The organism is Paraburkholderia sp. J41 (assembly GCF_905220235.1).
Lineage (GTDB): Bacteria > Pseudomonadota > Gammaproteobacteria > Burkholderiales > Burkholderiaceae > Paraburkholderia.
Map to the genome: position 1 here is coordinate 1 of NZ_CAJMZE010000025.1, position 87,418 is coordinate 87,418.

General features: G+C 63.9%; 75 protein-coding genes, 2 pseudogenes and 7 riboswitches. Of the genes and pseudogenes, 47 read left to right on the forward strand and 30 right to left on the reverse strand.

The annotated features are described in order from the left end of the window. The 5 genes from U5805_RS22660 to U5805_RS22680 form a co-directional block, all read right to left on the reverse strand. Nucleotides 1-288: pyridoxal-phosphate dependent enzyme (locus U5805_RS22660; protein WP_322105742.1), on the reverse strand; the 288-nt coding region annotated here is incomplete at its 3' end. Between the two features lie 504 nt (nucleotides 289-792). After that, nucleotides 793-1,809, reverse strand: coding sequence for a ParB/RepB/Spo0J family partition protein (locus U5805_RS22665; protein ID WP_322105743.1), 1,017 nt, complete (start codon nucleotides 1,807-1,809; stop codon nucleotides 793-795). Continuing rightward, complete coding sequence (parA, locus tag U5805_RS22670; RefSeq protein ID WP_322105744.1) at nucleotides 1,799-2,482, reverse strand: ParA family partition ATPase; 684 nt, start codon at nucleotides 2,480-2,482, stop codon at nucleotides 1,799-1,801. Before parA ends, U5805_RS22665 begins: the two co-directional genes overlap by 11 nt. Before the next feature lie 531 nt (nucleotides 2,483-3,013). Further along, complete coding sequence (locus U5805_RS22675) at nucleotides 3,014-4,378, reverse strand: replication initiation protein (RefSeq protein WP_322105745.1); 1,365 nt, start codon at nucleotides 4,376-4,378, stop codon at nucleotides 3,014-3,016. Nucleotides 4,379-5,869: 1,491 nt separating this feature from the next. Then, the gene (locus tag U5805_RS22680; protein ID WP_322105746.1) at nucleotides 5,870-6,253 is read right to left on the reverse strand and encodes a hypothetical protein; all 384 of its coding nucleotides are present in this window, start codon (nucleotides 6,251-6,253) and stop codon (nucleotides 5,870-5,872) included. 95 nt (nucleotides 6,254-6,348) lie between these two features. Here U5805_RS22680 and U5805_RS22685 point away from each other — a divergent pair, with 95 nt between their 5' ends. The 3 genes from U5805_RS22685 to U5805_RS22695 all read left to right on the forward strand — a co-directional run bounded on the left by U5805_RS22685 (nucleotide 6,349) and on the right by U5805_RS22695 (nucleotide 8,459). Next, nucleotides 6,349-6,516: a hypothetical protein gene (locus U5805_RS22685; protein WP_322105747.1), complete on the forward strand. Its 168-nt coding sequence runs from the start codon at nucleotides 6,349-6,351 to the stop codon at nucleotides 6,514-6,516. Next, entirely contained in the window at nucleotides 6,510-6,920 is a 411-nt protein-coding gene (locus tag U5805_RS22690; protein WP_322105748.1) for a helix-turn-helix domain-containing protein, read from the forward strand. The genes U5805_RS22685 and U5805_RS22690 overlap by 7 nt, the downstream gene beginning before the upstream one ends. 477 nt (nucleotides 6,921-7,397) lie before the next feature. Beyond that, nucleotides 7,398-8,459: an HPP family protein gene (locus U5805_RS22695; protein WP_322105749.1), complete on the forward strand. Its 1,062-nt coding sequence runs from the start codon at nucleotides 7,398-7,400 to the stop codon at nucleotides 8,457-8,459. A 6-nt stretch (nucleotides 8,460-8,465) separates the two neighbouring features. On the opposite strand, the gene U5805_RS22700 is transcribed toward U5805_RS22695, so the two are convergent. Together U5805_RS22700 and U5805_RS22705 are read right to left on the reverse strand one after the other, a co-directional pair. Further along, complete coding sequence (locus U5805_RS22700) at nucleotides 8,466-9,470, reverse strand: sodium:calcium antiporter (RefSeq protein WP_322105750.1); 1,005 nt, start codon at nucleotides 9,468-9,470, stop codon at nucleotides 8,466-8,468. A gap of 67 nt (nucleotides 9,471-9,537) precedes the next feature. Then, nucleotides 9,538-9,728: riboswitch (yybP-ykoY riboswitch) on the reverse strand. Nucleotides 9,729-9,793: 65 nt separating this feature from the next. Continuing rightward, nucleotides 9,794-9,919: a hypothetical protein gene (locus U5805_RS22705; RefSeq protein ID WP_322105751.1), complete on the reverse strand. Its 126-nt coding sequence runs from the start codon at nucleotides 9,917-9,919 to the stop codon at nucleotides 9,794-9,796. Nucleotides 9,920-10,356: 437 nt separating this feature from the next. Here U5805_RS22705 and U5805_RS22710 point away from each other — a divergent pair, with 437 nt between their 5' ends. Continuing rightward, complete coding sequence (locus U5805_RS22710; protein WP_322105752.1) at nucleotides 10,357-10,665, forward strand: hypothetical protein; 309 nt, start codon at nucleotides 10,357-10,359, stop codon at nucleotides 10,663-10,665. Nucleotides 10,666-10,680: 15 nt separating this feature from the next. Here the strand turns inward: U5805_RS22710 and U5805_RS22715 are convergent, their stop codons facing one another. Further along, the gene (locus tag U5805_RS22715) at nucleotides 10,681-11,607 is read right to left on the reverse strand and encodes a CHAD domain-containing protein (protein WP_322105753.1); all 927 of its coding nucleotides are present in this window, start codon (nucleotides 11,605-11,607) and stop codon (nucleotides 10,681-10,683) included. A gap of 229 nt (nucleotides 11,608-11,836) precedes the next feature. On the opposite strand from U5805_RS22715, the gene U5805_RS22720 reads away from it, so the two are divergent. Continuing rightward, nucleotides 11,837-12,205: an NUDIX hydrolase gene (locus U5805_RS22720; RefSeq protein ID WP_322105754.1), complete on the forward strand. Its 369-nt coding sequence runs from the start codon at nucleotides 11,837-11,839 to the stop codon at nucleotides 12,203-12,205. Between the two features lie 52 nt (nucleotides 12,206-12,257). On the opposite strand, the gene U5805_RS22725 is transcribed toward U5805_RS22720, so the two are convergent. Beyond that, complete coding sequence (locus tag U5805_RS22725) at nucleotides 12,258-12,500, reverse strand: hypothetical protein (protein ID WP_322105755.1); 243 nt, start codon at nucleotides 12,498-12,500, stop codon at nucleotides 12,258-12,260. Nucleotides 12,501-13,014: 514 nt separating this feature from the next. On the opposite strand from U5805_RS22725, the gene ugpB reads away from it, so the two are divergent. Together ugpB and U5805_RS22735 are read left to right on the forward strand one after the other, a co-directional pair. Next, entirely contained in the window at nucleotides 13,015-14,382 is a 1,368-nt protein-coding gene (ugpB, locus tag U5805_RS22730) for a sn-glycerol-3-phosphate ABC transporter substrate-binding protein UgpB (protein ID WP_322105756.1), read from the forward strand. Nucleotides 14,383-14,572: 190 nt separating this feature from the next. Further along, complete coding sequence (locus U5805_RS22735; protein ID WP_322105757.1) at nucleotides 14,573-15,532, forward strand: LysR family transcriptional regulator; 960 nt, start codon at nucleotides 14,573-14,575, stop codon at nucleotides 15,530-15,532. A 74-nt stretch (nucleotides 15,533-15,606) separates the two neighbouring features. On the opposite strand, the gene U5805_RS22740 is transcribed toward U5805_RS22735, so the two are convergent. From U5805_RS22740 to U5805_RS22755, 4 genes are all read right to left on the reverse strand, one after another. Next, nucleotides 15,607-16,575 carry an agmatinase gene (locus U5805_RS22740; protein ID WP_322105758.1) on the reverse strand — a complete coding sequence of 323 codons (969 nt, stop codon included), beginning with the start codon at nucleotides 16,573-16,575 and terminating at the stop codon, nucleotides 15,607-15,609. Between the two features lie 72 nt (nucleotides 16,576-16,647). Then, nucleotides 16,648-18,033 (reverse strand): MmgE/PrpD family protein, encoded by a 1,386-nt coding sequence (locus U5805_RS22745; protein ID WP_322105759.1) that lies wholly within the window; start codon nucleotides 18,031-18,033, stop codon nucleotides 16,648-16,650. A 53-nt stretch (nucleotides 18,034-18,086) separates the two neighbouring features. After that, nucleotides 18,087-18,875 (reverse strand): transporter substrate-binding domain-containing protein, encoded by a 789-nt coding sequence (locus U5805_RS22750; RefSeq protein WP_322105760.1) that lies wholly within the window; start codon nucleotides 18,873-18,875, stop codon nucleotides 18,087-18,089. Nucleotides 18,876-19,007: 132 nt separating this feature from the next. Then, nucleotides 19,008-19,421 carry a RidA family protein gene (locus U5805_RS22755; protein ID WP_322105761.1) on the reverse strand — a complete coding sequence of 138 codons (414 nt, stop codon included), beginning with the start codon at nucleotides 19,419-19,421 and terminating at the stop codon, nucleotides 19,008-19,010. A 150-nt stretch (nucleotides 19,422-19,571) separates the two neighbouring features. Between U5805_RS22755 and U5805_RS22760 the strand changes: the two genes are divergently transcribed. Then, nucleotides 19,572-20,477, forward strand: coding sequence for a LysR family transcriptional regulator (locus U5805_RS22760; protein ID WP_322105762.1), 906 nt, complete (start codon nucleotides 19,572-19,574; stop codon nucleotides 20,475-20,477). A 341-nt stretch (nucleotides 20,478-20,818) separates the two neighbouring features. Here U5805_RS22760 and U5805_RS22765 read toward each other — a convergent pair whose 3' ends face one another. Continuing rightward, a complete protein-coding gene (locus U5805_RS22765) occupies nucleotides 20,819-21,052 on the reverse strand; it encodes a hypothetical protein (RefSeq protein WP_322105763.1) in 234 nt (77 codons plus the stop codon). 217 nt (nucleotides 21,053-21,269) lie between these two features. On the opposite strand from U5805_RS22765, the gene U5805_RS22770 reads away from it, so the two are divergent. Continuing rightward, nucleotides 21,270-21,647 (forward strand): hypothetical protein, encoded by a 378-nt coding sequence (locus tag U5805_RS22770; RefSeq protein ID WP_322105764.1) that lies wholly within the window; start codon nucleotides 21,270-21,272, stop codon nucleotides 21,645-21,647. 102 nt (nucleotides 21,648-21,749) lie between these two features. Here the strand turns inward: U5805_RS22770 and U5805_RS22775 are convergent, their stop codons facing one another. Further along, entirely contained in the window at nucleotides 21,750-22,070 is a 321-nt protein-coding gene (locus tag U5805_RS22775; protein WP_322105765.1) for a hypothetical protein, read from the reverse strand. 152 nt (nucleotides 22,071-22,222) lie between these two features. Here U5805_RS22775 and U5805_RS22780 point away from each other — a divergent pair, with 152 nt between their 5' ends. The 4 genes from U5805_RS22780 to U5805_RS22795 all read left to right on the forward strand — a co-directional run bounded on the left by U5805_RS22780 (nucleotide 22,223) and on the right by U5805_RS22795 (nucleotide 27,314). Next, nucleotides 22,223-24,310 carry a putative bifunctional diguanylate cyclase/phosphodiesterase gene (locus U5805_RS22780; RefSeq protein ID WP_322105766.1) on the forward strand — a complete coding sequence of 696 codons (2,088 nt, stop codon included), beginning with the start codon at nucleotides 22,223-22,225 and terminating at the stop codon, nucleotides 24,308-24,310. Between the two features lie 413 nt (nucleotides 24,311-24,723). Further along, nucleotides 24,724-26,223 (forward strand): SulP family inorganic anion transporter, encoded by a 1,500-nt coding sequence (locus tag U5805_RS22785; protein WP_322105767.1) that lies wholly within the window; start codon nucleotides 24,724-24,726, stop codon nucleotides 26,221-26,223. Nucleotides 26,224-26,548: 325 nt separating this feature from the next. Next, a complete protein-coding gene (locus tag U5805_RS22790; RefSeq protein WP_322105768.1) occupies nucleotides 26,549-26,995 on the forward strand; it encodes a MerR family transcriptional regulator in 447 nt (148 codons plus the stop codon). Beyond that, entirely contained in the window at nucleotides 26,973-27,314 is a 342-nt protein-coding gene (locus U5805_RS22795) for a carboxymuconolactone decarboxylase family protein (RefSeq protein ID WP_322105769.1), read from the forward strand. The genes U5805_RS22790 and U5805_RS22795 overlap by 23 nt, the downstream gene beginning before the upstream one ends. A 70-nt stretch (nucleotides 27,315-27,384) precedes the next feature. On the opposite strand, the gene U5805_RS22800 is transcribed toward U5805_RS22795, so the two are convergent. The 9 genes from U5805_RS22800 to U5805_RS22840 form a co-directional block, all read right to left on the reverse strand. Further along, nucleotides 27,385-28,962, reverse strand: coding sequence for an OprD family outer membrane porin (locus U5805_RS22800; protein WP_322105770.1), 1,578 nt, complete (start codon nucleotides 28,960-28,962; stop codon nucleotides 27,385-27,387). A gap of 95 nt (nucleotides 28,963-29,057) precedes the next feature. Further along, the gene (locus U5805_RS22805) at nucleotides 29,058-30,083 is read right to left on the reverse strand and encodes an oligopeptide/dipeptide ABC transporter ATP-binding protein (protein WP_322105771.1); all 1,026 of its coding nucleotides are present in this window, start codon (nucleotides 30,081-30,083) and stop codon (nucleotides 29,058-29,060) included. Further along, complete coding sequence (locus U5805_RS22810; RefSeq protein ID WP_322105772.1) at nucleotides 30,080-31,078, reverse strand: ABC transporter ATP-binding protein; 999 nt, start codon at nucleotides 31,076-31,078, stop codon at nucleotides 30,080-30,082. Before U5805_RS22810 ends, U5805_RS22805 begins: the two co-directional genes overlap by 4 nt. Nucleotide 31,079: 1 nt before the next feature. Beyond that, complete coding sequence (locus U5805_RS22815) at nucleotides 31,080-31,958, reverse strand: ABC transporter permease (protein ID WP_322105773.1); 879 nt, start codon at nucleotides 31,956-31,958, stop codon at nucleotides 31,080-31,082. A gap of 14 nt (nucleotides 31,959-31,972) precedes the next feature. Then, complete coding sequence (locus U5805_RS22820) at nucleotides 31,973-32,911, reverse strand: ABC transporter permease subunit (protein WP_322105774.1); 939 nt, start codon at nucleotides 32,909-32,911, stop codon at nucleotides 31,973-31,975. A 13-nt stretch (nucleotides 32,912-32,924) separates the two neighbouring features. Then, nucleotides 32,925-34,541, reverse strand: a complete 1,617-nt coding sequence (locus U5805_RS22825) for a peptide ABC transporter substrate-binding protein (protein ID WP_322105775.1) — start codon at nucleotides 34,539-34,541, stop codon at nucleotides 32,925-32,927. Nucleotides 34,542-35,057: 516 nt separating this feature from the next. Beyond that, nucleotides 35,058-35,483, reverse strand: coding sequence for a DUF934 domain-containing protein (locus U5805_RS22830; protein ID WP_322105776.1), 426 nt, complete (start codon nucleotides 35,481-35,483; stop codon nucleotides 35,058-35,060). Further along, nucleotides 35,480-37,312 carry a nitrite/sulfite reductase gene (locus tag U5805_RS22835; RefSeq protein WP_322105777.1) on the reverse strand — a complete coding sequence of 611 codons (1,833 nt, stop codon included), beginning with the start codon at nucleotides 37,310-37,312 and terminating at the stop codon, nucleotides 35,480-35,482. The genes U5805_RS22830 and U5805_RS22835 overlap by 4 nt, the downstream gene beginning before the upstream one ends. 114 nt (nucleotides 37,313-37,426) lie before the next feature. Beyond that, nucleotides 37,427-38,845 (reverse strand): PLP-dependent aminotransferase family protein, encoded by a 1,419-nt coding sequence (locus U5805_RS22840; protein ID WP_322105778.1) that lies wholly within the window; start codon nucleotides 38,843-38,845, stop codon nucleotides 37,427-37,429. A 460-nt stretch (nucleotides 38,846-39,305) separates the two neighbouring features. Here U5805_RS22840 and U5805_RS22845 point away from each other — a divergent pair, with 460 nt between their 5' ends. The 3 genes from U5805_RS22845 (at nucleotide 39,306) to U5805_RS22855 (ending at nucleotide 42,274) form a co-directional block, all read left to right on the forward strand. Then, on the forward strand, nucleotides 39,306-39,509 hold the full coding sequence (locus U5805_RS22845) for a DUF2970 domain-containing protein (protein ID WP_322105779.1): 204 nt from the start codon (nucleotides 39,306-39,308) through the stop codon (nucleotides 39,507-39,509). A gap of 487 nt (nucleotides 39,510-39,996) precedes the next feature. Continuing rightward, on the forward strand, nucleotides 39,997-40,854 hold the full coding sequence (locus U5805_RS22850) for a type IV pili methyl-accepting chemotaxis transducer N-terminal domain-containing protein (protein ID WP_322105780.1): 858 nt from the start codon (nucleotides 39,997-39,999) through the stop codon (nucleotides 40,852-40,854). Between the two features lie 25 nt (nucleotides 40,855-40,879). Then, nucleotides 40,880-42,274: an MFS transporter gene (locus tag U5805_RS22855; RefSeq protein WP_322105781.1), complete on the forward strand. Its 1,395-nt coding sequence runs from the start codon at nucleotides 40,880-40,882 to the stop codon at nucleotides 42,272-42,274. A gap of 102 nt (nucleotides 42,275-42,376) precedes the next feature. On the opposite strand, the pseudogene U5805_RS22860 reads toward U5805_RS22855, so the two are convergent. Together U5805_RS22860 and cobA are read right to left on the reverse strand one after the other, a co-directional pair. Further along, nucleotides 42,377-43,048 (reverse strand): annotated as a pseudogene (locus U5805_RS22860) (response regulator); the annotation flags it as partial. Between the two features lie 395 nt (nucleotides 43,049-43,443). Further along, nucleotides 43,444-44,451, reverse strand: coding sequence for a uroporphyrinogen-III C-methyltransferase (cobA, locus tag U5805_RS22865; RefSeq protein ID WP_322105783.1), 1,008 nt, complete (start codon nucleotides 44,449-44,451; stop codon nucleotides 43,444-43,446). A gap of 619 nt (nucleotides 44,452-45,070) precedes the next feature. Here cobA and nirB point away from each other — a divergent pair. The 17 genes from nirB to U5805_RS22950 all read left to right on the forward strand — a co-directional run bounded on the left by nirB (nucleotide 45,071) and on the right by U5805_RS22950 (nucleotide 68,976). Next, nucleotides 45,071-47,629: a nitrite reductase large subunit NirB gene (gene nirB / locus U5805_RS22870; protein ID WP_322105815.1), complete on the forward strand. Its 2,559-nt coding sequence runs from the start codon at nucleotides 45,071-45,073 to the stop codon at nucleotides 47,627-47,629. A gap of 29 nt (nucleotides 47,630-47,658) precedes the next feature. After that, the gene (gene nirD / locus U5805_RS22875) at nucleotides 47,659-48,042 is read left to right on the forward strand and encodes a nitrite reductase small subunit NirD (RefSeq protein ID WP_322105784.1); all 384 of its coding nucleotides are present in this window, start codon (nucleotides 47,659-47,661) and stop codon (nucleotides 48,040-48,042) included. A 94-nt stretch (nucleotides 48,043-48,136) separates the two neighbouring features. Continuing rightward, nucleotides 48,137-52,357 (forward strand): sulfite reductase subunit alpha, encoded by a 4,221-nt coding sequence (locus U5805_RS22880; protein WP_322105785.1) that lies wholly within the window; start codon nucleotides 48,137-48,139, stop codon nucleotides 52,355-52,357. A gap of 291 nt (nucleotides 52,358-52,648) precedes the next feature. Beyond that, a riboswitch (Fluoride riboswitch) is annotated at nucleotides 52,649-52,713 on the forward strand. Between the two features lie 152 nt (nucleotides 52,714-52,865). Beyond that, on the forward strand, nucleotides 52,866-54,401 hold the full coding sequence (locus U5805_RS22885; RefSeq protein ID WP_322105786.1) for a MutS-related protein: 1,536 nt from the start codon (nucleotides 52,866-52,868) through the stop codon (nucleotides 54,399-54,401). After that, nucleotides 54,398-55,954 (forward strand): MutS-related protein, encoded by a 1,557-nt coding sequence (locus U5805_RS22890; protein WP_322105787.1) that lies wholly within the window; start codon nucleotides 54,398-54,400, stop codon nucleotides 55,952-55,954. Before U5805_RS22885 ends, U5805_RS22890 begins: the two co-directional genes overlap by 4 nt. A gap of 103 nt (nucleotides 55,955-56,057) precedes the next feature. Continuing rightward, nucleotides 56,058-56,130, forward strand: a riboswitch (Fluoride riboswitch). Between the two features lie 194 nt (nucleotides 56,131-56,324). Beyond that, a complete protein-coding gene (locus U5805_RS22895) occupies nucleotides 56,325-56,654 on the forward strand; it encodes a DUF190 domain-containing protein (RefSeq protein WP_322105788.1) in 330 nt (109 codons plus the stop codon). Then, nucleotides 56,654-57,190 (forward strand): inorganic diphosphatase, encoded by a 537-nt coding sequence (ppa, locus tag U5805_RS22900; RefSeq protein WP_322105789.1) that lies wholly within the window; start codon nucleotides 56,654-56,656, stop codon nucleotides 57,188-57,190. Before U5805_RS22895 ends, ppa begins: the two co-directional genes overlap by 1 nt. A gap of 89 nt (nucleotides 57,191-57,279) precedes the next feature. Continuing rightward, entirely contained in the window at nucleotides 57,280-58,575 is a 1,296-nt protein-coding gene (gene eno, locus U5805_RS22905; RefSeq protein WP_322105790.1) for a phosphopyruvate hydratase, read from the forward strand. A gap of 237 nt (nucleotides 58,576-58,812) precedes the next feature. Next, nucleotides 58,813-59,181: a DUF190 domain-containing protein gene (locus U5805_RS22910; RefSeq protein WP_322105816.1), complete on the forward strand. Its 369-nt coding sequence runs from the start codon at nucleotides 58,813-58,815 to the stop codon at nucleotides 59,179-59,181. 50 nt (nucleotides 59,182-59,231) lie between these two features. Continuing rightward, nucleotides 59,232-59,303, forward strand: a riboswitch (Fluoride riboswitch). A 233-nt stretch (nucleotides 59,304-59,536) separates the two neighbouring features. Continuing rightward, nucleotides 59,537-60,484 carry a respiratory chain complex I subunit 1 family protein gene (locus U5805_RS22915; protein ID WP_322105791.1) on the forward strand — a complete coding sequence of 316 codons (948 nt, stop codon included), beginning with the start codon at nucleotides 59,537-59,539 and terminating at the stop codon, nucleotides 60,482-60,484. Nucleotides 60,485-60,488: 4 nt separating this feature from the next. After that, the gene (locus U5805_RS22920; protein WP_322105792.1) at nucleotides 60,489-61,169 is read left to right on the forward strand and encodes a hydrogenase; all 681 of its coding nucleotides are present in this window, start codon (nucleotides 60,489-60,491) and stop codon (nucleotides 61,167-61,169) included. 2 nt (nucleotides 61,170-61,171) lie between these two features. Continuing rightward, on the forward strand, nucleotides 61,172-62,647 hold the full coding sequence (locus U5805_RS22925; RefSeq protein ID WP_322105793.1) for a hydrogenase 4 subunit F: 1,476 nt from the start codon (nucleotides 61,172-61,174) through the stop codon (nucleotides 62,645-62,647). Continuing rightward, entirely contained in the window at nucleotides 62,596-64,131 is a 1,536-nt protein-coding gene (locus U5805_RS22930) for an NADH-quinone oxidoreductase subunit C (protein WP_322105794.1), read from the forward strand. The genes U5805_RS22925 and U5805_RS22930 overlap by 52 nt, the downstream gene beginning before the upstream one ends. A 28-nt stretch (nucleotides 64,132-64,159) precedes the next feature. After that, nucleotides 64,160-64,969 carry an NADH-quinone oxidoreductase subunit NuoB gene (gene nuoB, locus U5805_RS22935; RefSeq protein ID WP_322105795.1) on the forward strand — a complete coding sequence of 270 codons (810 nt, stop codon included), beginning with the start codon at nucleotides 64,160-64,162 and terminating at the stop codon, nucleotides 64,967-64,969. 64 nt (nucleotides 64,970-65,033) lie between these two features. After that, a complete protein-coding gene (locus U5805_RS22940; protein WP_322105796.1) occupies nucleotides 65,034-66,953 on the forward strand; it encodes a proton-conducting transporter membrane subunit in 1,920 nt (639 codons plus the stop codon). 153 nt (nucleotides 66,954-67,106) lie between these two features. Beyond that, nucleotides 67,107-67,177, forward strand: a riboswitch (Fluoride riboswitch). A 77-nt stretch (nucleotides 67,178-67,254) separates the two neighbouring features. After that, nucleotides 67,255-68,565 carry a voltage-gated chloride channel family protein gene (locus U5805_RS22945; protein WP_322105797.1) on the forward strand — a complete coding sequence of 437 codons (1,311 nt, stop codon included), beginning with the start codon at nucleotides 67,255-67,257 and terminating at the stop codon, nucleotides 68,563-68,565. 54 nt (nucleotides 68,566-68,619) lie between these two features. Continuing rightward, nucleotides 68,620-68,976: a DUF190 domain-containing protein gene (locus U5805_RS22950; RefSeq protein ID WP_322105798.1), complete on the forward strand. Its 357-nt coding sequence runs from the start codon at nucleotides 68,620-68,622 to the stop codon at nucleotides 68,974-68,976. Between the two features lie 151 nt (nucleotides 68,977-69,127). Here U5805_RS22950 and crcB read toward each other — a convergent pair whose 3' ends face one another. Next, nucleotides 69,128-69,520, reverse strand: a complete 393-nt coding sequence (gene crcB / locus U5805_RS22955; protein ID WP_322105799.1) for a fluoride efflux transporter CrcB — start codon at nucleotides 69,518-69,520, stop codon at nucleotides 69,128-69,130. Nucleotides 69,521-69,578: 58 nt separating this feature from the next. Next, nucleotides 69,579-69,642: riboswitch (Fluoride riboswitch) on the reverse strand. A 220-nt stretch (nucleotides 69,643-69,862) separates the two neighbouring features. Continuing rightward, nucleotides 69,863-69,927, forward strand: a riboswitch (Fluoride riboswitch). A gap of 320 nt (nucleotides 69,928-70,247) precedes the next feature. Between crcB and U5805_RS22960 the strand changes: the two genes are divergently transcribed. From U5805_RS22960 to U5805_RS22975, 4 genes are all read left to right on the forward strand, one after another. Continuing rightward, entirely contained in the window at nucleotides 70,248-70,586 is a 339-nt protein-coding gene (locus U5805_RS22960; RefSeq protein WP_322105800.1) for a hypothetical protein, read from the forward strand. Nucleotides 70,587-70,952: 366 nt separating this feature from the next. Continuing rightward, nucleotides 70,953-72,212, forward strand: coding sequence for an acyl-CoA dehydrogenase family protein (locus U5805_RS22965; RefSeq protein WP_322105801.1), 1,260 nt, complete (start codon nucleotides 70,953-70,955; stop codon nucleotides 72,210-72,212). Between the two features lie 82 nt (nucleotides 72,213-72,294). Further along, nucleotides 72,295-73,074: a hypothetical protein gene (locus U5805_RS22970; RefSeq protein ID WP_322105802.1), complete on the forward strand. Its 780-nt coding sequence runs from the start codon at nucleotides 72,295-72,297 to the stop codon at nucleotides 73,072-73,074. Nucleotides 73,075-73,218: 144 nt separating this feature from the next. After that, the gene (locus U5805_RS22975; protein WP_322105803.1) at nucleotides 73,219-73,452 is read left to right on the forward strand and encodes a hypothetical protein; all 234 of its coding nucleotides are present in this window, start codon (nucleotides 73,219-73,221) and stop codon (nucleotides 73,450-73,452) included. A gap of 125 nt (nucleotides 73,453-73,577) precedes the next feature. On the opposite strand, the gene U5805_RS22980 is transcribed toward U5805_RS22975, so the two are convergent. Together U5805_RS22980 and U5805_RS22985 are read right to left on the reverse strand one after the other, a co-directional pair. Further along, entirely contained in the window at nucleotides 73,578-73,802 is a 225-nt protein-coding gene (locus U5805_RS22980) for a hypothetical protein (protein WP_322105804.1), read from the reverse strand. 110 nt (nucleotides 73,803-73,912) lie between these two features. After that, the gene (locus tag U5805_RS22985; protein WP_322105805.1) at nucleotides 73,913-74,605 is read right to left on the reverse strand and encodes a GntR family transcriptional regulator; all 693 of its coding nucleotides are present in this window, start codon (nucleotides 74,603-74,605) and stop codon (nucleotides 73,913-73,915) included. Nucleotides 74,606-75,000: 395 nt separating this feature from the next. On the opposite strand from U5805_RS22985, the gene U5805_RS22990 reads away from it, so the two are divergent. The 6 genes from U5805_RS22990 to ilvD all read left to right on the forward strand — a co-directional run bounded on the left by U5805_RS22990 (nucleotide 75,001) and on the right by ilvD (nucleotide 83,024). Then, nucleotides 75,001-75,771 carry an HpcH/HpaI aldolase family protein gene (locus U5805_RS22990; RefSeq protein WP_322105806.1) on the forward strand — a complete coding sequence of 257 codons (771 nt, stop codon included), beginning with the start codon at nucleotides 75,001-75,003 and terminating at the stop codon, nucleotides 75,769-75,771. Between the two features lie 16 nt (nucleotides 75,772-75,787). Further along, a complete protein-coding gene (locus tag U5805_RS22995; RefSeq protein ID WP_322105807.1) occupies nucleotides 75,788-76,942 on the forward strand; it encodes a pyridoxal phosphate-dependent aminotransferase in 1,155 nt (384 codons plus the stop codon). A gap of 127 nt (nucleotides 76,943-77,069) precedes the next feature. Continuing rightward, nucleotides 77,070-78,137: a porin gene (locus U5805_RS23000; RefSeq protein ID WP_322105808.1), complete on the forward strand. Its 1,068-nt coding sequence runs from the start codon at nucleotides 77,070-77,072 to the stop codon at nucleotides 78,135-78,137. A 31-nt stretch (nucleotides 78,138-78,168) separates the two neighbouring features. Next, a complete protein-coding gene (locus U5805_RS23005; RefSeq protein ID WP_322105809.1) occupies nucleotides 78,169-79,311 on the forward strand; it encodes an aminotransferase class V-fold PLP-dependent enzyme in 1,143 nt (380 codons plus the stop codon). Between the two features lie 36 nt (nucleotides 79,312-79,347). Then, complete coding sequence (locus U5805_RS23010) at nucleotides 79,348-80,751, forward strand: amino acid permease (RefSeq protein WP_322105810.1); 1,404 nt, start codon at nucleotides 79,348-79,350, stop codon at nucleotides 80,749-80,751. Nucleotides 80,752-81,164: 413 nt separating this feature from the next. Continuing rightward, nucleotides 81,165-83,024, forward strand: a complete 1,860-nt coding sequence (gene ilvD / locus U5805_RS23015; protein ID WP_322105811.1) for a dihydroxy-acid dehydratase — start codon at nucleotides 81,165-81,167, stop codon at nucleotides 83,022-83,024. A 144-nt stretch (nucleotides 83,025-83,168) separates the two neighbouring features. On the opposite strand, the gene U5805_RS23020 is transcribed toward ilvD, so the two are convergent. After that, on the reverse strand, nucleotides 83,169-85,412 hold the full coding sequence (locus U5805_RS23020) for an NADP-dependent isocitrate dehydrogenase (RefSeq protein WP_322105812.1): 2,244 nt from the start codon (nucleotides 85,410-85,412) through the stop codon (nucleotides 83,169-83,171). Here U5805_RS23020 and U5805_RS23025 point away from each other — a divergent pair. The 4 genes and pseudogenes from U5805_RS23025 (at nucleotide 85,398) to U5805_RS23035 (ending at nucleotide 87,043) form a co-directional block, all read left to right on the forward strand. Continuing rightward, nucleotides 85,398-85,937, forward strand: coding sequence for a hypothetical protein (locus U5805_RS23025; protein WP_322105813.1), 540 nt, complete (start codon nucleotides 85,398-85,400; stop codon nucleotides 85,935-85,937). The two genes, U5805_RS23020 and U5805_RS23025, sit on opposite strands and share 15 nt — an antisense overlap. 18 nt (nucleotides 85,938-85,955) lie before the next feature. Continuing rightward, nucleotides 85,956-86,636, forward strand: a pseudogene (locus tag U5805_RS23030) (IS6 family transposase). Next, nucleotides 86,617-86,853: an NlpC/P60 family protein gene (locus U5805_RS31865; protein ID WP_415914649.1), complete on the forward strand. Its 237-nt coding sequence runs from the start codon at nucleotides 86,617-86,619 to the stop codon at nucleotides 86,851-86,853. The pseudogene U5805_RS23030 and the gene U5805_RS31865 overlap by 20 nt, the downstream one beginning before the upstream one ends. A 7-nt stretch (nucleotides 86,854-86,860) precedes the next feature. After that, the gene (locus U5805_RS23035; protein WP_322105814.1) at nucleotides 86,861-87,043 is read left to right on the forward strand and encodes a C40 family peptidase; all 183 of its coding nucleotides are present in this window, start codon (nucleotides 86,861-86,863) and stop codon (nucleotides 87,041-87,043) included. Nucleotides 87,044-87,418: the final 375 nt, after the last annotated feature.

The window sequence follows — 87,418 nt, forward strand, 5'->3', positions numbered from 1 at the left end:
CGCCGACGCGGTGATGACGCCGCGCTCGAGCTGGGCGGACGTGAGGTGCGCCATCTTGTTGTAGGCGCCGCGCAGCTTGAAGGAAAAGACCGGCTGGTTGTCCTCGCGCTTGAGGAAAACGCGGTTGCGGATGCGCGCGGAGAGACTGCGGGCGGGTTCGAGTTCGGTCTCGCGGGCGACATCGTAGACGCGGGCGGTGAGGATCTTTCGGAGATAGTCGGTCTCGTCGGGATGCGTTTTGCCTGTTTTGGCTGCTTCGACGGCGGAACGACCTTGGTGCACTTGCATGACGGCTCCTGTTCTGATTTTCGTTTTAACCAGGAGGCGGAAATAAAAAACCCGCCTCGTGGGGCGGGTTGTTGTCGCGGCTTTCGGATATGCGCTAACCCACCATTCGTCGAATGGTGTAAATAATCAGCGCGATCGAAAACGGGCGGCGGTTCATTCTTAAAGAATGGCTTGGGACGGGTGTCATTGTCAATGCAAGGAAACCGACGCGAACAATTAATTACGAAATACGTTCTTTTTACTACGTTGAAAGCAATTTGGTGGCCCTTTGCGCTCCGCCGCTTGGAAAAGTGTGATTTTTTCGTTGCTCACATGCATTTTTTCGTGAAACATTTTCAATACATTCACGTAAGCCCATGATAACTATGAAAAAACACTTGGACAATGAGATACGCGAGCATGTTTCACGATTCGACCCTGAACCGGCCTTGCCGTGCCTCGCCTGGCACCCGTAACCGGAGAAAGATATCCCGGCGCCCTCCCCGGCTCGAGTTCTGGCTATCGTTAAACCGCGTCGGGGGCTTCCATCTCCGAGGCCCACTGTTCGATAACGGCCTTTACACGCTCGGCAAGCCGCTGTTGATCGGCGGGCGCAATACCCTTCAGGCTGAGTTCCGCGCGTCCGTCGCCGAATAGTTTCAGTTCGCCCAACGCGACACCATCGGGCTTGTTGAACTGCACGCGCGACTGGTAGTGCGTGCGGCGGGGACCGACGCGACGAGCGCCCGCCTCCGCCGATGCCGCCGCCTCGAGTTTGCGCACGCTGGCCTTGCCTTCTACCACTTGTTGGAGCCAATGTTCGGCAACCGTGGCGCCGGCACGGTCGAAGATCAACTTGATGTTGTAGGCGTGACCGAGTCCAACGTCGCCGCGATGTTGCGCCATGCGCTGAAGCAGGAACGGCGGCAGCGAAGTAAGCGAAATGACCTTGCTGATGTGCTTCGGGTCCTCGCCGACAGCGACGCCCAATTCGACCTGATCGACATAGACACGATCGTCGAGCAACTTTTTCCATGCCAGCGCATCGTCGAAAACCGTCTGTTCCTCTCGCTCCTTGTTCGCGTGATACGCGCGCAAATAGAGGTTCTGATTGTCGAGTCCATCGCGAACGTCGGCGTCGATGAACCTGTCGCCGCGTGAACGGGCCGCCCGAATTCGCCGCTCGCCATCAACGATGACATATTTTCCCGGAAACTCGGCGAGTCGAGTCACGAGGATCGGCGTGATCTGCCCTTGCGTACCGATGCTCGCAGCCAGTTCGTCGATCGTCTCGGCGCTGTAAAACGCGCGCGGGTTGTAGGGATTGGAAACGACCTCGTCGACAGCGATTTTTTGGACCGCGTGCGTGGCATTGCCAGGTTCGGCAACCAGTGCTTCCGGGGCAATCACCGGGGCGGACGCGCCAGCATCGCGCTGCGCGATATTGACGACGTCCGCTTCCGCCAGGCGCTCGCCCGCCGACACACGTTCCGCCACCATTCCAGCGCGAACCTTGCTGGTGAAATTAAGCTTAGTTGCCATCGACGGTCTCCTCCTCCTGAACCAGCGCAATGATTTCGTTATAGACGGCCGTGATTTCGTCCTTTGCGATCTTCGTCCCGCGTACGCCGCGAACGTCGAACACAGTCCGGCCCAGAGCCGCCGCTTGCCGATATAGCTCGCGCTGTTTAACCGTCGAGGCGAATACGCGGACGTTGCTCTCAGCGAGAATCGCGCTCATTTGCGTGTGAAGCAGGGTCTTCGAATTGGACTTATTCAGCAAAATTGCGAATTTTCCGGCTGGATTAGCCACGCGAGTGCGTTCGACCAATTCCATCATGCCTTCGCTACTCCAGATATCGATTGGAGAGGCATCGGTCGGAATGATCGTTGCGTCGGCTACGGCTAACACGCGAGCAGTTGTGAGATCGTTAATATTGGGCGGACAATCGACGATTACCACGTCATAGTCGTTGGCCAAAGCCGCAACTTCTGGCCCAATCATTTTTTCGAGCTTATGGATGCTGCCGACACGAAACGGCAGCGGTGTTTCAGAACCTGCTGCCGCGCACCAGCTCATGCATGATTGCTGGCCGTCAGCATCGGCGACATACACCTTGTAGCCTTCGGCCTGAAACGCTCCCGCCAGATTCATGCTCGTAGTGGTCTTGCCGACACCACCTTTCTGGTTCGCAACAGCTATGACGAGTCCCATTCAATTCTCCATGCAATTTTCAACGGCGAAGTGGCGATCCACACGCATTCTCCACGTGGAGACTTCCGCAAGTCACCACGGAGTCTAGCGGTTACTTAAGGTAAATTCTAGGATTTCTGCCGAAAACGTTGTCGCCTCGCAACCCTTGATGCTTAAGTTGGAGTCTAGAGAGTATCGCTCGCAGGTGAATCTCCACGTGGAGACGGCGGTATAGTATTTGAACTCAAACCAATTTCACACCTTCGCACGGCGGTATGATGCTACACACTCCACGTGGAGATTTTGCGCTCCGCAAATAGCAAAGACGTTTTACAAAGAGACTGAATTTGGTCTGATATTGCCGCAGATTCTCCACGTGAAGAATCTGCATTGCTTGAACAACGCACCTGTGGATAGGATAATGGTGACTTTAAAGAAAATTCATTCCGAATTTTCAAAAATTAGTATAGATATTTTTTACGTACGCGTCAGCCGCGATGAGCGCAAAAAAAAGGTGACCTAAAGTCACCGTTACGTCTGCTTTAAATTATCTCAGTCGCCGCGCGTCTTCAACGCCAACTCAACCTCCGCTGACGCTTGCCCAGCGGCAGGCGGCTGTTGCCCGCTCAGCAGGAATTCAAGCAAATCGGCGGCCGTCGGCTGACCCCAGGTATCTAGCACGACCCAGCGGAAGAAATTCGTCGATGCCATTTTGCTCGGCACCTTGGCTGTCGAGACTTTCAGCTTGTCCATGCCGACCGTCTCGTTGTAGCGCTGGATCAATGCGGTCTGATCGTCGTATTCGAGTTCGTTGAAGTACGAGCGCGCCTCGTTGATCTTTGCCGCAATATAGCGATCGGCGACCTGATCCTGGCTTTCCCGCGCTCGGCCGGCGTCCGAAGTGGCCGTTGCCGCATTGCCACCGGGCAACTCGTAACCCTGCATGAGTGCCTTGCGGAAATAGGCGGCCACGTTCGCAAGCGGCGCCGCGTTTTTTTGAGCGACGCGTGCGGCGGTGTAGGCGATGGCCGTCCGTATCTTCTCGTCGCCGTATTGCTTGATCAAACGCCGCGCCTCGGAAACCGGAATGCTGAACTTCGACATTTCGCCGATCAACAATGTCTCGTTGACGCGCAACTCCTGCGCGGGATCGGTCTCAGGCTTACGAGTAACGCGAAACTGCAAAGCGACGACCGAGCGTCCCACCTTGTGTTCGATCAACTCGAAGGTGTGATCCGAAATCTCGTTCACTTCCTTGATGCACGGCACGAGGACGCGGCTTTTGAACTGCTTGTACAGCTTATAAGACTGCGCCGACGTATCCTGCCCGAGAATCAGATCGCGCAGCGTCGCAAGCGGAAACCGCGCGGTCATGCCAACCGCCTCATAACGCACGACGTTCTCCCATAGCGCCAGCGAATGCGCCTTCCGAAACTGGCGCGTGATTCGCATGTCGATCATTGCGTAGATTTCGGGGTTGAGGAGTTCGCCGCGAATCTGCTCGGAAAAGGTGTAGCGCAACACAGACCGCTCGAGTTCGGCGCCCGCGAGCAAACCCGATGCTTTCCAGATGCTGCGCTTGTCCTGCGTGAGATAGTCCCAGTTGACGACCGTGCTGATCAGCGAATTGATCGTCTCCTTGACGTATTCCGTGTTATTGCTGTTCAGATCGACGTCTTGGGAAAGGGCGGAAATCGTAATCTCGAACGAGGAGCGGCCAGGCTCAAGCGAGTCCTGGCGGATCGCATTCTTGATCAGCGAGCTGAACATCTTGCGCTGCTGCAAGCTGATCGACCCAGACTTGGGCGCGATATGAATAGCCGGAACGGCCTTGCGGAAGAGATCAGGCGGCTGGCCTTGAAATACGAGTGCGCCTTGCTTGTCGGCATCGCCAGCGTCGGCCTTTTTTCTTGCCATATGATCCACGTTGAAGGGAACCTGTTCGGTTGGTAACTGTATACCAACGGAACAGGTGACTCAAGGCCGCGATGGAATCCGTGACGCTGAGCGACATCTGCCGGGAAACGATTGACAGACAAGCCTTCCAAGGTCGTGCGGCATCGCAGAAAAGACAGAAACGCCGGCGCAGGCAAGACAGGCATTCTTCCCATAAGCGGTAACCTTCGAAGGCAACGGCCTTCATTCAAGTCCCATAGATGGCTACCTTGCTGCGTTATGTGAGCGCTCACTCACAAATATAACCGGCACAAAGGTAACGAGATATGGGAAATCCCAATCAGCGCGGGCGTGCTGTTGGTCGCAGGCTTTGGCAGCAAGTACCGCTCGGAATGTCCCATGAATGGTGACCTTTGCCCGTTCCCATAAACGGTGACCTTGGGTCACCTGAAAGGGGAGGTAACTGCGAACGAACGGATGTAACTACTCCCAAATACGGTTACCAACGAACACCACCATAAGCCGTAACCTAAGAAGCTCGCGAAGCCTCAGGCATCAACCCCGCAGGGCCGACATGATCGAACACAGCCCGCCACGGCGCGACAAAAATCAGTACAAAATAGCCCATAACCGGCTACCTAACGTCGTTCCCATAAAGGGATGCCTCGCAGGAGGTCTAACAAAAGAAAAAACCACAGCCGCCGCACTTATATCCCCATAGACAGGGACCTTTGCCGCATCCCATAAACGGGAACCTTGACCGATACCAGCGGTGTTTCCCATCAACAGCGACCTGCTTCCCATATCCAGAAGCCACAAACCCCATCCTTGGCTACCGAAGTCCCATATCCACAACCCGGAATCCCCATAGACGGTACCGCTGTCCCCATAAATAGCAACCAAATCGGCCGCAAAGCCCCGTTCCATAAGGCTTTGCGCCGTCTAAAGGTTTACTAAAGTAGTTAAAGCGTAAAGGTAAACACTAAAACTGTGTTCGATGAGAAAAACGTCTCCCAAAACCAGCGACCTATTCGATGTAAGCGGTCACCAACCTCGGAATCCCCAAGATCGGCGACCTAAAGCATCTCGCCGCACGGAAAGCTCCCATCGAATGCTACCTATGTTCGGAAAATTTCAACTAGAGCACGAGGTATCACTTCTAAGCCACTGATAGAAAAGCAAATCCGTTCCGAGGTGCCCAAATACGGGAGCAAGTTCCTGCTTAAGGTAGCCGTTTGTGGGATCGCTTTCCCGAGCACGCTTGTCTTGAGCCGCCCCGTAGCCAGTGCATTCCGCACCTGCGATCTATGCGCGGCGACTCACGCATCCCAAATCCGGTGACCCATCTCATGGTCACCATCCATGGGAATTCGGCCCGGACGTTCCACCGCGTCACAAGGGTCACTGCGCTAGCCGTAACTGGCAACTTCACCCATAAGCGGTTCGAACACAAGCGCATACGGTAACTACTACGGTCTGTTCACCATTCACCGCCACCGCGCTGCCGGTGACCTAATTTCGACGCCGCCCGACCTGCCGTCCGCGCCCGCACTGCCAAACGGTCAAGCATTCGTTCGTGCCACACCGCTGTGAAGTTTCGCCGTTCGCGCGCGTGATCGGCGTGACGCGCCGCACGGCATGCACCTCCTGGTCGCACAGGGCATGACGACCGTGCTGAACATGCGCCAAGACCTCGTGCGCGCGCTCGCACTCGGCGCTGGGCGCACGCTTGCCGCGGCTGCTGCGGTAATCTCGTGCCAGACATGCAGCAAGCGCGTGTGCGAAATCCCTGGAGTCACCGAATGCATTGCGATCGGTGACCTTGCGCGATGCTTGCCCGTTGGCGACGACGAAGTCGAGCGCCTGATGGGTGGTGAAGGGCGCCCGCGACGGCATTGCCCACGACCTCCGCGCGCCGCTCGTCCATCGGCATACGCTCCTCGCGCGCGGCCGAGCGCGAATGCCTGCGCGCCGACGCCGACGGTGCCGCTATGCTCGATCACGCGCGCAGCGAAACCGGTAACTGCTCGAAACGTTTCCGCGCGCTGCTGCGGATTTCCAAGATCGGCGCTGCAACCGCGCAGCGCTTCGCCACCGTCGATCTGCGTGAACTTGCGGGCGAGGGCGGCTGCGGCGCGCGCATGAGCGTGGAATGCTGACCGCGCGTTCGCCTGACGCCACGCGCATCCTGCTCGTTTTCCTATCCTCGTTCGTCGTCTCGCGGCTGCGCCGCAAGCTCGACAGCGCGGTGATCGACGTGCGCATCGAAACCATCAGCCGATTCGGTTACCAATTGACGCCGGATGAGTCTGGCCGACGGCGTTCGATTTCAGGTAACCGTTTGTGGGAACCGGTTACCTGTGCGCCGTCACGCGCTTCTTGCGTCATGGAAAAACTAACGAGGCACGCTTTTCGAGGTTGCGCGGGCAGGCTGAATGCCGAACGTGTCGCTTGCTACGATCGTGCGTTGCGCAGTGTGATCGTGAACGCAAGGCCAGCAGCGATTGTGTGCGAGCAGCGCGGGCGCACGTCGGTGCCGCCTTCGTTTCACTTGCGCTGTTGATCCGCACGAGGGCCGTCCGGGCGCGCACGAGTTGTGCGACTGGCCGCCGCTCGCCTCGCTCACAAGGAAGCCGCCGTCATACCCGATTGCGTAAAGCGGCGCCGCAGTGGGGCGTTGATGATGACTTGGCTCGAGTTGCGCGATGGCGAGCGATCGGCGGGCGCTGACGGATGCCGGTCCGCAGCGTTGCCTGTGCGAAGGCGCGTTCCCATGCATTCGCAATCGCCTGGCGCGGATTATCCGCCGCGTCGGCATATAACTTACCTCGTAACGCACAAACGGACGGCACTCTCGGCGCATGTTTCGGCGCGTTAGCCGAAGCTGTCGCACACAATAAGACTACGCGCCCAAAGCATCGCAAAACATGCATACATGATGAATTATATGAGCCGATAGAAATATCAATTGTTGATATTTCGCGCGCACCGCTAAGCTGGCAGCCATCTTCGATATTTCATCGTGACGTTTCATACGGTCATGTCCCGCACCGCGATCATCGAATGGTTGACGAGTTTCGTGCCGCACCCCGCCGCGCCGTCATGGCGCGAGCGCGTGCGGCGCTGCGCGGGCGCGTTGCTCGGCATCGCGTTCACGGGGTTCGCCACGCACGCGGCGTTCGGCGCGGCGGGCGATATCCCGATGCTCGTCGCGCCGATGGGCGCGTCGGCGGTGCTGCTGTTCGGCGTGTCGGAAAGCCCGCTTGCGCAGCCGTGGTCGATACTGGGCGGCAACTTCGTTGCGGCGCTCGTGGGCGTCGCATGCGCGCGCTGGATCGATTCGACGCTCATGGCGGCCTCGCTGGCTGTCGCGCTCGCGATTTGCGCGATGTTCTTATGCCGCTGCGTGCATCCGCCCTCGGGCGCCGTCGCGTTGACGGCCGTGCTCGGCGGTCCCGCCGTGCGCGCATTGGGTTTCGATTTCGTGATCGCACCGGTCGAGCTGCAATCGGTTGCGCTCGTGTGCGCCGCGCTCGCGTTTCATGCGCTGACGGGGCACCGTTATCCGCGCGGCGTGTTTCGTGCCGCACCCGAGGCGCGGACGAACGGCGCCGTGGGCGCGCTGCCCGCGCTCGAACCCATCGGCAGGCCGATCAGGTCGTTCGAGCAGCTAACCTGCGAGGAAGCGATGTCGACGCGATGCCCGGCGGTACGCGCGACGATGGGCACGCACGCCGCGCGCGAGATGTTTCGCCGCCACGGCGCGGCCGCGTTGCCCGTGGTCGATGCGGCGGATCGCGTGGTCGGCATGCTGACGCATCATGCGCTCGATGCCGCGAAGCCTGCCGCATGGGCGAAACTGCGGCGCGCGTTCGCGAAGGAATCGGCGCGCATGGAGGAAACCGTGGAAGCGGTGATGGCGGCGGGCGTGCATGCGGTGCATCGTGCGACGCCGCTCGCGCAACTCGTGCCGTTCTTCACCGAGCACGCGTGGCACGACGTGCCGGTCATGGACGACGCACGCCGTCTCGTGGGCGTCGTGCGTCATTCGGACATGATCCGCTTGCTGCACCGGCACGCAGGCGCGGCGCAAGCGGCGTGAGCCGCGTTACACCACGAACAGCAGCACCGCGAACACGGCGTAGAGCCAGCCCACGTGCGTGAGTTGACGGCTTTGCACGCGCGGCGCGCGGAACGCCCATTGCAGGAACAGGATCGAAGCCATCGTCGTCACGGCCGCGAGAATCGACGGCGCGCCGAGGTGCCACGGCGTGAAGAACAGCGCGAACGCGGTGGGAATGGTCGCCTGAATCATCATCGCGCCGCTGATGTTGGCGAGCGCAAGACGCTCCTTGCCCTGGCGCACCCAGATGATCGCGTTCATGATCTCGGGCAGTTCGGTCGCGATCGGGCTGAACAGCAGCGCCGTCAATTGCGGGCTCAAGCCAAGCCACGGACCCACCGCGCCGATCTGCTCGACGAACAGATGCGAAGCGAAAAAGATCACGGCGAGCGCGCCCACGGTCTGTAGCAGAATCCAGAAGAGGCTCGGATTGCCGTCGCGCGGCCGCAGTTTGAGCGGCTCCAACTCGCCTTCGACTTCGTCGCTGCCGCCGCCGTCATCGGACAGTTCTTTCCAGCAATACACCGCGTAAGCGCCGAGAAAGGCGATGCCGAGAACGGGCTTGAAGCTGAACAGCACGAGGCCGAGCGCGATCTTGGCGACGAAGATGGCGAGGAACCAGAGCTGGTCGCGGCGCAGGCGGCGTGTGTCGACGTCGACAAAGCCCGCGCGCTCGCGGCCCGCGCGTTTGGCCGTGGCGAGCATCGCAACGCCCACGACGGCGTAGGCGATGGTGCTGAGCGCGAGCGGGCCGCCGATGGCCGCGCCCACGCCGATCTCCTTGTGCGCGGGCGTGCCGCCGAACGCCACGGCCACGAGCGTGACCACGCTTTCCGGGAGCGCCGTGCCGAACGCGGCGAGGATCGTGCCGGTGGCCGTTTGCGTGACCTTGAGCTTGTGCCCGAGCCACTCCACGCTATTGACGAAAGTTTCGCAGGACAGATAGATGATGCCGGCGGCGGCGATGAGCAGGGCGAACGTCCAGATCATGACGTACGCTCCGTGGCGCGAGTGCAAAGGCAATGTGGGGTGAGGCGGTTCATTGTGCCGTTCTTTTGTATGCGAGCCGGGCAACAAAACCAATGACGCCTCCCTTCGCCCGGCTCGGCAAAAAGGAAAGCGTCAAAGGTCTCGTCAGGCCGCGAAGCTGCGAACGGCTGCCGACGCCATGGTGCGCGAGGCACCAATTATGTTGACGACGGCGCTTCGCCGGGGCGGCGAAGCAGACTACTCCCCTAAGACGGGGGCGATTATAGCGCAAACAAAACGGCGAAAGCATGAATGCGCGCTTGCCATTCTCATGCGGCGGCGGATCAGAATTCGTGGCGCAAGCCGATCATCGCCGTGGCCTGTCCGTCGTTGCCCGCGACGTTGCCCGTGACGTTGCCCATGTCGTTGCCGAGGCCGACGAGCGCATCCGGCGCGACCCGGTCGTTCACGAAAGCTTGGGCCGCGTTGAACTTCGTGCCGCCGTTCGCGCGCGGGTAGTTCGCGCATCCGGCGTTGCTCCATCGAAGGCACCGAGTTCAATCAATCGTTGATGGCGATCGCGGCGGCCGTGCGCGCGCAGGGATTGATGCTGACGAGTCCCACCCTGGTGGAGGCCGAGCGTGCCGACGGTATGCACGTCGAACCGTTCGGCACGGCGGTGGCTACCTGTTGCATCCGAGCGCGGCAGACCTTCAACCCGAGGTCGAGCCGCTCAAGACGTGGATGGCGGGCGAAACGGCGCGTCGTATTTCGACAGTTTAACTTGCAAGCTAAACTGTCTTGATTTACGCTTCCTCCCTGATGCCGGGAGCGGTGCCGCGAGTACGAGCGGCGTACACGCTCCGCCGATGTCTCTTCAACCCAACTTCATTGCCAAGGACCAAGCATGAGCTTCGTCGCATTCTTTTTCGCCGGTGCGTTCGTGTGCAACGCGTTGCCGCATCTGGCCGCGGGCTTGCGCGGCGAGTGTTTTCCCACGCCGTTCGCCAAGCCGCACGGCAGAGGGCCGTCCTCGCCGCTGGTCAATTTTTTGTGGGGTGGGCTCAACGCTCTGGCGGGTGCGGCACTGTTCGTCACGCATCCGCTCGTTCCCGGCATCAATGCCGGCAGCGCGGCCGTGGTGCTCGGCGTGCTCGCTATCGGTATATTCACGTCCGTGCATTTTGGGCGCGCGCGTCGTGAAGGCGCTTTTTGAGCGCGGGCGTGCCGTTCAGCGGGCAAGCGATTTGACGCGCCGCGACGCCGCGCGCATGCGCCGGCGCTTCTGCTGTTCGAGCCATCGCAACGACTCTTCCACGACAGCGGCGGGAACGTCGTCGAACGCGGTCTCGCGAATCAGGGTTTCGCTGGCCGCGATGTCGTTGAATTGCCCCAGTTTGTCTTGCACGGAGGTCAACGCCTTGATGTCGCGAGCGTGGCGGCCTTTCACGACAGGCTGAAAAAATTCGAGCAGATAGCGCAGCTTTTTGCCCGCCTTTCTCACGTCGTGAAGCGCTTGTTCATGGCCTTCATGCGCGATTGCGCTTTGCGCGGCGCGCCGGCTTCGTGCGCGAAGCGTGCGCTTTGCGCGACGCAGCCGCTTTCTCGCGAACGGCCGAATCGGCAGGTCGTCGCAGCACGTTTGAAGCGTGGCTTGCGCGCGAAGCAGCACGTCGTTCAGGAACGCCTCGACCGCATCGCTGCGGATCATCGCTTGACTCTGCTCGACTGCCCGCGCGCGACGCTCGCGTGCCGCCGCCACGAGCGGTTCGATCGCCATGCCCGACTTCAGCGCCGCGTCCAGCAAGCCGCCCGCAATGTCCCAGTCGCGCGTGCAGCCCGCCACCGCCGCGAGTCGTTTGAATTCTTCCGTGGCCTCGGCCGTCGCTTCTTCGCCGAGATAAGGCGAGTAGGCCCAAAAAAGCGCGCGCAGCTTTCTGAATGCGATACGAAGCTGATGGAATCCTTCCGGGTCGCCCGCCGCGGAAAGCGCCTCTGCCTTCCGCGCGGCTTCGGCGACGACCGGCAGGGCCAACGAAGAAAACGTGCTGGCGACGGAACGTGTTTTATCGGGCGACAGCGACGCGGCGAGCTTGTGCCGCCGGGTCTTGAAGCGTGTGTTTGGCTTGGGCAAAAGCCAGTCACCGTCCATATCCATTGCGGTCTCGAGTTGGACAAGAAACAGGGTTGCCAGACCCTACCACACGGCCATTTATTTCCCCTGTATTCATGACGGTTTGATGAAATCCGCGAAATTTCACGAGGAACCGGTTTCGCCCTGCAAGCGGCCTGGATTTATGGTGTTTCTGTATTACGATAACCCGTTATATCCGGCATCGGCATTTGCTGGAACCGCGAATGGGTTCGCGAATCAAGTGGGAGTCCGAATGAAGAAACGCGCCACCGTGATCTGTCGCCGAGGCAAGCGAATCCTGCTGGTCTCGCGCAGTCAGTCGAAGTGGGCATTGCCGGGCGGAATGCTCAAGCGCGGAGAGCCGCTTTCGGCCGCCGCGCTGCGCGAACTTCGGGAAGAAACGCGGCTTGCGGGGAAATCGGCGAAATATCTATTCGATTTTCGCGGCAAGCAGAAGCACCATCACGTGTTCTTCTGCGAAATTCCCAGTCAGGCCAAGGCGCGGCCGAGCAGCGAAATCTCCCGATGCCGCTGGGTTCATCTCGACGACATCTCGCGGCTCATGACCAGTCGCCCAACCACGAATATCGTGAAGCTGATGACTCAGCGGCGCAGGAAATAAATCGCACGACGCGCGAGTGATTCGCGTGCGAAGCGCAACGCGGCGCGCGCCGTCAAAAGTCGGTGGATTCGAGGGCGACGGGCGAAAGCGCGCCGCGATACACCTTGTCCGCCGCCGCGCGCAGTATTTCCTCCACGTTTTCCCGCACCGATATCTCGTTGCCTTCCTGGGAGCCGTCGGAGCTGAAAACGTCGCGCAGGCACGCGCCCGTTACCTGAATCTGATGTTGCCGCCCGCCGATCGGGTAATGAAAAAAGACATCGCCGTCGATATGTTGAAGGGGAATGTCGAACATGTCGGCTCCGGTTGTGGCACATGGGTTTCGATAGTAACCGGGACATATGTCGCGGCCAGGTCCGGCGGCGCGCCCGAATCACGTCGATGTCATGCGCCGAAGCTACCGGCCTTCGCCGGAAAGCGCTTGTCGATGGATCGTGCCGGTTCGGCCGCTCGCCATTTACCTGCGCGCACGCGTCGTGCCGCGCCGCCTGCTTCGTACGCGGGTCATATGTGTCTCGTACGCGTCTTGTCCGCATCTGATACGCGTCTCGTACCCGTCGTCATACGCGCCTCGTGCGCATCCACGCATCCACGCATCCGCGTGAGCCGTGCCATTCGCCCGCGCCCGAATCGCGCCTTCTGCGTGCTGTGCTACCCTTCCCGTGCCTTGGCTCTTTAGCCCGCGGCGCGCGGCCGGTCGCATCGACATGCCGCCGCGGCGCGTCACGGCAGTATTCAAGCGTCGTCGTAGCGTCATCGAAAGAGCGAAGTCCTGATCCCAATAGCCGCCAATAACAGGAAAGACCCGGATGAAACAGCACGAGATACAACGCCCAGGCTCGCGCGGCCGCTTACGGACTCATCATGCCCGCCTGCGTCTCGCGCTGGCCGCGCTGGTGCTCGCCGGCGGCGCGCAGGCCGCGCACGCCGCCACCGAAATCCAGTTCTGGCACGCCATGGAGTCCGAACTCGGCGAGCGCGTGAACGACATCGCCAAGCAGTTCAACGCTTCGCAAAGCGAGTACAAGATCGTGCCTGTGTTCAAGGGCACTTACGATCAGACGCTGGCCGCCGGCATCGCCGCCTATCGCAGCGGCGACGCGCCCGCGATTATTCAGGTGTACGAAGTTGGCACGGCGACGATGATGAACGCGAAAAAGGCCGTGCTGCCCGTGTACGACGTGATGCAGAAGGCCGGCGTGCCGCTCGACGAAAAGGCGTTCGTGCCGACCATCGCGAGCTATTACAGCGACGCCAAAACAGGCCATCTCGTTTCGATGCCGTTCAACAGCTCCACGCCCGTGCTTTACTACAACCGCGACGCGTTCCAGAAGGCGGGCCTCAATCCGGACCAGCCGCCCAAGACCTGGCCCGAGGTTTCCGCCGATGCCGCGAAGCTCAAGGCGTCGGGCATGAACTGCGGCTTCACGACCGGCTGGCAAGGCTGGATTCAGGTGGAGAACTACAGCGCCTGGCACGGCGCGCCCATCGCCACGCGCAACAACGGCTTCGACGGTCTCGACGCGCAACTCGAAATCAACAAGCCGTTGCAGGTCGCGCATATCGCCTTTCTGCAAAAGATGGCGAAAGACGGCACCTTCACCTATGTCGGCCGCAAGGACGAAGCCACGGCCAAGTTCTATAGCGGCGACTGCGGCATCATGATGGGTTCGTCGGGCGCGCTCGCGAACGTGCAGCAATACGCGAAGTTCAAGTTCGGCACGGGCATGATGCCGTACGACCCGAGCGTGAAGGGCGCGCCGCAGAACGCCATTATCGGCGGGGCGAGTCTGTGGGTGCTGGGCGGCAAGAGCCCGGAAGTCTACAAGGGCGTGGCGAAGTTTCTCGCGTATCTGAACACGCCGGCGGTGGCGGCGAAGTGGCATCAGGACACCGGTTATCTGCCGGTGACGAAGGCCGCTTACGAACTCACGCAGAAGCAGGGCTTCTACCAGTCGCATCCGGGCGCGGACACGGCCACGAAGCAGATGCTCAACAAGCCGCCGCTGCCGTGGACCAAGGGCCTGCGCCTTGGCAACATGCCGCAGATCCGCACGGTCGTCGACGAGGAACTGGAGCAGGTGTGGACGGGCAGCAAGACGCCGCAACAGGCGCTCGATTCGGCGAATTCGCGCGGCAACGACCTGCTCAGGCGCTTCGAGCAGCAAGCGCAATAACGCACGACTGCGGTCACAAAACAACGCCCCGGCATCGCGCGATGCCGGGGCGCTGTTCTTGCGGCGGCCGGCACGGAACGGCGCAATCGGCGCAATCGGCGCAATCGGCGCGCGGCGCCATCTCGGCGCTATCGCTGCGCGCGCGAATCGGTCATGATCGGAGCTCATCTTTCCAGCAAGCGAGAACCCGATGGACCGGCTCGACGCCATGAACGTCCTGATCGCCGTGGTGGACGCGGGCAGCCTTTCGGCGGCGGCGCGGCGTCTGGGCATGCCGCTCGCCACGGTCAGCCGCAAGGTCAACGACCTGGAGGCGCATCTGGGAACGCGGCTTCTCACGCGCAGCACGCGCCAGCTCGCGCTGACCGAAGCGGGCGAATCCTATGTGGCCGCGTGCCGGCGCATTCTCGACGAAGTGGGCGAGGCCGAGCGTGCCGCCACGGGCGAATACAGCGCGCCGCGCGGCGAACTCGCGATCACCGCGCCCGTGGTGTTCGGGCGCTTGCACGTGCTGCCTGTGGTCGCGGCATTTCTCGCGCAGTTTCCCGAGATCGGCGTGCGGCTCATGCTGGCGGACAGCCTCGTCAATCTGCTCGAAGAACGCGTCGACGCGGCCGTGCGCATCGGCGAATTGCCCGATAGCGCGCTCGTCGCCCTGCGCGTGGGCGAGATGCGGCGCGTGGTGTGCGCGAGTCCCGCGTATCTCGCGCAGCACGGCACGCCCGCGCATCCCGACGATCTTGCGGCGCACGCGTGCATTGCGTCGAACGGGTTGTCGTCGACGCGCGCGTGGACGTTTCGCGCGGGCAAGGAGACGGTCGCCCCGCCGCTGCGCTCGCGCCTGCTCGTCAATACCGCGGAAGCCGCCATCGACGCCGCGCTGCTCGGCTTGGGCGTCGCGCGCGTGCTTTCGTATCAGGTGACGAACGCCGTGCGCGAAGGCAAGCTGCAACTCGTGCTCGAAGATGTCGAGCCGCCCGCGTGGCCCGTGAGTCTCGTGCATGCGGGTCAGGCGCCGCTGCCGCTCAAGCTGCGCGCATTTCTCGATTTCGCCGCGCCGCGCCTGCGTGCGCGGCTCGAGGCGGAGCAACTCGCGAAGGGCGCCGGTCGCGCTTCGATGCGTTCGGCGCGCGCTGGCGACGGTGCGTAGAGCGCGGGCCGGCGCACGGCTTGCGTCATCGGATCGCGCCGCAGCGCCGACGTGCCCGGCACGCCGGCCTTCGTTCAACCGGCGCGCGGAGCGTCGAAGTAATCCGCGCGCACGGCCGCGCCGATCAGGTTCACGATCAGGCGCCCCGCGGTAATCGACGTGATGTTGTTCACGTCCGCCGACGGCGTGATTTCGACGATGTCCATGCCCACCACGCGCCCCTTCTTCACGAGGCCGTGAATGAGCTGGCGCATCTGGACATAGGTGATGCCGCCCAGCGCCGGTCCCGCCACGCCTGGCGCGATCGACGGGTCGAGGCCGTCCGCGTCGATGGTCAGATAGTAGCGCCCGCCGTCGGCAATGCGGTCGAGCACCGAACGCATGCCGTTTTCGTGTACTTCGTAAGCGGGAATCAGATGCGAACCGTAAGCCACCGCCGCGTCATAGTCGGCCTGGCGGCCGCTGCCCTGCGCGCGCAGACCGATCTGGAAAATCTCGCCGACATGCGCCATCTCGGACGCGCGGCGGATGGTGCTCGACAGTCCTTCGCGAACGCCGTTGATCTCGTCGCGCCAGTCGAGATGCGCGTCGACATGAATGAGCGTGATGGGCCCCTGGTCGTCGAACGCGCGCAGCACCGGGATCGGAATCGCATGGTCGCCGCCCAGCACGATCGGCATCGCGCCGGCCTTGAGAATCTTGCGAACCGCCAACTCGGAGCGCGGGCCATGCGTGCTCAGGTCGCGTGGGTCGGCCGGCACGTTGCCGCAGTCCACCACCTTCAGCGCGCGGTTGTCGTAGATGGGGCCGCCCACGTCGAAGTCGTAGTGATGGAGCGCGCGGCAGATGCGGTCGCTCATCGCGCGCACGGCGTCCGGCGCCTTGCTCTGATCGTTGCTGATGTGATCGGCAATGTACGCCTGGCCGAACGGAATGCCGAGGATGGCAATGTGCGCGTCGAGTTCGTCGAGGTTCGTGCAGATCGGCGACCAGAGAAAGCTCTGGTGCTTTTTCGAAGGGGGCAGTACCAACGGGAATTCCATTGACTCTCCAGATTGCTGGCGGTGAAGCGGCGGAGCGGCGGTGGCGTTGAGCGGCGCCGCATCCGCATCGCTTCAGTTGAACAGGGTTTGGGTGTCGGCGTGCTGGCCGAGCTTCATCAATGCGGCGAGCGTGCGGCGCGCGCGCTCCTCGGGCATCGCGCGCGACGCGCATTCGAGAAACTTGCGTCCGATCGCCTGCGCGTCCAGCGGATGCCGGCTCGAACCGTTCGCCATCGCGCGGAACCGCGAAAGCGTGCGGCCGTCGCGCATTCGCACCTGAACGTGCGCGCCTTCGGGCGCCGCCGTGTCCATCGCCGGGTCGGCCCAGCGCGCGGACGACGTCATGCCGACCCTATGCATCGCCCGAACGATGTCGGGGCGCGTGACCACGGCTTGCGTGAGGCTGGAAAGCGAAATGTCGCCGAGCAACAGCGTCGCGGCGATCGCGAACGGCAGGCTGAATTGCGCTTGCTGCGGCGTGACGGGTTCCGCGTATTTCAGATTGCGCACGACGATCGGCGGCACGTCGCACACCACGCGCTCGATCCGCGCGGGGTCCGCGCCTTCGGCGATCAGTTCGCGCAGCGCGTCCACCGCCGCGTGCGAGGAGAGGCAGACGGGAATCCGCTTTACGTCGATCCCGGGCTGCAAAAGACGCCAGTGCGCGTTCCCGTGCGCGCCGAGCCGCGCGAGCGCCTCGAAGTCGAACGCGCCGCCGTTCACGAGCGCAGCGAGTCCCGTATGACCGTCGAGCGCATCGGCCGGGCCGCTGCATCCCGCCTGGGCGAGCAAGGCAGCGCGCACGCCGGCTTCGGCGGTCTGCCCCACGAGCAGCGCTTTGGCATCGGTGCCGAACACGGCTTTCGTGCCACCGGCTCCCGCCGCGGCCAATCCGAGCGCCGCTGCCGTTTGCCGCGCATCCAGCCGCAAGGCGCAGCACGCCGCGGCGCACGCGCCGATCGCGCCAAAGAGTCCCGTCGTCCACCAGCCGCGATCGTAGGGCGCGCGGCCCAACGCCTGGGCGAGCGCAAGCTCGCATTCCGCGCCGGCCACGTAAGCGGCGACGAGATCCGCGCCCGAGCGTTTCGCCATTTGCGTGACGGCCAAGGCCGCGGGAACGATCACGGCCGAAGCGTGTACGAAACCGGCGTAGCTGTTGTCGTCGAAATCCAGCGCGTGCGCGGCGACGCCGTTGACGAATGCGGCCGCCGTCGCGCAGGTTTTTTTCCCGCCTGCGCCGGCCGCTGCCGCCACGCCGGGTACGTCGCATTCGCCTGCTGAAAAGAGGTGCCCCAACGCGCCGCGCGCGCGCGTCGCCACCGGCGTCGCGCTTCCCGCGATCATCACGCCCAAGGTGTCGACAACGGCATGCGTGGCCACGCGCCGAACCTCGTCGGGCAACTGCGCGTACGTCAGCCCGCAGACCCATTGCGCCATGCGCTCGATGGCGGTCATCATGCTTGCTCCCGCGCGTGTGCCGGCCGCGTGTGCCGGCCGAATGGCTTGCGCCGTTATTCGGGAAGATTGCCGGCGGGCGTGCCGAGCCACTTCATCGCGATCTTGTCGATCGTGCCGTCGGCCTTCGCCTCGCGAATGATCTGGTTCAGCTTGTCGACGAGATCCTGCTCGCCCTTCGGCACGCCGATATAGCACGGCGAATTCGAGAGAATTTCCTTGAGGTTCAGATCGAGGCCGGGATGCTGCTTCTGCATGACCGCCGCCACCGTGGTGCCCACCGCCATCATCTGCGTCTGGCCCGAGAGAAATGCCTGGATGGTCGAATTGTTGTCTTCGAAGCGCCGGATGACGGCGCCCGGCGCTTTCGTCGAAATTTCCTCGTCCTGCATCGAGCCGCGCGTGACCGACACGGTCTTGCCCGTCATGTCGCCGAAATTCTTGACCGAAAGAGCGGTGTGACCGTACACGGCGTCGAAGAACGGCGCGTAGGCAATGGTGTAATCAATGACCTTCTCGCGCTCCGGCGTCTTGCCGAGCGAGCTGATCGTGATGTCGGCCTTGCCCGTTTGCAGATACGCGACGCGAGTGGGCGCCGTAACGGGGATGAGCTGGAGCTTGACGCCCAGCTTGTTCGCAACCAGGTTGGCGGTGTCGATGTCGATACCCATCGGCTGCATGTCCGGTCCCACCGAGCCGTAAGGCGCGTAGTCGGTCGGAACCGCGACACGAATGACTTTCGCCGCCTGAATGCGTTCGACCGCGTTATCGGCATGGGCGCCGACGGAGGCGAACAGCCCCGTGCAAACGAGCGCACCGAGAAGCGCCTTTTTGAAAGCGAACATGATGACTGTCCTGTATTGTTAGGATGCCAAATAAAATGCCGAGGAAAACGACGCGAGTCGAATCTTTTCCTTCGGGTCGTGCTTCGGACGTTCGGCTTAGATTACCGCAACGGTTTTGACGTCAAAATTCGCTCAATCGGGAATCACCGCGGTGGCGTCGATCTCGACCAGATATTCCGTGCGAGCGAAGGCGCTCACGACTATCCCCGTCGAAACGGGAAACACGCCTTTCAGCCAGCGGCCCATCACGCGGTACACGGCTTCGCGATAACGCGGATCGGAAATGTAGACCGTGACCTTGGTGATGTGCGCGAGCTGGCTGCCCGCTTCTTTCAGCAGCATGTCGATATTCTTCATGGCCTGCTCGGCCTGGCCTTCCACGTCGCCGATGCAGACGCATTCGGAGGTGTCGAGATTCTGGCCGATCTGCCCGCGAAGAAACACCAGCGTTCCGCGAGCCACGACGGCCTGGCACAGATCGTTGTCGAGATTCTGTTCGGGATACGTTTCTTTGGTATTGAATTTACGGATTCGGGTGTGCGCCATCGTGCTTCCTTCGAGTCGCCTTGAGGTGGATATCGGGGAAAAGAGCAGGGCGTGCCCTGCGAACGAGTCCACTCTAGAAAAGACAAAAACTTTTAGAAAACGAGTTTTTTGTCGGGTTAGTCTTGGAAAACGAAACCTTCGGGGCATTGCATGGCCAAGCTCGAATTCGACGAACGCGATCTCCGCTCGCTGCGCGTTTTTTGCCACGCGGCGCAGGCGGGTGGATTCGCGGCCGCCGAAAAGAACTTGCCGATGTCCAAGGCCTCGATCAGCCGGCATGTGCAGAAAGTCGAAGCCCGGCTGGGCGTGAGATTGTGCGAGCGCGGGCCGGGCGGCTTCAAATTGACGGCCGAAGGCATGGTGGCGCTGGATCTGGCGTCGACGGCATTGCGCGCGCTGGAACGCATTCGCCCCGAGATGGACGCGGCGCATGGCGTGCTGTCCGGCTCGCTCACGATCGGCATTGGCGAGCACACGCTGACGCATCCCGAATGCCGGCTGCCCGAGGCGCTGGAGAGGCTGAAGCAGCGCGCGCCCGCGGTTCGGCCGGAGATCGTCGTTTTTTCGTTTGTCGAATTGAATCGCGCGCTTCACGACCAGCGTGTCGATGTGGCGATTCGAGGCCATTACGAGGACGACTCGCACTTCAACTATCTGCCGATCTATCGCGAACGGCACGGCGTGTACGTCTCGGGGCGCGTCAGCGGGCGCAAGGAAAGCGCTTCCTTGCCGCTGGTTTATCGTCCGCATCCTTACGTCGAACAGGCGCTCGCCAGCGGCGCCTTTTCGCGCGGCCCCGAGGCCGGCGGGCTGGACGCGATCGGCGCGCTCGTCGCGAGTGGCGACTATCAGGGCATATTGCCGACTCACTATGGCGAACTGCTCGGCAAGCGCTTCGACTTGCGGCTCCAGCGCCATAGCCCGTCATACGAGCACGCGGGCTGCGTCGTGACGCTGGCTTCGCGTCCGGTCAGCCGTCGCTTGCAGTTGATGCTGGACATTCTCCGCGAACTGCATCCTTCGCTGGACGCCGGGCGCGCGGCGCGCGCCGCATGAAGTGTCGATGCCGAAGCCGGCACGCGCGTTAGCCGGCGATCGCCACGCGCGCAGCCGGGAACGAGACGGCGCGCAGTGCGGCCAACGCCCAAAACCCCAGTACATAGCCGGAAAACGCGCATGAACGTGCGAATTCGCCGCGCTGCGCGGGCGGGTTGGCGTGCCGTTGTGGTTCGATTCGGCGCGAGCGCGGGGCAGGAACGCCGGCGGCGAAAGTGCCGCAAGTTAGGGTGCGACACGTAGCGATGAGTCGCTTCGCGGGCTGCGGCGCGATGCCGCGCTTATCCGGCGAGGCGGTTGCAGAAGTTTCAATGCGATCGTGATAGATTCGCGGCCTTAAATCAGGAGCCAGCAGGATCGTGCGAGAAATAGATCCCGAACAGTGCGACGCCGTGAATCAGATTCTTCAGCGCGCGCGCACAGAGCGGTTGTTTTCGATGATCACCGAACTCGTTCTGGGCGAAGGCCGCGAACAGTTTCAACGGTTCACCGAGCCCACTCGAATCGAACTGACGGCGGTACACCGGAATCTCGCGCAAGCGCTTTGCGAGGCGCGCCCGTTCGCGCGGTGCCATGAATGCAGCGACGGAGCATCGTGTCGCCGCGTGGGGGACGCGTGAAGCGGCGTCAGCTCCGCTTTCGCGAACCGGTCGCGCATGCCGCGAAGCGCCGTGCGCTCCACGCATGGCTTTCGGCGATGATGGCTGACGGCGTCCCGGCCACATCGCGCGAATAGCAGAGTTAGGAAACGTCCGATTGCGGCTTCTTCGCAGACTAAGCAATGTCTTGGGGTTGAACGTTCCACACCAACCCGCACGACATATGAAAAGAGAAATACTGCCTGCTCTCAAATTGCTTTCATTGGCCGGAGCCGTGCTGCTGGCTCATGCCGCCTGGTCGCAGAATCTGCCGCGAAACACGTTTGGGTTCAGGATGCCGGCGCAGCCGTCGTCGATACCGATGCCGCGCAACGAAACGACCGCTCCGGGTTTCATGCTGCATCGCTGGCCGCACGCGACGGCAAGCGCCGGCGACAGCAAAAGCCTCGGCGAAATGCTCGCGCAACATCCCGAGTTGCAGACGCATTCGCATATGACTTACTTCTCTTCTTCGCTGCGCGTTGGCGAGCGTACGCGCCTTCAACCGCCGGGCAGCGAGTTTTCGCACTAGCGCCTGTTGAACGCGGGTCTTCGATACCGACCCGCGAAGCCGAAATACACGATACGTCCGCGCGGCCTATGCACGGGTTCGCTGAAGCAACGGCGTGCCCGGTTATCGCGGCGCTGCATCGGCAAAAACGTCGGCAAAAAATATCGGCAAAAAACCCCGCAAAACAGCGACGCCCGGATTACACGCCAGCGCCCGTAAGCGCACGTAATCCTCCGGCGAAAGCTCCAGAATCATGCAAACGTTTGCATGTACTTGTTCTGCAAAGGGAATATTGAACTTTCCCGTCCGCGTGCCGTAAACTCGTGCGCCGGTCCGATTCGGGCCGCCGATTAGTCCCGCCCATACCGCGCGCGCCCGACGCATCGAGGCGCGCCGTTCATCTTTTCCGCTTTCTTCTTGTTCAAGCGTCGTTGATGCAGGCATCGGCGGATGCCGTGCGGCCCGCGCGCGCCGGGCATGCGGCGAGACGGAACGAAGAGAACGAAGCGAAGCGGCAGGCCGCGCGACCTGCCGCAATACTGCGCCGAGGCGCCACGCCGCGAGCGTGCGCACGGCAAACTGGAGAGTTCCTTGTGATGAGCGTGTTCGGCTGCATCGTGTACAAGCACAATTTGTGGCTTGTTTTTCTCGCGGTGCTGATATGCGGGGCGGGCTCGTGGGTCACCGCGCGTCTCGTGCTGCGCGCGTTCGCGACGCAAGGCATGCAGCGCGTGGGCTGGCAATTCATCGCCGCCGTGGTCGCCGCCGCCGACATCTGGTGTACGCACTTCGTCTCCATGCTCGGCTTCGAGCCCGGCGTGCCGGTCGCGTTCGATCCGGTGCTCACCATCGCGTCGCTGCTGATCGCGCTGGTCGGCGGTTTTCTCGGCTTCGTCGTGGCCATGAGCGGCTTCACGCGCGCCGCGCCCACGCTCGGCGGCGCGATCGTCGGCCTGGCGGTCGCGCTCATGCATTACACCGGCATGCTCGCGTATCGCGTGGAAGGCATCGTCAGTTGGAACCGCGGCTGGCTCGTGACGTCGATTGCGTTTTCCGTCGGCGCGAGCGCGCTTGCGTTTCAGCGCGCCGGCGCGGCGCACGCACGCGCGCGGGACGACGCGGCCGGCGCGCGCCAAGCGACGAATGCCGCCGTGCCGGTCGTCGCGGGCATCCTGGCGTTCGCCATTGCCGCGCTTCACTTCACCGGCATGACCGCGTTCCAGGTCGTGCCGCTCACGATTCCCGGCGACTTCACGAATCCGGCCGCGTTGCAGGCGCTCGCGCTCGCCGTGGCGAGCATGGCGCTCGTGATCGCGGGCGCGGGCTGCGTGAGCTATCTGCTCGACGACAGCGTACGCGCCGAATCGGTCGAACATTTGCGCACGATGGCGATGAGCGACATGCTCACGGGCCTGCCGAACCGCGCGAGCTTCAACGCGCGCATCGACGCCGAAATGGCGCGCAGCGACGACACGCGCCGGCTTGCGTTGATCGGCATCGACCTGAACCGCTTCAAGGAAATCAACGACCTGCACGGCCACCACGCGGGCGACGAAGTGCTGCGCATTCTCGCGCGGCGCCTGCAAGGTCTCGTGCGCGAAGGCGAATTCGTCGCGCGCGTGGGCGGCGACGAATTCGTGGCGATGCAGCGCTTCGCCGCGCGCGACGAACTCGCGGACCTGCTTACGCGGCTCGAAACGGCGCTCTATCGTCCGGTCCGCTACGACGACGCCGAAGTGATCGCGGGCGCGAGCCTCGGCGTCGCGATCTATCCGGACGACGCCACCAGCAAGACCGTGCTCATCAACAATGCCGATCTCGCGATGTATCGCGCGAAGGCCGACCTCACGCATGCGGTGTGTTTCTACGAGCCTGCGATGGACGAGATCGCGCGGGCGCGCCGCTCGCTGACGGCCGATTTGCGCGAGGCGCTCTCACGCGGGCAGTTGAGCGTTTATTACCAGGTGCAGACGTCCATCGCGAGCGGCGACATTTGCGGCTACGAAGCGCTGCTGCGCTGGGAGCATCCGCGCCACGGCTTTATTTCGCCCGCCGAATTCATTCCGCTCGCCGAGGAAAACGGGCTGATTCTCGGCATTGGCGCGTGGGTGCTGCGCGAGGCGTGCCTGCGCGCGGTTTCGTGGCGACCGCCGTACAAGGTGGCCGTGAATCTCTCGCCCGTGCAGTTCGCGCACGCGGACTTGCCCAGGCTCGTGGAATCCACGCTTGCCGAAACGGGCCTCGCGCCCGACCGGCTCGAACTGGAACTGACCGAGTCGACGATCTTCGCCGACCGCGAGCGCTCGCTTGCCGTGCTTCAGCGCATCAAGGCGCTCGGCGTGAACATCGCGCTCGACGATTTCGGCACCGGTTATTCGTCGCTCGACACGCTGCGCTCGTTCCCGTTCGACAAGATCAAGCTCGACCGCTCGTTCGTGAGCGACGCGGAGTCGAACCGCCAGACCACGGCCATCATTCGCGCGGTGCTCGCGCTCGGCAAGAGCCTGGAAATTCCGGTGCTGGCCGAAGGCATCGAAACGAAAGAGCAACTCACGCTGCTCGCCGATGAAGGCTGCGACGAAGTGCAGGGCTTTCTGCTGGGCCGCCCGGCGCCGCTCGATCAAATCGTGGCGAGCGGGCAGTTGAAGATAGCGGGCGAGGCGGCAGGCGCGAGCGCGGGCTGAGCGCGGGCCGAGCGCGGGCCGGGAGGTTTGGCCTCCGCCATGTTGCGCCGGCCGAATCATGCCGCCGCGCGCGTATTGAGCCGTTTCCGCCCGCGCCGGTTCGAGCCAGCCCACGCCACCAGGGCAAACCCCTGCCAATCGTGCTAGCATGCGCGCTTTCGTCCGTCAGAAACCGGTCGCGCGACCGCGGGCTTTATCGAACCCTCGCGACGAACCGGCGCGAAACGCTCGCGAAAACCCAGCGGTTCGCGTCCGCGCCCCAAAATCCCGTTCACGTTTTCCTGCCGGCGCCTTGCTCGACGCGAGGGGAGCGCGACGCGCAGGCGGGCCGCGCCGCTCCCAACGCCTTCGACGCTCGCGCCGTTCGCGCCGTTCGCATCGTTCAGTCAACCAGCCGTCATCCGTACCGTTTCATGGAACTCGCCCACACCGGCGTCAGCCGCACCGCCTTCCTGCGCAGCGAATTGCTCGCGGGCCTCACGTCGTCGTTCGCGCTCGTGCCCGAGTGCATCGCGTTCGCGCTCGTCGCCGGCGTCAATCCGCTCGCGGGGCTCTATGGCGCGTTCTTCATCTGCACGATCACGGCGTTGTTCGGCGGCCGCCCGGGCATGATTTCGGGCGCGGCGGGGTCGATGGCGGTCGTGATCGTCGCGCTCGTCGTGCAGCACGGCGCGCAGTATCTGTTCGCAACCGTCGTGCTGAGCGGCATCGTCATGATGCTGTTCGGCGCGCTGCGGCTCGGCAAGCTCATTCGCATGGTGCCGCATCCGGTCATGCTCGGCTTCGTCAACGGCCTCGCGATCATCATCGCCCGCGCGCAGTTCGAGCACTTCAAGGTGCCGGGCGCGAACGGGCCGCAATGGATGCACGGCGCCGCGCTCATGTTGATGATGGGTCTCGTCGCGCTGACCGTGGCGATCGTGTTCGTGCTGCCGCGTCTCACGAAGGCCGCGCCGCCCGCGCTCGTGGCGATCGTCGGCGTGGGTCTCGTTGCGCAAGGGCTGCACTTGCCGGCGCGCACGCTCGGCGACATGGCGCACATCGCCGGCGGCTTGCCGGCGTTCGCGCTGCCCGCCGTGCCGTTCGATCTCGCGACGCTCAAGATTGTCGCGCCCTATGCCGTGCTGATGGCGGTGGTCGGTCTGCTCGAAACGCTGCTCACGCTCAATCTCACCGACGACGTGACCGCCACGCGCGGCCGTCCCAATCGCGAATGCGTGGCGCTGGGCGCGGCGAACGTGGCTTCGGGCCTGTTCGGCGCGATGGGCGGCTGCGCGATGATCGGCCAGACCGTGATCAATCTCGGCTCGGGCGGCCGCTCGCGCATTTCAGGCGTGACGAGCGGCGTGATGATCCTGCTCTACATCTTGTTTCTCTCGCCGCTGATCGAGCGCATTCCGCTCGCGGCGCTGGTGGGCGTGATGTTCGTCGTGGCGGCGCAAACCTTCGCGTGGGGTTCGCTGCGCGTGCTGCACAAGGTGCCGCGCAACGACGCCGTGGTGATCGTCGCGGTCACGGTCATTACCGTGTGCACGGATCTGGCGACGGCGGTGCTGTGCGGCATCGTCATCGCGTCGCTCAATTTCGCGTGGCAGCACGCGCGCGAATTCCGCTGCGACATACAAGACCGGCACGGTCCGGCCGGCGGCGCGCGCACCTATGTGCCGCGCGGCACACTGTTCTTCGCTTCGGCCGCGCATTTTCAGACGCTGTTCGACCCCGCGAACGATCCCGCCGCCGTGACGATCGACTGCGCGCATTTGCACGTGGCGGACCATTCGGCCATCGCCGCGCTCGAAGCCGTGCAGCAACGTTACGAGCGCGCGGGCAAGCAGGTGGCGTTCGCGCATTTGTCGAAGCGTTGCAGCGCGTTGCTGGCGCGGGCCGATTTCGAAGTGAAGGTGCCGGGCTGAATGGCGGCCGATGCGGTGGGCGATGCGCTCGCCGATGCGATTGCCGATGCAGGATGAACGAAGCGGGCTTGCGGCCCGCTTTTTTTCGTCCGCGCCGTCAGCCGTTGCCTAAAATTCGCTAGTTCGCTAGTTCGCTAGTTCGCTAGTTCGCTAGTTCGCTAGTTCGCTAGTTCGCTAGTTCGCCGAGTTCGTCGCGGCGCGCGCCGAACGCGTGCTCGGCTGTGCCGGCGGCAAAAACGCCCGCGAAAACCGCCCGCGAAAAACGCGCTTGACCTGGAGCGCGCTCGAAGTCTCACCATCTCAACCGTCGATGAAGGAAACGCACATGAAGATTGGCGAACTGGCCGCGCTCACGGGGCTTTCGGCGCACACGATCCGCTATTACGAGCGCATCGGGCTCATTCCCTACGCCGCGCGCGATGCGTCGGGCCAACGCGCCTACGACCGCACGGTGCTCGAATGGATCGGCTTTCTCGGCCGCCTGAAAACGACCGGCATGCCGATCCAGGGCATGCTCCGTTACGCCGGGCTGCGCGCCGCCGGGCGCGCGACCGAGGCCGAGCGTTGCGCGCTGCTCATGGCGCATCGCGACGCCGTGCGCGCGCAGGTCGCCGAACTGCAAACGTGCCTTCTCGCTCTCGACAAAAAAATCGACGGTTATTCCCACATGGAACCAAGGAACGAGCATGCAACAGACGAACCCGCCCACGCCCGCACGCGACGAAAGCCGGCTCGCACGAGGCAAACGCATGTTGTCGGAGATCGACGGTAGCGCGGGAGAACGCGTGATCGACTCGCTGGCCGACATCGCGCCGGACTTCGCGCGGTATCTGCTTGAGTTTCCGTTCGGCGATATCTACGCGCGACCCGGCCTCGACGTGCGCGCGCGCGAAATCGCGACCATCGCGGCGCTCACGGCGATCGGCCATGCGCAACCGCAGCTCAAGGTGCATATCGCGGCTGGCTTGAACGTGGGGCTCACGCGCGATGAGATCGTGGAAATCATCATGCAGATGGCCGTGTACGCCGGTTTTCCGGCTGCGCTCAACGGGCTTTTCGCGGCGCGCGAAGTGTTCGCCCAACACGGCTGAAAAAAGGCAATGCGGGCCCGTTCCGGCAGCCCGCATTTGGTTCGGATAACGAATGAAATAACGGCAGGCGTCAGAAGATCTTCACCGGCAGATTGACCACGAGACGGTATTCCATGTTGCTCGCGTCGGAGTAGTACTTCGAGCCGTGATGCCACATCGCGATGAACGTGACCTTCGTATTCTTGAAGCGCCCGCTTTGCAGCGTATACGAAGGGATGAAACCGAATTCGTGATGCGAGCCGTGTACCGGCTCGCCGTTCTTCCAGTACAGGCCCGAAGCGGGATTCGCGAGCGCACCGGCCGTCGCGTTCGCGCCCCAGCCGAGCGCGTACCAGAGCATCGCGTTCGCGCCCGGCAAGCCCGCGTATTTTCCGTCGAAGCCATAACGCACCTGGAACGATTGCTCGTGCGGCGCGTTGTAATCGACGTCCATCGAATTCACGAGGTAGATGCCGGCCGTTTCGTTCACGTAGTCGAAGAACTGGTCGCCGAGAACCTGCTGATAGCCGAACAGCAGCGAATGCGCGCCATGCTGGGCGGCGAGCGAAAGGCTGTACGCGTTGTTGTCGATATGGCCTTGCTTCGCGTCGCCGGCGTTGTGCGTGGAATAGATATTGGCGAAGCCGGTCCATTTGACCGTGGAGGGATCGCCGAAACTCTGCTGCACGGAGCCGTAATACTGGCGCCAAACGTCGTCGGCTTGATTTGCGAACAGCGCGAGGCTGCCGCTCTTGCTGTAATCCCAACTGCCGCCCAGGTAGCTGAAGCGCTTGAACGCCACGCCGCCATAGGAGGTGGAAAGATCGCTGAGATTGGTGTGGCCGCGATCGTTGACTTTGGTGAAGCTGCCCGCTTGCAGCGTCACGTCGGCGACGTCCTTGCTGACCGCCGAAACGCCAAGGAACGTGGGCGGCAGCGCGCGATTGTCGTGCGGTTCGAAGAACGGATTGTCGGAGACCATCTGCAAGCCGTATTTCACGACCGTATCGGACACGCGCGCCTTCACGTCCCAGATGCCGGGGTAGCCCCATGCGAGCTGGTTCGAGCCGCCGCCGTCCTTGCCCACGTGTACCATGTTGCCCGCGCCCCGGCCGCCGTCGAGCTTGAACGCGCCGTAGAACGAAGCGTCCACGCCCAGGCCCACGAGCCCCTGGGTGTAGCCCGAGGTGTAGTCGAGCATCGCGCCTTGCACCCACGCGTGCCGGTGCGGGCCGCCTTCCATGTCGAGATGGTCGGCGTAATTGCGCAGATTCAGCGCGAGATGGCTGTCGTCGATAAAGCCCTTGCTCTGCGCTTGCGCCGATTGCGCGTGCGCCGGATTGTCGGCTTCCACCGCGCGATTCGCGCCGAGTTCGGGCGAGCCCGCAGCGAGCAATTCGGGCGCGTTGGGCTGGACGAGCGGCTCCACGGCCGGTTCACGTACCTGCGCGTTCTGCACCTGGCCTTGTTGCGCGCTCGCGTTCTGCGCGTTCGCCGTGCGGTGCTTGCGCTTGTGCTTCGCCTTGGCCTTGTGTACGGCAACGCCTGCCGGCACGGCGATTTGAGCCGCGTCGGCGGCCCGCGCGGGTTGCGCGAAGCAAAGCGGCAAGCCGATGGCGAGCGCGGCAACGGCGGTGGCCGGACGTCTTGCGGTGGTGTCTCTTTTCATCGTCTGTCTCTGATTTAGTTGTCGTTCGAGTTCGGCAGTTCATTAGGACTGCCTATCTACCGGAGCGCCGCCTCGCATACGGCGAGGCGAGTGCTTCAGGCAGCGGGAGGATCGTCGGCGATGCGGGGGTGCCAGCACGCCACGATCGAATGAGTCGCGCCGATCTCGGCCGCCGGCGGCAGCGCTTCGGCGCAGCGCTCCGAGGCATTGCGGCAGCGCGTGCGAAACGCGCAGCCGGAAGGCGGTTTGAGCGGCGAGGGAATTTCGCCCTTGAGCAAAGGCGCGTGCCGCTCGCGCGCCCGCGCGGGATCGGGCACCGGCACGGCGTCGAGCAGCGCGCGCGTGTACGGGTGCGCGGGCGTGCCGTACACGGCTTCGCGCGTGCCCAGTTCCATCACGCGGCCGAGGTACATCACCATCACGCGATGACTGAGCGCCTTCACCACGGCAAGATCGTGCGCGACGAACAGCAGCGCAAGCCCAAGCTCGCGTTGCAGGTCGCGCAACAGGTTGACGATCTGCGCCTGAATGGAGACGTCGAGCGCGGAAACCGGTTCGTCGCAGATCACGAGCGCGGGTTCGCCGATTAGCGCGCGCGCGATGCCCACGCGCTGACATTGGCCGCCCGATATTTCATGCGCGCGGCGTTCGACGTGGCGCTCGCTCAAGCCCACGCGTTCGAGCATGGTGAGGACGCGGCGCCGGATTTCCTCGCGGCCCAGGTGCGCCGCGTGCGTGCGCAACGGCTCCGCGACGATCTCGCCGATCGACATGCGCGGGTCCAGCGAAGCGAGCGGGTCCTGAAAGATCATCTGCACGCCGCGCCGCAGTTCGTGAAGGTCGCGGCGCGCGCCGGTCACGGTTTCGTTGCCGCGCCAGCGCACGCTGCCCGCCGCGACGGGCGCAAGGCCGATCAGGGCGCGCGCGAGCGTGGATTTGCCGCAGCCCGATTCGCCGACGAGGCCGAGCGTTTCGCCGCGCCGCACGTCGAACGAAATGCCGTTGACGGCGCGCAGCAGCGACTTCTGCCACGGCCACGCGCCGTTCGCCACGCGAAAATGCACGGCGAGATCGCGCACGGAAAGCAGCGTGTCCGCTTGAGCGGCGGGTTCGCGGATCATGCGCGGGCTCCTGGAATCGGCAAATGGCATGCGCTCAGGCGCACGCCGTCGGGCGCGTCGATCGATTCGAGCGGCGGCGTGTGAATGCGGCAGCGTTCGAACGCCGCGGCGCAGCGCGGCGCGAAGGCACAGCCCGCGTGTTCGGCGCCGCCCGCGCTGCCCGGCACCGGCGGAATGCCGGGAATCGTGCGCAACGGTTCGCCGCCGGGCGCGTCGAGGCGCGGCAGCGCGCCGAGCAGCCCGTTGGTGTACGGATGCAAGGGCTGTTCGAACAAGGCGCGCGCGCTCGCTTTTTCGACGGCGCGGCCCGCGTACATCACCATCACGTCGTCGCAGAGTTCGGCCACCACGCCCATGTCGTGCGTGATCAGCAGAATGGCGGTGCCGCGCTCGCGGTTCATCTCGCGCAGCAGCGCCATGATCTGCGCCTGCACCGTGACGTCGAGCGCCGTGGTGGGCTCGTCGGCAATCAGCACGTCGGGCTCCATCATCAGCGCGGCGGCAATCAGCACGCGTTGGCGCATGCCGCCCGAAAACTCGTGCGGATACATGCCGATACGGCGCGCGGCGTCGGGAATGCGCACGCGCTCCAGCGCCTCGATTGCGCGCTCGCGCGCCGCGCGGCGCGACACCTTGCGATGCAGTTGCAGCGCCTCGGTCATTTGCCGTTCGACCGTGAGGAACGGGTTGAGCGACGTCATCGGGTCCTGGAAGATCATCGCGATGCGGTCGCCGCGAATGCGGTTGAGCGCGCGCGGCTTCATCGCCAGCAGGTTTTCGCCGCGCAGGCGCGCGTGCCCGCCGGCGCGGCCGTTGGACGCGAGCAGCCCGAGCATGCCCATCACCGTTTGACTTTTGCCGGAACCCGATTCGCCGACGATGCCGAGCGTGCCGCCCGCTTCGAGCGAGAAGGAGACGTCGTGTACGACGGTGACGGGCGGTCCGTCGCGGCGTTCGAAACGCACGCTGAGGTTTTCGACTTCGAGCAGCGCCATCTCAACGCTCCCGCGGATCGAAAGCGTCGCGCAGACCGTCGCCGACGAAGTTCACGCAATAGAGCGTCGTGCAAAGCAGCAGCGCGGGGCCGAGCAGCAGCCACGGCATCGCGTCGAGCTTTTGCGCGCCGTCCTGGATCAGCACGCCCCAGCTCGTCATCGGTTCCTGCACGCCCAGGCCGAGAAACGATAGTACGGACTCCGTAAGAATGATCGACGGCACGGTGACGGTCGCATACACGGCGACGATCCCCGCGAGATTCGGCACGATATGGCGCGCGATGATCGCGGCGGGGCGCACGCCGATGGCGCGCGCGGCATCGACGAATTCGCGCGAGCGCAGCGACAACGTTTGCCCGCGCACGACGCGCGCCATGTCGAGCCACGAGAACGCGCTGATCGTGAGCACCACGAGCGAGAACGTGCGGCCGAACAGCGTGACCACGAGAATGGCGATCAGCATGTACGGAATGGCGTACATCATGTCGACGATACGCATGAGCGCCGCGTCCACGCGGCCGCCGAGAAAGCCCGCCGTCGCGCCGTACACGACGCCGACGAGCGCGGATACGAGTGTGCCGAGCAAGCCCACTTCGAGCGAGACGCGGCCGCCCACGAGCGTGCGCGCGAGCAGGTCGCGGCCGAGTTCGTCGGTGCCGAACCAGTGGCTGCCTTGCAGCGTGGGCGCGAGGCTGATGGCGCTCCAGTCGTTGTCGGTGGGCGTGTTGGGCAGCAGCAGCGGGCCGATGAAACAGGCCAGCGCGATGAGCGCGAGCAGCACGACGCTCGCCAGTGCCGCGCGATGGCGCAGGAAACGCGCGAGCGCGGGCGACGCGCGCCGCCGCGACGGCGCGCTGGCCGCGAGAGGAGAAGCATTCATGATGGCGCGGGCGTTCAGTAACGAATGCGCGGATCGAGCCACGCATAGGCGAGGTCGACGAGCAGATTGAAAAGCACGGCGCAGACCGTGGTGAGCACGACGAGCCCGAGCACGAGCGTGTAGTCGCGATTGACGGCGCCGTTCACGACAAGCTGGCCGAGGCCGGGCAGCGCGAACACGGACTCCGTGACCACGGCCGCCGTGATCGACGAAATGCACACCGGTCCGAGCAGCGAAACGACGGGCATGAGCGCGGGGCGCAAGGCGTGGCGCAACACGATCGTGCGGCCGGGCAGGCCTTTCGCGCGCGCGGTGCGGATGAAGTTGCCCGACAGCACTTCGATCAGGCTGCCGCGCATCACGCGCGCGATGGCCGCCGAATTCACGATCACGAGCAGCGCGACGGGCAGCACGCGGTGCCGCCAGTCGCCCTCGCCCCAGCCGCCGGCGGGAAGCCAGCCGTTGCCGTCGGCGGATTTGATCAGGATGGCGAAGCAAAGCACCAGCACCGGGCCGAGCACGAACGGCGGCACGACATTGCCGAGGTTGCCGAGCAGCATCACGCCGTGATCGACGACGCTGTTGCGGCGCACGGCCGCGAGCGTGCCGAGCGCAACGCCCGCGAGCACGGCGAGCGGAATCGAAATCCCGCCGATGCCGAGACTCACCGGCGCGGCCTGCTTCACGAGTTCGTTCACGGTCCAGTCGGCGTAGCGGAACGAGTTGCCGAGATCGCCGTGCAGCAGACCGCCGAGATAGCGCAGATACTGCTGCCACAGCGGCTCGTCGAGGTGATAGCGCGCGTTGAGATTGGCGAGCGTGGCCGCGGAAAGCGGCTTGTCCGTGTCGAACGGGCCGCCGGGCGTGAGATGCAGCAGCAGGAAGCAGGCAGTCACGACGGCGAGCACGGTCGGCACCGCCCAGAGCGCGCGGCGCAAGGTGTAGGCGAACATGGCGGGCGTGCGGTCAGTGCTTGATGATGTACATGTCCAGCGTCGCGCGCTGGTCGAGATAGTTCGTGAGCGCATAACCGCCCACATACGATTTCACGAGGCGCGCGTTCGCATACTGAAACAGCGGCACGAGCGGCGAGTCGGCCTGTGCGAGCGCGAACGCCTGCGTCATGAGCGCCCGGCGCTTGCCGGCGTCGCCTTGCCGGTTCGCTTCGTCGACGAGCGCGTCGGCGCGGGCGTTGCAGTTGCGTTGGTCGTTCTGCGGGCTAGCGCATTTCACGAGGTTGTAGAACGAGGTGGCGTCGTTGTAATCGGCGAACCAGCCGTCGCGCGCGATCTGGTACGCGCCCTCGTGGCGCTGCTTGAGGAGCACCTTGAACTCGAGGTTTTCCAGCTTCACGTTCGCACCGAGCTTGCTGCGCCATTCGCTCGTGGCGAAAAGCGCGACCTTCTTGTGCAGGTCGTTGGTGTTGTAGACGAGCGAGAGCGTGAGCGGCTTCGCATCGGAATAACCGGCTGCCTTGAGCAGCTCGCGCGCTTTCTCCACGCGCTTCGGCATCGGCCATGCGGCCCATTCGGGCTGATAGCGGTCGGCGCCCCGGGTGCCTTCGGTGACGAGCCCGTATGCGGGCCGCTCGCCGCTTTGCGTGATTTTCGACGTAAGCAGATCGCGGTCGATCACCATCGAAAGCGCCGTGCGCACGCGTGCGTCGCGCAGCGCCGGATCGTTGTTGTTGAGCGCGTAGTAGTACGTGCCGATCTGCGTGTTCGCGCGCAGTTCCGGCCCGAACTGCTTCGTGAGCGAAGCGTACTGGCCCGAGGGCACTTCGTAGGTCATGTCGATCTGGCCCGCCTGGAACATGCGCATGGCCGTTTCGTCGTTTTCGATCGGCATCCAGGTCACTCTGGTGATGGGCACGTTGGCCGCGTTCCAGTAGTGCGGATTTTTTTCGAGCACGATGCGGTTGTTCGGTTGCCATTCGACGAGCCGGTACGCGCCGTTGCCGACGAGATTGCCCGGCCGCGTCCATGCCGCGCCCGACTTCGCGATGGCCGCGCGATCGACGGGCGCCATCGACGAATTGAACAGCATCTCGGGGAAGAACGGCACCGGCGCTTCGGTCTTGACTTCGAGCGTCCAGGCGTCCACCGCGCGCACGCCGAGCGCCGCGGGCGGCTGCTTGCCGGCGATCACGGCCTTCGCGTTCTTGACGAATTCGACGGCGACCGTGTAGGGCGAGGCGGTTTTGGGATCGGCGAGGCGCTGCCACGCGTAGACGAAGTCGGCGGCGGTGACGGCGTGGCCGTCGCTCCATTTGGCGTCGCGGCGCAGCTTGAAAACCCAGGTGTCGGGCGCGGTTTGCGTCCACGACACGGCCACGCCGGGAACCACGTTGCCGGCCGCGTCGAGGTGCGTGAGACCTTCGTACAGGTCGATGCCGATGAGATTCGCGCCCGTGCTTTCGATCAGCGCCGGATCGAGCGATTCGACCTCGGCGAGTATCTGGCGCGTGATTTCCTGTTTCGCGGCGAGCGGGGTGCCGGCCGCGACGGTGACGGCGCGTGCGGCCGGGAACTGAGCGAGCGCGAAGGCGGCGAGCGCCGCCGCGACGAACGATGATCGTGTCATGTTGGTCTCCTCGATAATGTCGTTATGCGAAGCGTGAATCGCCTGGAATACCGTGCATTCGCGTGTGCGAGCGCTGCGTTCCTGCGGGAGCTAGAACTAGCCTGGTGGGCAAGCCGGGGGCGATTATTGGAATCGGCGCGAGGCTTGTCAATCCGTGAGCGCCGCGACTAAATTCAGAGTTGTCTTATACCCAATGACGCCGCGCAATCGAATTAAAAATGGACTGACCGGTTAAACCGTTGATATTGAAATCATTATTCACGGTTTGAAAAAGCGGACTACAGCAGTCTTGAAAAAGCGGCGATTCAGACGGCATTGGGCGCGCCTCGCGAATCGAGCAATAGCATTGCTTTTAATCAATGCCGAAGCGCCATGCCTTTAAGGTTGCGAGGAACTTAATGCGCGCGTTGGAACGTCGTGTCGCTGCATAGCGAGCGAAACATAGCGAGCGAAAGAAGAATGGCGAAGTTCGCGACGCGGGAGATGCGAACCTCGCCCGGAAGGCGGTCGAGTCGATTACCGCGCCGGCGTTTTGGCGCGATAGGGCGCGGGGCGCACGGCGTCGCCCTGGTAGAACGAAGCGAAGCGTTCGAGTTGCCGCCGCGCGTGGTCGATGTCCGCGCCGTCGGCCAGCACCGCGCTCGAAAAGCCCACGCGCTCCATTTGCTGCAACTGGTCGACGAGCACTTCGCCCGTCGCGCGCAGGTCGCCCGCGAAGCCCAGGCGCCGCCGTATGAGCCACGCCTGGCTGTATGCGCGGCCGTCGGTGAAGGCGGGGAAGTGGAGTTCGACGCGCGCGGCCACGGCGATTTCGGCGGCGTGGGCGAGCGGATCGGCGTCGTTGGACAAGGCGACGACGCGTGCGGCGTCGGCGCCGCTTTCCGCAGCATGGGCGGCGGCATGGGCGGCGGCCGTGACGAGCAGGAGACGGGCGGCGCTCATGTGGTTTGCTCCGCGCGGGCGGCTTGCTCCGCGTGGGCGCGCACCGCGTCGGCGGCGGCCTTGAACGGCTCCAGGCCCACGCGGCGCACCGTTTCGACGAAGGTTTCGCGCCTGTCGCAAGATCCTTCGCCAGCCCCTTCGCCGCACGGCTCGCGCAGCGCGAGATAGCACGTGAGCACGGCGTCCACGGCGTCGGTCACTTCGTGCGCCGCGAACGACGGCCCGATCACCTTGCCGGGCCGCGCCTCGCCGCCGCGCGCGGAGCCGTCCGCGCCGCCGAGCGTGATCTGATACCACTCGGCGCCGTCCTTGTCGACGCCCAGAATGCCGATATGCCCGCTGTGATGATGGCCGCACGAGTTGATGCAACCGCTGATATGCAGATCGATCTCGCCGATGTCGTCGAGTTCGTCGAGGTCCTGGTAGCGCTCGGCGATGCTTTCGGCAATGGGCAGCGAGCGCGCGTTGGCGAGCGCGCAGAAGTCGCCGCCGGGGCACGCGATCATGTCGGTGAGCAGGTGGACGTTCGCGCTCGCGAGTTGCAGCGCGCAAGCCGCTTGCCAGAGCGGCAGCAGGTCGTTCACGTGAACCCACGGCAGCACGACGTTTTGCGTGTGCGAGACGCGCGCCTCGCCCGCCGAAAACCGCTCCGCGAGATCGGCCACGCGTTCGAGCTGTTCCGCCGAGGCGTCGCCGGGCGCCTGGAGCAGGCGCTTGAACGAGAGCGTGACGATACGCATCGACGCATGCCGGTGGGCCGCGACGTTGCGTTCGAGCCAGCGGCGCAGCAGCGGTTGCGCGTGCGCGGCCGCTTCGAGTTCGCGCGCGGCGGCGGGCGCGATCGCGCGCTCCACGGCGGCCGCGTCGGGCACCATGAAGTGCGCGCTCACGCGTTCTAGTTCGGCGTGCGGAATGGTGTGCGGGCCGCCGTCGATATCGACGATCTGGCGGAATTCTTCCTCCACTTCGTCGACGAAGCGCTGGCCCTCGGCCTTCACGAGAATCTTGATGCGCGCCTTGTACTTGTTGTCGCGGCGGCCGAACTGGTTGTACACGCGCACCACGGCTTCGATGTAGTTCATGATCTGCTGCCACGGCAAGAATTCGCGCAGCACGACGGCCGTCATCGGCGTGCGCCCCATGCCGCCGCCCACGGCCACGCGAAAGCCCAGTTCGCCATGCGCATCGCGCACGAGACGCAGGCCCACGTCGTGCCAGCCGGTGGCTGCGCGATCCTCGGCCGCGCCCGTGATCGCGATCTTGAACTTGCGCGGCAGGAACGCGAATTCGGGATGCAGCGTGGTCCACTGCCGCATGATTTCGGCGAACGGGCGCGGGTCGGCGATTTCGTCGGGCGCGACGCCCGCGCGCTCGTCGCAGGAAATATTGCGGATGCAGTTGCCGCTCGTCTGAATGCCGTGCATATCGACGCTCGCGAGCAGGTCCATCACGTCCGCGGCCTTCGCGAGCGGAATCCAGTTGAACTGCACGTTGGTGCGCGTCGTGAAGTGCGCATGATGCGTGGGCAGGCGCGTGGTGCCGAGCGCGCGCTGCGCCGCGAGCGCCCGGGCGTAGACGTCGGTTTCCGGCGCGTCGTAGTCGCGCGCGACGCGGGCCAGCACGCGCAGTTGCGCGCTGGAGAGTTCGCCGTAGGGCACGGCCACGCGCAGCATGGGCGCGTGGCGCTGCACGTACCAGCCGTTTTGCAGCCGCAGCGGGCGGAACGCTTCTTCGCTGAGCTTGCCGCTTTGCCAGCGTTCGAGCTGATCGCGAAACTGCGCCGCGCGGCTCGCGACGAAGGCCTTGTCGAATTCGTTGTAGCGATACATAAAACGGCGGCAAGCACGCCATGCTGGGAGGAAGCGTTGACGTTATCGCGCCGCCGCACGCCTCTCAAGCAGCAGATGCCGCCGAAAAAAGCGCAGCAGATGCGCGTGGCCCGCCTAGTCGCGCGCGCGCACTTCGGGATGCGCGAGCAGTTCGGCCAGCGTGCGAATGGCGTCGTCGATGCGCGCGGACCACGGATGGCCGTAGTTCAGGCGGATGCAGTTCTCGAAGCCGTGCGTCGCCGAAAAGAGCGGCCCCGGCGCCACGCTGATGCCGCGTTCGATCGCGAGCCGGTGCAGCGCCATGGCGTCGATGCGCGCGGGGAACGTGAGCCAGAGAAAATAGCCGCCTTGCGGGTTCGTATGGCGCGTGCCTTCGGGCAGCCAGCGGGCGATGGCGCCAAGCATGGCGTCGCGCTGCGCCTGCATCGCGAGGCGAATCTTCTTTAGATGCCGCTCGTAGCCGCCGTGCTCCAGATAATCGGCGATGCCCGCCTGCACGGGAATGCTCGCCGAAAGCGTGGTCATGAGCTTCAGGCGCTGCACGCGCGCGGCGAAGCGGCCCGCGCTCGCCCAGCCCACGCGATACCCAGGCGCGAGCGTCTTCGAAAACGAGCCGCAGTGCATGACGAGGCCGTGGCGGTCGAACGCGAGCGCGGGCGGCGAATAGTTGGGCGCGTAGTGCAATTCGCCGTACACGTCGTCCTCGATGAGCGGCACGTCGTGGCGCGCGAGCAGTTCGACGAGCGCCTGCTTTTTCGCGGCGCAAAGCGTCACGCCCGTGGGATTCTGGAAGTTGGTCATGAACCAGCACGCGCGGATCGGGTGGCGCTCGAGCGCATGCGCGAGCGCGTCGAGGTCGAGCCCGCTCGCGCCATCGACGGGAATTTCGACGGCGCGCAGGCCGAGCCGCTCGATGGCCTGCAAGGCCGCGTAGAAGCCCGGCGACTCCACGGCCACCACGTCGCCCGGCTGCGTGACGGCCATGAGGCACAGGTTGAGCGCTTCGAGCGCGCCATTGGTCACGACGATTTCCTCGGCGGGTTGCGAGATGCCCATGCGCATGTAACGCAGCGCGATCTGGCGGCGCAGGCTTTCGTTGCCGGGCGGCAGATCGACCACCGTGCTCCATGGGCTCACGCTGCGCGCGGCCTGCCCGAGCGACTTCGCGAGCCGCGCCATGGGAAACAGCAGCGGCGAGGGAAACGCGGAACCGAGCGGCACGATGCCGGGCCGCTTGGCCGCGTCGAGCACCGAAAACACGAGCTCGCTGATGTCGACGATGGCCGTTTCGCTCGCGTTTGCCGAATCGCCGTGCGCGGCTTTCGCGAGCGGCGCGACGAAGTAGCCGGAGCGCTCCTCGGCGCGCACGAGCCCCCATTGTTCGAGCAGATAGTAGGCGCGCGCGGCCGTGGACTGGCTCACGCCGTGCTGCGCGATGATCTGCCGTAGCGACGGCATGCGCGAGCCCGGCTTCAGGTTGCCGGAGCGGATTTCAGCGGCCATGCCTTGGGCGAGGCGTTCGTAGCGTGTCATGCGGGGTCGTTCTCGTCGATGAAGGACTGCTGCGCTGATTTTGTCGCCGACTGCTGCTGTACGGCCGCGGCGCGCCCCCGCATGATAGCGGTCAGCGCGCATCGCAGTTCGGGTCTGTACCCCCGGATGCGCCGGGATAACTGCGCGAGTGCCCGGCTTCATCACCTAAACCCGCAGAGCTTGCGGCTCTTTTTTGCCTGTAGCGCGGCAAGCATTTGGCCCCGGCACGCAAGTGCCGGGGCATTTCTCGTTGCGGGTTCGCGAGCGGCGTATCGGCGTATCGGCGTTTGCCGTGGCTCGTTGTTGCGTTCTTGCTGCCTCGTTGCTGCCTCGTCGTTGCGTTGTTGCCGCCTTGTCGTTGCATGCGCCGCTGCGTCGGTCGAATCGTCGGCAACTGCTGCTTTTCACGTGCGCGCCAAAAGCCGACCATGCACACAGGTCATCACGAATGGAGAACGGCATGGAACTCGTGCGCATGATACGCATCGTCTTGTGGAGCTTCTTCGGCGTGCGCCGGCGCGCGGCCCACGAAGCGGACTTCGCCAACGTCAACTTCACGCTGCTGCCGTTCGTGGCGCTGGCGTTGGCCGCGCTGATCGGCGGCGGCATTCTCGGCATCGTGCTGCTCGTCGCTCACGCCACGGGCACGGCGCAGGGTTTCTGAGCGCCGGGCCGCAAGCTTTCCCTCGCGCGTTCGCCTCGCTCCGCCTGCACACCCCGCCGCCCGGCGATGGTGCGCCGCCACGCTGCGCTGCACCACGACCTGTCACGCCAGGCACACGAATGGTGGCGCCCTTTGCGCCTCGCCGCGTCCTTCCGCTCCCTTCCAGAATACCGCGCCTCGCCGCGAACTCCCCGCACAGCGGGCGCTTGCGCCGCGCTCGCCGACTGCGTTAAAGCCCATTGGCATGGCTATTGCTTTGTAAGCCCCGAAGCCAATGGCGGCTTCAACGATTTTGCGCTTACCGTTCGGCGCACAGGCGAACGGGGCATTTTCGATCGAGCTTGATCGAGCGGGGCAACGGCGTCCCGAAGCGATACCCGAAGAGACGAGGCGTCTCGCGGGTGCGCTTCGGGACGCTTTTTTTTTGTCTTCGCCGCGATCGGGCACACGCAGGACGACACGTCAAAACGGTTTGCACGACTAAACGATGGACAAGCGGGATACGACACCGGGCGTCACCGGCGAGATCGTCGGCGAGCTGATCAATCTGGCCGGGCGCCAGCGCATGCTCTCGCAACGCATCGTGCTGCATGCGCTGCTGGGCTCGCGCGGCGACGCGGCGGCGCTGGCCGTCGCGCGGGATTGCCTCGCGGCCTTTGCCGCCTCGCACGCGAAACTCGCGCAAGGCGATGCGCACTTTCCCGGCGCGTTCTCGCCGGCGCTGCGCGAGTTGTACTTCGGCGCGCGCAAGGCCGACGCGCGCATTCGCGCGTTCGTGACGATGGCGGCGCAGGCGTGCGATGCGCTCGAACGCAAGCTGGCGGGCGGTGCGCGTCGCGCGCAGGAAGCCGATGAAGCGGGCGAAGCCGCGGTGGCGAATCTCACCGCCGAAGCGACGCCGCTGCTCGATCTGCTGCAAGCGATCACGCAGGCGTATCAGGACGAAATGCGCGGCGTCGAAGCCGCGACGGCGAGGCGCCACGCGGGCATTGTCGACGAACTCGCGTCCATTTCGATGCGCGCCAACATCGTGGCGCTCAACGCGCGCGTGGCGGCGGCGCGCGCGGGACAGTACGGCCGCGAATTCGCGGTCATCACGGCGGAACTCGCGCACGTGATCCGCGAAATGGACGCGCTCGTGCAAAGCGTGGTCGGCAAGCGCGAGACGAGCCCAGGCGCGGCGAACACGTCGGCAGCCGCATCGGCATCCAGGGCGAGCGGCGCCGCGCCATCGACATCGCCAACATCGACATCGACATCGCCCTCGACATCGCCCTCGACATCGACATCGCCGGCCTCCATCGGCGCACGGATTCAACGGATGCCTGCCCGCGTTGCGGGCTGAGATCCACTACTGGGGAGAGAACCTCGTGAAAGACCTCGCAACTTCGCTCAAGAGCGGCAACTGGCGCGCGCTGATCGCGTGCTTCCTCTACTTCGACACCGGCTTCACGGTGTGGGTGATGTTCGGGCCGCTCGCGCCGTTCATCCAGAAGGACATTGCGATGACGCCGGCCGAACTCGGCCTGCTCGTCGCCGTGCCCGTGCTGGGCGCCGCGATCCTGCGCGTGACGCTCGGCAATCTCTATCAGGCTTGCGACGGCCGGCGCGCCGCGCTGCTCGGCATCGCGCTTTCGGCGATTCCGTCGGTCGTGCTGCTGCTCATCCCGGGCGCGCCGTCGTACACGCTGCTGCTCGTGCTGGGCGTGCTGCTCGGCGTGGGCGGCGCGAGCTTCGCGGTGGCGCTGCCGATGGCGGGCAGCAACTATCCGCCGAAGGTGCAAGGCCTCGTGCTCGGTCTCGCGGCCGCGGGCAATATCGGCGCGGTGCTCGACGGCTTCCTGTTCCCCGGTATCGCCAGCAGCCACGGCTGGGCGCACGCGACGGGCGCGGCGCTGCCGCTGCTCGCGCTCGCCGCCACGGCCGTGGTGTTCTGGGCGCGCGATCTGAGCCCGAAGTCGGGCAGCGCGCCGCAGGCGTTCCGCGCGTTCGCGATCACGCTCGTGGGTCTCATCGTGCTCGTGCTGGCGGTGCATGCCGGCCTGTTCGGCGCGGGCAAGACGGGCGTGCTGCTGCTGCCGCTGCTGGGCGCGCTGCTTGCCATCGCCGTGCTGCCGCGCCACTACCGCAGCGTGCTCGCGGAAGGCGATACGTGGGTCGTGATGCTCGTCTACAGCATCACGTTCGGCGGCTTCGTCGGCATGTCCTCGTATATCTCGACGCTGCTGATCTCGCTCTATCAAGTGCCGAAGCTCGAAGCGGGCGTGGTGATGTCGCTGCTCGCGCTCACGGGTGCGATGGTGCGCCCGGTCGGCGGCCTGGTCGCCGACCGCATCTCGGGCGTGCGCGCGCTCGTGCTGCTGCTCGCGGCCATCTCGCTGTGCGACTTCGCATTCGCGTTCTGGATGCCGCCGTTCGCCGCCGGCATCGCGCTGCTCGCGCTCACCTACGTGTGCTTCGGTCTCGGCAACGGCGCGACGTTTCAGCTCGTGCCGCGCCGCTGGCAAGGCCGCACCGGTCTCATGTCGGGCATCATCGGCGCGGCGGGCGGCATCGGCGGCTTCTATCTGCCGGTCATCATGGGCATCGCGAAGGAAAGCACGGGCAGCTATCAAATGGGCTTCGCCACTTTCGGCGTGATTGCCGCCGTGGCGTTCGGCCTCGTGGTGCTGCATCGCGCGCGTTGGCTCGAATGGGCGCTGCCGCAGGAAGCCGCGCTTGCGCCGGCCGTGGTGCATGCCTCGCAGGCGAGCGTCGGCAATTGAGGCAAGCGGGGCAGGCGCAGCCGCCCACGCTCGCAAACGTCACGGTTCGCGTGCCGGCACGAGTTCGGGTTGCGCCGCGCCGCACTCGCCGTGATCGACGAGCGCGGCGTCCTTCTCGCGCAGGATGTAGCCGAGGCCGCGCAGCGTGAGGATCTGCGCGCTCGAATGCGCGAGATGCTTGCGCAGCCGGTGAATATAGATGTCGATGGCGTCGCGGCTCGGTTCGTCGTCGAGACTAAAAACGTTTTCCATCAATGCGTGCTTCGACACCGTGCGGCCTTGATGCAGCATAAGCGCCTCGAGTATCGAGTGCTCGCGGCGGCGCAGGTTCAGCGGCGTTTCGTTGCGGCGGAATTGCCGCGTGTCCGAGCGATAGTGCAGGTCGCCGCAACTCAGGCACGCGGCTTTGTCGGCGCCTTGACGGCGGATCAGCGCTTTCACGCGCGCCAGCAGTTCGCGCGTGTCGAACGGCTTGACGAGGTAGTCGTCGGCGCCCGCGTCGAAGCAATCCACCTTGTCCTCGATCGAGCCGCGCGCGGTGAGCATCATCACCGCCGCGTTGTCGCCGCGACGGCGCAGCCGCAGCAGCACGCTCTTGCCGCTCATGCCCGGCAAATTCATTTCGAGCAGCACGAGATCGTAACGTTGAAGCTTGAGCAGCGAGTCGGCGGATTCGCCGTCGCCCACGCTATCCACGGTGTAGCGTTGCGCACGCAGCAATTCGATGAACCAGCGAGCGTATTGGGGATTTTCTTCGATGAGCAGGAGCTTCATGTTTTTTTTCCTTGTCGGCCTCGGTCCGGCTCTGCACGTCATCGCGGCGAGGCGCCGGCCATGCTGTCATGCATGACGCGGCGCAAGGCGGGAGAGATGAACGGCGCGAGCTGTCTCCTCGACGTACGGCTCGCGGCGCAGCGCTGCAAGCCATATTCCTTGAATGAATTTTAGCTACGCGAATCCTTCCTTACGCTTTCACGACCCCGGGCGTAGCATCGGGGATTTCCATAGGCATTGTAGGAATCGTGTAGGAAGGCAGGTGAAATTATTAGTACTCCGTGGGATATGCGGAAGTGGCAGCCGGACGCGGCCCTGCAAACGCGTGCGAGGGCGGAAGGATAGCGTTCGTTTAGCGCGACGCCTCGTGTCGAGCGTTTATGCGGCTGAATGCCTCAGGCGCGGCGGCGTATCGGCGCAAGGTCGATGTCGCTGTCAGTGTGGCTGTCAGTGTCGATGTCGATGTTGGTGTCGATGTCGGTGTCGATGAGCGCGTGAGGGACGTTCAACGGAGAGTGAGAATCGTTCAGGTTCGGCAAGCGAGGCGTTGTGCCGAAAGCCGCCGCTTCGCCGACCGCATCGCCGACCAGGATGATGGCGGGACTACCCAGTTCCGCCGCGCGCGCGAGCATGGCGATGGTGCCGAGCGTGCCTGTCACGCGCCGCTCGTTCGCGCTGCCCGCCCATTGCACGACCGCTGCGGGCGTGGTGCGCGAAAGCGCTTCGGCGAGCGTGGCGCAAAGCGTGTCGATGCGGCTCATGCCCATGTAGATCGCGAGCGTCATGCCCGTGGCGGCGAGCGCGCGCCAGTCGGGCTCGCTGTGGTCGCGCAGGTGCGCGGTGACGAACGTCACGCCCTGGCAATGATCGCGATGTGTGAGCGACATGCCGAGCCCCGCCGCCGCCGCGAACGCGGAGGAAATTCCGTTGACGATTTCAATCGTCACGCCCGCGCGCCGCAATGCCGCGAGTTCTTCGCCCGCGCGGCCGAACAGCAGCGCGTCGCCGCCTTTCACGCGCACCACGTGCAGGCCGCGCCGCGCGTAGCGCTGCATCAGGCGTTCGATGAAGGCTTGCGGCGTGGAGCGGCAGCCGCCGCGCTTGCCCACGCGAATCACGCGCGCTTGCGGCGCGAGCGTGACGATCTCGGGATTCACGAGATCGTCGAGCAGCACCACGTCGGCGCTGGCCAGGACCTTGGCCGCGCGCAGCGTGAGCAGATCGAGATCGCCTGGACCCGCGCTCACCAACGTGACCTTGCCCGCGCCTATATCCGCGTTGTTGCGCGCGCATGTTTTCGCGTTGTCGTTCGCACTTTTATCCGCTGCGCTGCTCGTCTCTTTGCCCGACTCGTCGCCCATCTCATTGCCCGTCTCATTGCCCGTCTCATTGCCCGTATTCATCGCGTGTTTCCCTTACGTCGCGTTTCGTTGCCCGAAAAAAAAGCGTCCGCTCGCCTTGCCGACGAGGGGACGCCTTTGTCCGGTCATGCCTTTGCTGCGTGCTTCGCTGCTTCGTTCGCGTTGCTTGCCCGGCATCGTTGCCGGACCCGCGAGATGCTTACGTCGATGCAAATTCCAGACCAGCGCACGCGCGCGGCGCCCAGCTTTATTCACCGACGATGCGCGCAACGCGCGGCCCCGAAAGCGCACATCGGCTGTGCCGCGAGGCACCAAACTTGTGCCCGTCCGCATCACGATGCGCTTTCGCCGATGCGCCGCGCGATCGCACGTCAATCGCGCGCACGCGCCGCAACCCACGGCCGCACGCGGGCTGCCGCTGGCGATTCAGCGGCTTCACGCGGATTGGCACAGTGCTTGCATTGACGTTGGCAGCAGGTGCCGCGCGAATCAATGGCGATTCGGCTGCGAACGAAGCAGCGCACCAACGCACACGGTTTATTTCATTCAGGGCAATGGCGTCCCCCGAATCCGGCTTTCGCACAAGCTGGAATCGCGGGACGCTTTTTTATTTGCGGGGCTCACGATGCAAGCAACGAACGAAACGAACGATTCCCTCGCGATGGAGATCGTGGTGATCGGCCACGGCATGGTGGGCCACAAGTTTCTCGAGAGCCTTCTCGCCGAGGGCGGCCCCGCAGTGCGCGTGACCGTGCTGTGCGAGGAACCGCGCCCCGCATACGATCGCGTGCATCTCTCCGAATACTTCGCGGGCAAGAGCGCCGACGATCTTTCGCTCGTCGCGCCCGGCTTCTTCGAGCGCGACAACGTGCGTCTCGTGCTCGACGCGAAGGCCACGTCGATTGATCGCACGGCGCGCACCGTCACGGTCTCCAACGGCGAAACGCTCGCCTACGACAAGCTCGTGCTGGCCACGGGGTCGTCGGCGTTCGTGCCGCCCATTGCCGGCAACGATCGCGCCGATTGCTTCGTTTATCGCACCATTGCCGACCTCGAAGCGATGCAGGCGCGCGGCGCGAGCGCGAGAACGGGCGTGGTGGTCGGCGGCGGCTTGCTGGGCCTCGAATGCGCGAAGGCGCTGCGCGACATGGGCTTGACGACGCACGTGGTGGAATTCGCCCCGCGCCTCATGGCCGTGCAGGTGGACGACGACGGCGGCCGCATGCTGCGCGGCAAGATCGAAGCGCTTGGCGTGAGCGTGCATACGCAGAAGAACACCACGGCAATAGTCGATGGCGAAAGCGCCGCTAACCGCATGCAGTTCGCCGACGGCACGCATCTCGAAGCGGACATGATCGTGTTTTCGGCCGGCATTCGTCCGCGCGACGAAATCGCGCGCGCGTGCGGGCTCGCCGTTGGCGCGCGAGGCGGGATCGTCATCGACGATCAATGCCGCACGAGCGATGCGAACATCTACGCAATCGGCGAATGCGCCTTGTGGCAAGGGCAAATCTTCGGCCTGGTCGCGCCGGGCTACGAGATGGCGCGCATCGTCGCGAAAGCGCTGGCGGGCGAGGCCGCGACGTTCGCGGGCGCCGACATGAGCACCAAACTCAAGCTGATGGGCGTGGACGTGGCGAGCCTCGGCGACGCGCACGGCAAGACGCCGGGCAGCCGTTCGTACCGTTATGCGGACGAGCGCCGCGAGGTCTACAAGAAGATCGTCGTGTCCGATTGCGGCAAGAAGCTGCTGGGCGCGGTGATGGTGGGCGACGCGAGCGAATACGGCACGCTGCTGCAAATGATGCTCAACGGCATCGAGCTGCCCGAAGCGCCCGAATTCATGATCCTGCCGCAAGCCGACGGCAAGGCGAAGCCCGCGCTCGGTGTGGAAGCGCTGCCCGACGGCGCGCAAATCTGCTCGTGCAACAACGTCTCGAAGGCGCAAATCTGCGCGGCCGTGCGCGAGGGCGCGACCACCATCGCCGCGATGAAGGCAGGCACGTGCGCGGGCGCGTCGTGCGGCGGCTGCGTGCCGCTCGTCACGCAGGTGATGAAGTCGGAAATGCAGCGCCAGGGCCTTGCCGTCAACAATCATCTGTGCGAGCACTTTCCCTATTCGCGCCAGGAGCTGTATCACCTCGTGCGCGTGGAAGGCATCAAGACCTTTGGCGAACTGCTCGCGAAGCACGGCCGCGGTCTGGGCTGCGATATCTGCAAGCCGGCCGTGGGCGGCATTCTCGCTTCGTGCTGGAACGAATTCGTGCTGAAGAAAGAGCACGCGAGCTTGCAGGATTCGAACGACTACTACCTCGCCAACATTCAGCGCGACGGCACCTATTCGGTCGTGCCGCGCATGGCGGGCGGCGAAGTCACGCCCGACGGCTTGATCGCCGTGGGCCAGGTCGCGAAGAAATACGGTCTCTATACGAAGATCACGGGCGGCCAGCGCGTGGATCTCTTCGGTGCGCGCGTGGAGCAACTGCCGTTCATCTGGGAGGAGCTGATCGGCGCGGGTTTCGAATCGGGCCATGCCTACGGCAAGGCGCTGCGCACCGTGAAGTCGTGCGTGGGCTCGACGTGGTGCCGCTACGGCGTGGGCGATTCCGTGGGTTTCGCGATCGACCTGGAGAACCGCTACAAGGGCTTGCGCGCGCCGCACAAGATCAAGTTCGGCGTGTCGGGCTGCACGCGCGAATGCGCGGAAGCGCAAGGCAAGGACGTGGGCATCATCGCCACGGAAAAGGGCTGGAATCTGTACGTGTGCGGCAACGGCGGCATGAAGCCGCGCCATGCGGAACTGCTCGCGTCCGACCTCGACCAGGCCACGCTCGTGCGTTACGTCGACCGCTTTCTCATGTTCTACGTGCGCACGGCCGACCGGCTGCAACGCACGAGCGTATGGCGCGACAACCTCGAAGGCGGCCTCGACTATCTGATCGACGTGATCGTGAACGACAAGCTCGGTCTCGCGGCGGAACTCGAAGCGGAGATGCAACTCGTGGTGGACACCTACGAATGCGAATGGAAGAAGGCCGTGACCGATCCCGCCACGCGCCGCCGCTTCCGTCACTTCGTCAACAGCGACGCGGGCGACGCGAACGTGACCTTCGTGGAGGAGCGCGGGCAGATTCGTCCGGCCACGCCCGAGGAACGCGCGAGCGCGCCGGCGCGTTACGAAGCGCTCGACGAGATTGCCGTGGTGGTCGAAACCGCTTGATGCGATAGCCGATAAGAGAGGAATCCGAAATGATTGCAGAGCGGAATGGTACGCATAACGGTACGCGTAATGGGGAGTCGTGGGTTCCGGTGTGCCGGCTCGACGACATCGTGCCGAACACGGGCGTATGCGCGCTCGTGAAGGGCGAGCAAGTGGCCGTGTTTCATGTGGACGACGGCCGCGGCGCGGGTCAGGGCAGCGTCTACGCGATCGGCAACTACGACCCGAACTCGCAGGCGGCCGTGCTCTCGCGCGGTTTGATCGGCAGTCTGGGCGAACGCATCGTGGTCGCCTCGCCCATCTACAAGCATCACTTCGACCTTGCCACGGGCGAATGCCTCGAAGCGCCCCAGCATTCGGTGTGCGCGTTCGCGGCGCGCGTGCAGGACGGCCAGGTGTGGGTGGCCGCTTGACGCGATGAACGGCGCGGTGAACGGCAAGGTGCGCGGCGCGTGAGCGCGGCGCTTTCCGAGGTTTGGCGGCGTTTGGCAGAAAGCGATCGACGGCATGAGCAGCAAGAGCGTAAAGAGCGTGTGTCCGTATTGCGGCGTGGGTTGCGGCATGATCCTGCACGTCGAGGACGGCCAGGTCATGAAGATCGCCGGCGACCCCGAGCATCCGTCCAACTTCGGGCGGCTCTGCACGAAGGGCACTTCGGCGCACGTCGCGCTGCGCAAGTCGGGGCGGCTCGAACGCGCGTTCGTGCGGCACGCGCGCGACGAAGATCCCGTGCCGCTGCCGCTCGCGCAGGCGATCACCGACACGGCGCGGCGCCTGCGCGCGACGCTCGACGCGCATGGCCCCGACGCGCTGTCGTTCTACGTGTCCGGGCAGATGTCGATCGAGGCGCAGTACCTCGTGAACAAGCTCGCCAAGGGCTTCGTGCGCACCAACAACATCGAGTCGAATTCGCGCCTGTGCATGGCGAGCGCGGGCAGCGGCTACAAGCTCTCGCTGGGTGCGGACGGCCCGCCCGGTTCGTATCGTGATTTCGATCGGGCGGACCTGTTCTTCGTGATCGGCGCGAACATGGCGGACTGCCATCCGATTCTGTTCCTGCGCATGATGGACCGCGTGAAGGCAGGCGCGAAGCTGATCGTCGTGGACCCGCGCCGCAACGCGACGGCCGACAAGGCTTCGCTGTTCTTGCAGATTCGCCCCGGCACCGACCTCGCGCTGCTCAACGGCCTGCTGCATCTCCTGCACAAGAACGGCCATACCGACGCGAACTTCATCGCTCAGTACACCGAAGGATGGGACGCGATGCCCGCGTTCCTCGACGATTACACGCCGGAAAACGTCGCGACAATCACGGGTCTGGCCGTGGACGACATTCGCCGCGCCGCGCAATGGATGGGCGAAGCGCCCGAGTTCATGAGCTGTTGGACCATGGGCCTGAACCAGAGCACGCACGGGACATGGAGCACCAACGCGATCTGCAACCTGCATCTCGCGACGGGCAAGATTTGCCGCGAAGGCAGCGGGCCGTTCTCGCTCACGGGCCAGCCGAACGCCATGGGCGGCCGCGAAATGGGCTACATGGGCCCCGGTTTGCCGGGCCAGCGCACGGTGCTCTCCGAGGACGACCGCGCCTTCGTCGAACGACTGTGGGACGTGCCCGCGGGCACGCTGCCGCAAAAGGTGGGCGGCGGCACCATCGACCTGTTCTCGCGCATGAGCGCGGGCGAGATCAAGGCGTGCTGGATCATCTGCACGAATCCGGTGGCGAGCGTCGCGAACCGGCAGACCGTGGTGGCGGGTCTCAAGGCCGCGGAACTCGTGATCGCGCAGGATGCCTTTCTCGACACCGAAACGAACGCTTACGCCGACGTCTTGCTGCCCGGCGCGCTGTGGGCCGAGGCCGAGGGCGTGATGATCAACTCGGAGCGCAACATGACGCTCATGCAGCAGGCCGTCGAGCCGCCCGGCGAAGCGCTGCCCGACTGGCGGATCATCGCGCGCGTGGCGTGCGAAATGGGTTTTGCCGATGCCTTCGATTACGCGAGCGCGGCCGAGGTGTTCGACGAAATCACGCGCTTCGCCAATCCGGAAACGGGCTACGACCTGCGCGGCGCGAGCCACGCGAAGCTGCGCGAAACGCCGCTGCAATGGCCGATTGCTTCGCGCGACGCGGCGGATCGCAACCCGGTGCGCTATCTGAACGACGGTACGAGTCAAACGCTCAAGCTGCGCGAGGACGGCACGCGCCCGCGCATCGCGTTCGCCACGCCGCACGGCAAGGGCGTGTTCTTCGCGCGCCCGCACGTCGCGCCCGCCGAGTTGCCCGACGGCGCGTTCCCCATCGTTTTCAACACGGGGCGGCTTCAGCATCAATGGCACACGATGACGAAGACGGGCAAGGTGCCGATGCTCAACAAGCTCAATCCCGGCCCGTTCGTCGAGATTCATCCCGAAGACGCGGCGCAACTCGGCATTGCCGCGAAGGACCGCGTGGAAGTGCGCTCGCGGCGCGGCCGCGCGGTGCTGCCCGCCGTCATCACGGAGCGCGTGCGCCCCGGCAACTGCTTCGCGCCGATGCACTGGAACGATGTGTACGGCGACGAGCTTTGCATCAACGCGGTGACGAGCGACGCCGTCGACCCGATCTCCAGGCAGCCCGAACTCAAGTTTTGCGCGGTGTCGCTCGCGCGCGTCGCACCGCAAGCGCTCCCTGACGCGCCCGCGCAAAACGATGCCGATGCCGATGCCGATGCCGATAGCGGTGTCGCCGCGCAGGAAGCGCTCGCCGCCAATCCGTCTCAGGAACACGACATGTCCCGTATCGACGCCTTTTCGACGCTTCTCGGCCTCGACGCCATCGCCGCGCCGCCACTGGACGAAACCGAGCGCCAGTATCTCGCGGGCTTTGTCGGCGGTCTGCGCTCGCTGAAAACGGGCGATGCCGCGGGCGTGCCCGTGCTGCCCGCGCACGCGCCGTTCGCGCCGGCCACGCGCGCGTGGGTCGACGGATGGCTCGCGGGCTTGTTCAGCCGCGCGGAAAGCGCCGCGCACGTGTCCGCCGCACCGGCCGCGCCCGCGGTGCTGACCGGCGCCGCCGCAACGCTCGCCGACGAGAAGCCGCAAGGCGTGCGTATCGCGCATACGCGCCCCAAGGTCGTGCTGCTGTGGGCGTCGCAAACGGGCAACGTGGAATCGCTCGTGGAGTTGTACGCCACGCATCTGATGCAGTCCGGCTTCGAGATTCGCACCGCCTGCATGGCCGATTATTCGCTCGCCAGCCTCGAAAAAGCGCAATACGCGCTGCTGATGACGAGCACGTTCGGCGACGGCGACGCGCCCGACAACGGCGAGGCGTTGTGGAGCGCGCTGGCGGCGCAAGACGCGCCGCGTCTCGCGTCGCTGCGTTTCGCGGTGCTCGCGTTCGGCGACCGCAACTACGACCAGTTTTGCGGCCACGGCCGCCGGCTCGACGCGCGCCTCGAAGCATTGGGCGCGACGCGCCTGATGGAACGCACCGACTGCGACAGCGAGTTCCAGCCCACGGCCGACGCATGGCTCGAACGCATCGTCGCGCGCATCAAGGAAGAGGACGCCGCGCTGCACGCGGTGCCCGCCGACGGCGCGATTCCCGAACTGCTGCCCGGCTGCGCGGCCACCAAGGCGCGCCCGGCCACGTCGCGGTTGTTGCGCAACGTGCGCCTGAACATGCAGGGCGCGACCAAGGACACGCGCTATTTCTCGCTCGCGACCGGCGAGGCCGGGCTCGAATACGAAGCGGGCGACGCGCTTGGCGTGTGGCCGACCAACTGCCCCGCGCTCGTCGAAGAACTGCTCGACCTCACGCGGCTTTCCGGCGAGACCGCCGTGAATGTGAGCGGCCACGGCGAGATGCGGCTTGCGGATGCGCTGGCCAGGCACTACGAGATCGCGCGCCCGAACCCGGACGTGCTCGCGTTCATCGCTTCGCGAACGCGCACGCGCGGCCTCGCGGAACTGCTCGACGAATCGCGCAAGACCGATCTGCGCAACTGGCTCTGGGGCCAGCAACTCGCCGACGTGCTTCACGAATATCCCGTCGATGTTTCGGCATCCGAACTATTGGGTTTGTTGAAGCGTTTGCAGCCGCGTCTTTATTCGATTTCGTCGAGCCCCAAGGCGCACGCGGGCGAAGTGCATCTGACCGTTTCGGCGGTGCGCTACAACAACGGCAGGCGCGAGCGCAAAGGCGTGGCGTCCACGTTTCTCGCGGATCGCGCCCACGCGGGCAGCGTGCCTGTGTTCGTGCAAAAGAGCACGCACTTCCGCCCGCCGCGCAACGGCGCCACGCCGATGATCATGGTCGGCCCCGGCACCGGCGTGGCGCCGTTTCGCGCCTTCCTGCACGAGCGCCAGGCGCGCGGCGACACCGGACGCAACTGGCTGTTCTTCGGCGAGCAGCACGCGGCCACCGACTTTTATTACCGCGATGAACTGGAAACGATGCAGCGCGACGGCCACCTCGCGCGGCTCGATCTCGCGTTCTCGCGCGACCAGCGCGAGAAGGTCTACGTGCAGGACCGCATGCGCGAGCAGGGCGCGCAGCTATGGTCGTGGCTGGAAGACGGCGCGCATCTCTACGTGTGCGGCGACGCGAGCCGCATGGCGAAGGACGTGGATGCGGCGCTCAAGGACGTGGTGGCGGCGCACGGCGGCATGAGCGGCGAAGCGGCCGGCGAGTACGTCAGCGGGTTGGCGCGGGACAAGCGCTACGTGCGTGACGTCTACTGATATCGACTCCGGCGCGGCGTGCCGGCGTGGCGCTGCTGTGCCGCTCCTCGCCGAGCGCGGCGTAATGGCCGTCGCTCGCGTTTTTCGCCGATTAGTCAGGCTCAGCGAGAGATAGGGGCATTCGTCCCGGGCCTTTCGCGTCTGCGATTTGTCAGGCACAGATATTGCGAAATGAGCGTCATGTCATTGATGCCTTCAGTCATGCGCATGTTTTAAAAGAGGTCGAGTTCGGCGTGATGGCCTGCTTTGAATTGTCACTTTGAATTGTCAGTCAGGCAGCGTCGATCTAAACTTCTTGAGGGAGATGGCATTCCTCCCCATAACCGCCCTTCGGGGCTAATGATGCCTACAGGCCTGGGAAACGGCACTGTAGGCTTGCGCGTGGAGCGCGCTACCCTCTCTGTCTGCGCCGTGTGACGGTGCGTCCCGGTTTTCAGCCACTCTAGCCGGCCCGTTTGGGCAACTGGCTAAGCGCGTTCGCACGCGCGAACGGTGAGCGGGATACGAGATGGAATTCCACAGCATCCTTTTTGCATTGCCCGAAGACGGCCCTCCTTCCGGGGACGTCGCGGAGCCGCACTTCTTTGGCGACCTCAACCTCGATCAGTTTGTGGTGGATGTCACGCGCGGATTCGAGGAATACGATCTCGCGCCCTTTTTTCGGGCTGAATTGGGCCGATGTAGCGCGATAACCTACCGGCACGAGGTCATGCAAGACCTCGATAAACATGAAGTGTTGGCTGCGGTACAGGCATTTGCGCTTTCCATGAGAAAAATGCGCGCGTGTCTGGATGAAGCAAAGCGACTTTATTACGGGCGACAAAAGCAATGGTGGTTTCTCGAAGCGGCCTCGCGATATTGCCAGGGCGTTCAGGCATTGCTTGTTGCATTGCAAGCCGCCCGTTGCCAATCGGGAGGGATGAGCGCTTTCATTTCATGGTTGAGCGCGTACGTCGAGTCTGATCCCTTTACAACCCTCAAAGAAGAATTCGATGAGGTGAAAGCCGCGTTGGCCGGCGTGCGCTATTGCATTCATCTTCACGGAAGCGCCGTCACAGTGCTCAACTATGAAGATGAAGAAGACTACGGCTCCTATATATTGCGTACCTTCGACCGCTTCAAGCAGGCAGACGTCAAGGATCACAGCGTCAAGCTGAAAGATTGGCCGGAGATGAATCATGTCGAGGCGCAAATTCTGGACTACGCGGCGGAGCTTGATCCACGTCCGTTTGCGCTTCTCGATGCATTCTGCACCGGCCATTCAGGATTTATCGACGCGAAGATCGCGGCATTCGACCGTGAAATCCAGTTTTACGTGGCCTATCGAAGTTACACACAGCCATGCCGCGCCGCCGGACTTTCATTCAGCTATCCCGTCATTTTGGAAACGAGCAAGGCTGTTCGCTGCGAAAACACCTTTGACCTGGTGCTGGCTCACAAGTTATGTGCGGAAAGCGTCGCAGTAGTCACCAACAGCTTTTATCTTGAAGGCCCCGAGCGTGTCTTTGTCGTGTCCGGGCCGAACAACGGCGGCAAGACCACATTTGCGAGAACGTTCGGCCAACTCCATTTTCTGGGGCGTTTGGGCTGCATGGTGCCGGGACAGGAGGCGCGGCTCTTTCTTTACGATCAGCTCTTTGCACACTTCGAGCGCGAGGAAAATACCCATGATCTGCGGGGAAAGCTACAGGACGATCTGATTCGGATGCACGACATTCTTCAGGCCGCGACTTCGAAAAGCATCATTCTGATGAATGAAATCTTCAGCTCGACAACGCTTGCAGACGCACTGTTTCTTTGTCGCCGGATCATCGGCGAGATCATGAACCGTGATGCGTTGTGCGTGTGCGTGACCTTTATCGAGGAGCTTGCGCGACTGGGGACGCAAACCGTGAGCATGGTGAGCGAAATGAACCCCGACAATCCGTCGATGCGCACCTTCCGGGTCCGCAGACGTCCCGCCGACGGCCGCGCATACGCGGTTTCCGTTGCCGAGCAATACGGTCTGACTTATGAACGCATCAAGGAGCGCGTCATATCATGAAAGTTTATTTGCTCTATGAGGGAAGCGATTTTCCGTGGCGTCGCGACGAGTTCTGGAACGAGAAAACGCTGAGCCAGGACCTGGAATTACCGACGATCTACAACGCGATGGCGGCAGGCGACGAATACCTTTACGACATCGTGAGTCAGGTCGTGCCTTTGAGTCTGGTCGATGTCGAGGACATACTTTACCGGCAAGCGGTTCTCAAGGACTGTATCGCACATGAGCCGGTCGTCAGGCAGTTATACGACATCGCGGTTGAGGCTCTGGTCGTGGAGAAAAAGGGTTTTTACTGGGGACTGACGGCTTCGCCAACCAGCGTATTGCACAGCGCACGGGATCTGGTTCACGCGTTTCTAGACTTACTGGCAAAGTTGCGCCGCATTGCAGACGACAACATCGGACAATTTCAGTCCGCGGGATTCCGACGGTTCTTCGGCATGATACAGGGGGAGCTAACCGACGACTATTTCGTGACCATCGCGCAATGTTTGAAGGACCTGAAGTTCAACGACGGCGAACTGATGAGCGCCAGACTTGGACAGGGAATGAAAGGCGAGCATTATGTCCTGCGCAAACCCCACGAGAAAGATCCCAATTTTTTCAAACGGCTGTTTGCGAAAGGACCGCCGTCCCGAACATTTCATATTCCAGATCGCGACGAAAATGGCGCTCGCGCGCTCGGCGAACTTGAGGCTCGCGCGATCAATCAGGTGGCGAGCGCACTTGCGCAATCCGCCGATCACATCAAGAGTTTTTTTTTCATGCTGCGGGCGGAGCTTGGTTTTTATACGGGATGTCTGAATATGCGCGACGCGCTTCAGCGCCGTGGCATGTCGGTGTGCTTTCCTTTGCCGAGCCCCGTTGGCGAACGGAAGTGCCGATATCGGCAACTTTACGACGTCAGTCTTGCGTTGCGGCTGGAGCAGCCGCCGGTGTCAAACGATGCGGATGCGAACGGCAGCGATCTTATCGTGGTGACAGGCGCGAACCAGGGAGGGAAGTCGACGTTCCTGCGCAGTATCGGCATTGCCCAGATAATGCTTCAGGCCGGCATCTTCGTCGGCGCCACCGAATTTGAGGCTAACGTCGCGAAGGCCATCTTCACGCATTACAAGCGCGAGGAAGACGCGAGTATGCAAGGCGGAAAGTTCGACGAGGAACTCCGGCGCATGAGTGAGATAGTCGATCATATGGTCGAGAACGGACTGTTCCTCTCGAACGAATCGTTTGCGTCGACTAATGAGCGTGAAGGGTCTCAGGTCGGGCGGCAGATCGTGGATGCTTTGCTAGACCGCCACGTCAAGGTGGTGCTTGTGACGCACCTCTTTACGCTTGCCAGGGCGCTCCATGAAGAGGATCGCCGCGCAAAATTTTTCTTGCGCGCGCAGCGGCAGGACGACGGAACCCGAACGTTCAGACTTCTGGAGGGGGAGCCGTTGCAGACCAGTTTCGGCGAGGATTTGTACAGACAGATTTTCACCGATTCGCGGTTCGCAGAGAATTCCGGGTCTTTGGAAAATCATGAACTGCCTCAAGTCGATGGGGCATGAGGTTGCTAGACGGGCAAAGCGACGCCGCGCTCATCAGGTGCAAGCTCGCACGTTTCGTAAGTGACTGCGCTTGCGGTGGCGAGTGGGAATCGCACGTGCTACACTGAAAACAGGAGATGGCATTCCTCCTTGTTCAAACCGCCGGCATTTGCCCGGCTAATGATGCCTACGGTTCCTGGGTTCAGGAGGTCGTAGGCATTCTCAAGGCATCCTCGGCATCCTGCCACCCAGATTTGATCAATCTACGAATCTGGTTTTTCATGCGACTAGGTCTTTTTCAACACCGTGGCGGGTGTGGCGCAGTTGCGCGCCTGCATTATCCGTCGAGGTTTGCCCACAGGGCGGTTTGCTCCGCAAAACGGAGGCCCCAATGAAGGGAAGCCAACTTACGCTCTATGCGGCAAATCAGAGTCATCGCGTCGAGCACATGACCGTGGTCGACTGGCTGATTGAGGAAGCCGGGCGAGCCGGTATTGTGGGTGCGACGGTTGTCGAGATATCGGAAGGCGTGGATGCGAGGGGCAAGCTTCACGCCGCGCGCTTTTTCGAATTGGCCGACCAGCCCGTCGCGGTGACGTTGATTGCCGATGACGCAAAAATCGACGCACTGCTTGGGCGGTTGCAACCAGGAGGCGTTCGTCTGTTTTATACGCGCGCACCTATCGAATTCGACACGCTTGGAACACTGGGAGAAGCCTGATGGATTTCAACGCAATTCCCGTCGGCGACGATGTCCCGCTGGAAGTCAACGCCATCATCGAAATTCCGGCGCAGAGCGAGCCGGTGAAATATGAGGCGGATAAACAGCTTGGGCTTCTGCGCGTCGACCGCATTATGAGCGCCGGAATGCGCTATCCCGCGAACTACGGATTCATTCCCGGAACGCTCGCACGGGACGGCGACCCGCTGGACATTATCGTGATCGCGCCGTTTCCGCTGGAACGGCTATCGTTGATCGCCTGTCGCCCGGTTGGACTGATGAACATGACCGACCAGGCCGGCCCTGACGAAAAAATCATTGCCGTGCCGGTCGACGGCGTGTGTCCCTCCACGCGCGGCGTGACCGAACTCGAGCATGTGGGAGATTACACACTCAACCAGATCCAGTTTTTCTTCGAAAATTACAAGAAGCTCGAACCCGGAAAATGGGTGCGTTTCGAAGGATGGGCCGATATCGATGCGGCCTATCAAGCGATTCGCAATGCGGCTTCGGCGTTTCGTGAGACACATGTCTGAATACGCATGTCCTGAGTCGCCGGTGGCCAGCCTTCTTGCTGCATGACGCTGGCCATCGCCGACCAATGACGAAGATAACGGGAGTTGCGATGAGTCGTGCAGTCATAGACCGGGTGTGCGCAGACGAAATCCTGGATTCGCGAGGCAACCCGACAGTCGAGGTGTCGGTCTCGTTGTCGAACGGTGTGACGGCGAGTGCGTCGGTGCCCTCGGGGGCTTCGACGGGGGAATTTGAAGCTGTGGAGTTGCGGGACAAAAATCCCGAACGGTACGGCGGAAAAGGCGTGCTGACCGCCGTTCAGCACGTCAATGAGGAAATCGCTCGGGCGCTCGTCGGCATGCGGGCTGACGAACAGCGAGCCATCGACGCAACGCTGATCGAGGCGGACGGGTCGGAGTCGAAGAAGGTCCTGGGCGCCAATGCGATTCTCGGTGCATCCCTCGCGTGCGCGAAGGCCGGCGCGATGGAGAGCGGGTTGCCGCTGTTTCGTTATCTCGGCGGGGCCAACTCGCATGTCTTGCCCGTGCCGATGTTCAATGTGCTCAACGGCGGCAAGCATGCGCATCAAGGCCCCGATATTCAGGAGTTCAAACTGGTTCCGTTTGGCGCACCGACGTTTCGTGAGGCGTTGCGATACGGCGCGGAAACGTATCACGCCCTCGGCGCGGTGCTGGCCGACGCCGGGCTGTCCACCAACGTGGGAGACGAGGGGGGCTATGTGCCGCAATTGCCCTCGAACGTCGCCGCGCTCGAACTCATTTTGCGGGCCATCGAGCGGGCGGGCTATCGGCCGGGAGAGGACATCGCAATTGGAATCGATCCGGCCGCCAGTTCGTTTTACGTCGATGGTCGTTATCGCCTCACGCGCGACCAACGGATATTGACATCGAGTGAAATGATTGATTTTTGGGCCGACTGGGTAACGCGGTTCCCGCTCGTGTCGCTGGAAGATCCACTGGCGGATAACGACTGGGCAGGGTTTTCGGCATTGACGCGAGAACTGGGAGAGCGCGTACAGGTAGTCGGTGACGACCTGTTCGTGACCAACAGCAAGTTCCTGCAACGAGGCATCGACGAGCATTGCTGCAACAGCATCCTCATCAAGCTCAACCAGATAGGAACCGTGACGGAGACGCTCGACACGGCGCAGCTTGCATTTTCCGCCGGCTATACGTGCCTGGTCTCGCATCGTTCAGGGGAAACCGGCGACACCAGCATTGCCGATCTGGCCGTTGCTTTGGGCTGCGGCCAGATCAAGGCCGGTGCGCCCGCACGCGGCGAACGCGTCGCCAAGTACAACCGGCTGCTCGCGATCGAGAGAATGCTAGGCGACGATGCCCGCTTTGCAGGACGTGGCGCTTTTCGTCAGCTCGACCGCCGCTAGCGAACCGAAAACGGAAAATAGGGGATGCACGTATAACAGGCGAAGCGGCATTGGATTCGCATGACAATTCCGTTGGGCGCAAAGGCCGCTTGCGCGGGCGCGATGCTCTTATGCGCGTACGTCGCTGCATCGCAGCAAGAGATTTCGCTGCTTTCGTACACTAGAATGAATGAGTCGTTTGCGGCTTCCGAAGCGATCTTCGTCGACGGCGGCCACCGTTGTTTGGAGGAGGCAGATATGGACGGTTATCAGCTTACTTTCTACACCGAACAGAATCGCCGCCACGGTCATCACACGGTTACGGAATGGCTGCTGCATGAAGCGAGGCAACTGGGCATTCATGGGGCAACGGTCATCAACTGTGCGGAGGGCACGGGACATGCGGGAACGCATCACGCCGCGCACATGCTCCGGCTGCTCGATCAACCGGTTCAGATCATTCTCGCTGTCACGCAGGACGAAGCCGAGCGAATGCTCAGTGCCGTGAAATCCGCGCACGTACACGTTTTTTATACGCGCTCGCCCGTGGAATTCGGTTTGATCGGCGACGACGGGCATGGCGATGCGCGGAAGCATTTCTCTCTCTTTCACCCGCGGACGCACTAGCAGAGATTTGCGGGCTTGCATGTGGTGGGAGGTTTCCTATACTCCAGCCACAAGCACGTGGAGATGGCATTCTCCCTTAACCGTCGCGCGAGGCTTGCGCGTCTGATGATGCCTGCCAGACCCCGGGAGCCGGGGCCGGCAGGCATTTGGCCGGCTCGCGTTCATGAGCATCCCGGGCACTTCGATGCCTGAAAAATACGAAGAATATGGGATGCAAGCGCACATCGTCATGGCCGTTTTCCGTCTGGCTTGATTGCCTTCGCGTTGCGTCGGTTCGGCGCGATGCGCGTCGTTGCGCTTATGGCGTGTCTCAGTGCGTCGTTCGAGACGAACGAGCGCAGCAAGGAGGCTTGCCATGACGGCGCGCGCCATCCTTCTCCAGATTGCTCAGGTTCTCACCGTTCTCGTTCTTTCCCCGCTTCTTCAGGGCGCGATCCTGCAATGGGAGGAGCGAATCCGGCGCGGTCGCGGGCCCGGCATCTTTCAGCCTTACCGCGATCTGCGCAAGCTGTTTTGCAAACAGCTCGTGGTGCCGGAAACCGCCTCGTGGATTTATTGGTGCGCGCCCGTCGTGGCGTTCACCTGCATGATGACCGTGCCGATCCTGATACCTGTCCTCACCGACTTTCCGCTCCCGCTCTCGGATATGGGCGACATTCTGGGCGGCGGTCTCATTCTGACCCTGGGCTCGTTCGCCATTGTTCTTGCGGGCCTGGATTCGGGAAGCGCCTATGGCGGGATCGGTTCGAGCCGCGCGGTGATGCTCGGCATCCTGGCCGAGCCGACGCTGATTCTCGTGCTGGTCGGCATCACTTTGCTGGCGAAGGCCATGCTGCCGTTTGTCGTCAACCATTTGCTCGTGCAGCAGCCTTCGGTCTACTGGAGTCCGGCTCATCTCTTTCTCGTGTTCGCGTTTTTCGTATTGCTGCTAGTGGAAACGGACCGCCTGCCGATTCATTCCAGCACGCACATCGAGGTCTACATGATCGAGGAGGCCCGTATTCTCGAGTACTCCGGCCCGCTGCTCGGTCTGCTGAAGTGGGCGTCGATGATGAAGCAGTTCATTCTTTTCACGATCTTCTGCAATGTGCTCACGCTGCCGTGGGGGCTCTCGAAGAACGGAACCGTCCTTGGCGCGCTGGGTGCGGCGGCGGGCCTCATTGCGCGCATGCTGGTCGTGGCGCTCGTGGTCGTACTGGTTGAAACGTCGCAGTCGCGCCTGCGCTTTTTCCGTTACCAGGAGCCGCTGGCCGCATCGTTCATGCTCGCGGTCCTGGCCATTGCCGCAAACCAGTTACGGTGAAACGATGCTGCTCGCCCACCTGAGTCCGCTTGCCGCCTCGCTATTCAGCCTGCTTGCCATCGGTAGCCTGCTGCTGGCGTTTGTGATGCTGGGGTCGCGATGGCTCAAGGACTATCTGATCGCGTTCATGGCGGAGTCGTGGTTGATCGCCATTCTCTCCGCGGCCGTGGGTTACTACGGGAACTACCACGAGTTGTATTTCGTCGCGGCGCTCACCGCGCTTTTTCGCGGTCTCGTGCTTCCTTATCTCATCTGGCGCATCATCGCCCGTCTTTCTGTCGAACGCGAATTGCATGTCACCTTGCAGCCGAGTTCCTGCCTCGTGCTGGGCGCATTCCTGGTGCTGTTCGCGTTCGTGGTGTCGAATCATCTTGGCGGTTCGCTGGGCCTTGGCGGCACGGTGGTCGTCCTGGCGCTGACGGTCATGCTGTCGATGAAGCTGATCGGGTTCCTGATGCTCGCGGTGCGCCAGGAAGCCATCAGTCAGGTGCTCGGTTTGCTCGTGCTCGAAAACGGCATCTTTCTCGGCTCGCAGATCCTGGTTCCGGGAATGCCCCTGTTGATCGAGCTTGTGCTGCTGTTCGATCTGCTCGTGATCGTGGTGAGCTTCGGCGTGCTTGTTCGCTATCTGGTTGCGCACGTGGGGAGCACGAGCAGCCGCGAGCTTCGGCGGCTGGTGGGGTGATCGTGATCGAATTGTCACTCGCCCTCGTCGTGATCGCGCCGCTATTGTCGGCGGTGCTGGCCGGCGCGAGCCAGAACTGCCGGGTGGCGGAGTTCGGGAATCTGGCGGCCTCCGCTGTGTGTTTTGCGGCCTCGCTATGGCTGGTCGTGCATGTGGAGGACTCCGCAACCTACCTCGGCGACTATGTACTCTTCGACGCCCTCGGCGCATGGACACTGGTTTGCACGTGTACGGTCTACCTGCTTGCGTCGATTTATGCCGTGGGATATATGCGGCTGCTGCGCGAGGAAGAGGCGCGGCTGCCCGGTTTCTACGCGCTTTTCTCGCTGTTCGCGGCCACCATGATCAGCGGACCGCTCATGAACAACATCGGCGTTTACTGGATCGCCATCGAACTGACGACCCTGGTCAGCACGTTTCTGGTCGGGTTCGAGCGCGGCAGGGAATCGATCGAGGCGGCGTGGAAATACATCATCGTCGTGTCGGCCGGAATCAGCCTCGCGCTTCTTGGCACCGTGCTTTTCTATTGGGCCGGAAGCCTCGTGCTCGGCCCCACTTACGCCATGACGTGGGAGACGTTGCGTCATGCGGCGCCGCGCATGAACCCGGCGCTCACGCAGATGGCCTTCCTGCTGGTGCTCGTGGGTTACGGGACCAAGGCGGGTCTTGCGCCGATGCACACCTGGCTGCCCGACGCCCACAGCGAAGGCCCGGCGCCGGTATCGGCCATGCTGTCCGGCGCGCTGCTGAACACCGCGATGCTTGGCGTCGCGCGCTTTTTGACCGTCATGGACGCGGCAAGCGGGTCTCGCCTGCCGCGCACGGTGCTCGTTGCGTTCGGCGCGTTCTCGCTGCTGGTGGCCGCGCTTTTTATCGTGCGGCAGCAGGGCATCAAGCGGCTCATGGCGTATTCCAGCGTCGAGCATATGGGCGTGCTCGCATTGGGCATCGGCTTTGGCGGCCCGCTTGCGATCGCCGCGGTGCTCTATCACATGCTCAATCATTCGCTGAACAAGTCGCTGATGTTCTTCGGCTCGGGCAATGTCATGCGGGCGTACGGGACCAAGGATATCGGCGCGATCCGGGGCGTCTGGGGCCGCTTTCCCGTGACGGGAAGCTTGTGGATGGCGGGCGCGGTCGCGATCACGGGCGCGCCCCCTTTCGGACTTTTTCTCAGTGAGTTGGCGCTCATGCGCGCGGGCTTCGCGACGCCGAACGCATGGGCGGTCATCGTATTGCTGGCCTTGCTGATCGTGATCTTTATCGGCTTTCTGAATCATTTCCGCAGCATGTACTTCGGCGCACCGGGCGACGCGGCGTGCGCGCCGGCGGGGAAATCCGTCGACATCAGCACGTGGATGACGATGCCGATGTGGCTGGCAATCCTGCCGGTGTTCGTCCTTGGCGTCTGGTGGCCGCAGGGGCTATGGCATTTCTTCGAAGGCGTCGCCGCGGATCTGAGCGGAGGGGCGCGATGAATCGCTGCGTCTGCGCGTCGATCACGGCGAACGAACTGCCCGCGCGCGCCGAGCGGCTGGTGGCCGAAGGCGGCCGGTTTCAGGGCGCCTATGCATGGTTTCCTCATGGCGAAGCGGCCGAGGTTCGCTATGTTTTCACCTTGCCGAACGAGCAGAAGTTCAACGTCTGGCGCGTTGCGGCAGGCGGTTTGCCCTTGCCCAGTCTCGCCGCGATCAGCCCGTTGCTGGGCTGGCACGAGCGCGAAATCATGGAAATGAGCGGCGTGGAATTTTCCGGGCATCCCGAGCCGGAACGGCTGGTGACGGCGTTTCTGCCGCACGCGGACAGAGGGCCGCTCGAACCCGATACGGCGCGCGGGCAGAGCGCGGCGGCGCGCTTGCCGGCGCCCTCGCTTCCGGCCGTGTCCGGCAAGCATGTGCAGTTGCTGCCATTCGGTCCGGTTCGCGCCGACGTGCTCGAATCGGCGCAATTCATTTTCTATTATCTGGGAGAGGGGATTCTTCATTACCACCCGAATCTGTTCCTCAAGCACCGTGGCATGGAAAAGCAGTTTGAAGGTAGCGACGTCGGCGCAGCGACGTTGCTCGCCGAACGCGTTGCGGGGATCGACAGCGTGGCGCATGCCATTGCCTATGCTCAGGCGATAGAAGATGCGGCGGATTGCGAGGTGCCCGCGCGCGCACTGTGGCTGCGCGTGATGGCCGCGGAGCTCGAGCGCATTTACAACCATCTTCACTATCTGGGTCATCTCTGTCACACCACCACCTTGAAGGTGGGAGAAGCGCAGGGAATGTTACTCGAGGAGCGGGCCAAGCAGCTCAACGGCCGGGTCGGCGGGAGCCGCTTCTTGCGCGGTCTCGTGTGGCCCGGCGGGGTGCGGCGAGCGCTGGATCTCCGTGCGCTCGAGGTTGGGCTGGCCGGATTGAAACCGCAGATCGAACAGTACATCGGCTTGATCGAGCGGACGACCAGTCATCTCGATCGCCTGATTTCCACGGCGCCGTTGAGTCAAAAACTGGCCTTCGATCAGGGGGCGACCGGCCCTATCGAGCGCGCATCGGGTGTGGATCGCGATTTGCGGCGCGATCATCCGTATGCCGCCTATGCGGCGCTTCCGCCTCAGGTTGCCGTGGCGGAGGCGGGCGATGCCGCCGCCCGCATGCAGGTTCGCATCGCCGAATTGCGCGCGAGCATGGCGCTGCTGGAGGCCGCGGCCGAAGCCGGCGTGCCCGACGGTCCGTTATCCGTGCCGTGCGCGCCGCGAGCGCATGGCGAGGGGATGGGCTGGGCCGAATCGGCGCGCGGGACGACGCTCTACGCGGTTCATGTCGATGCGGCGGGAAGGCTCGCGCGCGTGAAAATCAAGTCGCCGTCGTTCGCCAACTGGCGCGTGTTTCCGTCGACCGTACACGATAGCAACATGATGGATTACGCCATCAACGAGGCCAGTTTCGGCTTGACGATATCGGGCTGCGCCCGTTAGCCGGACACACGTGCAGAGGAAAACACCCATGTCGCTCTGGACCTGGTTTGGACTCAAGGAAGGCAGCGCCAGCACGTCCTGGCCGTTGAACGGCGACGACGACGGGCAAGCGGGCGTGCTCGGCATGCCGCGCTACGATCCCGCGAAATGCCGTCCGCAATGTAGCGAGTGCGCCGACGTCTGCGTGACGCATGCGATCCGCTTCGACGCACGCGCCGGCGAGGCCGCGCCGCCCGAAGTGGACTGGGGGCGCTGCATCGTATGTCAGCGCTGCGTGGAAGCCTGTCCCACGGGCGCCTTTAGCGAGTCGGCCGACTGGGCGCTTGGCGTGGGCGACAGACTCGATCTCCACTGTAACGCGCGAAAGAGCGAGCATGCCGCGAGCGCAAAGGGGGAGCGCGTGCATCGCGCTTTCGGGCGCAGCTTGCACGTACGGCACGTGGACGCCGGATCGTGCAACGGTTGCGAGTCCGAACTCCAGGCCTTGAATAATCCGTTCTACAACCTGCATCGCCTTGGCATTTTCTTCACGCCGTCGCCGCGCTTCGCCGACGTGCTTCTCGTGACCGGGCCAGTCACGAAAGCGATGCAAGGCCCGCTTCTCGAAACGTGGGAAGCCATGCCCGAGCCGCGATGGGTTATCGCAACGGGAACCTGCGCGGTCTCGGGCGGCGTGTCGGGCGGCAATTACGCGTGCGGAACGGGCCTGGACGGCGTGGTGCCCGTCGACATCTATCTGCCGGGTTGCCCGCCCAATCCGGCGGCGCTCATTCACGCGCTGCTGATGATCGTGGGCCGGGCCGAACAGCGCATGAGGGGAGGCCGGATTGAACGCTAACCCGCTATTTGCATGCGCCGCCGGCGCGTGGGGCGTTGCGGCGTTGCTGTCGCCTTGGCGCCCGGTGCGGAAGCTGGTCCGTGCGTTGCTGGCAATGGGTTGCCTGCTTGGCGTGCTCGCCTGCCTCGTCGCGCTTCCGTTCGGGACCGGGCGCGTGCTGGCGGGCATCTCCCTCGCGTCGGAACCGGTCGCTTTCGCGATCGAGCCGTCCGGTTTGTGGTTGCTCGGCTTCGGCCTCGTGCCCGCGTTCTTCGCCTGCGGGCTGGGGTCGCCGCTCGCGGGCCGGTCGGGCCGTTGGTATGCGGGCGCCGCCTTGAGCCTGCTCGGCGCGCTTGGCGTCACGGGTTTGCAGGACGGAGCCGCCATGCTGGTCGCGTGGGAAGTGATGAGTTTGGGCGGGGCGTTAATGCTCGCGGGCGAACACGCGCAAGCGAGCGAGGCCAGGCCGGTGTTGTTGATGCTCGCGCTTCTGGAGGTGGGAGCGGTGGCGCTCGTGTTCGCGGTCCTCTTGCTCGACCATGCAGCAGGCGGAACGGCGTTCGGACGCTTCCCCGCGGGCGTGGCCGCGTCCGGCGAGGTCGTGGCCTGGCTGGCCGGGCTCGCGCTGCTAGTGGGGTTTGGGGCGAAGCTCGGCATGTTGCCGTTTTATGAGTGGTTTCCGCGAGCGTATTCGAGCGGCAGCGGCGCGACGGGCGCGCTGTTTTCCGGGGTCGTGCTCAACGCGGCCTATTTCGCTTTGAGCCGGGGCTGGAACAGTTGGCTCGGCGCCGGCAGTCACGACACGACGGCTTTTGGCCTTGGCGTGATCGCCATTGCACTCGGCGTCGTCAGTGCGATTCTCGCGGTGCTGTTCGCTTTTCAGCAGGACGATTGGCGAGCACTGCTAAGTTATTCGTCGGCGGAAAACGCTTCTATTGCCATCGTCATGCTGGGCGTGACACAGGTGTTTCGCGCCGACCATCTTGCGGATCTCGCGGGGCTGGCGTGGACGGTGGCGCTCCTCCACCTCGCGGGACACGCGCTCGCGAAAGGCGCGCTCTTTCTGACCGCCGATGGGGTGTTCGCGGCATCGGGCCATTACGACATCGTCCAGCGTGGATGGCTCAATCGCAGCGGCTTCCTGCTCGGGCTGGGCGCCGTTTTTTCGGTGATGAGTCTTGCTTCGGTTCCACCGCAAGCGGGCTTCGTCAGCGAATGGTATGTGTTCCAGTCCGTCTTTCAGGGCTTTCATCTGTCGTCGTTCGTGGGCCGACTGGTGCTCGTGCTGGCTGGCGCGGGACTCGCGCTCGCGGCCGCTGTCGCGCTCGCGACGTTCGTCAAGCTCTTTGGACTGGGATTGCTCGGATTGCCCGACGACGACCTCGGCCTTTCCGTACCACGAGCCTACGCGTTGCCGGTCGGCATGCTGGGACTCTGCGTGCTTGCGGTGGCGGTAGGCGCACCGCTTTGGCTCGACGCGCTCGCGGCGGACGCCCAGCGGTTGTTCAACGCAAATAGCCCGCAGGCGATGGTCTCCGGTTGGCGACTTGTCCCTTTAACCGACAAATTCGCGTTTATTTCTCCTTCGAAACTCGTCATCGTCATGCCGCTGCTCGCCATCGTGCCGCTGGTGCTTCTGCGGCTGACGAAACGGCGCGCGGTCAGGCGCGTCCCCGTCTGGTTTGGCGGCATGACGGCGAATCCCCGCGAAGCGATGACCACGGCGCTGACTTTCTCGAACGCGATGCGCACGTTCTACAGCTTCGTGTATCAGCCGACCATGAGTACGACGCGGGAACACGAGCAACGCGAATACTTCATCAAACGGCTGGTGTTTTCCTCTGGCGTGACCGACCTGTTCGAGCGGCATCTGTTCGCCCCGGCCGTGCGCACCGTGGTGTTTCTCGCCGACAAGCTTCGCGTCTTGCAGTCGGGGAATCTGAACTTTTATCTCGCGTTGATAGGAGGCTTATTGATCGCCATTCTCTTGCTCACGCTTTTTTAGCGTCGCCGCCTGGTTTGCCGGCGCCACGGCCGACGAACGAATGCGGCGGATGACGACGATGCGCCTGCTTGCGCGCGCAGGTGCGGGGCGGCGTTCGTATTCTTTCCGCGACAAATGGGTTGTGGATGGGCCGGTTTGTCCCGTAAAATCGCACGGCTTTTCGGAGATGGCATGCCTCCCGTAACCGCCGCGCACTGTTAGCGGCTGATGATGCCTACGAGTTCCTGGGTGAAGGAGGTCGTAGGTCGTCTGCGGTATGCCCCCGTCGCCCAGGTTTGACACCGTTTCAAACCTGGAAAACATGAAAAACCTGAAGTCCCTCGAGCAGTTGGCCATGTTGCCGTACATGGCGCGCTGGCTGCTTCTGTCCTGCATCCTCGGTGCGCTTGCCGGCACCGCCTCCGCTGTCTTTCTCTACGCGCTCGACCGCGCCACCGATATCCGCGTCGATAACCCGTGGCTGCTGTGGCTATTGCCGCTTGCCGGGTTCGCGATGAGATGGGTTTACCATCGCGTGGGTCAGTCGGTCGAAGGCGGAAACAACCTGTTGATCGACGAGGTTCACGACCCGCAAAAGATCGTGCCCAAGCGCATGGCGCCTCTCGTCCTTATCGCCACCGTCGTTACGCACCTCTTTGGCGGTTCCGCCGGACGCGAAGGCACGGCGGTCCAGATGGGCGGTGCGCTGGCCGACCAGGTCACCGCGCTCTTTGGCCTGAACCGCGACGAACGTCGCATTCTGTTGATGGGCGGGATCGCCGCCGGATTTTCGTCGGTGTTCGGCACGCCGCTGGCCGGGGCGATTTTCGGCCTCGAAGTGCTGGCTATCGGCCGTCTTCGCTACGACGCGTTGCTGGCCTGCATTGCCTCGTCAGTCGTTGCGGACCAGGTATGCCGCGTTTGGGGCATTCACCATACCGTCTACAGCATTCCATTCATTCCGCCGATCACGGCGCTCGGTTTGGGTTCCGTCATCGTTGCGGGTATCGCGTTCGGCATCGTCGGCATGCTGTTCGCCGATACCACGCACGCACTCGCGGCGTTCATCAAGCGCAAGATCACCTATGCGCCGGCGAGACCGTTGGTCGGCGGCGCCATCGTGGCCGTCGCGGGCGTCGCGCTGAGCGTTCCCCAGTTTCTCGGGCTCGGCATTCCCACCATCGTGCAAGCCTTCCACGACCCGCTGCCGGTCTACGACTTCGCCGGCAAGTTTGCCTTCACGGCGGTCACGCTGGCATCCGGCTTCAAGGGCGGCGAGGTCACGCCGCTGTTCTACATCGGCGCGACGCTGGGCAACGCCCTGGGGCATGTGCTCGCGCTGCCGATGCCGGTTCTGGCCGGTCTCGGCTTCGTCGCCGTGTTCGCGGGAGCGGCCAACACGCCTATCGCATCGACCATCATGGCGATCGAATTGTTCGGATCGGACATTGCGGTCTATGCATGCCTTGCCTGCGTCGTGGCGTATCTCTTCTCCGGCCATACGGGCATTTACCGGGCGCAGCGCGTCGGCCACGCCAAGCATCCGCTGCTTCCGGCAGGCATGCGGCTTTCCGAAATTCCCGCGCTTCGTCGCGCGCGCCGTGCTGCCGCCGTCGCGCCTCGTCAGTCCTGAGTCCGAACACCGAATACGCCGAGTACACCGAATACGCACCTACTTGCAAATACCATGTCCAACCTGATTTCACTTCGCCTGTATTTTCATCATTCCGAGCGCGCGCATGCGCACCCGTCGAAACGCCTCTGGCATCGTCTGACGCGCCCGAGCCTTGCACGTCACCTGCTGGATCATGCCAAGCGCGCGGGCATCGAACAGGCGCTGCTGCATCGCGTGCATGCGGGCTACCTGAACGGCGACCGGCTACACCACGAGCACGTCGAGGCGGCGCATCATCGCTTTCCGCATTGCATCGAACTGATCGATCTGGAGAGCAAGGTGCGCGAGTTTTGGGGCACGCACGGCAAAGGTCTGAAAAACGTCCGGGCCGTGTTTCTTCCCTGCGAGGGCGCGTTCGTCGAGCCATGAACGATTGAGTGCTCGCGGACGCGGAGGAAACGCCACATGACCGGGGAACCAAACTAGAACGCGTGACGGGCCGTTTGCTGTTTTCGGCCCCTGCGCTGCTTGCTAGTGAAATTCCGGCGCGCGTGTTCGCGGGTCATCGAAGCGCGCGAAGCTACGCGAATGCGGCACGTGATACCGCGGCGACAGTCGCAAATCCAAGGATGGTCATGACAATGGAGGCGGAAAGATGAATTGCCACTTCTCCCATTGCCCAGCCGAACTTGCCTTGCTGGAGGTCGCTCACAACTTCCGCAGAAAATGTCGAAAAGGTGGACAGGCCGCCCATTAGTCCCGTGGTGACGAACAAACGCCACTCCGGCGGGATTTGTGGCAGGCGAGCAAAAAAGGCAATGGCGGCGCCGATGATGTAGCCCGCAATCACGTTGGCTGCCAGCGTACCGAGCGGGAGGTCGGGATACAGCCCGTTAAGACGAATGCCGAGAAACCAGCGAAACAACGAGCCCAAAGCTCCGCCGACAGCTACCGCGATAACCGATTGATACATATCCGATGCCCCATTCTAATTGGACCTCGACGACGGTCACACCGTGACGGTCGTCTGGCGGGTTGTAGGCATCATCGGCTCGACGAGAGCGGTTAAAGGAGAATGCCATCTCCTGAATAAATTTTAGCATGACGCACCGCAGCGTCAAGCCGAATGGCCTTGGGATACGACGGCTCATGCTGCGAAAAAACAGTGAGTTCCGGTTATAAAAACGGACGCCATCTGGACTACTGTAAGCTTAAATACAGAGAGAATTTCCCGCGATACCCGCGATCGCACGGTGAAAACTCAACGAGAAATCCCAAGGTGAGGACTTGCTGATCCCAAAGCAGAGCAGTATGCTTGGAAGCAGGAGATGGCATTCTCCTTAACTGCCGGTCGCATCGGCTGATGATGCCTACTGTTTGTCCACGTACATCCTCGTTATGTACCGAACTTGACACGACAAAAGTAGGATCATCATGAAATCTTGTCTTCGTTTTTGCTCCCGTCTCTTGCTGCGATTCGCAGCATCTTTCTTCGTTCCTCTCGCGCCGCTGGACGTGCGTTGTCGCTTCATGCGAATGTCTCCGGCTCCAGTCCGGCGAGGGCAAGTCGCCCGGCGCGTCTGCGCCCACGGTTTTCATCGACGTTGATCGAAGCGGCTTCGTCAGGAAGCACGACGACAATCAATTCGTGCAATTGTTGCCGTGCATGAGTCAGAAAATTGAGCATTGGAGAAGAAATTATGCTGCTCGAATTCAATGAGCGTCAGTGTCCAGACGTGCCTGATCATGTATCAAGGCAGATACCGGAAGACAGGCAGAAAATTAATGGGGATAGGATCGTTTCGTCGGTTCGTACGATCGAAACGACGGACACTGTTGCGCGCGAAAATTCACTCGATCTGCTGCAACAGGCGTTGCGCAAACTCGGCCATGTAAGTGTTTTTGCGTTTGCTTCGGGCGAGTTCATGGTTGTCGGACCCGGTGGCGAACGTGTACGGGGAACATCGCTTGTGGCTGCAATGCAGGAGATGCTCCGCTGCCTTGGATTTAACGAAATCGGCAGAGACGAGTTTGACTGATTTCAATTAAAAGCGGAGAAACTGCTGGCGGAAGCTTTACGAGCAGTGCCTTTCTACGAATTCACGGCTTCAGAAAAATTAGTCACGCATAACACCTGGAAAGATAACCGCGCTTTTGCGGCAGATTCGCCAACTCTAAGCCGAACCCGGCGGCGCGCTGTTCGACCGCGGCCGCCGCTGCCACCGGCCTCACCGAATACGGCCGCGTGTCTATCGAGCACGAGCACAAGGCGCTGCAAAGCGCGCCACGCGCTTTGCAGCGCCGTGCATAACGTAAGTCGAAATGCGTAGTTATCGCGCCGCGCTCGCATTCCTATACTTTTCTGCCCGGCGGCTTCAAGCCGCGCATAGTGCAAAGGAAAGAGAATGGCCGCCACCGAAACCCCTGCTTCATCGTCCGCGCAGTTTGCGCAGCAGTCTGCCCGGCACGCGGGCGGGCATCCCGCGCAGCAGGCGCTCGCGGCGTTGCCGGAGCTGGCGCGGACCATCGCGGAAGGCGCCGCGTCGCGCGAGGTGCGCCGTGAATTGCCGTTCGACGCGGCCGCGCGCTTTCGCGAGTCGGGGCTTGGGCGGCTGCGCCTGCCGATCGAATGGGGCGGCCTTGGCGGTTCGCTCGAAGACGTATTCGAGTTGATCGCCACGCTCGGCGCGGCGGAAAGCAATCTCGCGCATGCGCTGCGCCTGCATTTCGATCAGACCGAGGTGCTGCTGCTCGCGCCGCGCACGCCGTTCAACGACGTGCAGATCCGGCGCGTGGCCGAAGGCGCGATTTTCGGCGGCGCGTCCACGGAAGTGGGCACCGCGCGGCCCGGCGAAATCACGGTGCAGTTGCGCCGCGACGGCGAGCATTACCGGCTCGACGGCCGCAAATACTATGCAACGGGCACGGCATTTTCCGACTACGCGCGCCTGAACGTGCAGGACGACGCGGGCCTTCCCGTGATCGCCATCGTGCCGGTGCAGCGCGAAGGATTTCGCGTGCTCGACGACTGGGACGGCATGGGGCAGCGCATGACCGCGAGCGGCGGCCTCGTGTTCGAGAACCTGCTCGTGCGCGCCGACGAAGTGGCGCCGCGCGTGCTCGGCTCGCTCGTCGGACGCCATACAGGCGCGCTGCGGCAATTGCATCTCGTGGCGGTGGCGGCGGGCATCGTCCGCAATATCGTTAGCGATGCGAAGCATTACGTAATCAATCACGGCCGTCCGGTGCTCCATAGTCCGGCGCCCACGGCGCGCGAGGATGCGTTCATTCAGCAGGTGGTGGGCGAATTGTCGGCGCATAGCCACGCCGTGGATGCGCTCGTGCGCGACAACGCGCGCGTGCTCGAGCGCCAGGCCGAAGCGATCCGCCGCGGCGACGCCGACGCCGACGCGCGGGTGCTCGAAGGCGCGCTCGCCACGGCGCGCACGCAGCTCGTGGTGAGCAAGCTCGCGCTCCAGGCGGCCGAGCGCCTGTTCGAAGCGGGCGGCGCATCGGCCACGGCGCGCTCGCATAATTTTGACCGCCACTGGCGCAATCTGCGCACGATCTTCAGCCACAATCCGCTGACGCACAAGGCGCGCGTGATCGGCGACTACACGCTGAACGGCGTCACCACGCATCTGACCGAAGGCCGCGTGTTTTGAGCGCGGCCTTCAGCAAATCCTAAGCTCGCATCGACTACGATAAGCCGCTCCATGTTTGACCTGTGTTCGAAGGAGCGAGCCGATGCATTCGACAGCCGCAAGCGTGCCGCGTCATGCGCTGAGCAAGGTGCCGGCGCTGACAGCCGGATTCTGGATCGTCAAGATCGCCGCCACCACGCTCGGTGAAACCGGCGGCGACTGGGTGACGATGTCGCTGAATCTCGGCTATCTCGTGGGCACCGCGATCTTTCTCGCCGCATTCGCCGTGCTCGTGTTCGCGCAGGTGCGCGCGCGGCACTTCAACGCGTGGCTCTATTGGGCCACCATCGTCGCGACCACCACGCTCGGCACCACGCTCGCCGACTTCTGCGACCGCTCGGCGGGCGTGGGCTATCCGGGCGGCGTGTTGCTGATCGTCGTGATGCTCGCGTTGAGCCTCGCGGTCTGGTATCGCACGGAAGGTTCCGTGTCGATAGAGAGCGTGGCCGTGGCGCGCGTGGAATGGTTTTACTGGATCACCATTCTGTTTTCGCAAACGCTTGGCACGGCGCTCGGCGACTGGGTGGCCGACGACGATCGCGGCGGCCTCGGTTTAGGCTTCGAAGCGGGCGCGGCGATCTTCGGCATGGGCATCGTCGTGGTCGGCTTGCTGTGGCTTTCGCGCCGCGTTTCGCGCACCGCGCTGTTCTGGGCGGCGTTCGTGCTCACGCGCCCGCTGGGCGCCACCTTGGGCGATCTGTTCGACAAGCCGCTCGCGCAAGGCGGTTTCGATATCAGCCGCTTTTATGCCTCGGGCGTGCTGCTCGCGTTCATCGTGGTCTGCGTCCTGCTGTTTCCGCAGCGCGCGGCGCCGCGCGCGTGAATTTGCGGCGACGCATGGCGGGTAGAAAGGTCGGGTCGTGTTTTCGCGGTTGCTCCGGCGGAATCGAATTCGTTCGATAGGCACGCCAGGCCCGCGCGATTATCGTGACGTTCGTCTCGTTATTCAGCGCAGGGAAGTTTTGTCATGGGCCCGCAACTGTTGCTCGACACCACGCATTTGATGAAGTACATCGACGCCATGGGCGAGGCGATGCAGGCGCGCGCGGCGGCGGCGCCCGTCGATCGCCGCGCGCGCGCCGTGACCGAATTCGTTCAGCGCCAGCACGCCCAGATCATCGACCTGGGCGTGGCGCTCGGGTGCGCCGCGTTCACCATGGGCGTGGTGATCGGCGTGATGCTGCTGCTCGGCAAGCATTGACGAAACGCCGCGCGTGCCGCTTCGTTCGAGGCGGTCCGAGGCGCGCGTTTTGAACTTCGGGCGCTTCGAACACGCTTCGGACATGTTTCGAACGCGTTTCGAACGCGTTTCGAACACGCGCCGCCTTAGCGCAGCGTCGTGCGCCACAACGCCTGGCCGCCGCAGGTCGCGAGAAACACTCCGATCAGCACCGCCGTCACCGAAGCCGCCTCGTCGCCCGCGCTTGCGGGCGCACTTTCTTCGAGCGCGCGCAACCACAACGCCGCGCCCGCCGTCGCCGACACCATTCCGAGCGCCAGCGCGCTCGCCGCCATGGCCGCGCGTTCGCGCACGGTTTCCGCATTCTTCATACGTGCCCCCAATCAATGCCGGCGCTCGCACACGACGAACGCCACGGAGCAACCTTACTTCGCCAGAATTCGCGTGAACAGCCGCAAAAAATTGCACGCGGCGGCGCGCTTCAATCTTGCCCGCTCAGCAACGCGAAATAGCGCTGTTCCGCCTGCGTGATGAATGCGGTCATGGCCACGTTGACCTTCCTCGGATTGCGTTCGAGGAAGCCGTTGAGCAGTTCCTTCATGCCGTCGACGACGATCTTCTGCGTGGCATGGTCGCGAAGCGTGCCCAGACGCACCTGCTGCGCGTGATCGGCGAAGCGGCGGATGGTGTCCTGCAAGCGCATGTTCTGCACCGCGCCCAGCCACGCGTCGCGAAACGCGATGTTGGCCTCGATCATCGCCTCGTTGTCGTTCTTGTCGCAGGCCTTGCGCGCTTGCTGGTAGGCGCGCTTGAGCGCGTCGTCGAGCGCGCGGTCGAGCGAGGCGGTGGCGCTCGCGGCCGCGCTGGGTTCGAGCAGGCGGCGAACCTCGAAGATTTCGTGTACGTCGTCGCTCGTGAGCGTGGGCACGACGAAGCCGCGCGTGGTGCCGATCAAATAGCCCTCGTTCACGAGCCGCAGCAGCGCCTGGCGCACGGGCATGCGCGTGCAGTCGAATTCGTCGGCGATTTCGTAGTCGAGCACGCGGTCGTCGGGGCCGACCTCGCCGCGCCGCAGACGCGCGCGGATTTCCGTGTAGATGGTCTCGGTGAGCGTGGTCTGGCGCAGCGCGGTGCGCCGGGGCAGTTTCACGACCTTCGCGGTGGAGTCGGGCATGTGGCTCAAGTCTCGTTATTCTGAATTCTGATGCGCGGGATGCAAAAGCGTGGTCTAGGGTAGGCGGCGGCGCGCGGCGCTGTCAAGCGCGTTCGCGCGCCAACCGGCGTTTTCATCTTGACTGCATCAATCTGCATTCAGTTTGCTTGCGTATACGCCGTGCCTGCGCCGGTTTCGCGCCGCGCGCCGCCCGCGCGTGGGCTTGCCGCCATGGCGAGGGCACATCGGGGACTTCCCTTAAATTGCTTGAGGCTTAAACAATTTCGTTTGACAGGCCCATTTTCTCCGCTTACCTTCGCTTCATCGAAAAACTGAATTCAGAATTTACGAACTGGATTCGGTGATGTGGCTTAGTACCTGGCGCGCGAGACCCGCGCGCGGCAACCGGAGTCTTCATGTTGTTCGAATCGCTCAAGCCCGCCCTGCATGCCGGAGCGCCGCTCGACCTGATCTGGCTCGCGCTCGGCAGCGTGCCGGTGGCGGAGTTCGCCGCGCGGGCGCGGCCCGGCGCGCTCGTGCTCGACTTGCAGCACGGGCTGTGGGAGCGCGGCACGCTCGAAGCGGCCATCGGCGCGGCCGCGCAGCGCGTGCCCGTGATCGCGCGCTGCGCCGAAAACACGCACGCCGCGATTGCGCAGGCGCTCGACGCGGGCGCGGCTTCGGTGCTCGTGCCGCTCGTGGAAACCGCCGGGGAAGCGCGCCGCGCCGTCGAGGCAAGCCGCTACCCTCCGCACGGCCGGCGCTCGGGCGGCGGCGTGCGGCCGCTGCTCGCCGGCGTCGATGCGATGCTCGCGGCCGATCGCGAAGTGGCCGTGGGCGTGTTGATCGAAACGGCGGCGGGCGTGGCCAACGTCGAGGACATCGCGGCCACGCCCGGCATCGACTATCTCTTCATCGGCACCGGCGACCTCGCGCTGTCGCGCGGCACGCACGACGCCGAAGTGCTCGCGCGCGACTGCGAGCGCGTGTTGCAGGCCGCCCGCCGGCATGGCCTCGCGTGCGGCCTCTTTACCGCCGACGCCGAAGCCGCGCGCCGCGCCTTCGCCGAAGGCTACCGTATGGCCGTGTGCGCGAACGACATCGACCTCGTGCGCAACGGCTTTCTCGCGGCGCGCGCGCACAGCCTCGGCGCGGCGGCGAATCCGGCCGGCAACCCCCACGAATGAACGGAGCGACCACGCCATGAGCCTCACACGAGACGCGATCCTCGCCATGCCCGATTCGCCCATCATCGACGTCTGGCGCCTCGGCGTCGGGCGCGACGACGTGATCGGCCTGTGGGCGGGCGAAAGCGATCTGCCCACGCCCAAAGTGTTCAGCGAAGCCGCAATGGCGGCGCTCGCGAACGGCCACACGTTCTACTCGCAAAATCGCGGCATTCCCGCGCTGCGCGAGGCGATTGCCGCGTACTACCGGCGCCTGTGCAACGTCGCGCTCGACGACGCGCGCATCGCGGCCACTTGCTCGGGCATGAATTCGGTGATGCTGGTCGCGCAGGCGATCATCGAGCCCGGCGACAACGTGGTGTGCGTGACGCCTTCGTGGCCCAACATCCTGCGCGCGATCACCATCACGGGCGGCGAGGCGCGCGCGGTTCCGCTCGGCCATGGCGAGGACGGCTGGCATCTGGATTTGCAGCGTCTTTTCGATGCCTGCGACGCGCGTACCAAGGCGATCTACTACGCCTCGCCGGGCAATCCCACGGGCTGGATGATCGAGCCGGAGCAGCAGCGCGCGTTGATGACGTTCGCCCGCGCGCGGGGCATCGCCATTCTTGCCGACGAGGTGTACCAGCGCATCGTCTACGACCGTTCGCATGCGCCTTCGCTGCTCGAACTCGCCACGCCCGACGACCCGGTGTTCGTCGTCAACAGCTTTTCGAAGGCATGGGCGATGACGGGCTGGCGCATGGGCTGGCTCGTGTATCCGCGCGCGATGCTCGACACGTTCGAGAAGCTCATTCAGTTCAACACGAGCGGCGGGCAGGCATTCCTGCAAGCGGGCGCGACAGTCGCGCTCAACGAAGGCGAGCCGTTTGTCCAGTCGTTCGTCGAGCGCTGCCGCGGCGGCCAGAAGATCGCGCTCGAACGCTTGCGCGCGATGCCGGGCGTGAGCGTGGTGCCGAATCAGGCGTCGTTTTATTTGATGTTCAGCGTGGCGGGCGTGAACGACACGCTGGACTTTTGCAAGCGCGCGGTACGCGAGGCGGGCGTGGGGCTCGCGCCGGGCGTCGCGTTCGGCGAGGAATCGGCGCAACAGATCCGGCTCTGCTACGCACGCAGCGACGCGAGCCTGATCGAAGCCATGGACCGGCTCGAAACCTTCATTCGACGCTAACCCGCCGGGAACCCGGGACAGCAAGCGCGCTTTGCCCGCGCGCTCGAATCGCAAATAGTTCGTTATCCGAAGAATCGGCAGCGGTGCCGGTTCGTCGTTTTTCATCGAAGAAAGAGAGAACAAGACCATGCAACGCAAATTCAAGGCCGCCATCGCCACACTCGGGGTTGGGCTGTCGGGCGCCGCCTTCGCGCAGAGCGACGTCACGCTGTACGGCATCGTCGATCAGAGCATTCGCTTCACGACCAATTCGAACGCGCAGAACGACAGCCAGGTGCAACTGGCCAACGGCGCGATCACCAACAGCCGCTGGGGCCTCAAGGGCGAAGAGGATCTGGGCGGCGGCATGAAGGCGTTGTTCCGCCTCGAAAGCGGTTTCGAGCCGCAAAACGGCAGCATGGACATGAACCGCCTGTTCGGCCGCTATGCGTATGTCGGCATTTCGGGCAGCTACGGCACCTTCACGCTGGGCCGCCAGGGCACGGAATCGTTCAACTTCTTCGGCGACTTCGACCCGCTGACGGTCGGCAACTACACCGGCAATTCGTGGCCGTTCTTCATGACGATCGGCCGCATCGACAACACGGCCACGTATGCGGGCCAGTTCGGCGGTTTGCACCTGGGCGCCACCTACGGCTTCGGCCAGCAGCCGGGCAGTCTGAGCCAGAACGCCTACTGGGGCCTGCGCGTTTCGTACGATCTCGGCCCCGCCAGCTTCGGCGGCACCTACCAGGAGCAGCGCGATTTGAGCAACAACGTGCAGCGCATGTGGGGCGTGGGCGGCAAATACGCCTACGGCCCGGCAACGGTGTTCGTCGGGTACATGGGCGGGCGCGACGCGACCGGTTTCGTCGACGATTCGCTCAACGATTCGAGCCGCACGGTCGCGCAAGGCTCGTTCGCGCAAAACCCGCGCCGCGACATGACGCTGTTTACGGGCGTGGTGTATCAGGCCACGCCTTCGCTTGCGCTCACGGGCGCGTTCTACTACGACGACATGAACAACGTGAACGGGTTCGGCGGAAACGGCGGCAAGCGTTATACGGGCGTGCTGCTGGCCGAATATTCGCTTTCGAAGCGCAGCCAGATTTATACGACCGTCGACTACAACAAGGTGAGCGGCGGCGCTTACACCGAATTGCCGGGCAAGAGCAATCAACTGGGCGTGGCCGTCGGCCTGCGTCATATGTTCTGAGCGCGGGCCGCCAATTTAATCAGGATGACGAATGATTAAACTCAACGACGACCCCGCGCACGCGGGTTGGCTGCTTTATCACTCCGTGGGCATGTTTCCGGGCCAGGAGGATGCGGTGCGCGGCGCGCTCGATACCTTCGCGGCGAACTGGTGCCGCCCCGATCTGCAACGCTGGGACTACGGCCTGAACGCGCGCCGCGAAGTGCTCGACAGGTGGGCGCAGCTCGTGCATGCGCCGGCGCACGCCGTATTCGCCGCGGAAAACGTCACGGACGCGTTCGCGCGTTTCGTGGGCGCGCTCGGCCGCGCGCGCCTCGAAGGCCGCCGCGTGCTGATCGCGGGCGACTGTTTTCCGAGCCTGCACTACATGCTGAGCAGCATGGCGAACGTGCTGGGCTTCACGCTCGACACGGTGCCGCTCGAGCAAGGCGCGGCCTACGTGAGCGACGACGCGTTCGTCGCGCGCTGGCAGGACGACGTGGCGCTGGCCGTGGTGACGTGGGTAACGTCCACGGCTTCGAAGCGCGCCGATCTCGCGCGGCTCGTCGCGCATGGGCGCGCGCAGGGCAGCTTGATCGCGGTGGACATCACGCAGGGCGCGGGCATTCTCGACTTCGACGTGAACGCGCCCGGCGTGGATTTCGTCGGCACGACCACGCTCAAATGGCTGTGCGGCGCACCGGGCACCGGTCTCGCGTACCTGAACCCCGCGCTCATCGACGAAAGGCTCGCGCCCATGGTGCAGGGCTGGTTCAGTCAGCCCGATCCGTTCAACTGGGACTTGTCGCGCTTCGCGCTGGCCGGCGACGCGCGCCGCTTCGATCACGGCACGCCGTCGTTCCTGCCGTTCGTGGCTTCCGCGCCGGGGCTCGCGTGGCGCCTGTCGCCCGAGGCCGCGGGCATGCGCGAACACAATCTCGCGCTCGCGAAGCGGCTCATCGCGCTGTGCGACGAAAAGGGCTATGCGCTGCGCTCGCCGCGCGACGACGAACAACGCGGCGGCAGCGTGATGGCGGAACTGCCCGCGCACATCGAAGCGGGCGCGCTCGAAACGGTGCTCGCCGCCAACGGCGTGCTCGTCGACACGCGCGGCCAAACCTTGCGTCTCTCGCCCGGCGTGCTCACGCAGCCCGCCGTCATCGACAGCCTGTCGGCCTTGCTGCCCGCAGCCTGACCTCGCATCCATCATCTCTTGCAAAGGAGCCAGGATATGGAAGACACGAGCATCACCTCACGCGAAAAGGGCTTGCACAAGGCACTTTCGCAGCGTCAGATCGCGATGATCGGCATCGGCGGCGCGATCGGCACGGGCCTTTTCATGGGCAGCGGCATCGCCATCGGCTATGCGGGTCCGGGCGTGCTCATCAGCTATGCGATTGCGGCGCTCATCGCCGTCATCATGGTGTTCAGCCTCGCGGAGATGGCCGTCGCGCATCCCACGGCGGGCTCGTTCGGCACCTACGCCGAGATGTACCTGAACCGCTGGACCGGCTTCGTCGTGCGCTACACGTACTGGATCATCGAAGTCGTGGCCGTGGGCGGCGAAGCCATTGCCGTGGGCGTGTACATGGGCTTCTGGTTTCCGGGCGTGCCCGTGTGGCTCTGGTCGATCGCGTTCGGCATCGCGCTCGTGTACGTGAACTGCCGCTCGGTCACGAACTTCGGCTCGTTCGAATACTGGTTCGCGCTCATCAAGGTCGTGGCCATTCTGGGCTTTATCGTCGTGGGGCTTTCGCATCTGCTCGGCTTCGGCACCGGGCAGGCGGCGGTGGGCCTGCACAACCTCACGGGCTTGCCGGGCGGGTTCATGCCGCACGGTTTTGGCGGCGTGTGGATGGGCGTGCTGATGGCGATCTTCTCGTTCTACGGCGTGGAGATCGTGGCCGTGACTTCGGGCGAGGCGAAAGATCCGTCGAAGGCGATTCCGCGCGCGCTGCGCTCCATGGTGCTGCGCCTCACGCTGTTCTACATTCTCGCGCTCGGCATCATGGTGGCGTATTTGCCGTGGACCGAGGCGGGCGCGAAGGTCGTGCAGCAAAGCCCGTTCGTGAAGTTGTTCGAGCATGCGGGCATCGCGCACGCGGCCGGGCTCATGAATTTCGTGGTGATCACGGCGGCGCTTTCCAGCATGAACACGAATATCTATCTTTCCTCGCGCACGCTGTTTTCGCTGGCGCGCGGCGGTTATTCGCCACGCTGGATCGGCCAGCTCTCGCCCAACGGCACGCCGCTCGTCGCCACGCTCATTTCGGGCGCGGGCATTCTCGCGGCCGCGGCCGTGTCGTTCTTCAGCCCGCTCGCGTACAACTATTTGTTCGGGATCGCGCTGTTTGGCGGCATCTTCGTGTGGATCGTGATTCTGGTCACGCACCTGCGCTTCCGTCGCGCGTGGCGCGGCCGCGCGCTGCCCGTACGCATGCCGTTCTTTCCGGTCGCGCAGATCACCGGCATCGCGCTGCTCGCGGCGATTCTCGTGACGATGGGGCTCGACACCGAATTCTGGGACATTTCGTGGATCGTGGGCGTGCCGTGGCTCGTGGGCATTTCGATCGTCTACCTCGTCTATCGCAAGCGCCTCGCGCAAGCGCCGATGGCGGACGCGGCCGGCGTCTGAGCGCCGGATGGCCCGGATGCGCGCCTGATGGCCGTGCCCGATGATCGTTCCTGATGGTTGTGCGCGAGAGTCGTGCTTGATCGTTGTGCTTGACGGTCGCGCTTGATGATCGCGCTTGATGGCGGCGGGCTCGCCGGCCCGCTCGCAAGGCGATCGCGCACAAGACGGCGCACGAAACGGCGCACGAGACGGCGAATGAAATCGCGAGAAAAAGCGGCCGGAAGCAGCGCGAAAAACACCTTGGCGGCGCGTGCAATCGCCAAAACCGGCGAGCGGGACGCGCCGCCAAGGCCTGTGGGATAATCGACGGGTTTGCCCAGAGCGCAGCTCAAGAGGTTGTTCGCACGGGCGCGCAAGGGGCCATTATTCCGGCGGCCCCGCTACCTTTCTGCGATTTTCACTCCACAACCACGATGCCCGCATACCGTTCCAAAACCTCCACCGCCGGCCGCAACATGGCCGGGGCGCGCTCGCTGTGGCGCGCCACCGGCATGAAAGACGAAGACTTCGCCAAGCCGATCATCGCCGTCGTCAACTCGTTCACCCAGTTCGTGCCGGGCCACGTACACCTGAAGGATCTGGGCCAGCTCGTCGCGCGCGAGATCGAAGCCGCGGGCGGCGTCGCCAAGGAATTCAACACGATCGCCGTCGACGACGGCATCGCCATGGGCCACGACGGCATGCTCTATTCGCTGCCGAGCCGCGACATCATCGCCGATTCGGTCGAATACATGGTCAATGCGCACTGCGCCGACGCCATGGTCTGCATCTCGAACTGCGACAAGATCACGCCGGGCATGCTGATGGCCGCCATGCGCCTGAACATTCCCGTGATTTTCGTTTCGGGCGGCCCGATGGAAGCGGGCAAGACGCGCCTCGCGAATCCTGTGACGAAGGCCATCGAAGTCAAGAAGCTCGACCTGATCGACGCGATGGTGATCGCCGCCGACAGCAAGTTCTCGGACGCCGAAGTGGCCGAAGTCGAACGCTCCGCGTGCCCGACGTGCGGTTCGTGCTCGGGCATGTTCACGGCCAACTCGATGAACTGCCTGACCGAAGCGCTCGGCCTTTCGCTGCCCGGCAACGGCACCGTGGTCGCCACGCACGCCGACCGCGAGCAACTCTTCAAGCGCGCGGGCCGCCGTATCGTCGAACTCACGCGCGAATACTACGAGCAGGAAAACGACCGCGTGCTGCCGCGCTCGGTGGGCTTCAAGGCGTTCGAAAACGCCATGACGCTCGACATCGCCATGGGCGGCTCGACCAACACGATCCTGCACTTGCTCGCCATCGCGCAGGAAGCGGGCATCGAATTCACGATGCGCGACATCGACCGCCTTTCGCGCGTCGTGCCGCAGCTCTGCAAGGTCGCGCCGAACACCAACAAGTACCACATCGAAGACGTACACCGCGCGGGCGGCATCATGGCGATCCTCGGCGAACTCGACCGCGCGGGCAAGCTGCACACCGACGTGCCGACGGTCCATACGCCCACGCTGAAAGACGCGCTCGACCAGTGGGACATCGTGCGCACCGGGGACGAAGCCGTGAAGACGTTCTACATGGCCGGCCCGGCCGGCATTCCCACGCAGGTCGCGTTCAGCCAGAACACGCGCTGGCCGGGTCTCGACACCGACCGCGCCGAAGGCTGCATCCGCTCGTACGAGCACGCGTTCTCGAAGGAAGGCGGCCTGGCCGTGCTGACGGGCAACATCGCGCTGGACGGCTGCGTGGTGAAAACCGCGGGCGTGGACGACAGCATTCTCGTGTTCGAAGGCTCGGCGCACGTGACCGAGTCGCAGGACGAAGCGGTCGAAAACATTCTCGCCGACAAGGTCAAGGCCGGCGACGTGGTGATCGTGCGCTACGAAGGCCCGAAGGGCGGCCCCGGCATGCAGGAAATGCTGTATCCCACGAGCTACATCAAGTCGAAGGGTCTCGGCAAGGCGTGCGCGCTGCTCACCGACGGCCGCTTCTCGGGCGGCACCTCGGGCCTGTCGATCGGTCACTGCTCGCCGGAAGCGGCGGCGGGCGGCGCGATCGGCCTCGTGCGCAACGGCGACAAGATCCGCATCGACATTCCGAATCGCAGCATCAACGTGCTGGTGTCCGACGAGGAACTCGCGCGCCGCCGCGAGGAACAGAACGCGAAGGGCTGGAAGCCGGCGAAGGCGCGTCCGCGCAAGGTGTCGGCGGCGCTCAAGGCCTACGCGAAGCTGGTGATGTCGGCGGACAAGGGCGCGGTGCGCGACCTCTCGTTGCTGGACGATTGAGCCTGGGCCGGGCGCCGCTTTTCGAAGCGGCGCTGGGCACAACGGGCACAGCGGGCACAACCCGCGATAGATAAAAAAAGAGCCTCCATGGGAGGCTCTTTTCGTTGCTGCGCTCGCCTCGCGGAGAGCGCGTGCCGATGACGCTTACTTCGCAGCCGCCTCGAGCGCGGCGTTGAACGTCTTGCTCGGACGCATCACTTGCGCGAGTTTCGCGAAGTCCGGCTTGTAGTAGCCGCCGATGTCGACCGGCTTGCCCTGCACTTCGGCCAGTTCGCCGACGATCTTCTGCTCGTTTTCGGCCAGCGTTTTCGCGAGCGGCGCGAAGCGGGCGGCGAGTTCGGCGTCGTCCTTCTGCGCGGCCAGTTCCTGCGCCCAGTACATCGACAGATAGAACTGGCTGCCGCGGTTGTCCAGCTCACCGGTTTTCGGCGACGGGCCCTTGTTGTTGTCGAGCAGCTTGCCCGTGGCGGCGTCGAGCGTCTTCGCGAGCAGCTTGGCGCGCGCGTTGTTCGTCTTGATGCCGAGGTCTTCGAGCGAGACGGCCAGCGCGAGGAACTCGCCGAGCGAGTCCCAGCGCAGGTGGTCTTCCTGCACGAGCTGCTGCACGTGCTTCGGGGCCGAGCCGCCCGCGCCCGTTTCGTACATGCCGCCGCCGGCCATCAGCGGAACGATCGAAAGCATTTTCGCCGACGTGCCCAGTTCCATGATCGGGAACAGGTCGGTCAGGTAGTCGCGCAGGATGTTGCCCGTGACCGAGATCGTGTCCAGGCCGCGAATCACGCGTTCGAGCGTGTAACGCATCGCGCGCACCTGCGACATGATCTGGATGTCGAGGCCCTTCGTGTCGTAGTCCTTCAGGTACGTTTCGACCTTCTTGATCAGCTCGTTTTCGTGCGGACGATACGGGTCGAGCCAGAACACGGCCGGCATGCCCGAGTTCTTCGCGCGCGTGACGGCGAGCTTGACCCAGTCGCGGATCGGCGCGTCCTTCACGAGGCACATGCGCCAGATGTCGCCTTCCTCGACTTGCTGCGTGAGCGCTTCGAGCACTTCGCCCGTGGCGTTGTCGACGATGCGCGCTTCGCCGTCTTCCTTGATCTCGAACGTCTTGTCGTGCGAGCCGTATTCCTCGGCCTTCTGCGCCATCAGGCCGACGTTCGGCACCGTGCCCATCGTGCGCGGGTCGAATGCGCCGTTGGTCTTGCAGAAGTTGATGATTTCCTGGTAGATGCGCGCGAACGTGCTTTCCGGGATCAGGCACTTCGTGTCGGCCGGGCGGCCGTCGGCGCCCCACATCTTGCCGCCGGCGCGAATCATGGCCGGCATCGACGCGTCGACGATCACGTCGTTCGGCGCGTGCAGGTTCGAGATGCCCTTGGCCGAGTCGACCATCGCGAGCGCCGGGCGGTGCTCGTGGCAGGCGTGCATGTCGCGGATCACTTCTTCGCGCTGCGATTCCGGCAGCGTTTCGATCTTCGTGTAGAGATCGACGAGGCCGTTGTTGACGTTCACGCCCAGTTGCTCGAACAGCTTGGCGTGCTTCGCGAACGCGTCTTTATAGAACGTGCGCACGGCGTGGCCGAACACGATGGGGTGCGAAACCTTCATCATGGTCGCCTTCACGTGCAGCGAGAGCATGACGCCGGTCTTGCGCGCGTCTTCCATCTGCTCTTCGTAGAAGGCCAGCAGCGCCTTCTTGCTCATGAACATGCTGTCGACGATCTCGCCGGCTTGCAGCGCGACCTTCGGCTTGAGGACGATGGTTTCGCCGCGCTTCGTCACGAGTTCCATGCGCACTTCGCGCGCCTTGTCGTTCGTGATGGACTTTTCGCCGTGGTAGAAGTCGCCGTGCTTCATGTGCGCGACGTGGGTGCGCGAAGCCATGCTCCATTCGCCCATGCTGTGCGGGTGCTTCTTCGCGTAGTTCTTGACCGCGAGCGGCGCGCGGCGGTCGGAGTTGCCTTCGCGCAGCACCGGGTTCACGGCCGAGCCGAGGCACTTCGAATAGCGCTTCTGGATGGCCTTTTCTTCGTCGGTCTTGGGATCTTCGGGGAAATCGGGGATCTTGTAGCCCTTGCCCTGGAGTTCCTTGATCGCGGCGACGAGCTGCGGCACCGAAGCGCTGATGTTCGGCAGCTTGATGATGTTGGTTTCGGGAAGCTGCGTGAGGCGGCCCAGTTCGGCCAGATTGTCCGGCACGCGCTGTTCTTCCGTGAGGAATTCGGGGAACTCGCCGAGGATACGGCCTGCCACGGAGATATCGCTCGTCTCGACGTTCACGCCGGCCGGCGCAGCGAAGGTGCGGATGATCGGCAGAAACGCGCTGGTGGCGAGCAGCGGCGCTTCATCGGTCAGGGTATAGATGATGGTGGGTTGCTGGGTACTCATCGGCTTCTTGGCGGGGAGATTAAACGGGGTGGCAAAACCACCGGCTGCGCGCAGTCGGCGAACACCCGGATTTTGCCTGATTTTGCGTCGCGCCGGGGCTTAAGTTTGCACGAGTTTCATAATATGGAATGTCGTTGCGGCGCGCCGGGCGGCGAAAAAAACGGCGCGCTTGCCTTGCGGCGGCGGCGTCGCGGCGCAGCGGCCTTGCGGGCCGAAGCCCGCCAGATAAGGCTTTTAGCCGTGTTTCCCGTCATTTTTTCAGGCAGCCGGAATTTTGGTGTTCGATCGCTAAATTGCCTGTCAAGCCAGGAAAGACCCTCGCAAAAAGAAGCCGGATTCCGGCAGTCTTATATAAGAATTTTTCGCCGCGAGGGTTTTTCGGCGCCCGCTTTTCCTGGTCATTTGGACAGGTATTCGCACCGCGTTGGTGCGCGACGCGTCGGCGGCGAGCGCCGTGGGGAATATTGGGCGCGTGCGGGTTCCGGTGCAAATTTGAAGCCCGATCGGTTAGGCTCAGAGTTTTGACGCGCGCACGGCAAACGGATGAGTATTGACGAGCTGTTCGAAGGTCGGCATTTTGATCGCGAAGTCATCGTCTTGTGCGTTCGTTGGTACCTGCGTTACAAGCTGAGCCTGCGCGATCTGGGCGAGATGATGTCCGAACGGGGCCTTTCGCTGGCGCACACGACGATCATGCGCTGAGTCAAACGGTTCACGCCGGAATTCGTCAAGCGCTGGAATCGTTTTGCTACGGCAGCCGGCCGGTCGTGGCGCGTTGACGAAGACCGACGTGAAGATCCGTGGCAAGTGGGTTTATCTCTACCGAGCGGTGGATCGGTCTGGCCAGACCGTGGACTTCATGCTCAGGGCGAAACGCGATGTGGCCGCTGCCAAAGCCTTTTTCAGCAAGGCGGTCAAGGATCAGGGCAGCCGCCGGAGACGATCACGCTCGATGGGTATGCTGCCACGCACCGGGCGGTGCGTGAGATGAAGGCCGGTGGTCCGCTACCTGCAGACATGAGGTCCGGTCCTCGAAGTATCGGAACAATCCGGTCGAACAGGACCATCGAAACATCAAGTCCCGGACAAACGTGATACTCGGCTTCAAGCGGTTCCGGAATGGCGCGACGACGATTTCAGGCATCGAGTTGATGCGATCTCTGCGATCTCCGGCTCAATGACACGGCAGCGTCCTCTGTCTGGGATGCCGTCCTTTTCAATTGATCAGGTATCCATAGTTATCACAAAAATCTCGACCAGACCGACTATTTGCACCAGAAACCGCAGCGGCTTCGTCCGTTATGGGCTTCGCGGGGCGGATAGTCTCACGCTCGGCCGCACAGCCGCGAGTATGGCAGCATCGGGGCAGACAGTTTCGCAGGATGATCTCCGTCTGGGTGATCTCGTTTTCTTTGATACGCATGTGTTAGCGCCGATGTAAAACTGACTTGGCGGGTCAGAATTCAATCGGCGTTGACACGCATGGGGGGAAGTATTCGCATGTGGGGATCTATCTTGGGCGTGGTCAGTTTATCCACGCTCCGTCCCACGGCGGCAAGGTAAGGATCGACAATCTCCGACAGACCTACTGGCGGGCTCACTATATGGGCGCGCGACGGCTGTTGCTGTAGCCTCGCCGACGCATATTGCGGCGGCTTCGCATTCCAAGGCCGTATTCCTGCACTGCGTGGCGGGACGCCTTTGACAGCTACCTGCATTTCAAACGATGACATCGATCAGGTACCTTTTGCGCCCTGACAAGAAATGACATTTCGAAGGGCTCCGAACCATTGCTCTGACAAATGGCGGCAGGTATAAGGGAGAGATAGCCTGTAAAAGGGCATCACCACGGCTCGTCCTTTCTTTGCAGCCCATCCATGCGGGCCGTGTCTCCACGTCAACAGCAGGGAGGCGACGCCTATGGCGCAATTGCAGACGGCATTGCAGGATATTCCGGGGAGGCAGGCGTACTTTCTGGAAGTACCCGGCACCGCAAGCTCGGCAGA

Excerpts from the sequence above, each read along its gene's own strand:
- U5805_RS22665 (WP_322105743.1), bottom strand. The coding sequence starts at position 1,809 with ATGGCAACTAAGCTTAATTTCACCAGCAAGGTTCGCGCTGGAATGGTG.
- parA (WP_322105744.1), bottom strand. The coding sequence starts at position 2,482 with ATGGGACTCGTCATAGCTGTTGCGAACCAGAAAGGTGGTGTCGGCAAG.
- U5805_RS22675 (WP_322105745.1), bottom strand. The coding sequence starts at position 4,378 with ATGGCAAGAAAAAAGGCCGACGCTGGCGATGCCGACAAGCAAGGCGCA.
- U5805_RS22680 (WP_322105746.1), bottom strand. The coding sequence starts at position 6,253 with ATGCCGTCGCGGGCGCCCTTCACCACCCATCAGGCGCTCGACTTCGTC.
- U5805_RS22685 (WP_322105747.1), top strand. The coding sequence starts at position 6,349 with ATGCTCGATCACGCGCGCAGCGAAACCGGTAACTGCTCGAAACGTTTC.
- U5805_RS22690 (WP_322105748.1), top strand. The coding sequence starts at position 6,510 with ATGCTGACCGCGCGTTCGCCTGACGCCACGCGCATCCTGCTCGTTTTC.
- U5805_RS22695 (WP_322105749.1), top strand. The coding sequence starts at position 7,398 with ATGTCCCGCACCGCGATCATCGAATGGTTGACGAGTTTCGTGCCGCAC.
- U5805_RS22700 (WP_322105750.1), bottom strand. The coding sequence starts at position 9,470 with ATGATCTGGACGTTCGCCCTGCTCATCGCCGCCGCCGGCATCATCTAT.
- U5805_RS22710 (WP_322105752.1), top strand. The coding sequence starts at position 10,357 with ATGAGCTTCGTCGCATTCTTTTTCGCCGGTGCGTTCGTGTGCAACGCG.
- U5805_RS22715 (WP_322105753.1), bottom strand. The coding sequence starts at position 11,607 with ATGGATATGGACGGTGACTGGCTTTTGCCCAAGCCAAACACACGCTTC.
- U5805_RS22720 (WP_322105754.1), top strand. The coding sequence starts at position 11,837 with ATGAAGAAACGCGCCACCGTGATCTGTCGCCGAGGCAAGCGAATCCTG.
- U5805_RS22725 (WP_322105755.1), bottom strand. The coding sequence starts at position 12,500 with ATGTTCGACATTCCCCTTCAACATATCGACGGCGATGTCTTTTTTCAT.
- ugpB (WP_322105756.1), top strand. The coding sequence starts at position 13,015 with ATGAAACAGCACGAGATACAACGCCCAGGCTCGCGCGGCCGCTTACGG.
- U5805_RS22735 (WP_322105757.1), top strand. The coding sequence starts at position 14,573 with ATGGACCGGCTCGACGCCATGAACGTCCTGATCGCCGTGGTGGACGCG.
- U5805_RS22740 (WP_322105758.1), bottom strand. The coding sequence starts at position 16,575 with ATGGAATTCCCGTTGGTACTGCCCCCTTCGAAAAAGCACCAGAGCTTT.
- U5805_RS22745 (WP_322105759.1), bottom strand. The coding sequence starts at position 18,033 with ATGATGACCGCCATCGAGCGCATGGCGCAATGGGTCTGCGGGCTGACG.
- U5805_RS22750 (WP_322105760.1), bottom strand. The coding sequence starts at position 18,875 with ATGTTCGCTTTCAAAAAGGCGCTTCTCGGTGCGCTCGTTTGCACGGGG.
- U5805_RS22755 (WP_322105761.1), bottom strand. The coding sequence starts at position 19,421 with ATGGCGCACACCCGAATCCGTAAATTCAATACCAAAGAAACGTATCCC.
- U5805_RS22760 (WP_322105762.1), top strand. The coding sequence starts at position 19,572 with ATGGCCAAGCTCGAATTCGACGAACGCGATCTCCGCTCGCTGCGCGTT.
- U5805_RS22765 (WP_322105763.1), bottom strand. The coding sequence starts at position 21,052 with ATGGCACCGCGCGAACGGGCGCGCCTCGCAAAGCGCTTGCGCGAGATT.
- U5805_RS22775 (WP_322105765.1), bottom strand. The coding sequence starts at position 22,070 with ATGCCTGCATCAACGACGCTTGAACAAGAAGAAAGCGGAAAAGATGAA.
- U5805_RS22780 (WP_322105766.1), top strand. The coding sequence starts at position 22,223 with ATGAGCGTGTTCGGCTGCATCGTGTACAAGCACAATTTGTGGCTTGTT.
- U5805_RS22785 (WP_322105767.1), top strand. The coding sequence starts at position 24,724 with ATGGAACTCGCCCACACCGGCGTCAGCCGCACCGCCTTCCTGCGCAGC.
- U5805_RS22790 (WP_322105768.1), top strand. The coding sequence starts at position 26,549 with ATGAAGATTGGCGAACTGGCCGCGCTCACGGGGCTTTCGGCGCACACG.
- U5805_RS22795 (WP_322105769.1), top strand. The coding sequence starts at position 26,973 with ATGTTGTCGGAGATCGACGGTAGCGCGGGAGAACGCGTGATCGACTCG.
- U5805_RS22800 (WP_322105770.1), bottom strand. The coding sequence starts at position 28,962 with ATGAAAAGAGACACCACCGCAAGACGTCCGGCCACCGCCGTTGCCGCG.
- U5805_RS22805 (WP_322105771.1), bottom strand. The coding sequence starts at position 30,083 with ATGATCCGCGAACCCGCCGCTCAAGCGGACACGCTGCTTTCCGTGCGC.
- U5805_RS22810 (WP_322105772.1), bottom strand. The coding sequence starts at position 31,078 with ATGGCGCTGCTCGAAGTCGAAAACCTCAGCGTGCGTTTCGAACGCCGC.
- U5805_RS22815 (WP_322105773.1), bottom strand. The coding sequence starts at position 31,958 with ATGAATGCTTCTCCTCTCGCGGCCAGCGCGCCGTCGCGGCGGCGCGCG.
- U5805_RS22820 (WP_322105774.1), bottom strand. The coding sequence starts at position 32,911 with ATGTTCGCCTACACCTTGCGCCGCGCGCTCTGGGCGGTGCCGACCGTG.
- U5805_RS22825 (WP_322105775.1), bottom strand. The coding sequence starts at position 34,541 with ATGACACGATCATCGTTCGTCGCGGCGGCGCTCGCCGCCTTCGCGCTC.
- U5805_RS22830 (WP_322105776.1), bottom strand. The coding sequence starts at position 35,483 with ATGAGCGCCGCCCGTCTCCTGCTCGTCACGGCCGCCGCCCATGCCGCC.
- U5805_RS22835 (WP_322105777.1), bottom strand. The coding sequence starts at position 37,312 with ATGTATCGCTACAACGAATTCGACAAGGCCTTCGTCGCGAGCCGCGCG.
- U5805_RS22840 (WP_322105778.1), bottom strand. The coding sequence starts at position 38,845 with ATGACACGCTACGAACGCCTCGCCCAAGGCATGGCCGCTGAAATCCGC.
- U5805_RS22845 (WP_322105779.1), top strand. The coding sequence starts at position 39,306 with ATGGAACTCGTGCGCATGATACGCATCGTCTTGTGGAGCTTCTTCGGC.
- U5805_RS22850 (WP_322105780.1), top strand. The coding sequence starts at position 39,997 with ATGGACAAGCGGGATACGACACCGGGCGTCACCGGCGAGATCGTCGGC.
- cobA (WP_322105783.1), bottom strand. The coding sequence starts at position 44,451 with ATGAATACGGGCAATGAGACGGGCAATGAGACGGGCAATGAGATGGGC.
- nirB (WP_322105815.1), top strand. The coding sequence starts at position 45,071 with ATGGAGATCGTGGTGATCGGCCACGGCATGGTGGGCCACAAGTTTCTC.
- nirD (WP_322105784.1), top strand. The coding sequence starts at position 47,659 with ATGATTGCAGAGCGGAATGGTACGCATAACGGTACGCGTAATGGGGAG.
- U5805_RS22880 (WP_322105785.1), top strand. The coding sequence starts at position 48,137 with ATGAGCAGCAAGAGCGTAAAGAGCGTGTGTCCGTATTGCGGCGTGGGT.
- U5805_RS22885 (WP_322105786.1), top strand. The coding sequence starts at position 52,866 with ATGGAATTCCACAGCATCCTTTTTGCATTGCCCGAAGACGGCCCTCCT.
- U5805_RS22890 (WP_322105787.1), top strand. The coding sequence starts at position 54,398 with ATGAAAGTTTATTTGCTCTATGAGGGAAGCGATTTTCCGTGGCGTCGC.
- U5805_RS22895 (WP_322105788.1), top strand. The coding sequence starts at position 56,325 with ATGAAGGGAAGCCAACTTACGCTCTATGCGGCAAATCAGAGTCATCGC.
- ppa (WP_322105789.1), top strand. The coding sequence starts at position 56,654 with ATGGATTTCAACGCAATTCCCGTCGGCGACGATGTCCCGCTGGAAGTC.
- eno (WP_322105790.1), top strand. The coding sequence starts at position 57,280 with ATGAGTCGTGCAGTCATAGACCGGGTGTGCGCAGACGAAATCCTGGAT.
- U5805_RS22910 (WP_322105816.1), top strand. The coding sequence starts at position 58,813 with ATGGACGGTTATCAGCTTACTTTCTACACCGAACAGAATCGCCGCCAC.
- U5805_RS22915 (WP_322105791.1), top strand. The coding sequence starts at position 59,537 with ATGACGGCGCGCGCCATCCTTCTCCAGATTGCTCAGGTTCTCACCGTT.
- U5805_RS22920 (WP_322105792.1), top strand. The coding sequence starts at position 60,489 with ATGCTGCTCGCCCACCTGAGTCCGCTTGCCGCCTCGCTATTCAGCCTG.
- U5805_RS22930 (WP_322105794.1), top strand. The coding sequence starts at position 62,596 with ATGGCATTTCTTCGAAGGCGTCGCCGCGGATCTGAGCGGAGGGGCGCG.
- nuoB (WP_322105795.1), top strand. The coding sequence starts at position 64,160 with ATGTCGCTCTGGACCTGGTTTGGACTCAAGGAAGGCAGCGCCAGCACG.
- U5805_RS22945 (WP_322105797.1), top strand. The coding sequence starts at position 67,255 with ATGAAAAACCTGAAGTCCCTCGAGCAGTTGGCCATGTTGCCGTACATG.
- U5805_RS22950 (WP_322105798.1), top strand. The coding sequence starts at position 68,620 with ATGTCCAACCTGATTTCACTTCGCCTGTATTTTCATCATTCCGAGCGC.
- crcB (WP_322105799.1), bottom strand. The coding sequence starts at position 69,520 with ATGTATCAATCGGTTATCGCGGTAGCTGTCGGCGGAGCTTTGGGCTCG.
- U5805_RS22960 (WP_322105800.1), top strand. The coding sequence starts at position 70,248 with ATGCTGCTCGAATTCAATGAGCGTCAGTGTCCAGACGTGCCTGATCAT.
- U5805_RS22965 (WP_322105801.1), top strand. The coding sequence starts at position 70,953 with ATGGCCGCCACCGAAACCCCTGCTTCATCGTCCGCGCAGTTTGCGCAG.
- U5805_RS22970 (WP_322105802.1), top strand. The coding sequence starts at position 72,295 with ATGCATTCGACAGCCGCAAGCGTGCCGCGTCATGCGCTGAGCAAGGTG.
- U5805_RS22975 (WP_322105803.1), top strand. The coding sequence starts at position 73,219 with ATGGGCCCGCAACTGTTGCTCGACACCACGCATTTGATGAAGTACATC.
- U5805_RS22980 (WP_322105804.1), bottom strand. The coding sequence starts at position 73,802 with ATGAAGAATGCGGAAACCGTGCGCGAACGCGCGGCCATGGCGGCGAGC.
- U5805_RS22985 (WP_322105805.1), bottom strand. The coding sequence starts at position 74,605 with ATGCCCGACTCCACCGCGAAGGTCGTGAAACTGCCCCGGCGCACCGCG.
- U5805_RS22990 (WP_322105806.1), top strand. The coding sequence starts at position 75,001 with ATGTTGTTCGAATCGCTCAAGCCCGCCCTGCATGCCGGAGCGCCGCTC.
- U5805_RS22995 (WP_322105807.1), top strand. The coding sequence starts at position 75,788 with ATGAGCCTCACACGAGACGCGATCCTCGCCATGCCCGATTCGCCCATC.
- U5805_RS23000 (WP_322105808.1), top strand. The coding sequence starts at position 77,070 with ATGCAACGCAAATTCAAGGCCGCCATCGCCACACTCGGGGTTGGGCTG.
- U5805_RS23005 (WP_322105809.1), top strand. The coding sequence starts at position 78,169 with ATGATTAAACTCAACGACGACCCCGCGCACGCGGGTTGGCTGCTTTAT.
- U5805_RS23010 (WP_322105810.1), top strand. The coding sequence starts at position 79,348 with ATGGAAGACACGAGCATCACCTCACGCGAAAAGGGCTTGCACAAGGCA.
- ilvD (WP_322105811.1), top strand. The coding sequence starts at position 81,165 with ATGCCCGCATACCGTTCCAAAACCTCCACCGCCGGCCGCAACATGGCC.
- U5805_RS23020 (WP_322105812.1), bottom strand. The coding sequence starts at position 85,412 with ATGAGTACCCAGCAACCCACCATCATCTATACCCTGACCGATGAAGCG.
- U5805_RS31865 (WP_415914649.1), top strand. The coding sequence starts at position 86,617 with ATGCCGTCCTTTTCAATTGATCAGGTATCCATAGTTATCACAAAAATC.